The sequence below is a fragment of the Bradyrhizobium sp. 159 genome, from assembly GCF_023073795.1.
GTDB lineage: Bacteria > Pseudomonadota > Alphaproteobacteria > Rhizobiales > Xanthobacteraceae > Bradyrhizobium.
In genome coordinates, this window is sequence record NZ_JADPKE010000018.1 from 228796 (window position 1) to 343859 (window position 115064).

The 115064-nt window shown below is 64.2% G+C and carries 102 protein-coding genes and 4 pseudogenes (2 of these 106 only partly in view); 40 read left to right on the forward strand and 66 right to left on the reverse strand.

Going from position 1 to position 115064, the window contains the following annotated elements:
- The 14 genes from IVA96_RS03460 to IVA96_RS03525 all read right to left on the reverse strand — a co-directional run.
- A protein-coding gene (locus IVA96_RS03460; protein ID WP_247278210.1) for an oligopeptide/dipeptide ABC transporter ATP-binding protein crosses the window boundary here: on the reverse strand, positions 1 to 161 show its 5' portion. Its footprint begins 847 nt before the window's first position; 161 of the gene's 1008 nt are visible here — the first part of the coding sequence; its start codon is at positions 159 to 161; the stop codon falls past the left edge of the window.
- Entirely contained in the window at positions 158 to 1171 is a 1014-nt protein-coding gene (locus IVA96_RS03465; RefSeq protein ID WP_247278211.1) for an ABC transporter ATP-binding protein, read from the reverse strand. The genes IVA96_RS03460 and IVA96_RS03465 overlap by 4 nt, the downstream gene beginning before the upstream one ends.
- A 2-nt stretch (positions 1172 to 1173) precedes the next feature.
- The gene (locus IVA96_RS03470) at positions 1174 to 2061 is read right to left on the reverse strand and encodes an ABC transporter permease (protein ID WP_247278212.1); all 888 of its coding nucleotides are present in this window, start codon (positions 2059 to 2061) and stop codon (positions 1174 to 1176) included.
- Complete coding sequence (locus IVA96_RS03475; RefSeq protein ID WP_247278213.1) at positions 2058 to 3008, reverse strand: ABC transporter permease; 951 nt, start codon at positions 3006 to 3008, stop codon at positions 2058 to 2060. The genes IVA96_RS03470 and IVA96_RS03475 overlap by 4 nt, the downstream gene beginning before the upstream one ends.
- Positions 3009 to 3089: 81 nt before the next feature.
- Positions 3090 to 4511, reverse strand: a complete 1422-nt coding sequence (locus IVA96_RS03480) for an amidase (RefSeq protein ID WP_247278271.1) — start codon at positions 4509 to 4511, stop codon at positions 3090 to 3092.
- 116 nt (positions 4512 to 4627) lie between these two features.
- Entirely contained in the window at positions 4628 to 5563 is a 936-nt protein-coding gene (locus IVA96_RS03485) for a carbohydrate kinase (RefSeq protein WP_247278214.1), read from the reverse strand.
- Positions 5564 to 5568: 5 nt separating this feature from the next.
- The gene (locus IVA96_RS03490; RefSeq protein WP_247415377.1) at positions 5569 to 7212 is read right to left on the reverse strand and encodes an FGGY-family carbohydrate kinase; all 1644 of its coding nucleotides are present in this window, start codon (positions 7210 to 7212) and stop codon (positions 5569 to 5571) included.
- 37 nt (positions 7213 to 7249) lie between these two features.
- Positions 7250 to 8023, reverse strand: a complete 774-nt coding sequence (locus tag IVA96_RS03495; RefSeq protein WP_247415380.1) for an SDR family NAD(P)-dependent oxidoreductase — start codon at positions 8021 to 8023, stop codon at positions 7250 to 7252.
- 31 nt (positions 8024 to 8054) lie between these two features.
- Positions 8055 to 9062: an ABC transporter ATP-binding protein gene (locus tag IVA96_RS03500; RefSeq protein ID WP_247278216.1), complete on the reverse strand. Its 1008-nt coding sequence runs from the start codon at positions 9060 to 9062 to the stop codon at positions 8055 to 8057.
- Positions 9063 to 9077: 15 nt separating this feature from the next.
- A complete protein-coding gene (locus IVA96_RS03505) occupies positions 9078 to 9908 on the reverse strand; it encodes a carbohydrate ABC transporter permease (protein ID WP_247278217.1) in 831 nt (276 codons plus the stop codon).
- Between the two features lies 1 nt (position 9909).
- Entirely contained in the window at positions 9910 to 10782 is an 873-nt protein-coding gene (locus tag IVA96_RS03510; RefSeq protein WP_247278218.1) for a sugar ABC transporter permease, read from the reverse strand.
- A gap of 92 nt (positions 10783 to 10874) precedes the next feature.
- On the reverse strand, positions 10875 to 12188 hold the full coding sequence (locus IVA96_RS03515; RefSeq protein ID WP_247415383.1) for a sugar ABC transporter substrate-binding protein: 1314 nt from the start codon (positions 12186 to 12188) through the stop codon (positions 10875 to 10877).
- Between the two features lie 294 nt (positions 12189 to 12482).
- Positions 12483 to 13433 (reverse strand): sugar-binding domain-containing protein, encoded by a 951-nt coding sequence (locus tag IVA96_RS03520; protein ID WP_247278219.1) that lies wholly within the window; start codon positions 13431 to 13433, stop codon positions 12483 to 12485.
- 8 nt (positions 13434 to 13441) lie between these two features.
- Positions 13442 to 14107, reverse strand: coding sequence for an HAD family hydrolase (locus IVA96_RS03525; protein WP_247278220.1), 666 nt, complete (start codon positions 14105 to 14107; stop codon positions 13442 to 13444).
- 269 nt (positions 14108 to 14376) lie between these two features.
- Between IVA96_RS03525 and IVA96_RS03530 the strand changes: the two genes are divergently transcribed.
- Positions 14377 to 14802, forward strand: a complete 426-nt coding sequence (locus IVA96_RS03530) for a cupin domain-containing protein (protein WP_247278221.1) — start codon at positions 14377 to 14379, stop codon at positions 14800 to 14802.
- Positions 14803 to 14872: 70 nt separating this feature from the next.
- Here IVA96_RS03530 and mmsB read toward each other — a convergent pair whose 3' ends face one another.
- From mmsB to IVA96_RS03625, 19 genes are all read right to left on the reverse strand, one after another.
- Entirely contained in the window at positions 14873 to 16063 is a 1191-nt protein-coding gene (gene mmsB, locus IVA96_RS03535) for a multiple monosaccharide ABC transporter permease (protein WP_247278222.1), read from the reverse strand.
- Entirely contained in the window at positions 16060 to 17637 is a 1578-nt protein-coding gene (gene mmsA / locus IVA96_RS03540; protein ID WP_247278223.1) for a multiple monosaccharide ABC transporter ATP-binding protein, read from the reverse strand. The genes mmsB and mmsA overlap by 4 nt, the downstream gene beginning before the upstream one ends.
- A gap of 118 nt (positions 17638 to 17755) precedes the next feature.
- The gene (chvE, locus tag IVA96_RS03545; protein WP_247278224.1) at positions 17756 to 18826 is read right to left on the reverse strand and encodes a multiple monosaccharide ABC transporter substrate-binding protein; all 1071 of its coding nucleotides are present in this window, start codon (positions 18824 to 18826) and stop codon (positions 17756 to 17758) included.
- Between the two features lie 68 nt (positions 18827 to 18894).
- The gene (locus tag IVA96_RS03550; protein WP_247278273.1) at positions 18895 to 19773 is read right to left on the reverse strand and encodes an SMP-30/gluconolactonase/LRE family protein; all 879 of its coding nucleotides are present in this window, start codon (positions 19771 to 19773) and stop codon (positions 18895 to 18897) included.
- Positions 19773 to 20849, reverse strand: coding sequence for an aldose epimerase family protein (locus IVA96_RS03555; protein ID WP_247278225.1), 1077 nt, complete (start codon positions 20847 to 20849; stop codon positions 19773 to 19775). The genes IVA96_RS03550 and IVA96_RS03555 overlap by 1 nt, the downstream gene beginning before the upstream one ends.
- A 2-nt stretch (positions 20850 to 20851) precedes the next feature.
- The gene (locus tag IVA96_RS03560; RefSeq protein WP_247415386.1) at positions 20852 to 21778 is read right to left on the reverse strand and encodes a Gfo/Idh/MocA family oxidoreductase; all 927 of its coding nucleotides are present in this window, start codon (positions 21776 to 21778) and stop codon (positions 20852 to 20854) included.
- Positions 21775 to 22551: a FadR/GntR family transcriptional regulator gene (locus IVA96_RS03565; RefSeq protein WP_247278227.1), complete on the reverse strand. Its 777-nt coding sequence runs from the start codon at positions 22549 to 22551 to the stop codon at positions 21775 to 21777. Before IVA96_RS03565 ends, IVA96_RS03560 begins: the two co-directional genes overlap by 4 nt.
- On the reverse strand, positions 22548 to 23528 hold the full coding sequence (gene yjfF / locus IVA96_RS03570) for a galactofuranose ABC transporter, permease protein YjfF (RefSeq protein ID WP_247278228.1): 981 nt from the start codon (positions 23526 to 23528) through the stop codon (positions 22548 to 22550). Before yjfF ends, IVA96_RS03565 begins: the two co-directional genes overlap by 4 nt.
- On the reverse strand, positions 23525 to 24517 hold the full coding sequence (locus tag IVA96_RS03575; RefSeq protein ID WP_247278229.1) for an ABC transporter permease: 993 nt from the start codon (positions 24515 to 24517) through the stop codon (positions 23525 to 23527). Before IVA96_RS03575 ends, yjfF begins: the two co-directional genes overlap by 4 nt.
- The gene (locus tag IVA96_RS03580) at positions 24514 to 26058 is read right to left on the reverse strand and encodes a sugar ABC transporter ATP-binding protein (RefSeq protein WP_247415388.1); all 1545 of its coding nucleotides are present in this window, start codon (positions 26056 to 26058) and stop codon (positions 24514 to 24516) included. Before IVA96_RS03580 ends, IVA96_RS03575 begins: the two co-directional genes overlap by 4 nt.
- A 116-nt stretch (positions 26059 to 26174) precedes the next feature.
- Positions 26175 to 27140, reverse strand: coding sequence for a galactofuranose ABC transporter, galactofuranose-binding protein YtfQ (ytfQ, locus tag IVA96_RS03585; RefSeq protein WP_247278231.1), 966 nt, complete (start codon positions 27138 to 27140; stop codon positions 26175 to 26177).
- 365 nt (positions 27141 to 27505) lie between these two features.
- Entirely contained in the window at positions 27506 to 28678 is a 1173-nt protein-coding gene (locus tag IVA96_RS03590; protein ID WP_247278232.1) for a fumarylacetoacetate hydrolase family protein, read from the reverse strand.
- A gap of 109 nt (positions 28679 to 28787) precedes the next feature.
- A complete protein-coding gene (locus IVA96_RS03595) occupies positions 28788 to 29846 on the reverse strand; it encodes a putative sulfate exporter family transporter (RefSeq protein ID WP_247278233.1) in 1059 nt (352 codons plus the stop codon).
- Positions 29847 to 29978: 132 nt separating this feature from the next.
- Positions 29979 to 30197: a hypothetical protein gene (locus IVA96_RS03600; protein WP_091892324.1), complete on the reverse strand. Its 219-nt coding sequence runs from the start codon at positions 30195 to 30197 to the stop codon at positions 29979 to 29981.
- A 166-nt stretch (positions 30198 to 30363) separates the two neighbouring features.
- Complete coding sequence (locus tag IVA96_RS03605; protein WP_247278234.1) at positions 30364 to 31077, reverse strand: ABC transporter ATP-binding protein; 714 nt, start codon at positions 31075 to 31077, stop codon at positions 30364 to 30366.
- Positions 31074 to 31829: an ABC transporter ATP-binding protein gene (locus tag IVA96_RS03610; RefSeq protein ID WP_247278235.1), complete on the reverse strand. Its 756-nt coding sequence runs from the start codon at positions 31827 to 31829 to the stop codon at positions 31074 to 31076. The genes IVA96_RS03605 and IVA96_RS03610 overlap by 4 nt, the downstream gene beginning before the upstream one ends.
- A 2-nt stretch (positions 31830 to 31831) precedes the next feature.
- Positions 31832 to 32851, reverse strand: coding sequence for a branched-chain amino acid ABC transporter permease (locus IVA96_RS03615; RefSeq protein ID WP_247278236.1), 1020 nt, complete (start codon positions 32849 to 32851; stop codon positions 31832 to 31834).
- A complete protein-coding gene (locus tag IVA96_RS03620) occupies positions 32848 to 33750 on the reverse strand; it encodes a branched-chain amino acid ABC transporter permease (protein WP_247278237.1) in 903 nt (300 codons plus the stop codon). The genes IVA96_RS03615 and IVA96_RS03620 overlap by 4 nt, the downstream gene beginning before the upstream one ends.
- Positions 33751 to 33831: 81 nt before the next feature.
- Complete coding sequence (locus tag IVA96_RS03625; RefSeq protein WP_247278238.1) at positions 33832 to 35091, reverse strand: ABC transporter substrate-binding protein; 1260 nt, start codon at positions 35089 to 35091, stop codon at positions 33832 to 33834.
- 171 nt (positions 35092 to 35262) lie between these two features.
- Here IVA96_RS03625 and IVA96_RS03630 point away from each other — a divergent pair, with 171 nt between their 5' ends.
- Genes IVA96_RS03630 through IVA96_RS03640 form a run of 3 tightly spaced genes read left to right on the forward strand, consistent with a single transcriptional unit; the run spans position 35263 to position 39301 of the window.
- Complete coding sequence (locus tag IVA96_RS03630; protein WP_247415392.1) at positions 35263 to 36756, forward strand: AMP-binding protein; 1494 nt, start codon at positions 35263 to 35265, stop codon at positions 36754 to 36756.
- Positions 36753 to 37394 (forward strand): TetR/AcrR family transcriptional regulator, encoded by a 642-nt coding sequence (locus IVA96_RS03635; RefSeq protein ID WP_247415394.1) that lies wholly within the window; start codon positions 36753 to 36755, stop codon positions 37392 to 37394. Before IVA96_RS03630 ends, IVA96_RS03635 begins: the two co-directional genes overlap by 4 nt.
- Complete coding sequence (locus IVA96_RS03640; RefSeq protein WP_247415395.1) at positions 37391 to 39301, forward strand: NAD(P)/FAD-dependent oxidoreductase; 1911 nt, start codon at positions 37391 to 37393, stop codon at positions 39299 to 39301. Before IVA96_RS03635 ends, IVA96_RS03640 begins: the two co-directional genes overlap by 4 nt.
- 134 nt (positions 39302 to 39435) lie before the next feature.
- Here the strand turns inward: IVA96_RS03640 and ald are convergent, their stop codons facing one another.
- Positions 39436 to 40551: an alanine dehydrogenase gene (ald, locus tag IVA96_RS03645; RefSeq protein ID WP_247278242.1), complete on the reverse strand. Its 1116-nt coding sequence runs from the start codon at positions 40549 to 40551 to the stop codon at positions 39436 to 39438.
- Positions 40552 to 40693: 142 nt separating this feature from the next.
- On the opposite strand from ald, the gene IVA96_RS03650 reads away from it, so the two are divergent.
- From IVA96_RS03650 to IVA96_RS03665, 4 genes are all read left to right on the forward strand, one after another.
- The gene (locus tag IVA96_RS03650) at positions 40694 to 41173 is read left to right on the forward strand and encodes an Lrp/AsnC family transcriptional regulator (protein ID WP_201759988.1); all 480 of its coding nucleotides are present in this window, start codon (positions 40694 to 40696) and stop codon (positions 41171 to 41173) included.
- Positions 41174 to 41311: 138 nt separating this feature from the next.
- On the forward strand, positions 41312 to 41803 hold the full coding sequence (locus IVA96_RS03655; RefSeq protein WP_247415398.1) for a (2Fe-2S)-binding protein: 492 nt from the start codon (positions 41312 to 41314) through the stop codon (positions 41801 to 41803).
- Positions 41800 to 42816, forward strand: coding sequence for a xanthine dehydrogenase family protein subunit M (locus IVA96_RS03660; protein ID WP_247415400.1), 1017 nt, complete (start codon positions 41800 to 41802; stop codon positions 42814 to 42816). Before IVA96_RS03655 ends, IVA96_RS03660 begins: the two co-directional genes overlap by 4 nt.
- 7 nt (positions 42817 to 42823) lie before the next feature.
- Positions 42824 to 45028, forward strand: a complete 2205-nt coding sequence (locus tag IVA96_RS03665) for a xanthine dehydrogenase family protein molybdopterin-binding subunit (protein ID WP_247415402.1) — start codon at positions 42824 to 42826, stop codon at positions 45026 to 45028.
- Between the two features lie 104 nt (positions 45029 to 45132).
- Here the strand turns inward: IVA96_RS03665 and IVA96_RS03670 are convergent, their stop codons facing one another.
- Both IVA96_RS03670 and IVA96_RS03675 read right to left on the reverse strand, forming a co-directional pair.
- Positions 45133 to 45345, reverse strand: coding sequence for a hypothetical protein (locus IVA96_RS03670; RefSeq protein ID WP_247415403.1), 213 nt, complete (start codon positions 45343 to 45345; stop codon positions 45133 to 45135).
- 164 nt (positions 45346 to 45509) lie between these two features.
- Positions 45510 to 46559 (reverse strand): hydroxyacid dehydrogenase, encoded by a 1050-nt coding sequence (locus IVA96_RS03675; protein WP_247415405.1) that lies wholly within the window; start codon positions 46557 to 46559, stop codon positions 45510 to 45512.
- A 240-nt stretch (positions 46560 to 46799) separates the two neighbouring features.
- Between IVA96_RS03675 and IVA96_RS03680 the strand changes: the two genes are divergently transcribed.
- The 3 genes from IVA96_RS03680 to IVA96_RS03690 all read left to right on the forward strand — a co-directional run bounded on the left by IVA96_RS03680 (position 46800) and on the right by IVA96_RS03690 (position 48440).
- Positions 46800 to 47366 (forward strand): thiamine pyrophosphate-binding protein, encoded by a 567-nt coding sequence (locus tag IVA96_RS03680; RefSeq protein WP_247278248.1) that lies wholly within the window; start codon positions 46800 to 46802, stop codon positions 47364 to 47366.
- Between the two features lie 10 nt (positions 47367 to 47376).
- Entirely contained in the window at positions 47377 to 47985 is a 609-nt protein-coding gene (locus IVA96_RS03685) for a thiamine pyrophosphate-dependent enzyme (protein WP_247415407.1), read from the forward strand.
- A 77-nt stretch (positions 47986 to 48062) separates the two neighbouring features.
- A complete protein-coding gene (locus IVA96_RS03690; RefSeq protein ID WP_247278250.1) occupies positions 48063 to 48440 on the forward strand; it encodes a VanZ family protein in 378 nt (125 codons plus the stop codon).
- A 42-nt stretch (positions 48441 to 48482) separates the two neighbouring features.
- Here the strand turns inward: IVA96_RS03690 and IVA96_RS03695 are convergent, their stop codons facing one another.
- From IVA96_RS03695 to IVA96_RS03740, 10 genes are all read right to left on the reverse strand, one after another.
- Entirely contained in the window at positions 48483 to 48866 is a 384-nt protein-coding gene (locus tag IVA96_RS03695; protein ID WP_247278251.1) for a DUF1236 domain-containing protein, read from the reverse strand.
- Between the two features lie 113 nt (positions 48867 to 48979).
- The gene (locus IVA96_RS03700) at positions 48980 to 49867 is read right to left on the reverse strand and encodes a 2-hydroxy-3-oxopropionate reductase (protein WP_247415410.1); all 888 of its coding nucleotides are present in this window, start codon (positions 49865 to 49867) and stop codon (positions 48980 to 48982) included.
- A 231-nt stretch (positions 49868 to 50098) separates the two neighbouring features.
- The gene (gene hyi / locus IVA96_RS03705; protein WP_247278253.1) at positions 50099 to 50884 is read right to left on the reverse strand and encodes a hydroxypyruvate isomerase; all 786 of its coding nucleotides are present in this window, start codon (positions 50882 to 50884) and stop codon (positions 50099 to 50101) included.
- Positions 50885 to 50897: 13 nt separating this feature from the next.
- The gene (gene gcl, locus IVA96_RS03710) at positions 50898 to 52688 is read right to left on the reverse strand and encodes a glyoxylate carboligase (RefSeq protein WP_247278254.1); all 1791 of its coding nucleotides are present in this window, start codon (positions 52686 to 52688) and stop codon (positions 50898 to 50900) included.
- A 151-nt stretch (positions 52689 to 52839) separates the two neighbouring features.
- Positions 52840 to 54642: an adenine deaminase C-terminal domain-containing protein gene (locus tag IVA96_RS03715; protein ID WP_247415412.1), complete on the reverse strand. Its 1803-nt coding sequence runs from the start codon at positions 54640 to 54642 to the stop codon at positions 52840 to 52842.
- Between the two features lie 124 nt (positions 54643 to 54766).
- Complete coding sequence (locus tag IVA96_RS03720; protein ID WP_247415470.1) at positions 54767 to 56236, reverse strand: tripartite tricarboxylate transporter permease; 1470 nt, start codon at positions 56234 to 56236, stop codon at positions 54767 to 54769.
- Positions 56237 to 56265: 29 nt separating this feature from the next.
- A complete protein-coding gene (locus IVA96_RS03725) occupies positions 56266 to 56751 on the reverse strand; it encodes a tripartite tricarboxylate transporter TctB family protein (RefSeq protein WP_247415414.1) in 486 nt (161 codons plus the stop codon).
- The gene (locus IVA96_RS03730) at positions 56748 to 57716 is read right to left on the reverse strand and encodes a tripartite tricarboxylate transporter substrate binding protein (RefSeq protein ID WP_247415416.1); all 969 of its coding nucleotides are present in this window, start codon (positions 57714 to 57716) and stop codon (positions 56748 to 56750) included. The genes IVA96_RS03725 and IVA96_RS03730 overlap by 4 nt, the downstream gene beginning before the upstream one ends.
- A 105-nt stretch (positions 57717 to 57821) precedes the next feature.
- Positions 57822 to 58664 (reverse strand): IclR family transcriptional regulator, encoded by an 843-nt coding sequence (locus IVA96_RS03735; protein ID WP_247278258.1) that lies wholly within the window; start codon positions 58662 to 58664, stop codon positions 57822 to 57824.
- Between the two features lie 162 nt (positions 58665 to 58826).
- Entirely contained in the window at positions 58827 to 60956 is a 2130-nt protein-coding gene (locus tag IVA96_RS03740; protein ID WP_247415418.1) for an acetate--CoA ligase family protein, read from the reverse strand.
- Positions 60957 to 61302: 346 nt separating this feature from the next.
- Between IVA96_RS03740 and IVA96_RS03745 the strand changes: the two genes are divergently transcribed.
- From IVA96_RS03745 to IVA96_RS03760, 4 genes are all read left to right on the forward strand, one after another.
- Positions 61303 to 61998 (forward strand): GntR family transcriptional regulator, encoded by a 696-nt coding sequence (locus tag IVA96_RS03745; protein ID WP_247278275.1) that lies wholly within the window; start codon positions 61303 to 61305, stop codon positions 61996 to 61998.
- A gap of 74 nt (positions 61999 to 62072) precedes the next feature.
- Positions 62073 to 63806: an oxalyl-CoA decarboxylase gene (oxc, locus tag IVA96_RS03750; RefSeq protein WP_247415420.1), complete on the forward strand. Its 1734-nt coding sequence runs from the start codon at positions 62073 to 62075 to the stop codon at positions 63804 to 63806.
- A 149-nt stretch (positions 63807 to 63955) separates the two neighbouring features.
- Entirely contained in the window at positions 63956 to 65233 is a 1278-nt protein-coding gene (gene frc, locus IVA96_RS03755) for a formyl-CoA transferase (RefSeq protein ID WP_247278261.1), read from the forward strand.
- A gap of 609 nt (positions 65234 to 65842) precedes the next feature.
- Entirely contained in the window at positions 65843 to 66025 is a 183-nt protein-coding gene (locus tag IVA96_RS03760) for a hypothetical protein (protein ID WP_247306267.1), read from the forward strand.
- A gap of 186 nt (positions 66026 to 66211) precedes the next feature.
- Here the strand turns inward: IVA96_RS03760 and IVA96_RS03765 are convergent, their stop codons facing one another.
- The 4 genes from IVA96_RS03765 to IVA96_RS03780 all read right to left on the reverse strand — a co-directional run bounded on the left by IVA96_RS03765 (position 66212) and on the right by IVA96_RS03780 (position 69215).
- Positions 66212 to 66436: a hypothetical protein gene (locus tag IVA96_RS03765; protein WP_247278277.1), complete on the reverse strand. Its 225-nt coding sequence runs from the start codon at positions 66434 to 66436 to the stop codon at positions 66212 to 66214.
- A 49-nt stretch (positions 66437 to 66485) separates the two neighbouring features.
- Positions 66486 to 66728: a transcriptional regulator gene (locus tag IVA96_RS03770; RefSeq protein ID WP_247278262.1), complete on the reverse strand. Its 243-nt coding sequence runs from the start codon at positions 66726 to 66728 to the stop codon at positions 66486 to 66488.
- 97 nt (positions 66729 to 66825) lie between these two features.
- Positions 66826 to 67035 (reverse strand): cold-shock protein, encoded by a 210-nt coding sequence (locus IVA96_RS03775; RefSeq protein ID WP_007593324.1) that lies wholly within the window; start codon positions 67033 to 67035, stop codon positions 66826 to 66828.
- 626 nt (positions 67036 to 67661) lie between these two features.
- Complete coding sequence (locus tag IVA96_RS03780) at positions 67662 to 69215, reverse strand: winged helix-turn-helix domain-containing tetratricopeptide repeat protein (RefSeq protein WP_247415422.1); 1554 nt, start codon at positions 69213 to 69215, stop codon at positions 67662 to 67664.
- Between the two features lie 239 nt (positions 69216 to 69454).
- Here IVA96_RS03780 and IVA96_RS35550 point away from each other — a divergent pair, with 239 nt between their 5' ends.
- Positions 69455 to 69679 (forward strand): DUF1127 domain-containing protein, encoded by a 225-nt coding sequence (locus IVA96_RS35550; RefSeq protein ID WP_346347880.1) that lies wholly within the window; start codon positions 69455 to 69457, stop codon positions 69677 to 69679.
- 230 nt (positions 69680 to 69909) lie between these two features.
- Here IVA96_RS35550 and IVA96_RS03790 read toward each other — a convergent pair whose 3' ends face one another.
- Positions 69910 to 70272: a hypothetical protein gene (locus tag IVA96_RS03790; protein ID WP_247415426.1), complete on the reverse strand. Its 363-nt coding sequence runs from the start codon at positions 70270 to 70272 to the stop codon at positions 69910 to 69912.
- A 26-nt stretch (positions 70273 to 70298) separates the two neighbouring features.
- Positions 70299 to 70526 (reverse strand): annotated as a pseudogene (locus tag IVA96_RS03795) (hypothetical protein); the annotation flags it as partial.
- 42 nt (positions 70527 to 70568) lie between these two features.
- Here IVA96_RS03795 and IVA96_RS03800 point away from each other — a divergent pair.
- Positions 70569 to 72136, forward strand: a pseudogene (locus IVA96_RS03800) (winged helix-turn-helix domain-containing protein).
- Between the two features lie 168 nt (positions 72137 to 72304).
- Positions 72305 to 72535 (forward strand): annotated as a pseudogene (locus IVA96_RS03805) (transposase); the annotation flags it as partial.
- Positions 72536 to 72876: 341 nt separating this feature from the next.
- On the opposite strand, the gene IVA96_RS03810 reads toward IVA96_RS03805, so the two are convergent.
- Entirely contained in the window at positions 72877 to 73119 is a 243-nt protein-coding gene (locus IVA96_RS03810; protein WP_247275826.1) for a hypothetical protein, read from the reverse strand.
- A 260-nt stretch (positions 73120 to 73379) separates the two neighbouring features.
- On the opposite strand from IVA96_RS03810, the gene IVA96_RS03815 reads away from it, so the two are divergent.
- Together IVA96_RS03815 and IVA96_RS03820 are read left to right on the forward strand one after the other, a co-directional pair.
- Positions 73380 to 73793, forward strand: a complete 414-nt coding sequence (locus IVA96_RS03815) for a hypothetical protein (RefSeq protein WP_247415428.1) — start codon at positions 73380 to 73382, stop codon at positions 73791 to 73793.
- A 153-nt stretch (positions 73794 to 73946) separates the two neighbouring features.
- Positions 73947 to 74390, forward strand: a complete 444-nt coding sequence (locus IVA96_RS03820) for an SRPBCC family protein (protein WP_247275828.1) — start codon at positions 73947 to 73949, stop codon at positions 74388 to 74390.
- A 290-nt stretch (positions 74391 to 74680) separates the two neighbouring features.
- On the opposite strand, the gene IVA96_RS03825 is transcribed toward IVA96_RS03820, so the two are convergent.
- The gene (locus IVA96_RS03825) at positions 74681 to 76012 is read right to left on the reverse strand and encodes an Hsp70 family protein (protein WP_247415430.1); all 1332 of its coding nucleotides are present in this window, start codon (positions 76010 to 76012) and stop codon (positions 74681 to 74683) included.
- Between the two features lie 356 nt (positions 76013 to 76368).
- Here IVA96_RS03825 and IVA96_RS03830 point away from each other — a divergent pair, with 356 nt between their 5' ends.
- From IVA96_RS03830 to IVA96_RS03900, 15 genes are all read left to right on the forward strand, one after another.
- The gene (locus IVA96_RS03830; protein WP_247415433.1) at positions 76369 to 76506 is read left to right on the forward strand and encodes a hypothetical protein; all 138 of its coding nucleotides are present in this window, start codon (positions 76369 to 76371) and stop codon (positions 76504 to 76506) included.
- A gap of 499 nt (positions 76507 to 77005) precedes the next feature.
- Positions 77006 to 77971, forward strand: a complete 966-nt coding sequence (locus IVA96_RS03835; RefSeq protein WP_247275888.1) for a tripartite tricarboxylate transporter substrate-binding protein — start codon at positions 77006 to 77008, stop codon at positions 77969 to 77971.
- An 81-nt stretch (positions 77972 to 78052) separates the two neighbouring features.
- A complete protein-coding gene (locus IVA96_RS03840; protein ID WP_247301221.1) occupies positions 78053 to 78550 on the forward strand; it encodes a tripartite tricarboxylate transporter TctB family protein in 498 nt (165 codons plus the stop codon).
- Between the two features lie 42 nt (positions 78551 to 78592).
- Positions 78593 to 80092: a tripartite tricarboxylate transporter permease gene (locus IVA96_RS03845; protein WP_247275832.1), complete on the forward strand. Its 1500-nt coding sequence runs from the start codon at positions 78593 to 78595 to the stop codon at positions 80090 to 80092.
- A gap of 395 nt (positions 80093 to 80487) precedes the next feature.
- Positions 80488 to 81777 (forward strand): oxalate/formate MFS antiporter, encoded by a 1290-nt coding sequence (gene oxlT / locus IVA96_RS03850; protein WP_247275833.1) that lies wholly within the window; start codon positions 80488 to 80490, stop codon positions 81775 to 81777.
- Between the two features lie 265 nt (positions 81778 to 82042).
- Positions 82043 to 83365 carry an oxalate/formate MFS antiporter gene (gene oxlT / locus IVA96_RS03855; protein WP_247275834.1) on the forward strand — a complete coding sequence of 441 codons (1323 nt, stop codon included), beginning with the start codon at positions 82043 to 82045 and terminating at the stop codon, positions 83363 to 83365.
- Positions 83366 to 83541: 176 nt separating this feature from the next.
- Complete coding sequence (locus IVA96_RS03860) at positions 83542 to 83967, forward strand: CBS domain-containing protein (RefSeq protein ID WP_247275835.1); 426 nt, start codon at positions 83542 to 83544, stop codon at positions 83965 to 83967.
- Positions 83968 to 84073: 106 nt separating this feature from the next.
- Positions 84074 to 85093, forward strand: a complete 1020-nt coding sequence (locus IVA96_RS03865; protein WP_247275836.1) for a 2-dehydropantoate 2-reductase — start codon at positions 84074 to 84076, stop codon at positions 85091 to 85093.
- An 11-nt stretch (positions 85094 to 85104) separates the two neighbouring features.
- A complete protein-coding gene (locus IVA96_RS03870; protein ID WP_247275837.1) occupies positions 85105 to 85878 on the forward strand; it encodes a fumarylacetoacetate hydrolase family protein in 774 nt (257 codons plus the stop codon).
- A gap of 218 nt (positions 85879 to 86096) precedes the next feature.
- Positions 86097 to 86300, forward strand: a complete 204-nt coding sequence (locus IVA96_RS03875) for a hypothetical protein (RefSeq protein ID WP_124161485.1) — start codon at positions 86097 to 86099, stop codon at positions 86298 to 86300.
- 47 nt (positions 86301 to 86347) lie between these two features.
- Complete coding sequence (locus IVA96_RS03880) at positions 86348 to 86998, forward strand: hypothetical protein (protein ID WP_247275838.1); 651 nt, start codon at positions 86348 to 86350, stop codon at positions 86996 to 86998.
- A gap of 175 nt (positions 86999 to 87173) precedes the next feature.
- Complete coding sequence (locus tag IVA96_RS03885; protein ID WP_247415436.1) at positions 87174 to 88169, forward strand: nitronate monooxygenase family protein; 996 nt, start codon at positions 87174 to 87176, stop codon at positions 88167 to 88169.
- A gap of 25 nt (positions 88170 to 88194) precedes the next feature.
- The gene (locus IVA96_RS03890; protein ID WP_247415438.1) at positions 88195 to 89166 is read left to right on the forward strand and encodes a zinc-binding dehydrogenase; all 972 of its coding nucleotides are present in this window, start codon (positions 88195 to 88197) and stop codon (positions 89164 to 89166) included.
- Positions 89167 to 89324: 158 nt separating this feature from the next.
- On the forward strand, positions 89325 to 90698 hold the full coding sequence (locus IVA96_RS03895; protein WP_247415440.1) for a cation-efflux pump: 1374 nt from the start codon (positions 89325 to 89327) through the stop codon (positions 90696 to 90698).
- 222 nt (positions 90699 to 90920) lie between these two features.
- Positions 90921 to 93251, forward strand: a complete 2331-nt coding sequence (locus IVA96_RS03900; protein WP_247275842.1) for a PAS domain-containing sensor histidine kinase — start codon at positions 90921 to 90923, stop codon at positions 93249 to 93251.
- 201 nt (positions 93252 to 93452) lie between these two features.
- Here the strand turns inward: IVA96_RS03900 and IVA96_RS03905 are convergent, their stop codons facing one another.
- On the reverse strand, positions 93453 to 94346 hold the full coding sequence (locus IVA96_RS03905) for a LysR family transcriptional regulator (RefSeq protein WP_247275843.1): 894 nt from the start codon (positions 94344 to 94346) through the stop codon (positions 93453 to 93455).
- Positions 94347 to 94569: 223 nt separating this feature from the next.
- Here IVA96_RS03905 and IVA96_RS03910 point away from each other — a divergent pair, with 223 nt between their 5' ends.
- The 5 genes and pseudogenes from IVA96_RS03910 (at position 94570) to IVA96_RS03930 (ending at position 100549) form a co-directional block, all read left to right on the forward strand.
- On the forward strand, positions 94570 to 95058 hold the full coding sequence (locus IVA96_RS03910; protein ID WP_247275844.1) for a formate dehydrogenase subunit gamma: 489 nt from the start codon (positions 94570 to 94572) through the stop codon (positions 95056 to 95058).
- A pseudogene (locus tag IVA96_RS03915) lies at positions 95055 to 96610 on the forward strand (NADH-quinone oxidoreductase subunit NuoF). Before IVA96_RS03910 ends, IVA96_RS03915 begins: the two are co-directional and overlap by 4 nt.
- A 10-nt stretch (positions 96611 to 96620) precedes the next feature.
- Entirely contained in the window at positions 96621 to 99494 is a 2874-nt protein-coding gene (fdhF, locus tag IVA96_RS03920; protein ID WP_247275846.1) for a formate dehydrogenase subunit alpha, read from the forward strand.
- A 4-nt stretch (positions 99495 to 99498) separates the two neighbouring features.
- The gene (gene fdhD, locus IVA96_RS03925; RefSeq protein ID WP_247275847.1) at positions 99499 to 100326 is read left to right on the forward strand and encodes a formate dehydrogenase accessory sulfurtransferase FdhD; all 828 of its coding nucleotides are present in this window, start codon (positions 99499 to 99501) and stop codon (positions 100324 to 100326) included.
- The gene (locus tag IVA96_RS03930; RefSeq protein WP_247415445.1) at positions 100316 to 100549 is read left to right on the forward strand and encodes a formate dehydrogenase subunit delta; all 234 of its coding nucleotides are present in this window, start codon (positions 100316 to 100318) and stop codon (positions 100547 to 100549) included. Before fdhD ends, IVA96_RS03930 begins: the two co-directional genes overlap by 11 nt.
- Here the strand turns inward: IVA96_RS03930 and IVA96_RS03935 are convergent.
- The 11 genes from IVA96_RS03935 to IVA96_RS03985 form a co-directional block, all read right to left on the reverse strand.
- Positions 100506 to 103493: a bifunctional [glutamine synthetase] adenylyltransferase/[glutamine synthetase]-adenylyl-L-tyrosine phosphorylase gene (locus IVA96_RS03935; RefSeq protein ID WP_247415447.1), complete on the reverse strand. Its 2988-nt coding sequence runs from the start codon at positions 103491 to 103493 to the stop codon at positions 100506 to 100508. The genes IVA96_RS03930 and IVA96_RS03935 overlap by 44 nt on opposite strands.
- Complete coding sequence (locus tag IVA96_RS03940) at positions 103490 to 104950, reverse strand: ATP-binding protein (RefSeq protein WP_247275850.1); 1461 nt, start codon at positions 104948 to 104950, stop codon at positions 103490 to 103492. The genes IVA96_RS03935 and IVA96_RS03940 overlap by 4 nt, the downstream gene beginning before the upstream one ends.
- Complete coding sequence (locus tag IVA96_RS03945; protein ID WP_247275851.1) at positions 104934 to 105614, reverse strand: response regulator transcription factor; 681 nt, start codon at positions 105612 to 105614, stop codon at positions 104934 to 104936. The genes IVA96_RS03940 and IVA96_RS03945 overlap by 17 nt, the downstream gene beginning before the upstream one ends.
- A gap of 274 nt (positions 105615 to 105888) precedes the next feature.
- Entirely contained in the window at positions 105889 to 107466 is a 1578-nt protein-coding gene (locus tag IVA96_RS03950) for a Do family serine endopeptidase (RefSeq protein ID WP_247275852.1), read from the reverse strand.
- Between the two features lie 281 nt (positions 107467 to 107747).
- Complete coding sequence (locus IVA96_RS03955) at positions 107748 to 108230, reverse strand: cytochrome c-type biogenesis protein (protein WP_247275853.1); 483 nt, start codon at positions 108228 to 108230, stop codon at positions 107748 to 107750.
- A gap of 4 nt (positions 108231 to 108234) precedes the next feature.
- On the reverse strand, positions 108235 to 110217 hold the full coding sequence (locus IVA96_RS03960; RefSeq protein WP_247415450.1) for a heme lyase CcmF/NrfE family subunit: 1983 nt from the start codon (positions 110215 to 110217) through the stop codon (positions 108235 to 108237).
- Entirely contained in the window at positions 110214 to 110753 is a 540-nt protein-coding gene (gene ccmE, locus IVA96_RS03965; RefSeq protein ID WP_247275855.1) for a cytochrome c maturation protein CcmE, read from the reverse strand. Before ccmE ends, IVA96_RS03960 begins: the two co-directional genes overlap by 4 nt.
- A 37-nt stretch (positions 110754 to 110790) precedes the next feature.
- Positions 110791 to 111897, reverse strand: coding sequence for a c-type cytochrome biogenesis protein CcmI (gene ccmI, locus IVA96_RS03970; protein ID WP_247415452.1), 1107 nt, complete (start codon positions 111895 to 111897; stop codon positions 110791 to 110793).
- Positions 111898 to 112027: 130 nt separating this feature from the next.
- Positions 112028 to 112297 carry a hypothetical protein gene (locus IVA96_RS03975; RefSeq protein WP_247275889.1) on the reverse strand — a complete coding sequence of 90 codons (270 nt, stop codon included), beginning with the start codon at positions 112295 to 112297 and terminating at the stop codon, positions 112028 to 112030.
- A 100-nt stretch (positions 112298 to 112397) separates the two neighbouring features.
- On the reverse strand, positions 112398 to 113798 hold the full coding sequence (locus tag IVA96_RS03980; RefSeq protein WP_247275857.1) for a hypothetical protein: 1401 nt from the start codon (positions 113796 to 113798) through the stop codon (positions 112398 to 112400).
- A 161-nt stretch (positions 113799 to 113959) separates the two neighbouring features.
- On the reverse strand, positions 113960 to 115064 hold the 3' portion of the coding sequence (locus tag IVA96_RS03985; RefSeq protein WP_247275858.1) for a sensor histidine kinase. The gene runs 272 nt beyond the window's last position; 1105 of the gene's 1377 nt are visible here — the last part of the coding sequence; its start codon lies beyond the right edge, outside the window; it ends in the stop codon at positions 113960 to 113962.

Here is a 115064-nt window from a genome sequence, read left to right on the forward strand (position 1 = left end):
CCGGATTCGCCGACGACGCCGAGGCTCTTGCCCGCGGCGACCTGCACGCTCACGCCGTTCAGCGCGCGCACCTGCCCCGGCGGGCGAAACAGGCTTTCGCGCGGCAGCGTATAGCGCTGCTCGAGATCCTTCACCTCGAGAAGCAATCCGGCGGCGGTCATGCGATCAGCGCTCCGACGCGTTCGGCCATCGATACGTCGGTCCTGATGCAACGCACGCCATGGCCAGGTCCGACGTCCACCATCGGCGGCAACGCGGCACGACACTGATCGATCACCAGGGGACAGCGATCAGAGAAGGTGCAGCCGGACGGCAAATCGGCGAGCTCCGGCACTGTGCCCAAGATCGTCTTCAGCCGCGTCCCCTTGCGCGCACCGAGCTTCGGCCGGGCGCGGAACAGGCCCTGCGTATAGGGATGCCCCATGCGCCGGAACACCTCGTCGGTCGGTCCGCTCTCGACGACGGTGCCGCCGTACATCACCATCATGCGCTGCACGTTCTCGGCGATGACACCGAGATCGTGCGAGATCAGGATCATCGACATGCCGCGCTCCTCGACGAGATCAGCGATGAGGTCGAGGATCTGGCCCTGGATGGTGACGTCGAGCGCGGTGGTCGGCTCGTCCGCGATCAAGAGGTCCGGCTCGCAGGCGAGCGCCATCGCAATGGTGACACGCTGGCGCTGGCCGCCGGAAAACTGGTGCGGATAGGCGTCGACGCGCCTGATAGCATCGGGCAGCCCGACCCGGTCGAGCAAGGCGATGGTCTCGCGCCGCGCCTGTGACGCCGAATATTTCTTGTGACGCCGCAGCGGCTCGGCGACCTGGTGGCCGATCGTGTGCATCGGATTGAGCGCGGTCATCGGCTCCTGGAAGATCATGCTGATGCGGTTGCCGCGCAGGCGACAATAATCCGCATCCGAAAGCCCGACGAGCTCGTTGCCATCCAGCTTGATGCTGCCGCCGACCACCGCGCTGTCTGGCAGCAGCCCCATCAGCGATAACGCCGTGACCGACTTGCCGCAGCCGGATTCGCCGACGAGCCCGAGCGTCTCGCCGCGCTTAAGGGCAAAGCTGACGCCACGCACGGCCTGCGCCGGCCCGCGGCTGGTGTTGAGGCGCGCGCCGAGATTAGCGACCTCGATCAATGGCATGGTTGCGGAATCAGCCATTATTACCGCTCCCGCGCCAGTCTGGGATCGAGCAGGTCGCGCAATCCGTCACCAAGCAGATTGAGGCCGAGCACCGCGATCGCGATCGCAGCGCCGGGATAGACCGCGAGCATCGGCGACTGGAACAGCAGCGTCTGCGCATCGTTCAACATGCGGCCCCATGACGGCTGCGGCGGCTGCGTGCCGAGGCCGAGATAGGACAGTGCGGCTTCGGCGAGAATGGCAAGCGCGAACTGGATGGTGACCTGCACGATCAGGATCGACAGGATGTTGGGCAGCACGTGCTCGATCGTGATGCGGAAGCGCCCCTTGCCTGCCGCGCGCGCGGCCAGCACGAATTCGCGCGCCCAGATCGCGTTGGCCGAACCGCGCGTCAGCCGCGTCAGCGTCGGGATCTGGAAGATACCGATCGCGACGATCGAGGTCACCATGCCCGGTCCCAACACGGCGGCGAGCATGATCGCCGAGAGCACGGCCGGAAAGGCGAAGCTGAAATCGGCAAAGCGCATGATGATCTCTTCGGTCCAGCCGCGCCTGGCCGAGGCGATCAAGCCAAGGCAGACGCCGAAGCTGAGACCGATGCTCACCGCGATGATGCCGACCATGATGGTCGAACGCGCGCCAGCGAGCAGCAGCGAGACGATGTCTCGGCCGAAGGAATCGGTGCCGAGCCAGTGCGATGCCGACGGCGGCCGGAGTTTCGAGGCGATGTCGATCTCATAGGGCGACCACGGCGTCCACACCAGCGACAACAGCGCTGAGGCGAGCACCAGCAGGCTCAGCGCGCCGCCAAGCACGAAACTGCGATGGCGCAGCGCGCGGCGCCAGAACGTCCGAGCCGGCAGCGGCCGCGTCGCAATCGGCGCGTCGATGGTGAGGGGCTCGCTCACAGGTCGTGGACCTTGATGCGGGGATCGATGAAGGCATAGAGCACATCGACCACGAAATTGACGATGACGACCATGGCCGCGAGCAGCATCACGCAGTTGCGCACCACGATCAGGTCGCGGTTGGCGATCGACTGGAAGATCAGGCGGCCGAGGCCCGGCAGGTAGAACACGTTCTCGATCACGATGGTGCCGGCGAGCAGATTGGCGAATTGCAACCCCATCACGGTCATCACGGGGATCATGGCGTTACGCAGCACATGGCGCCACAGCACCTCGCGCTTGCCGAGGCCCTTCGCACGGGCTGTGCGGACGAAGTCCTCACGCAGCACCTCGAGCACGGCCGAGCGGGTGACCCGCGCGAGAATCGCGGCCTGCACCACCGCGAGCGAGATCGCCGGCAGCAGCAGCGACTTGATGCCCGACCAGAGGCCATCGTCCCAGCCGCCAAAGCCGCCCGCCGAGAGCCATTGCAGCCGCACCGAGAACAACAGGACCAAGAGGATCGCGAACCAGAAATTCGGCAGCGCGATGCCCACCTGCGTCAGTGACATCACGCCGACGTCGCCAAGCTTGTTGTGGTTGGCGGCGGTGTAGATGCCGGCGGAGAGCGCCAGCGTCACCGTGATCGTCATGGCCATGATCGCGAGCGGAATGGTCAGCACCAGCCGCTCCGCGATCAGGCTCGCGACCGGCGTGCCGTAGACATAGGAGTTGCCGAGATCTCCGACGAGGAGGCCCTTGATCCATTGCAGGTAGCGAACCGCCAGCGGCTGGTCGAGCCCGAGCTTGACGGTGAGCGCGCGGACTGCGTCCGGCGAGGCGTCGGCCCCCATCAGCATCTGCGCGGCGTTGCCGGGAAGCGCGTCGAGCACCAGGAAGATGATCAGCGATGCGCCGACCAGGGTCGCCAGCAAGGTCAACAGACGTCGGAGGACAAAGACGCTCATGCGCGCTCGGCTTCAGGGCTAGCAGGCACGATCAACATGTCCGGGTGCCGGAGGTAAGCCCTTTGCCGCATGCCCGTCGCCTCAGGCCGGCCAGCGGGACAGAAGGTCACTTGAAGCCTCGAACAGCGCGCTCACGCGCAGCAATTCGGCCTCGCCGCGGAAGCGGCCGACGAGCTGCAGCCCGATCGGCAGGCCGTCACGGCCGAAGCCGCAGGGCAGGCTGACGGCGGGATGCCCGGTCATGTTGAATAGCATGGTCCAGGGGAACCAATGCGGCCGGACGCTGTCGAACTGCTTGCCGTCGATCTCGATGGTGCCGAACAAATCCTGCTCGATCGGCAGCGCCGTGCGCGTGAGTGTCGGCATCGCCAGCAGGTGCCCGTGCGCAAGCAACGATTGCACCCGGCGGAACAGCGCGGTGCGCGCGAACATCGCGTCCTGGTATTCGACGCCGCTGACCTCGCTTGCGAGCGCGAGCTGCTTGAGAAAGGCCTCGCTCAGCTCGTCCCCGTGCTCTGCGGCGAGCTTTGCAAAGCGCGTGCGCCAGACCGTGTGGTTGATCGCGCGCCAGATTGGCTCTATGTCGAAGCCGTCGCCGGAGAACTCTTCAAGCTCGGCACCGAGCTCCGCCAGCCGATCAAGGCTCGCCTTGAAGCTGGCCGCGACGTCTAGCGACACTGGACGTCCGGGCGGCGAAGCACAGAACAGGATCTTCTGCCCGCGCAGATCGCCGTGCGGAGCGGCGGTGCCGATGAAATCAGGCACGGGGACGCCGATCGACCAGGGATCGCAAGGATCCTCGCCGGCCATCGCCTGCATCATCAGCGCGGTGTCGGCCACGGTGCGGGTGGTCGGCGTGACATAGGTTTGGTTGCCGAACACATCGAGCGCCTGGCTGTGCGGGACGACGCCGTTGCTCTGCTTCAGCCCAACCACGCCGTTGCAGGCGGCCGGAATCCGCGTCGAGCCGCCACCGTCCGTCGCGATTGCAAGCGGCGCGATGCCGCTCGCAACGGCAACCGCCGCGCCGCCGCTGGAGCCGCCGGAGGAACGGCGCGCATCCCACGCATTGCGGGTGCGGCCGAACAAGGGCGAGTCCGTCAGGCACTTGCTGCCGAATTCCGGCGTCGTGGTCTTGCCGATCAGGATCGCGCCTTCGCTGCGCAGCCGCGCCACCGCGACGGCATCCTCGTTCGGCACATTGTCCTTGTAGGGAACGGCGCCGAAGGTGGTCTTCACACCCTTGGTGTTGACGATATCCTTGACGGTGACGGGGATGCCGTGCAGCAGGCCGAGGGGCTCGCCGGTCATCATCTTGCGCTCGGCTTCGCGCGCCGCTGCGATCGCCTGGTCGCCGCATAAGGTGATGAAGCAGTTCAATTCGACCTGGAGCGCCTCGGCGCGCGCAAGCACGGCGCGGACGATCTCGACCGGCGAGATCCGCTTCCCGGCAAAGAGGCCGCGCAGTTCAGTGGCAGACAAAAAACAAGGATCATTGCTCATATCGAAGCCCCGCGTCATGGACGCTCGGACCTTGCCAGCTCGGGTCTATCCTGTCCATTTCCGCGGGCGCATAACCATTGTCCACCGAATCGCGGCAACCGCAGGGGTGGCAATCGCTACAAGCTCCAACTCACCTCGTGGCTCCAGGGCGGATCGGCGCCCGGACGGGTGCAAGTGAGGCCGGCGCAATTGGCGGCGAAGGATAGCGCGCGGCGGAGCTCGTCGGCACTGATGTCCTTCAAGGTTTGCCGGGCAATGCGACCCTGCTTGTGCAGAGCGAACAGCAGCGCCGCCTGAAAGCTGTCGCCGGCCCCGATCGTGTCGGCCACCTCGACCTTGGGCGCGGCGACCTCGATCCGTCCTGCGCCCGGGTGCCAGGCGACCGCGCCGTCGTTGCCGCGGGTGATGACGACAAGGCTCGTACCCTGCCCCAGCAACGCGCTCGCGCGTTGTTGATATGGCTCGTCCCCGAAGAGATAGGCGAAATCGACGTCGGACATCTTGATGAGATCGGCGCTGGCAGCGAAGCCGGCCATGCGCGCGAGATAGGCCGGCTTGTCCTTGACCAGATTGGGGCGGCAGTTCGGATCGAAGGAGATGGTTGCTGACGCCCGCGCGTCCGCGACCAATGCCGTCGTCTCCGCTGCGCCCTGATCATTGACCAGCGTGGTCGAACCGACATGGAGGGCGTCCACCGCATCGAACGGAATCGTACCTCGCCGGTAGGTCCAGTTCCGCGTCGCGGTCTCGGCATCGTAGAAGGCGTAATGCGACTCGCCGGCGACGATGCGGACGAAAGCCAGCGTGGTCTGGTGATCACTGCGGGTAGCGAGATCGAGGCCGACGTTGGAGACGGTGGCATGATCTGCGATCATGCGGCCGAATAAGTCGGTCGAGATGCCTCCGACGAAACTTGTCGGCGCCCCCAGCCGCGCCATGCCGATGGCCACGTTGAGGCAGGCGCCGCCGACCGCGGGCATTACCGCTTCACGTCCCTCAGTGCTTCGCGTCGGCACGAAATCGATCAGCGCATCGCCACAGGCAATCAGCATCCGTTTCAACCCCTCGCGATGTCGCTCATCGCCGCGCGGCTGCCGCGGTCGACGTTGCGTAGCAGCTTGTAGACCTCGCGCTTGCGGGCGTGAAACGCCGCCATATCGGGAGCGGTCGGCTCGCTCTTGCGTCCCAACGCCGACATTTTTGCCATGGTCTCGCCGATCGAGGCATAGGCGCCGCCGGCCACTGCGCCGAGCATCGCGGCACCCAGCAGCACCGGCTCCTTGGTCTGCGGCAGCGCGACCGTGAGGCCGGTCGTATCGGCCATGATCTGGCGCACCAGCGGGCTACGGCTGGCCCCACCGCCCATGATCATGATGCTGGAGCGAACGCCATGCGCGGCAAAGGCCTCGATCACCTCGGCGAGCCCATAGGCGAGCCCGCAGAGGCCGGCGACGAATAGCCGCTCCATCGAAGCGATGTCGGTGTCGAGATCGAGACCGGCGATCACCGCGCGCGTGTCAGGATCAGCGTAGGGCGAACGGTTGCCGATGAATTCGGGAAGCACATGCACGTCACGCGCGAGCAGCGCGGCGCGGCTGGCATCGCCTGCGCGCGCGATGATGCGGCGCTCGAGGAAGTCGATGAGGTCGAGGCGCTCGTTACGCGCCGCCGCGCTCGCCTCGCCAAAACCCGGATGCGACTTGAGGAGGTGATCGATCGCGGCGCCCGCGGCCGACTGGCCACCCTCGTTGAGCCATAAGTCCGGCACCATGCCGGAGTAGTAAGGTCCCCATACGCCGGGCACGAAACAGGGTTCCTTCGTGGTCGCCATGATGCAGGCCGATGTCCCCATGATGTAGGCGAGGCGATCGCATGCGTCTGCTGCTCCGCCCGAGCCGTCGCGGCCGCCGATCGCACCGATGCCGCCCGCATGCGCGTCGATCAGCGACGCCCCGACCGGCGTGCCCGGCGACAGGCCCAGTTCGGCCGCCGCGGCGGGCGTGAGACCGGCACCGAGCCGCGTGCCGGGGGCGACCATCTCGGTGCCAATGCGCGCGCATGTCTCGCTGACGAAGTCCGACAGGCCAATGCGCTTGAAGAATGGCGCGCTCCAGCCGCCATCATGTGCGAGGTAGTTCCACTTGCAGGTGACGGTGCAAGTCGAGCGCTGGAGCGAGCCGGTCGCGCGCCAGGCCAGATAATCAGCCAGATCGAAGAAGTAACCAGCGGCGTCGAAACTCGCCCGAAGATGCCGCTTCAGCCAAAGCAGCTTCGGCATCTGCATCTCGGGCGAGATCGAGCCGCCGACATAGCGCAGCACGGCATCCTCGGTCTCGTTGATCAGCCTCGCCTCGGCGGTGGCGCGGTGGTCCATCCAGACGATGACGTTGCGCTGCTTATCCCCGGAGCCACTGACCGTGAGTGGCTCGCCTTGCCTATCGAGGACGACTAGGGAACAGGTGGCATCGAAACCGATGCCACGGACGCTATCGGGCGTGATGCCAGCTTCCGTCATCGCCGCGCGTACCGATGTCGCGCAGGCGTCCCAGATGTCCTGGGACGACTGCTCAACGATATCGCCGGCCTCGTGCCAGGTCCGGATCGGATGTCGCGCCAGAGCGAGCAGCGTGCCCGCTTCGTCAAACACCCCTGCCCGCGTGCTTGTGGTCCCTACATCGACGCCGATATACGCTCGCGGCATTGTCGCTCCCGGTCGCTTCGTCAGCTTTGACGCAAGCCTACCAGCAAGTGTAGCCGCCATCCACCAGCACGATGCTGCCGGTCATCAGGCTTGCGGCCTCGGACGAGAGGAACAGCACGACGGAGGCGATCTCCTCGACCTGCCCCATCCGCGCCATCGGGCTTCCGCCGATCCAGGCGTCGTACATTTTCGGATTGCTCTTCACGAAGGCGTTCAGCGGCGTTTCGATATAGGTCGGCGCCACCGCGTTGACGCGGATGCCGCGTGCGCCCCATTCGGCGGCGAGCGACTTGGTGAGATGGTGCACACCGGCCTTGGAGGCGTTGTAGAAGCACTGCTCCTGCGGCTTGTTGACGATGAAGCCAGACATCGAGCCGACATTGACGATGGCACCGCTTCTAGCCTTCAACATGTGCTTGCCGAACTCGCGGCAGCACCAGAAGGTGCCGTTGAGGTTGACGTCGATGACGTTGAGCCAGTGCTCGTCGGTGACGGTCTCGGCCGGCGTCTCGCTGCGCGCGATGCCGGCATTGTTGACGAGGATGTCGACCTTGCCGTGGCGGGCGACGAGGTCGTTTGCGACCTCCGCGACGCGCTTGGTATCGGTGACGTCCATGATCGCGGTCTCGATGTCGTAGCCCTTGGCCTTCAGGGTGGCTTTGGCGCTGTCGGCGACCTTGCTGTCGCGATCACCGATCACGACCCTGGCGCCGGCCTCAGCCAGCGCTTCGGCGCAAGCAAGGCCAATGCCCTGCCCGCCGCCGGTGATGAACGCGCTCTTGCCGTTCAGCTTGAATTTGTCCAGGTACATGATCGTCTTCCCGTTTTCTTGCCGTTTCTTGTTAGCTTCGAAGCGCCTTGCCGCCATCGTCGAAGCGGTGGATGCGCGCGGGGTCCGGCACCAGCGACACGCGATCACCGGCGTGCAGGCTCAATTCGCCGATGTAGCGCGCCGTCAGCATGCCGAGCGAACCGGCGTCGACGTAGAGAAAGGTATCGCTGCCGAGATGCTCGGCGACTGCGATCGTTCCTTGCCAGCCGCCGGCGCCGTCGCGCTCGATCTTGAGGTGCTCGGGACGCACGCCAATGGTCGCCGCGCCTTGCTGCTTGGCGAGCTCGCCGGTTACGAAATTCATCTTGGGCGAGCCGATGAAGCCGGCGACAAAGAGATTGGCCGGCCGCTCATAGAGCTCCAGCGGTGAGCCATATTGCTCGATCTTGCCGCCGTTGAGCACGACAATCTTGTCGGCCATGGTCATGGCCTCGACCTGATCGTGGGTGACGTAGATCGCGGTGGTGCCGAGCTGCTTCTGGAGCCGCGTCACCTCGATGCGCATCTGCACACGCAGCGCTGCATCGAGGTTCGAGAGCGGCTCGTCGAACAGGAACGCCTTGGGCTCGCGGACGATGGCGCGGCCAATCGCGACGCGCTGGCGCTGGCCGCCGGAGAGCTCGCGCGGCTTGCGGTCGAGATAGGGCGTGAGATTCAGCGTCGCGGCTGCGGCCTCGACCTTGCGGTTGATCTCCTCCTTCGGCAGCCCCGCCATCTTCAGGCCGAAGCCGATATTGCCGCGCACGCTCATATGCGGATAGAGCGCATAGGACTGGAACACCATTGAGAGCCCGCGCTTGGCGGGCGGCGTGTCGACCACGTTCTTGCCGTCGATCAGGATCTTGCCGCCGGAGACGTCCTCGAGCCCGGCAATTAGCCGCAAGAGCGTGGTCTTGCCGCAGCCGGAGGGACCGACGAACACCACGAAGGAGCCGTCGGCGATGTCCAGATCGGCGCCCTTGATGATGTGCACGGGGCCGAAGGATTTCTGCACGCCCTGAAGTGTGATCTGACCCATGATCCGGCAGCCCCTCTACTTCACCGCGCCGAAGGTGAGCCCGCGCACGAGCTGCTTCTGGCTGAACCAACCGAGGACGAGAATGGGCGCGATCGCCAGCGTGGAGGCCGCCGACAGCTTTGCCCAGAACAGCCCTTCCGGGCTCGAATAGGACGCGATGAACGTGGTGAGCGGCGCGGCGTTCGAGGTCGACAGGTTGAGCGTCCAGAACGCCTCGTTCCAGGCGAGGATCAGGTTGAGCAGCAGCGTCGATGCGAGCCCCGGGATCGCCATCGGCGTCAGCACGTAGACGAGTTCGCGGCCGATGGTGGCGCCGTCCATGCGCGCGGCCTCGAGGATATCGCGCGGGATCTCCTTGAAATAGGTGAACAGCATCCAGATGACGATCGGCAGATTGCCGAGGCAGAGGATGAAGACGAGGCCGATGCGGGAATCGAGCAGGCCGAAGGATTTGTAGATCAGGTAGATCGGCACCAGCACGCCGACCGGCGGCATCATCTTGGTCGAGAGCATCCAGAGCAGGATGTCCTTGGTGCGCTTGGTCGGCGAGAATGCCATCGACCAAGCCGCCGGGATGGCGATCAAAAGCGCAATCAGCGTCGAGCCGCCGGCGATGATGACCGAGTTCATGGCGTGGTGGAAATAGTCGCTGCGCTCCTGCACGGTCGCGTAGTTTTCCGTGGTCCAGTGGAAGAACAGGAAGGACGGCGGGATGGCGAAGGCCTCGAGCTCGGTCTTGAAGCTCGCCAGCACCATCCACAGAATCGGGAAGAAGATCAGAAATCCGAACAGCCAGGCCGCTGCGGTCGATATCGCCACTCGCCGCGTCGTCGCCATCCGTGCCATGTCAGGCCTCCAAATTGCGGCCGACGATGCGGACCAGGAAGAAAGCGACGATGTTGGCGATCGCCACGGCAACGAGGCCGCCCGCGGAGGCGCTGCCGACGTCGAACTGGATCAGCGCCTGCGAATAGATCAGGAAGGCGATATTGGTGGTCTGAAGACCGGGACCCCCGCCAGTGGTGACGAAGATCTCGGCGAACACGGTCAGCAGGAAGATGGTCTCGATCAGGATCACTACCGTGATGGGGCGCGCGAGGTGCGGCAGGGTGATGTAGATGAAGGTCGAGACGGCGCTGGCGCCATCCATCTCGGCAGCTTCCTTCTGCTCCTCGTCGAGCGATTGCAGTGCGGTGAGCAGGATCAGCGTCGCGAACGGCAGCCATTGCCAGGTCACGATCAGGATCACCGCAAACAGCGGCATATCGTTGAACCAGTCGATCGGCGTCAGGCCGAACAGCGAAGCAAGCCAGGCAAACAGTCCCGATACCGGGTGCATCAGCAGATTCTTCCAGACCAGCGCGCTCACCGTGGGCATCACAAAGAACGGCGCGATCACCATCAGCCGGACGAAATTGCGGCCGATCACGGGCTGGTCCATCAGCAGCGCCAGAGGAATGCCGAGCAGGATCGTGAGTGCCAGCACGGAGCCGACCAGCACCAAGGTGTTCTGGAGCGAGGCAAGGAAGGCGGGATCGGTCAGGAAGTAGCGAAAATTTTCCAGGCCGACGAACGATTCCGAGCCGGGATCGAGCAGACTGTAATGCAGCGTCGCGAAATAGATCGTCAGCGCGAGCGGGACGATCATCCAGATGAACAGCAGCCCAACCGCTGGCGTCAGGAGCGAGCGCGCAAGAAATTGCGTCTGCCGGGTTGCCATCCCTGACTTCTCCTTTCGGGGAAGAAAGGCGGCCATCCATCCGGGGATGGGCGGATGGCCGCCAGTTTGAGCTCAGGAGGGAGAGCTCGGGTTCACTTGATGTAGCCGGCGCGCTTCATCTCGCGCTCGGTCGCGGATTGCGCGGCGGTTAGCGCGGCGTCGACCGTCATTGATCCCGAAAGCGCGGCCGAGAACTGCTGGCCCACCTGCGTGCCGATGCCCTGGAATTCGGGGATCGCGGCGTATTGCACGCCGACGTATGGCACTGGTTTCACCGTCGGCTTGTTCGGATCGGCCGCGTCGATCGAGGCCAGCGTCAACTTGGCGAAGGGGGCGACTTTCAGATAATCCTCGTTCTGGTAGAGCGAGGTCCGCGTGCCCGGCGGCACGTTGGCCCAGCCCTCCTTCGACGCGACGAGCTTGGTGTAGTCCTTGCTCGTGGCCCAGGCGATGAACTTCTCGGCCGCTTCCGTCTTCTTGGAGCCGGCGGGGATCGCGAGATTCCAGGCCCATAACCAGTTGGCGTTCTTGCCGAGCCCGGTGTTGGGCGCGAGCGCGAAGCCGACCTTGTCGGCGACGTTGGACTCCTTCGGATTGGTGACGAAAGATGCCGCGACCGTGGCGTCGATCCACATCGCGCACTTGCCGGCGTTGAACAGCGCCAGGTTCTCGTTGAAGCCGTTGGAGCTCGCGCCGGGAGGACCGGCCTCCTTCATGAGATTGACGTAGGTCGTCAGCGTCGCCTTCCATTCCGGCGTGTTGAACTGCGGCTGCCACTCCTCGTCGAACCAGCGCGCGCCATAGGAATTAGCCATGGCCGAGAGGAACGCCATGTTCTCGCCCCAGCCGGCCTTGCCGCGCAGGCAGATGCCGTAGACGCCGGCGCTCTTGTCGGTGAGCTTCTTGGCGGCATCAATCACGAAATCCCAGCTCGGCTTTTCCGGCATCTTCAGGCCGGCCTTCTCGACCAGATCGGTGCGATACATCACCATCGAGCTCTCACCGTAGAACGGCGCGGCGTAAAGCTTGCCGTCGGAGGAGACCGCATCCTTGATCTTCGGCAGCAGGTCGGCGACGTCGTAATCGGCGCCGAGATTGGCCAACGGCACCAGCCAGCCCTTCTTGGCCCAGATCGGCACCTCATAGGTGCCGATGGTCAGCACGTCGAACTGACCGCCCTTGGTGGCGATGTCGGTGGTGACGCGCTGGCGCAGTACGTTCTCCTCTAGCGTCACCCATTTCACGGTGATGTCAGGGTTCTTCTTGGTGAACTCACCCGTCAGCCCCTGCATGCGGATCATGTCGCCATTGTTGACGGTGGCGATGGTCAGGGTCGTTTCGGCCATCGCGGGGATGGCCAGCAGCAGGCAAGACGCGCCGCAGACGGCGCCGAGGACGTGTTTCACGGAGACCTCCCTAGAGTCGCGCTTTTGAGTACATGCCCACGCGTTGGGCATATGTTCAGCGCAAGCAGGCGCAGTTGTCAAGCAGGGCGTGCGGCCCTTCCCGCAACTTATGAGTGCTGCGATGCGGGAGCACCCACGCTGTCATGCCCCGCGAAAGCGGGGCATCCAGTACTCGGTGCGGTTGGTTGGCCCAAGCGGGGCCGCGGCGTGCTGGATCGTCCGCCTTCGCGGACAATGACAGCGGTGTGGTTGAGAGACTTCCCGCCTCGTGCGCACGCCGAAAGCGCAAACGCCCTACCGCTCCAAGATCGCCCTTGCCGTCGCCTCGTCCGTGATCAGGCCGTTGATCAATCGCCCGTTCATCGCGGCCGCGATCGCCGGCACCTTGGCGGCGCCGATCGCGGCGCCGATCGTCGTGGTCTTGGCCGGGACTTCCGGCGGGATGCTGGTCAGGCGCTTGTTGGTGCCGGATTTGAGCAGGCGACCGTTGGAATCATAGGCCCAGCCGGTGATCTCGCCGATGGCACCTAACCGCATCATCTCGAACAATTCATCGCGGGTGACGAAGCCATCGACATGGACCTGCGCCTTCTGGTCCATCTGGCCGATGCCGACGAGGCGAAGGTCCGCCTTGGCCGCGACCGCCTTCACCTTGGCGATCGGCTCGATGCGGACCATCTTGTTGCGCTCGTCCTCGGACGACATCAGGAACGGCAACGGCATCGGATAATGCCGCGCGCCGGTGCGGTCGGCGAGCCGGCCGACGGTGTCGTAGAAGCTCGCCGAGCCGTCGGCGGAGATGTTGCCGACCAGCGAGACGATCTGATGATTGGGCCGGTCAATCGGCGTAACGCGCTCGACCGCGGCGCGCACCGCCCGTCCGGTGCCGAGTGCGACGATGACCGGCGTCTCCGAGCGCAGCGTGGAATCGAGCAGGTTGGCGCAACGCTCGGCGATGCCCGCGGTAGCCTGCGGCGCCGCAGGGTCGGCCGGCACCACCTCGCAATGAACCAGATCAAAGCGCTGCTTCAGGCGCGCCGCCAGTTCCATGCAGGCGGCGATGGGATGCTCGAGCCGAAACGTGATCAGCCGCTCGGCGAGGCAGAGCGAGACCAGCCGCTGCGCCGAGGCACGCGAGACCTGGAGCATCTTTGCGATCTCGTCCTGGGTATGACCGGCAATGAAATAGAGCCAGCCGGCGCGCGCGGCGTCGTCGAGCCTCGATTTCTCATTCTCGGCGGCCATGGCAGGCGTCAGACGTCCTTCCAGAAATCGCTCATGCGCTCGAAGACCCGATCGGCCCCGGCGCCCGACAATATAGCCTGCCCGTCCCGGGTGCTGTAATGGCCTCCGCCAACAAATCCCCAGACAGTCATGCCCGCCGCCTTGCCCGCCTGCACGCCGCTGACGCTGTCCTCTATCACCAATGTGCGCGCGGGCGGTATGCGCATCTTCTCGGCCGCGTGGAGGAAAAGGTCGGGCGCCGGTTTGCCGCGCTTGACCATCTGCGCCGTGTAGATGCGATCGTCGAACAGCGGCTTGAGGCCGGTGACGTCGAGCGAGAGCGATACGCGGTCGATATCGCTCGACGAGGCCACGCAGAACGGCACCGTCAGGTCCGACAGCACCGCCCCAACCCCGGGGATCGGTTCGAGCGAGGCGGCAAACGTCTCGAGCACGCGCGACTTCAATCGCGGCAGGAAGCCGTGCGGCACGGTTTGCCCGAGATCGTGATAATGCTGCTCGATCGCCTTGGTGCTCCGCCCGAGAAAGAGTTCGAGCGCCTGCGCCTCACTGAGCGCGAAGCCGGATTCGGCCAGCACTTCGGACAGGCAGCGGCAGCTCAACAGCTCGCTGTCGACGAGCACGCCGTCGCAGTCGAAGATGATCAGATCGGGTTTCAGCCGGCCCTGGTGCATCCAGCCATTCGATCATATACCCAACTGACGAGCAATAGCTCAGCTGGGGCAAGCCCTCGCGGCGCGGTCTGCGCCTCAATGCGCCACCTGCCGGTCGATCGCCGGCAACGCTTGATGTTGCCGAGGATACGCAGCCGCCGCGGCGGAACAGCGTCGGCAAGTAGGATTGCGCCAATTGCGCCACCCAGATCATGGTATCACCAGAGCGCTTTGGCTCACTGCCCGAACGCGGTAAGGTTCGCGACCGCACACGACCCAATGAGTTTGCCATGCCTGAGATCATCAATCTTGGTGCGCTGCAGCTAATCTTTCTGCGGAGCAAGGACGACACCGACGGCAGCCTCGATCTGTTCGAAATGACCCTCCAACCGAACGCGCGCATGCCGATCCCTCACTATCACGATCGCTGGGACGAAACGATCTATGGACTCAGCGGCATCTCGACCTGGCGGATCGACGGAACGGAGGTCGACGTGGCGCCGGGCGAGACCGCGTTCATCAAGCGCGGCGTCGTGCACAGCTTCACCAACCGTTCACCCCGGCCGGCGACCTGCCTGTGCACACTCACCCCCGGCGTGCTTGGCCCGCAATACTTCAAGGAAATGGCGGCCCTGCTCACCGCCGGTACACCCGATCCGGCAAAGATGAAGGAGACGATGCTGCGCTACGGATTGGTACCGGTGCTGCAGTCCTGACCGACCGCGAGAATTGGTGGGCATGGGCGCTTTGGCGCCATTTGCCCACTCTACGTTCTTCGCCGCGAGCTTACCGCCGCTGATTGTACACGTCGATGCACACCGCCCCGAGCAGCACCAGGCCCTTGATGACCTGCTGGTAGTCGATACCGATGCCGAGGATCGACATGCCGTTGTTCATCACACCCATGATCATGGCGCCGACCACGGCACCGCCGACGCGGCCCACCCCGCCATAGGCTGAGGCGCCGCCGATGAAGCAGGCGGCAATGACGTCGAGCTCGAAGCCGAGGCCGGCCTTCGGGGTCGCGGTGTTGAGGCGCGCGGCGAAGACGAGGCCGGCGAGCGCGGCGAGCACGCCCATGTTGACGAAGGTGAGGAAGGTCAGCCGCTCGGTCTTGATGCCCGACAGGCTCGCCGCCTTGGCGTTGCCGCCGACGGCATAGATCTGCCGGCCGATCACGGTGCGCCGGGTCACGAAGCCGTAGAGCGCGATCAACGCCGTCATGATGACCAGCACATTCGGCAGGCCGCGATGCGAGGCGATCAGATAGGTGAAATAGAGCACGGCGCAGGCCAAGAGAACGCTCTTGCCCAGGAAGAACGCATAAGGTTCGACCTCAATGCCATGCAATTGCTCGCGCGACCGTCCCTTGGCGCTGGCATAGACCAGGCCGAGCGCGAGCACCGCACCGATCAGCATGGAGGTCGGATGCAGCGTGCCGGCCTCCGGAAGCAGTTCAGGAATGAACCCCGACGACAATTTCTGGAAGGTCGCCGGGAACGGTCCAAGCGACTGGCCCTGCAAGACCGCGAGCGCGAGGCCCTTGAACACCAGCATGCCCGCCAAGGTGACGATGAAGGACGGGATCTTGAAATAGGCCACCCAATAGCCCTGCGCCGCGCCGATGGCGGCGCCAATCAGGAGGCAGGCAATGAAGGCGAGCGTGTAGTCGATCTTGTAGGTCACCATGAGCACGGCGGCCACCGCGCCGATGAAGCCCGCGACCGAGCCGACCGAAAGGTCGATATGGCCGGTGACGATCACCAGCAGCATGCCCAGCGCCATGATGACGATGTAGCTGTTCTGGAGCACCAGATTGGTCAGGTTGAGCGGCTGGAGCAGCGTGCCGCCAGTGACGACCTGGAAGAACAGCATGATGGCGACCAGCGAGATCAGCATGCCGTAGCTGCGCAAGTTGTTCTTGATGAAGCTGCCGTGCCGGCGCTCCTCGGGCAGCGACACCGTCTTGTCGGTCATGGCTGCGATCCTCCAATCTCCGCGGCCGCACGAGCGCCGCTCCCGTTGCTTCTCTTATTGCGCATGATGGCGCGCATGATCTTTTCCTGCGTCGCCTCGGATCCCTGGAATTCCCCGACAAAGGCGCCGTCGTTCATGACGCAGATGCGATCGCAGATGCCGAGCAGCTCGGGCATTTCCGAGGAGATCACGACGACGCCGCGACCGGCTTCCGCCAGTTCGTTGATGATACAGTAAATCTCGTACTTGGCACCGACGTCGATGCCCCGCGTCGGTTCGTCCAGGATCAGCACCTTCGGATCGGTCATCAGCCATTTCGACAGCACCACTTTCTGCTGATTGCCGCCGGAGAGCTGGCCTGTCTCCTGGTAGACGTCGGAGCAGCGGATCCGCATCCGGCTGCGGTAGTCGCTGGCGACCTTGAGCTCGGCGATGTCGTCGATCACACGGCCGGGCGCGACCTGGTCGAGGCTCGCCAGCGTGATGTTCTTGCGAACGTCGTCGGCGAGGATGAGGCCGAGCTGCTTGCGATCCTCGGTGACATAGGCAAGGCCGGCATCGATCGCGGCCGCGACGCTCGGCAGCGTCATCTCCCTGCCCTCGAGCCGGAGGCTGCCGCTGATGGTGGTGCCCCAGGAGCGGCCGAACAGGCTCATGGCGAATTCAGTGCGGCCGGCTCCCATCAGGCCGGCGATGCCCACGACCTCGCCTCGCTTGACACTGAAATTGACGTTCTTGATCACCTTCCGCTCGGGATGGACGGGATGATAGACCGACCAGTTCTCGACGGTGAGCACGGGTTCGCCGATCTTCGCGCTGCGCTCCGGAAAGCGATGGGCAAGATCGCGGTTGACCATGCTGCGGATGATGCGATCCTCCTGGATCGCCTCGGCATGGCAATCGATGCTGTCGACCGTGCGGCCGTCGCGCAGCACAGTGATGTGGTCGGCGACCCTTGCGACCTCGTTCAGCTTGTGCGAGATCAGGATCGAGCCGATACCCTGCTCGCGAAATGTCATCAGCCGTTCGAGCAGCGCGGCGCTGTCGGCCTCATTGAGGCTCGCGGTCGGCTCGTCCAGGATCAGCATCCGCACCCGTTTGGACAGCGCCTTCGCGATCTCGACCAGCTGCTGCTTGCCAACGCCGAGATCGGTGATCAGCGTATCCGGCGATTCCTTCAAGCCAACCTGCGCAAGCAGTTCCCGCGTGCGCCGGTAGACCTCGTCGCGATCGATCACCCCCAACTTCGACGGCGGATGCGACAGGAAGATGTTCTCGGCGATCGACATCAGCGGAATCAGCGCCAGCTCCTGATGGATGATGATGATGCCAAGCGCCTCGGAATCGTTGATGTCGCGGAAGCGCCGCTCCTCGCCCTCGAAGACGATGGTGCCCTCGTAGCTGCCGTGCGGATAGACCCCGCTCAGCACTTTCATCAGCGTCGACTTGCCGGCGCCGTTCTCGCCCACGAGCGCGTGGATCTGCCCGGCGTGAACCGAGAAATTGACGTCGCGCAGCGCCTGAACACCGGCAAAGCTCTTGCTGACGTTGCGCATCTCCAGCATGGCGGTCATCGGATAGTGTCCTTGGAAAGTTCACCGTCGTTCCGGGGCGCCCAAAGGGCGAACCCGGAACCTCGAGATTCCGGGTTCGATGCTTCGCATCGCCCCGGAATGACTGAGCAAGACAAGCCTACTGGAACTGCGACTTCTTGTAGTAGCCGCTGTCGACCAGCACCTTCTCCCAATTGTCCTTGTAGACCACGACCGGCTTAAGCAGATAGGACGGCACCGTCTTGACGCCGTTCTCGTAGGTCTTGGTGTCATTGACGGTGACCTGCTTGCCGGCGAGCGCCGCGTCGACCATGTCGGCCGTCACCTTGGCGAGGTCGCGGGTGTCCTTGAAGATGGTCGAATACTGGTCGCCGCGCAGCATCGCCTTGATCGAGGGCACCTCGGCGTCCTGGCCGGAGATGATGGGCATCGGCTGGTCCGCGCTGCCGTACCCGACGCCCTTCAGCGAGGAGATGATGCCGATCGAGATGCCATCATAGGGCGACAGCACGGCATTGATCTTCTTGTTGCCGTAATAGGCGCTGAGCAGATTGTCCATGCGGGCCTGCGCGGTGGCGCCATCCCAGCGCAGCGTCGCCACCTTGTCCATGCCCATCTGGCCGGAGACGACGACGAGCTTGCCGCTATCGATATAGGGCTTCAGAACGCTCATGGCGCCGTTGTAGAAGAAGTAGGCGTTGTTATCGTCGGGCGAGCCGCCGAACAGCTCGATGTTGAAGGGTCCCTTGCCTTCCTTGAGGCCGAGCCCCTGCTCGATCGACTGCGCCTGGAGCACGCCCACCTGGAAATTGTCGAAGGTCGCGTAGTAGTCGACATCCGGCGTGCCGCGGATCAGGCGGTCATAGGCGATCACGGTGATGCCCTTGGCTTTGGCCTGCTTGAGCACGTCGGACAGCGTGGTGCCGTCGATCGCGGCGATCACCAGCGCCTTCGCGCCCTTGGTCACCATGTTCTCGACCTGCGAGAGCTGGTTCGGAATGTCATCCTCGGCATATTGCAGGTCGGTGCTGTAGCCGCGCTCCTTCAGCACCTTGACCATGTTGTTGCCGTCGTCGATCCAACGCGCCGAGGATTTGGTCGGCATGGCGATGCCGACTGTCGCCTTCTGAGCAAAGGCGGCGACGCCTGTGGCCATCGTGGCAGCGCCGGCCAGCGCGAGCGCGAGGAATGTCGTCTTCAGTTTCAGCATGTTTCACTCCCTTTGGGTGTCAGACTGTTCTTTCGTTTCGAGGACAGATGTCGGTTGCTTTGGGTCTCCTATGCGAGCTTGACGTCGGGCTCCGCGCGACCGCGCGCGGACGCCTTCAGCAGAAAGGTGTGGCCTGCTTGCGGATCGGCAGCACGCGTCGCCGTGTCCATGTCCTGCCAGGCGGAGGTGACGAGGAGACGCGACAGATCGGGGCCGACGAAAGCCGGGCAACTCGCCTGCCTTGCCGGCACGCTGAGTGAGCGCAGGCGCTCGCCCTGCGGAGAGTAAACATCGATGCGGCCCGCGCCCCAGCAGGCGTTCCAGATCTGCCCGTCGGCGTCGCACACCGAGCCGTCGAGGCCGCCGATGCCGGTGTGGCGCAGCAGCACCTCCGGCTCGCCGCGCGGCAGGCCGGTCCCGGGATTGAGCGGCACGGCGTAGAGCACGGCCCGCGCGCTGTCGGCGAAATAGCCAATAGCGCCGTCCGGCGAGAAGCAGATCGAGTTGGGAATGCTGATGCGGGGGAACAGCAGCGAGATCTTGCCGCGATGAAACGCGTAGATCGCGCCCGCCTCCGGCTCCGCCTTGCGGCCCATGGTGCCGATCCAGAACGTGCCGGACTGATGCACCCGCGCGTCATTGGAGCGCGTCGTCGGATTGTGGGCTTCGAGCGGGCAGAGCAGCGTCATCGTGCCGTGAGCGAGCTCGCGGACGTAGAGGCCGTCTTCCGCGATGATCAACTGACGCTCGGCGTCGATCCTGCCGAGCGCACTCGCCATCCGGCCGAGCGCATGGACGCGGACGCCACCTCCGCCGAGCTGCGCCTCAAACAGCAGCCCTTCGCGGATGTCGAACCACCAGGCCGTGTCGGTGGTCGCGTCATAGGTTGGCCCCTCGCCGAGATGGCAAGGGTGATCCGAGAGCACAGACGTCGGCACCTCTTCCATCATGGCGTCCTCACCGAAAAGCGATAGAGCGTGTGATGGCGATAGACCTCGCCAGGTGAGAGCCGCGGGCTCGGGAAATCCGGCCGGTTCGGCGCGTCAGGCCAGATGTGCGGCTCCAGGCACATCGCGTCCGACTGCCGGACGAGCTTGCCACCCTTCCCGGAGATCGTGCCATCGAGATAATTGCCGGAATAGACCTGCAGGCCGGGCTGATCGGTGAACAACTCCATGATGCGCCCCGAGTCCGGCGCCTCCAGCCGGGCCGCGAAAGCAAGCTTGCCGTCACGCGCGAGACAGTACGTGTGATCGTAGCCTCTGCCGTTGCGCAATTGCTGATTGCTCTCGCGGATGCGCTCGCCGACCGGCCGTGCTTCGCGGAAGTCGAACGGCGTGCCGGCAACGCGACGCGGCGGCTCCGGCAGCGGAATGGCGGTGGGATCAATCGCAAGAAAATGCTCGGCGGCGACCGTCAGCTCATGATCAAGGACGGGCGTACCCGACGTCGCACCCTCCAGATTGAAGAAGCTATGGTTGGTGAGGTTGACGATCGTCGGCCGATCCGTGCGGGCCTCCATGCTCAGCGATAGCTCGGTCGGACCGGTGATGCGATAGGTCAGACGCACATCGAGCCGGCCCGGATAATTTTCTTCGCCATGCGGGCTGACATAGGTGAGCGTCACCGCGGGCTCGGCGCTCTCGTTGATCTCCGCGATCTCCCAGAGCTTGCGGTCGAAGCCATCGACGCCACCGTGCAGCGCATTAGGGCAGTTGTTGACGGCGAGCTGCACAGTCTCGCCGTCAAGCGGGAACTGCCCGTTGGCGATGCGGTTGGCGTAGCGGCCGACCGTGGCGCCGAGGAACTTTCGTTCGGCGAGATAACCGGCGAAGGCATCGTGGCCGAGCACGACATCGTCATAGCCGCCCTTAGCGTCCGGCGCGATCAACGCCTGGATCACCGCGCCGTGGGTGATGATGCGCGCTTCGAAGCCGCCCTCCCCGCGCAGCACGACGCGTTCGACCGCGCGACCATCCGGCAGTGCTCCGAAAACGTCTCTTGTGATTCGCGAGCCAGCCATTGTCAGTCCACAAATGGTTCGACGATCGACCGCTTGCCGAGCAGGAAGGCATCGGCGACGAGACGCAATGGCGCCAGGTCGACATCGCTCGCGCCGGTCGCAGCGAGATTGACGAAGCGCCGGTACAGCTCCCGATATTCCTCATCGGGCGCCTCGGCAATGGTCTTGCCGTCGATCGCCATCCGCCTGCCGCCACCGGACAGCGTCAACCGGCCCTGATCGGTTTCCACGAGGATATCCCAGCTCTGCGGCCCGGTCTGGCGGAAGTCGAATTCGGCACTGACGGCCAGGCCGTCGATATCGGTCAGCGTCAGGTTCGCCGCGATCGGTGCCTGGCAGTTGGCCGGAAAGGCCAACTCGGCCGCGGTGACGAACACGGGTTGCGGGAGGATTTTGGTCAGGATCGACAGCGCATTGATGCCGGGATCGAACACGCCGAGGCCGCCCGGCTCCCAGATCCAGCCCTGCCCGGGATGCCAGACGCGGACGTCTTCCTTCCAGCTGATGTGCACGGAGGCGATGCGGCGCTCGGCGAGCCATTGCCGCGCCGGCTCGACGGCCGGCGCGTAGCGCGAATGCCAGGTTGCAAACAACGTCCGCTTCGCCTCCGCTGCCATCGCGATCAGCGGATCGAGCTCGGCGACGCCGGTGCCGGGCGGCTTCTCCAGCATGACATGCTTGCCGGCGGCGAGCGCCGCGGCCGCCTGGGCGCGGCGCACCTGCGGCGGCGTGCAGAGCGACACTGCGTCGATCGGCGGCCCCTTCTCCAGCAAATCCTCGATGGTGGCGAAATGCGGCAGCCCCGGTAGCGAGGCGTTGCGGCTGGCGACAGCCGCGAGCGTCGCATCCGGTGTCGCGGCGATTGCATCGAGGTGCTGGTCGCGCGCGATCTTGCCGAAGCCAACAATGGCGATGCGAAGTTCGGTCACGCTTGCTCTCCAGTATTCGCAGATGGCAGCGGATCCGCCGGCGCGGCCTCGATCACAGTGTGTTCGTGCCGGCTCATGCCGTTGTGAATGACGTAGACCATCGCCTCCGAGGCGCCGTCAGCATCGCCTGCCGCAATGGCATCGACGATCTTTTGATGCCAGAGCAGCACGGTGTCGCGGTCCTCCGGCGCGACCGGGGCGCTCAGCAGGAACGAGGCGCGCAGCGCTGCCTCGATGACATGCCCGATCGAGCGCATGAACAGATTGCCGGAGGCGCGCGCCACCCCAACATGGAGCGCGAGGTCGGCATCGGCAAAGCCGACGGAGTCCGACGCTTCAAGCCGCATGCGATCCATGCAGCGACGGAGCTCAGCGACGTCGTCTTCGGACCGGTGCATAGCTGCGAGAACGGCGGCGCGCGGCTCGACGGCGAGACGGATCTCGGCGAGGTCGTTGAGGAAGCGCTTGTCGATGCCGGCGTCCAGATGCCAGGCCAGCACGTCGGCGTCGAACATGTTCCAGGCGCCGCGCTCGCGCACGACGGTGCCGACGCGCGCCTTGGTGGTGAGCAGCCCCTTGGCTACCAGCGTCTTGACGCTCTCGCGCAGGACCGGCCGCGACACGCCGAACATCGCGATCATCTCGGCGTCACCGGGCAGCCGCGTCCCCTCCGCATAGCGGCCAGCGATGATATCGACGCCGATCGAGCGGGCCACCTCCGCATGATTGGAGTGGGCCCGCCGCGTCGGGATGACGACGATGCGCGAGGTCATGAGGTTGCTCCTGCACTCTTCCTCACCGGCCGTCGTGCCAGCGCGACCAGTCCCTGCTGCAAGGCGATGAAGGCGAACAGCAGAATGCCGGTCGCGATCTTGGTCCACCAGCTCGACAGCGTGCCGTCGAAATTGATGTAGGTCTGAATCAAGCCCTGGATCAGCACGCCGAGGAAGGTGCCGATCACCGATCCCTGGCCGCCCGTGAGCAGCGTGCCGCCGATCACGACGGCCGCGATGGTATCCAGCTCGACGCCGACCGCGGAGAGCGAATAGCCGGCGCTGGTGTAGAAGGAGAAGACAATGCCGGCGATGCCAGCGAGCAGGCTCGACAGCATGTAGATCTTCACCGTCATCTTGCCGACCGCAACGCCCATCAGGCTCGCGGTGGCCCGGCTGCCGCCGAGCGCATAGACATTGGCGCCGAACCGGGTGAGATGCAGCAGCAGGGCGCCGCCGATCACGATCACCAGCATGATGATCGCGATGGCCGTCAGCCGTCCGCCGCCGGGCATCCGCAGCGCGAAGTCCGACACGGTCGAGTAGACCGGCGCTGTGATCGGCACCGATTCCGTCGAGAGCAGGAAGCTCGCACCGCGCGCGAGGAACATGCCGGCGAGCGTGACGATGAAGGGCGGCAGGTCGAAGACATGGATCACGGCACCCATTGCAGCCCCGAACCCTGCCGAAAGCAGGAGGATGGCGGTGAAAGCGACCAGCGGCGGCACGCCCCAGCGCTCGATAGCCAGCGCCACGAACACGGTCGTGAAACCGATCACCGAGCCGACCGAAAGATCGATGCCGCCGGAGATGATGACGAAGGTCATGCCGGTCGCGACGATGCCGAGAAAGGCGTTGTCGGTGAGGAGATTGCCGACCACGCGGGTTGAGGCAATGTTGGGGAATTGCATCGCGCAGAGCGCAAAGCCGGCGACCAGCACGATGGCGGTGATGAGGACGGGCGGCAGGCCTTTCATGCTTTGGACCTCCGCAGTCGCGCGGCTGTCCCGGCAATGCCGGCGAATTTCGGCGATTGCAGCAAGAGCACCGCGAGCACCACCACCGCCTTGACCAGCAAATTGAACTCCGGCGGATAGCCGGACAATAAGATGCCGGTGTTCATGGTTTGGATGATCAGCGCACCCAACACGGCCAGTACCAGGCTGAAGCGGCCGCCGAACAGCGAGGTGCCGCCGATCACGACCGCGAGGATGGCGTCGAGCTCGAGCCAGAGGCCGGCATTGTTGGCATCCGCACCCATGATATCAGCGGCTGCAATCACGCCGGCGAGCGCGGCACAGACGCCGCACCAGACATAGACCGACAATATCATGGCGCGCGTGCCGACGCCGGCGAGCTCGCTCGCCCGCGCATTGCCACCGGTCGCCTCGATCAGCAGCCCCAGCGCCGAGCCGCGCACCACCGCGCCGGTGAGGATCAGCATGCCCAAGGCGATCGCGACCGGCACCGGCAGGCCGAGCACAGCGCCATTGCCGAGCCACACCAAATCGGGCGAGGAGAAAGTTACGATGCGCCCCTCGGTAATCAGCTGGGCGATGCCGCGGCCCGCCACCATCAGGATCAGCGTCGCCACGATCGGCTGCATGCCGAGCACGGCGACGAGGAAGCCGTTCCAGAGGCCGCAGACGAGTCCGGCACCAAGCGCAGCCCCCAGCACGATGGGCAGACCATGGCTGTCGGCGAGGCTCGCCGCAATCGCGCCCGAGATCGCCATGACCGCGCCAACCGACAAATCGATGCCGCGCGTGGCGATCACCAGCACCATACCGAGCGAGAGCAGCGCCACCGGCGTGCCGCGGTTGAGCACGTCGATCAGGCTGCCGAACAGCCGGCCGTCCTGAAGACGCAGGTCGAAGAATTGCGGCGACACCACGCGATCGACCGCCAGGATAACAATCAACGCGAGGATCTGGGCAAGGCCGCGGCGCGGCAACAGCGCTGTCATGCCCGCCCCTCATGCGCGATCGCGGCGCCATCGGCGGCGATGGCCGCGAGAATGTTGCCGACGTCGATCGCCTCGCCCGCGAGCTCCTCGACATGGGTGCGGTCGCGCAGCACCACGACGCGGTCGGAATAGGTCACGATCTCATCGAGCTCAGAGGAGATCACGAGCAGTGCCAGCCCGTCGTCGCAGAGTTCACGGATCAGGCGGATGATCTCGGCATGCGCGCCGACATCGATGCCGCGGGTCGGCTCGTCCAGCACCAGCAGGCGCGGCGAGGTCGCAAGCCAGCGCGCCAGCAGCACTTTCTGCTGATTGCCGCCGGAGAGCAGGCCGACCGGGCGTTCGGCATCTGCCGGGCGGATGTCGAGCATCTTGACGTAACGACGTGCGATCTCGTCCTGCTCGCGGCGCGACAGCGGCCGATGCAGCCCGCGCTTGGCCTGGAGCGCGAGCACGATGTTCTCGCGCACGCTGAGCTCGGCGACGATACCGTCGGTCTTGCGCTCCTCCGGGCAATAGCCAAAGCCGTGGCGGACACCGTCGCGCGGCGACTGGAGCCGCACCGGTGCGCCCTCCACCTTCGCCTGGCCGCGATCGGCGCGTTCGGCACCGAACACCAGCCGCGCCGTCTCGGTCCGGCCCGAGCCGAGCAGGCCGGCGAGACCAACGACCTCACCATGGCGCAGCTCGAGATTGAACGGCGCGACGTAGCCGGCTTTGCCGTAATTCTCGAAGCTCGCGCAGATCTCGCGCGCTCTGTGCTCAGTGGCAGACGCCCGCGCGCTGGTGGTCTCGGCCAGCTCGCGGCCGAGCATCATCCGGATCAATTCCAGCCGCGGCAGCGAAGCGGTTTCGCGCTCGCCGACCAGGCGACCGTTGCGCAAGACGGTGACGCGGTCAGAAATCTCGTAGACCTGGTCCAGGAAGTGGCTGACAAAGACGATACCGATGCCACGTTTGGCGAGCTGGCGCATGATGCCGAAAAGGATGTCGACCTCGTGGCGGTCCAGGCTCGCGGTCGGCTCGTCCAGGATCAGCACGCGCGCGGAGAGATCGACGGCCCGCGCGATCGCGGTGACGTGTTGCACGGCGACAGAATAGCTGCCGAGCGGCGCGGCGACATCGATGTCGAGGCCAAAGTCCGCCAGCAAGGCGTTGGCGCGGCGACGCATCTCGCCCTCGCGGACAATGCCGAAACGCATCGGCTGGCGGTCGAGAAACAGATTTTGCGCCACCGAGAGGTTCGGCAGCAGGTTGACTTCCTGGTAGACGGTGGCGATGCCGGCCTGAAGCGCCGCCTTGGCCGAGCGCGGCGCGACCTCTTCACCGCCGAGCCTGACGATGCCGGTATCGCGCGGGAACACGCCGGTCACCGCCTTGATCAGCGTGGATTTGCCGGCGCCGTTCTCGCCGAGCAGCGCATGGATCTCGCCGGCGCGAAGCGTGAAGTCGACCTCCTGCAACGCTCGCACAGCACCGAAGCTTTTGCTGATCCCGCGCACCTCCACAAGGGCCGGAGCAGGATCGGGGCTGTTTTCCATGACAACGTCACTCCCGGCAATGCCCGCTAACAATGCGGTCACCCAGCCTATTCGTTCGCGCAGCAGATTCGAAGGGCGCGGTCGGACCGCAAGACGCGGTCCGACCGGCATCCGCCTCAGTAACCGAGGCCCTTCTTGCTGTCGTAGATCTTCTGCGGATCGTCGGCGGCGGTATAGAGCTTGGATTCGGTCTGGATCCACTTCGGCGGAACCGTGCCCTTGTCCTTGAACGCCGCAATCGCATCGAGCGCGGGGCCGGCCATGTTCGGCGTCAGCTCGACAGTCGCATTGGCCTCGCCGGCGGCCATCGCCTTGAAGATGTCGGGGACCGCATCGATGGAGACGGTGAGGATCTCCTTGCCGGGCTTGAGCCCGGCTTCCTTCATCGCCTGGATCGCGCCGACCATCATGTCATCATTATGCGCGTAGACCGCGCAGATCGACTTGCCGCCGCCTTCGGCCTTGATGAAGCTCTCCATCACCTCCTTGCCCTTGGCGCGGGTGAAGTCGCCGGTCTGGCTGCGCACCACCTTCAGGTTCGCATGCTTGGCGATGGCGGTGTCGAAACCCTTCTTGCGGTTGGCGGCGACGCTCGCGCCGACCGTGCCCTGCAATTCGACGATGTTGCAGGCTTTCGTCCCCACAGTCTTGGCCAGCCAGTCGCCGGCCACCTCGCCTTCGTGCACGCTGTCGGAGGTGACAGCGGTGAGATAAAGATCCTTGCCCGAGGGATCGATGTCACGGTCGAGCAGCACGACCGGGATCTTGGCCTCCTTGGCTTCCTTCAACACCGAATCCCAGCCCGTCGAGACGACAGGCGCAAGGAAGATCGCATCGACATTCTGCGCGATGAAGGAGCGGATCGCCTTGATCTGGTTCTCCTGCTTCTGCTGCGCGTCGGCGATCTTGAGATTGACCTTTCGCTTGGCGGCTTCCTGCTTGGAGACCGAGGTCTCGGCCGCGCGCCAGCCGGATTCCGACCCGATCTGCGAGAAGCCGATGGTGAGCTCGGCGGCATTCGCCGGCAGGGCGAGCAGCAACGCGGTCGTGGCGCTGGCCGCAAAGAGGGCTTTGAGGGTCATCAGGCGTGTCTCCTAAGATGTTTATTTGGGGGCGCCGATTGGTAGCATGGCACCCGCAGGCCAGCCTTCGAGCCGGCGACAGGCACTATTTCACGGAAACCCAGCGCCGTATAGTCATATTATTTTACTATTGAGGTGAAAGGAGGAGGGATGCGGGCTTCGCGCAGACGACACGCTCAGCGGGATTTTGTTCCGGCGATACAACGGGAAGATGAAGGAAATTATACGGCTCGGCTGCCGCCGCCGGGCTGGTGCGGACCATCCACGCCTGACCCAGCGGGACAAAGGACGTGGATGCCCGGGACAAGCCCGGGCATGACGACCTTCTGCAAATTCGCTTATGCGAAATTGAAAACGCAGGGACGCTAAATCAGCTTCCGCTGCGCCAGGTTCTTCATCAGCGCACCGATTCCAAACGTCCACGGCTCGCACTCGTCGCTGGTGCGCATGCGGTTGACGAGCTTGCCGAGCTGGGGCGCGGCGATCGTGACGATGTCATCGCGCTTGTGGGTGAAGCCCTGTCCCGGCGCATCCCGGTCCTCGACGGGAGCGAACATCGTGCCGAGGAACAGCACGAAACCATCTGGATATTGATGCACCTTGCCGATGGTCTGTTCGACGAGATCTGTCGGATCGCGGCTGATCTTGCTGATCGAGGAATGGCCGTTGAGGACGAAACCGTCCTGTCCCTTGACGTTCAGACTTATGTCCAGCTTGCGCGCATCGTCGAGCGAGAACGTATCGTCGAACAGGCGCAGCAGCGGGCCGATCGCGCAGGAGGCGTTGTTGTCCTTGGCCTTCGACAATAGCAGCGCCGAGCGGCCCTCGAAGTCACGCAGGTTCACGTCGTTACCGAGCGCGCCGCCGACGATTTTGCCGCGGCTCGAGACGAACAGCACAAGCTCCGGCTCGGGGTTGTTCCAGGTCGATTTCGGATGCAGGCCCGCATCCATGCCGGTGCCGACCGACGACAATGTCGGCGCCTTGGTGAAGACCTCGGCATCAGGACCGATGCCGACCTCGAGATACTGGCTCCAGGCGTTCTGGTCGATCAGCACCTGCTTCAGATGCATCGCCTGGTCGGAGCCGGGCTTGAGCTTCGAAAGATCATCGCCGATCAGGCGCGTCACTTCTTTGCGGATCGCTTCGGCCGAAGCCGGATTGCCCTTGGCGCGCTCCTCGATCACGCGCTCCAGCATCGAGATCGCAAAGGTGACGCCGGCGGCTTTCAGAGTCTGGAGGTCGACGGGGGCAAGCAGCCACGGTTTTTGAGGATCGCGCTGGTCCGGCGGCGTATTGGTGACGATCGCCTCGAGATCGCCGATCCTCTCACCCTTGGCCGCCCTAAGCGCGTTGGCTGGATCGTCCGCTTCGCAAAGCGTACTGATGGTGGGAAACTCTGCGGTAACATCGAAGACGCCGTCATCACGTATAGCGACGACGGCGGGGCCATTCACCTGCGGGAGCCAGACGCGGCCGGCCAGCGTTCCCCGCGTACCGTCCTCGGGGAGAAGGTCTTTAACCGTCAATGTCGTCATGGCCGCGTCCTCGCTGTTTTCGGATCGGCCGCGTTGAACGCTGGCCGGTCACATTAGCGAAGACCAATAAACGTCTGGCGCGGGATGTCCAGAGAGGCGGCACGCGCTGTCACTTGAACCAATGCACCAGTGCAATGCTGATGCCAAGCAACAGCATCAGCGACAGCGTCACGGCTGCTGTCACCCTGCCCCCGACATTCGCCAACACGCGCACGTCGACGCCGAGGCCGAGGGCCGCCATGGAGACCACGGTGAGAAAGGCGGTGATCTTCGTCACCGGTCCGACCACCGTGGCCGGCACGATCTCCAGGGAGCGCAGGGTCGCCAGCGCGAGGAAGCCGAGGATGAACCACGGCACAAGCCGAAAGAAGCCGACATTGGTCTTCTTGGCATCGCTATGCCAGCGCGAGGCAACCAGCGAGAGGCCGACGACGACCGGCCCAAGCATCAATACGCGCATCAATTTCACGAGCGTGCCGATTTGCGTGGAGACGAGTCCGGCCGGCACCGTCGCCGCCAGCACCTGCGGGACCGCATAAACGGTCAGGCCGGCGAGAATGCCATATTGAGTGGCCGATAATTGCAGAAGCGGAATCAACAGCGGCAGGCCCAGCACCATCATCACGCCCAGGATGGCAGTGAAGGAGATGGAGGATGCGATCTCGTCGTTGTTGGCACCGATGATCGGCGCCACAGCCGCAATCGCCGAATTGCCGCAGATCGAGTTGCCGCAGGCGATCAGGATCGACAGCCGTGTCGACAGTCCGAGCATGCGGCTGAGCCCGAAGGAGACGCAGAGCGCGATCACGACGACGGCCGCGATTGACGCGAGCAGCGCGATGCCCGAGGCGGCAATGGCGGCGAAACTGATGGAGGCCCCCAACAGCATGACCGCGACTTCGAGGAGCTGTTTGGCGCTGAAGGCGATGCCGGCCTGCCAACGCGGCGCGGGCTTCCAGAAGCTGCGCAAGGCCATCCCGAGCAGGATCGCCATCACCAGCGCCTCGACATAAGGATGCTCGAAGACGCCGAGTTCCGCCCGCTCGAGCAGGGCCGAGACACCGGCGACTAGAACGCAGAGGAGAATGCCGGGAATCAGTGCCGCAATACGGCTCGCGGCGGTGGCCGGTTTGGCATCGGCCGGGCTGGATGCTTGATTCTGCGACACAAATCTCTCCCAGAGGAGAAAGATTTATACGCAGCGCGCTTCCGTTGGGGAATAAGCTTTCGACATATCAGGCCCGAGGGAAGTTCTATCCTCAGCCCGGAATATTCTATCCTCAGCCCGAAATAATCGACCCTAGAAGATCAGGCTCTTGGCCAGCGAAGCGACGCGGCTGAAGCCGTCATAGATGCCGGGCTCGAAGAAGGCAGCGCGGGCAAGCACGATACCCGCAACCAGCGACCAGAACAGACCGGTGCCGGCCCGCAGCAGGAGCTTTGACGTACGCGACCGCGGCTGGGTGTCCGTCGCGGACACCAATTGCTCGCCGAAGGGTTCAAATCCGGTACGTTCCATGGCTCTGGCCAACCCATCAAATTCTGATGGGAATGTCGTCTTTTCGGCCCCAAACGGCAATGGAAGCGATTGGCGTTTTTGCCCTCCGGAGGAAAAACTCCTTCCGTTCGATAACCCCGGCACAATAGTTTTCTTCTTCGACCTATTGAGACACTGGCGGTCCGGCCTACAGGGCCAGATACCTGCGCCGGATCGCCTCATTGGCCTTCAGCTCGTCGATTCCGGCGGCATAGACGATCTGGCCCTTGTCGATGATCGTGGCGTGGCTCGCCAGCCCCAGGCAGAAATGCATGTTCTGCTCGGCGATCAGCACCGTCGATCCGAGCGAACGGAGCTGCCGCAACAATTCACCGATCCGCTGCACGATGATCGGCGCGAGGCCCTCGCTCGGCTCGTCGAGCAGCAGGAGCGCGGGATTGCCCATCAGCGTGCGCGCGATCGCGAGCATCTGCTGCTCGCCGCCCGAGAGACGTCCGGCGATGCGATTGCGCAGCGGCTCCAGAAGCGGAAAGACCTCGTAGATGCGTTTGATCGGCCACTCGTCCTGGCCCTGCGGTCCCTTCTTCCTCCCGATGACGAGATTGTCCTCGACCGTGTGCTCCGGAAAGATCTGGCGGTCCTCCGGCACGAAGCCGAGGCCGGCGCGCGCGATGGTGTGCGGCTTCAGGCCCGAGATCACCGCGCCGCGCAGGTTGACCCTGCCCCTCCGCGGCGGCGCCAGCCCCATGATCGCCTTCATAGTCGTCGATTTGCCGGCGCCATTGCGGCCCAAGAGCGCCATGGTCTCGCCTTGCCGCACCGACAGGTTGACGCCGAACAGGATCTGGCTGGTGCCGTAATAGACGTCGAGATCGGCGACTTCGATGACGGCTGCGTTCATGCCGCAGCTCCCGCATGCTCGGTGCCCAGATAGGCCTCGATCACCGCGCTGTTGCTCCGGATCTCGTCGGGCGTGCCGGTGGCCAGGATGCGGCCGTAGCAAAGCACGACGATTTTTGGCGCGATCTTGAACACGATGTCCATGTCGTGCTCGATGAAGACGACCGTAATTTTCTGCGTCTCCCAGAGCTCACGCACCTTGTCGATCATGCGCCAGCGCTCCTCCGGGCCCATCCCGGCGGTTGGCTCGTCCAGCAGCAGCACCTTTGGATCGAGCACCAGCGCGAGCGCGATGTCGAGCAGCTTCTGATCGCCGTGCGAGAGCGTCGCGGCGGTGCGATGGCGTTTGCCGGCGAGGCCCAGCAGCTCCATCACATGCTCAGCACGGTCGCGCATCTCCGGCAGCGGAAAGCGCTTGTGCAGCACCGCCGAGGTGCGCTGGTCGGCACTGACGGCGGCAAGCATGGTCTCCTGCACCGTGAGCGATTTGAAGATGCTGGCAACCTGGAAGGCGCGGCCGATACCGTGGCGCACGATCTCCGGTGGCGAGCGGCCGGCGAGATCGACGCCGTCGAGCAGCACCTGGCCGGAATCCGGCCTCAAGGCGCCGGTGATCAGGTTGAAGAAGGTGCTCTTGCCGGCGCCGTTCGGGCCGATTACCGCGGTCAGCGAGCCGTCCGGAAAGTCGAGCGAGACGTCGTTGGTCGCCTTCACGCCGCCGAACGATTTTGCGAGGTTGCAGATCTCGAGCATCGCTAGCGCCCCTCGCCTGCGTCGCGCCGCTGCGCAAACCATTCGGCGGCGAAATCCAGGAGACCTTTGCGCAGGCCCAGCGCGAAGAACAGGATGACGACGCCAAGCACGATGCCGTGATACTCGGTGAAACGTGTGACGGTATCGTTGAGCAGAAGCAGCAGCACGGTGCCGACCATCGGCCCGAGGAAGGTCGACACACCGCCGAGCATGTTGATGAAAATGCCCTCGCCCGAGATCGTCCAATAGGCGAATTCCGGATAGGCGCCGGACACGAACAGCGCCATCACCATGCCGCCCATCGACGCGAACAAAGCCGCCAGCACGAACACGGTGAGCTTGGCGCGCCAGACGTCGATGCCAAGGAAGCTCGCGCGCGCGGCGTTGTCGCGGATCATGCGCAACGTGTAGCCGAACGGTGATTGCGCGATCTGGCGCATCGCGAGCAGGCCAAGGATCAGCAGCGCGCAGCTCGCGACATAGAGATGGACGTGGTTGGCAAGGTCAATGCCGAGGAACGGCGGCCGCGGAATGCCGCCGCGCAGACCCTGGTCGCCGCCGGTGAAGGAGGCCCAGGACAATATGGTCGAGTGGATCAGCATCTGGAATGCGAGCGTCACGAAGGCGAAGTAAATCTCCTTCAGCCGCACGCAGATGGCGCCGATGATCGCGGAGACTATTGCGGTGATCGCCAGCGTCGCGACGAAGGCGACGGGAATCGGCACGCCGAGCTTCTGCATGATGAGGCCAAAACTGTAGGCGCCAAGCCCGAAGAACATGCCGTGGCCGAACGAAGTCAGGCCGGTATAGCCGACCAGCAGATTGAGCGACGTCGCAAACAGGCCGTAGGCCGAGCAGCGGATGACGAAATCGAGCAGCGCCTTGCTGCCGGTGAAGAGCGGCAGGCTCGCCAGCACGGCAAGGGCGATCAGCGCGATCAGGACGTCACGGTAGCGCCGCAGTACGGCACCGCTGCGCACCGGCGCCAGCGTTTCGGCGCGACCGGCCTCGAGCTCGGTCATGCCGCCTCCCTGCCGAACAGGCCGGTAGGTTTGGAGACCAGCACGATCACCATGAAAAGATACATCAGGCCTTCCGTAAACAGGGGAAAGCCGAGCGAGCCGAACGAGCGGATCAGCCCGAGCAGCAGCGCGCCGATCAGCGCGCCCAGGATCGAGCCCATGCCGCCGATCACGGTGACGATGAAGGACTCGATCAGCACGGAAAATCCCATGCCCGGCGTCAGCGACCGCACAGGAGCCGCCAGCGCGCCGGCAAGACCCGCCAGCATGCCGCCGAGCGCGAACACGCCGCCATAGATCAGGCCGGTGTTGATGCCGAGCGCCGAGACCATGCCGGGATTGTGCGCGGCCGCGCGGATCACCTTGCCGATGCGGCTGCGCGACAATCCGATGCCGAGCACGACGGCCGCAAGAAGCGCGACACCGATCAGCAACAGATAATAAGGCGGCACCACGCCACCGGCGATGAATAGCGGCATCACCTGGAACGCGGACGGCATGCCCATCGATTTGAACTCCGGTCCCCAGATGATGCGCACGACATCGTCGAAGATCAGCACGAAGGCATAGCAGACGAGCAGCTGCATCAGCACGTCGGCGCCGTAGACGCGGCTCATGAAGACGCGCTCGAAGATCAGGCCGAGGATCGCGGTGCCGGCCGCGCCCGCCAGCATGGCGAGCGCAAAACTGCCGGTGAGCTGATAGGCCGTCATCGCGAAGTAGGCGCCGAACATGTAGAAGGCGCCGTGGCTGAAATTGACGACCTTGAGCACACCGAAGATCAGGGTCAGCCCGACCGCGACGAGAAACAGAAGCATGCCGATGATGAGGCCGCTGGTGGTTTGCGTCACCAAGCAGGCGGAGCTGGCGAGGCAGCCGGCGAGCGCGTCGAGATCCACGAGAGCACTTTCATTGCGGCGCGCCTGACACGGCGCGGAAAACGAAAACGGCGGAGAGGGTCATCCCTCTCCGCCGCGGCGTCAGGTGTAGCCCTTGCTCTTCTTCCATTCGGCCTCCAACTCGAAGATGGTCTTCCAGTCGCCGGCCTTGACCTCCGGGACATAAGGCTCCTGCGGGATGGTGGTGCCCCAGCCGATGGCGTAGCCGACCAGGGTGTGGTCGTCGCCGCGCATTGTCACAGTGCCGTCGGCGCCGAACGGGCACCTGATGGTGAGGCCCTTCAGCACCTCCGCGATCTTCTTGCCGTCGGCGGAGTTCGCCTTTTTCGCGGCTTCACTGAGGAACATCACCGCGGTGGCGTTCTGCCACGACCAGTTGGTCGGATATTCGTTGTACTTGGCCTTGTAGGCATCCCCCCAGGCTGCGTTCTCCGGCGTGGCCGGGAACGTCTTGATGTAGCGATTACCGGAATGGATGCCCTTCGGCAGGTTCTTCACCACCGTGAGCGCTGTGTAGTCGGCCATGTTGACTGCGAACACCTCCATCTGGCTGAACATCGCGTAGATGTTGGCTTGGTCGATGTAGGAGGTGAGATCGCCGCCCCAGAGGCAGGAATACAGCGCCTGCGGCTTGGCCTGGAGGATCTTCGTCACCACTTCGGTGTAGTCGGGCTGGAACAGCTTTGGCCAGGACTCGCTGACGATTTCGACGTCGGGCGCAAAGCGCTTCAGATACAGCGTGAACTCTCCGGTGGTATCGCGGCCGTAGGCGTAGTCGGGCGAACACGTCGCCCACTTCTTCAGGCGCTTGGCTTTCGCGATCGAAGCGGCATAGCTGCCGCCGACGATGGAATCGTGGATGCCCTGGCGCACGCAGCGGAACGCATTCGGGATGTGCTGCTTGGGATCGGCCGTCAGCGAAGATGCTTCCGAGCAGGTGTGGACGCAGAGCACGCCGAGATCGCGCGCGACTTCATGCACCGCGAACGATCCGGAGGACGCCTCGCCGTCGAGCAGCAGTTCGCAGCCGTCGGTGTTGACGAGTTCGCGCGCGACGCGGGCGGCTTCCTGCGGCTGGCCCTTGGAGTCGCGGATCACCATCTCGATGTGCCGGCCGGCGAGGCCGCCGGCGGCGTTGACCTTCTCGACCTCGAGCATCACCGCATTGCGCGAGGACGTGCCGAGCTGCGCGACACGGCCCGACAGGATCGTCGGCATGCCGATCTTGATGGTCTTGGCTTGCGCACGCGCCACCCAGGGCGCGGCAAACGTGATCGCGCCGGCGCCCATCAGCGCCAGCGTGGAACGGCGGCTGATGCCCGGCGTGCGGGTTCTCGTCATTTTCCCTCCCTCTTTCGGGTCGGCGTGTCCTGATCCCTGCCGGAGATCGTCTCGTCTCCGTGATCCCAAGGATTTCAGAGGGTGGGGGGTGACGTCAAGCCAAAGATGAATTACGAGTCAGAATTCATCAAGGGAGGAAGTGAGGTCGGTAACCGGCCCAAAACCCGGCAAATGATCAACCTTTCGAGCTTCATCGCCTTCCATGCCCGGCGCACGCCGGACCGGCCCGCGCTGAAATACCGCGGTGAGGAGATCGCTTACGCGATGTTCGACGCGCGCATCCGGCAGGTCGCCGGCTGGCTCGCCGCGCAGGGCATCGGTGCCGGCGATGTCGTCGCCGTGCTGATGAAGAACAGCGCGGCATTCCTGGAGCTCGTCTTCGCCACCAGCCATCTCGGCGCGGTGTTCCTGCCGATCAATTTTCGCCTGTCCCGCAACGAGGTCGACTACATCGCCAGCAATGCCGGCGCGCGCCTTCTGATCGTCGACGAGGAATTGGCTGCGAATGCAGCGGGCGCGAACATCGTCGTGCTGAACGAGACCGCGCAGCAGAGCGTCACCCATCTCGCAGGCAACACGACCGCTGCGCCGATGCATGTGCGCCAGCCCTCCGACCTGATGCGGCTGATGTACACATCTGGCACGACAGACCGCCCCAAGGGCGTGATGCTCACTTACGATAATTTCTACTGGAAGTCGGCCGACCAGACGATTGCGCTGGCCTTAAGCGCCGATACGCGTCTTCTCGTCATCGGTCCGCTCTATCACGTCGGCGCGCTCGACCTGCCAGGCATCGCAGTGCTCTGGCATGGCGGATTCATTCGCATCGAGCGCAATTTCGAACCGGAGGCGGCGCTTGCTTCTATCGCAGAAGACAAGCTCAACGCTGCCTGGTTCGCGCCCGTCATGACCACCGCGATGCTCACCTGCCCCACCCGCGACCGCTACGACGTCTCCAGCCTGCAATGGGCAATCGGCGGCGGCGAGAAGACGCCGGAGGCACGCATCCGCGCCTTCGCCGAATATTTCCGCAATGCGCGCTACATCGACGCCTATGGACTCACCGAGACCGTCGGCGGCGACACCTTCATGGAGAAAGGTCGCGAGATCGAGAAGATCGGCTCGACCGGTCGCGCCATTGCCCATGTCGAGATCGAAATCCGCGACGAGAACGGCAACAAGCTGCCGCCGAACGTCAATGGCGAGATCTGCCTGCGGGGTCCGAAGATCACGCGCGGCTATTGGAGAGATCCGGAGAAGACGGCGTCCGCCTTCTTCGGCGGCTGGTTCCGCAGCGGCGACGTCGGCTATCTCGACGACGAGGGCTTCCTCTACCTGACCGACCGCAAGAAGGACATGATCATCTCCGGTGGCGAGAACATCGCCTCCTCCGAGGTCGAGCGCATCATCTACGATTTGCCCGAAGTGCGCGAAGTCGCGGTGATCGGCCTGCGCGATGCGCGCTGGGGCGAGCGGCCGGTCGCGGTTGTCGTACTGACTGAGGGCGCGAGCCTCGACCTCGCTGCCCTCACCGAGCATTGCCGCGCGCGGCTGGCGAGTTTCAAGGTGCCGAAACAGCTGGTCATCCGCGGCAGCCTGCCGCGCAATCCGTCAGGCAAGATCCTCAAGCGCGTGCTGCGCGCCGAGTTGGAGACCTCCGAATGACGCAAGCGACTGCAAAGGTTACCAAGCTGAACCGAATCGAGCGCAACGCCTGGACCAAGCAGAAGATCTTTGAGGCTGCCACGAAAGTCGTCGGCAAGCATGGCTATGCCGAGGCCTCGGTCGCGCGCATCACCGAAGAAGCCGGTGTCGCGCAGGGTACCTTCTACAACCATTTCGATAACCGCCAGGAACTGCTCGACCAGCTCCTACCAAAAATCGGCCTCGACATGGTCGAGTTCATCCGCGTCCGCACCGGCAATGCGCACGCGGCGCGGCAGGAGATCGAGCGCTTTGCCGCCTTCTTCGACTTCATCCGCGAGGTGCCTGAATTCTTGCGCATCCTCAACGAGGCCGAGTTCTTCGCGCCCATCGGTTACCAGAAGCACCTCGACAACATCTCGACCGCTTATGTGCGCATTTTGCGCCGCGCACGGCTTGCCGGCGCGATCGAAGATTACACCGACGAGGAGTTCGAGGCCATCGTTCACATGCTGATGGGCGCGCGCGGCTATCTCAGCCGCCGCTACTCCTATTCGGGAGGCGGCGTCACCGCTGTGCCCGATCACGTCTTCTCCGCCTATCGCAAGCTGATGACGCGCGGCCTCTTCAGGGCCAGCGGAGATCAGGACACGCCATGAACATCGAATCTCCGCACAAGCCGCTCGACCTCGCCTCCGCAATCGCCGAGGGCGATATCCGCTGCCTTCTGATGGTGCTGGTGCACATGACCGGCGACGAAAAGTGGCTCGAACCACCCTATCTGCCCAAACGCGACATCCGCCTCATTCCCGATCCCGAGGCCGGCGTGCCCCGGGAGATCCAGGACGAGATCCGCACCGCCGTGGTCAGGCTCTTCTCAGATGGCACGCCAAAACCCGTGATCACCGATCCGGGCGAGGAGCTGCTGCTGAGGATGATGCGCGCTTGCCTCGGCGAGAATGTCGCGCCGGAATATGCACCTTTGATGCGCGAGGAGATGGGTTTTGTGCCGCGCGAGGCGTGCTGGACGAAGCGCCCCTCCGACGAAAAGCTTGCCGACCAGCATGTGCTGATCGTCGGCGCCGGCGTCTGCGCCATCGCGCTCGGCGTGGCACTCGGCCATCTCGGCATCCCCTACACCATCGTCGAGAAGAATGCCGAGCTCGGCGGCAGCTGGTGGATCAACCGCTATCCCGGCTGCGGCGTCGACACGCCGAACCACTCCTATTCCTACTCTTTCGGCTCGCGCAACGCATGGACGCGCTATTTCTGCCAGCGTGAGGAGCTACTCGGCTATCTGCAGAAGGTCGCGGACGAATACGGCATTCGCAAGCATCTGCGCGTCAACACCGAGCTGACCTCATCACGCTGGGATGAAGAAAGGCAACGCTGGATTTCGACGCTCAAGACCGAGAACGGCGCGGAGACTTTCGAATCCACCGCGCTGGTCTCGGCCATCGGCCAGCTCAACGATCCCTCGCGCGCCCGCTTCAAAGGCGAAGAAGAGTTCAAGGGCACGATCCTGCACTCGGCACTATGGTCCGACGACATCAACATCGACGGCAAGCATGTCGCCGTGATCGGCACCGGCGCGACCTCGATGCAGCTGGTGCCGTCGATCGCCACCCGTGTGGCCTCAGTCACCGTCTACCAGCGCAGCGCGCAATGGGCGCGGCCGGTGAAGGGCTATGCCGATCCGATCAGTGACGGCGCGCGCTGGCTGCTGGCGCACCTGCCGTTCTATGTGCAGTGGTACCGCTTCAACATGTTTTGGCGCTATGGCGATGGCCTCCTGCCCTTCCTGCGCAAGGACCCGGCCTGGCCGCATCCCGAACGCGCCGTCAACAAGGGCAATGACCGGCACCGCCAGGAGCTGACCGACTTCATCCTGTCCGAGCTGAAAGATCGACCCGACCTGATCGAAAAATGCGTGCCGACCTATCCGCCTTACGGCAAGCGCATTCTGCTCGACAACAACTGGTTCAAGACTTTGACGCGGGACAATGTCGAACTCGTCACCGACGCAATCGACCATTTCGACCGGGACGGCATCGTCACCGCCGACGGCACACACCGCCACGCCGACATCATCGTGGTCGCGACCGGCTTCAAGGTCACGGAGATGGCGGCGCGCCTCAACATCAGCGGCCGCGACGGCAAAGATTTGCGCGATGCCTGGGCCAACGACAATCCGACGGCATTTCTCGGCCTCACCGTGCCGGGCTTCCCGAATTTCTTCTGCATGCTCGGTCCCAATTCCGGTCCTGCCCACGGCGGCAGCGTCATCTTCCAGTCGGAGTGCCAGAGCCGCTACATCTCCGCCTGCCTCGCCGACATGATCGAGCGAGATATCGCGGCCATCGAGGTTCGCCAGGACGTGCTCGATGACTATCTCCGCAAGGTCGATGCCGAGCACGAGGCCATGATCTGGACCCATCCCGGCATGAGCACCTATTACCGGAATGCAAGCGGCCGCGTATTCTCCGCGATGCCGTGGCGGTTCGTAGACTACTGGCGCATGACCCACGATCCGGATCTGAGGCAATACAAGCTGACGAAAGCGTGACTCTTCTGCCGAGGCAGATTAGGCGTCAGCGCAACCACTTCCCACGTCGTCATTGCGAGCGTAGCGAAGCAATCCAGAATCGCTCCTCGGAGACACTCTGGCTTGCTTCGCTGCGCTCGCAATCAGAAAACCACTCAGGCCGCCAGCCCAGACTCCACCGGAGCGAATTCCAGCCCCAGACTCTCCGCCACCGCTTTGTTCGTAATCCGGCCGCGATGCACGTTGAGGCCGTTGCGCAAGTGCGGATTTTCCAACACCGCGGCAAAGCCCTTGTTCGCGAGCATCAGGCCGAACGGCAGCGTCGCATTGTTCAGCGCCTGGCTTGATGTCACCGGCACCGCGCCCGGCATGTTGGCGACGCAATAATGCACCACGCCATCGACCTCATAGGTCGGCTCCACGTGCGTAGTCGGATGCGATGTCTCGAAACAGCCGCCCTGGTCGATCGCGACGTCGACCAGCACCGCGCCCGGCCGCATCGATGTCAGCATCGCGCGCGTGACGAGCTTCGGCGCGCTGGCACCCGGCACGAGCACCGCGCCGATCACGACGTCGGCAGCGAACACCTCCTCCTCGACCGACTCGATCGTCGAGAAGCGGGTGCGCACGCGTCCGGTAAAGAGATCGTCGAGTTGGCGCAGACGAGGAATCGAGCGATCGATCACCGTGACTTCCGCACCGAGCCCTGCGGCCATCCGTGCCGCCTGCGTTCCCACCACGCCGCCGCCGAGCACGACCACCCGCGCCGGCTGCACGCCGGGAACACCGCCGAGCAGCAGCCCGCGGCCGCCAGCCGACCGCCTGAGCGCGGCGCCGGCGGCCTCGATGGCGAGGCGGCCGGCGACTTCGCTCATCGGCGCGAGCAGCGGGAGGTGACCGCTCGCGTCCGTGACGGTCTCATAGGCGATCGCGGTGCAGCCCGAGGCAAGCAGGCCCTTGGCCTGCTCCGGGTCGGGTGCAAGATGGAGATAGGTAAACAGGACCTGGCCTTCGCGGAGCTGGGCCCATTCGCTTTTCTGCGGCTCCTTCACCTTCACGATCATGTCGGACTTGGCGAAGACGTCACGGGCGCTTTCGGCGATCGTGGCGCCTGCCCGCCGATACACGTCGTCGGAGGCGCCGATGCCGCTGCCGGCGCCGGTCTCGACCGTCACCCGGTGGCCGGCCGCGACATATTCACGAACCGCGCCCGGAGTGAGCCCGACGCGATATTCCTGCACCTTGATCTCCTTGGGCACACCGACCCGCATCTTCAGCTCCTTCCCAACGCCTTGATTCCGTTCATCATCGTAGCGATGGCGGCGGTTTGGTTTCGTGCAAATATCCGCTACGTTCATGCCTAGCGCGCCGGTTTCCGGCGCGGGAATGCCCTTTCACGCTGGAAACGAAACCTTGGCCCTCGACCGGAAAGACCTCGCCATCCTCGCCGAACTCACGACCAATGCGCGGGCCAGCCACACCGAGCTTGCCAACAAGGTCGGACTATCGAGCACTGCGCTGGCGCGGCGGCAGAAGGCCCTGGAGGACGAGGGTTACATCCAGGCCTACCAAGCGGCGCTCGATCTTGCGCAGTTCGGCCTCACGACAACGGTGCTGGTCCGGATCGCGCTGGAGAGCCAGAGCGACGATGCGCTCAAGGCATTCGAGGCGGAGGTGGTGAAGTGCCCCTCCGTCGTGCGCTGCTTCCTGATGTCGGGCACCGACGACTACATCCTGATCGTTCTCGCCCGCGACATCCAGGATTTCGAGCGCATCCACCGTACCGAGCTGTCGCGCCTGCCGCGCGTCGCCCGGGTGCAATCGAGCTTCGCGCTGCGCGAGATCGTCAATCGCGCCGTACCGACTGTGGTGTTCGGCGAGGCGAAGCGCTGATCTCGTCCGGGCGACGGGCTAACCGACCGGGAACCAAGCACCCCGTCATCCGTTGGGCGCTATTGGCCAGCGGCGGCAACGCATCCTCGAGTCGGCATCCAAACTTGCTCAGCTCGGCCTCTCCGCAGGGAACAGAACATGGCCGATATCACGGATCAGATCCCCGAACGCATTCCGATCAACCTTATCGTCAATGGCGTCAGGCGCACACTCGAGGTCGTGCCGTGGACCACGCTTCTGGATGCCCTGCGTGACCGTCTGGAATTGACCGGCACCAAAAAAGGCTGCGATCACGGCCAATGCGGCGCCTGCACCGTGTTAATCGACGGAAGACGGGTCAATTCGTGCCTGACGCTCGCCGTCATGAAGGATGGCGCCGAAATCACGACGATCGAAGGCCTTGCCAAGGACGGCGCCCTGCATCCCCTGCAACAAGCCTTCATCGATCACGACGCATTCCAATGTGGCTATTGCACGCCGGGACAGATTTGCTCGGCGGCCGGCCTCCTGGCCGAAGGCCACGCCAGGGGCGCCGACGAGATCCGGGAATTGATGAGCGGAAATCTCTGCCGCTGCGGCGCCTACCCTAACATCGTGGCTGCGATCGAGCAGGCAATGAGCCGATCATGAACAACTTCCAGTATTCCCGCGCAAGCGATGTCGCCGACGCCATTCGCCTGCTGGCCGCCGATCCGAACGCGAAGCTGATTGCCGGCGGCACCAATCTTATCGACCTGATGAAGGAGAATGTCGAACGGCCCTCCCGGTTGATCGACATTTCCCGCCTGCCGCTCCGCGACATCGAGGAGACCGACGATGGCGGCCTGCGCATCGGCGCCTTGGTGCCAAATTCGGATCTCGCCTACCATCCGCTGATCGAGCAGCGCTATCCCCTGCTCGCCAGCGCCATCTTGGCCGGTGCCTCCGCGCAACTGCGCAACATGGCCTCGGTCGGCGGCAATCTGATGCAGCGAACGCGCTGCGCCTACTTCTATGACACGACGACGCCTTGCAACAAGCGAAGCCCGGGCACCGGCTGCTCGGCACTCGATGGCCTCAACCGCAACCACGCAATCCTCGGCACCAGCTCGTCCTGCATCGCGACCAATCCATCCGACATGAGCGTGGCGCTGGCCGCGCTCGGCGCGCTCGTGCACATCGCAGGCTCGACCGGTGAGCGCACCCTCGCCCTGACCGATTTCCATCGGCTTCCGGACGACAAGCCTCATGCCGATACAAATCTCGGCAGCGGCGAGATCATCACCGCAATCGAGCTGCCGCCGCGCGGCTTTGCCAGGAACTACAGCTATCTGAAGATCCGCGACCGGCTGTCCTACGCCTTTGCCCTGGTCTCGGTCGCGGCCGCGCTCGAACTGGAGGGCAACGCAATCATCGAAGCGCGCCTGGCGCTCGGCGGCGTGGCCCACAAGCCTTGGCGAAGCCTCGAGGCCGAGGCGGCGTTGCGCGGCCAAGCGGCAACGCCGGATCATTTTGGGCGCGCCGCCGATCTGCTGCTGCAGGGAGCAACCGCTCGTTCGCATAATGGATTCAAGATCGAGCTCGCGCGCCGAGCCGTCGTTCGCACACTGATGCAGGCGACAAGCGCCACGCCGCAATCACAAGCTCACAAGAAGATCGCATGAGGGCCCGATGAACGCCTATGTCGGAACACCAACGTCGCGCGTCGACGGACGGGCCAAGGTCACTGGCGCCGCCAAATATGCCGGCGAGTTCGCAGCAGACCGTCTCCTCCATGGCTTTGTCGTCGAGGCCACCATTCCGCGGGGACGCATCGTTCGCCTCGACAGCAGCGACGCACTGAAGGTGAAGGGTGTGGTCGACGTGCTCACCCACACGCATCGCCCGCCCCTCGCCGACAAGGACGAAGCCTGGAAGGACGAGGTGGCGCCGGAGAAGGGCTCGCCGTTCCGCCCACTCTATGACGACAGGATCAGGTTCAACGGCCAGCCGATCGCGCTGGTCGTGGCGGAGGACTGGGAAACCGCCAAATTCGCCGCAACTCGCATTCGCGTTGAATACGAGCAGGAGGCGTTTGCGACCGATCTCGAATCCGAACGCGGCACGGCTGCCAAAGTGGATCAGCCACACAAGCCGCGCGGCGACGCCGCAGCAGCGCTGACGCGGGCGGCCGTCCGTCACGAAGCGGACTATGTCATTCCGAGCGAGCATCACAACCCGATGGAGCTCTACGCGACAACGGCCGTCTGGGAGGGCAACGGCGGGCTTACAGTCTATGACAAGACCCAAGGCGTCCAGAACGTCCAGAAGTTTCTCTGCGGTGTCTTCAGAAAGAAGCCGGAAGACATCCGCGTGATCTCGCCCTATGTCGGCGGAGCGTTCGGCTCGGGCCTGCGGCCGCAGCACCAGGTGGTCCTGGCAACACTTGGTGCGCTCGCGCTGAAACGATCGGTCCGTGTCGTCCTGACACGACAGCAGATGTACAGCCTGGGCTACCGACCGATGACCATCGAGCACGTTGCGCTCGGCGCAAAGCCCGACGGCACACTCGATGCCGTTACCCACGAAGCCATCGCCGTCACCTCGCGGTTTGAGGATTTCTCGCGCAACGATACCGGCTGGGGGGAGCAGCTCTACAAGAGCCCCAACAGCCACCTCTCCCACAAGCTGGTCCACCTCGACGTCGCCAGCCCCTGCGACATGCGCGCGCCGGGCGCGGCAACGGGCGTCTGCGCGCTCGAATGCGCCATGGACGAATTGGCCGTCGCGCTCAAGCTCGACCCCATCGAGCTGCGGCTGAAGTGCTACTCGGATCGCGACCAGAGCGGGGACCTCCCCTACACCAGCAAGGAGCTGCGCGCATGCTACGCCAGGGGCGCAGAAGCCTTCGGCTGGGCCCGGCGTAATCCCGCGCCGCGCTCTATGCGCGACGGCAAGGACCTGGTCGGCTGGGGCATGGCGACAGGCGTCTGGGAGGCGCTGCAGATGCCGGTCGCCGTTCGCATCGTTCTGACGTCGAACGGCCACGCGGAGGTCTCCTGCGCCGCATCCGACATCGGCACCGGCACCTACACCATTGTGGCGCAGGTGGCGGCCGATGCTCTCGGGCTGCCGATCGAGAACGTCAGCGTCAGGCTCGCCGATTCGACCTTGCCGCAAGCCCCCGTCGAGGGCGGCTCGTGGATGGCGGCGTCCAGTGCGCACGCCGTGTTGGGAGCGGCCGAAGACATTCGCCAGGAGCTCGCCCGGCTCGCCAAGGCGATGCCCGGCTCGCCGCTCGCCGACGTCGATGCCGCCACCGTCACCTTGGTCGACGGCATGATCGCCAGCAACGGCAGGAACGGCCCCGCCCTTTCGATTGCGGATGTCATGCGCCACAGCAAGCTCGAGCGGATCGAAAAGGAGAAGCTCAACCAGTTCGCGGAGGACAAGTCGCATGCCCGCAATACGCATTCCGCCGTCTTCGCCGAGGTAAAGGTCGACGAGGAGCTCGGCGTCATCCGCGTCACGCGGGTCGTGAGCGCGGTCGCGGCCGGGCGCATCCTGAACACCAAGACCGGCCGCAGTCAGATCATGGGCGGCGTGGTCTGGGGAATCGGGATGGCGCTGCATGAGGAGACGGTGATGGATCACCGCTTCGGCCGTATCATGAACGCGAACATCGCCGAGTACCACATTCCGGTGAATGCCGACATTCACGATATCGACGTCATTTTCGTCGACGAGCCCGACGACCGAATCAACAAGCTGGGTGTCAAGGGTCTCGGCGAAATCGGCATCGTCGGCGTGCCTGCGGCGATTGCGAACGCCGTCTATCATGCCACCGGCAAGCGCATTCGGCGCTTCCCGATCACGCTGGACAAGCTACTGGAGTGAGCGCCTCGCCGCACCTGTGTTCGACGCCGACGAAACCTGCTTCAACACGTTGTCGCTCGGCGCAGGAGCGACGGCGCCCCGCCTGTCACGGCTCTTCCCGGGCTTCACGACGGAAGATCGGCCGGTCTGACCTGGATGCGGTCGGCATGCAGCGACCAATGGTGCAAGGCTTGATCCTTGCAAAACCTCGCCTTGGCCCGCTCTCTGGCTTCGTCCTCGTCGGAGGCGTCGATCTCGAGCGTGCCCTGGCACACCTCGATCTGCCGGCCATACTGGCCAAGCACGTCCTTCATGAACCTGACGACATAAGTTGACATGGGACCTCCTGCCTGCCCCGGCGGCACTCTAATCCCATTTGCGCGGGATGCGGGAGAGAGATTTTGACGCGGATGAAGGCCGGGACGCGGTTTCTTCGCTCCGTCATTTCCGGGGCGGCTCGAAAGGCCGACCCCGGAAATGACGGGAAGAAAGGGTAGCTGTCCTATCCCGGCGTCACGCCGAACGCCTGCTTGAAGCGCTCGGCATAATGCGGCCAGACCTCCGGATTGATGATGCGCGGCGGACGTTTCCCGTCGAGCGTCTCCAGCACCTGCTCGGCAGCGATGCGGCCCATGTTCTGGCGCGCCTCGATCGTCACGCCCGCCGTATGAGGGCTCGCCAGCACGTTGTCGAGCTGGAGCAGCGGATGCTCCGGCGGCGGCGGTTCCTTGGACCAGACGTCGAGGCCAGCGCCGGCGATGCGCTTGTCGCGCAACGCCTGGAGCAGCGCGTCCTCGTCGTGGATGAAGCCGCGCGCAGTGGTGATGAAATAGGCATGCGGCTGCATCAGCGCGAATTCGCGCACGCTGATCATGTTGCGGCTGCCCTTGTTGAGCGGACAGGAGATCGAGACGAAATCGGCGCGGCGCAGGAGCTCGTCGAGCTCGACCTTCTCCCCGCCCCGCTCAGCCATCACCTCGGCCGACAAATACGGGTCATAGGCCAGCACCTTCATGCCGAGCAGGCCCTTGCACAGCGCGGCAATCCGGCGGCCGACATTGCCGAGCCCGATGATGCCGACAGTCTTGCCCTCGACCTCGTTGCCGACGAGCTCGTTGCGGTTGACGTCGCGCTCGCGGCGCAGCCGGCGGTCCGACTGGATGATGCGCTTGGAGAGCGTCAACATCATCGCCAGCGCATGCTCGGCAACCGAATGGGCGTTGCCGCCGGACTGGTTGACGACCACGACGCCGGCGGCCGTGCAGGCCTCGACGTCGACTGGATCGAAGCCGGCGCCGTTGCTGGAGACGAGCAGCAAATTCGGCGCGCGCTTCAGGAAAGCCGCATCGACATGGAAATGCGGGGCGAGCTCGTCGCGGGCAGCGCCAACCTGGTAGACATGGGCAGCGCCGAGGAGCGGCGCATAGACGTGTTCGGGGCTCCCGTTCTCGATGCGATCGAGCCGGACGTCAGGCCGCGCCTTCAGGATGTCGATATAGATCGGATTGGCCAAGTAATTGGAGTAGACGACACGCTTGCTGTTGACCGACATCAGGACCCTTCCGGCTCTCCAGGGATCAGCAAGGCCAGCGCAGCGCGCGCCCCTCCGTGCTTCCTCCCACTCTTTCGTTGCCCACATATGACATGGCGCTGCCAGCCACGGCAGGCCTTCTGGCGCAGATCACGGTGCCGGCTCGAACAGTTGACAATCCGGCCCGCTGCGTCAAGTTCAGCAGGGCGCCGCGACGGCCGAAGACCAATAAGCATACGACGCGGCTCAAGGGAGAACGCAATGGCGATTGCGGAGCAGCAGACCTCGCCGCAGGCGACGCAGGCGGCCGGTGAAAGAAGCTGGCACGGCATCATCCTGCACACCCTGAAGCGGAACGAGATCAGCCTCGTCCCTTACGTGCCGGATCGCGTGCTGACGCCGCTGATCAGGAACCTGCACGCCGATCCTTTCTTCACCACCTTTGCCACCGCCCGCGAGGAGGAAGCGGTCGGCATTGTCTCGGGCGCCTGGATGGGCGGCCGCCGCGGCGCGGTGTTGATGCAGACTTCGGGTTTTGCGACGCTCGCCAACGTGCTGGCCTCGCTCGCAGTGCCTTACCAGATCCCGCTGATCATGTTCGTGTCCGAGCGCGGCACGCTCGGCGAGTTCAATTACGGCCAGTCGCTGGTCTGCCGCACCATGCGCCCCGTGCTGGATTCGCTGGCGCTGGAGCATCACACCATCACCCGGCTCGATGAACTCGAATTCATCACCGACCGCTCGATCAAGCAGGCCGTCACCACGCAGGCGCCGGTGGCGCTGATCCTCAACCCGCTGCTCACCGGCGGCAAGGTGTTTGACAAGTGAGGCCGGCCAAATGAGCTCAGATCTGAATGCGCGCAACACCAAGGTGATGAACCGTTTCGACGTGACCTCGCGCCTGATCGCGAACCTCAAGCACGAAGAAGCCGTGATCGGCGGCATCGGCAACACCAATTTCGATCTCTGGGCCGCCGGCCACCGCCCGCAGAACTTCTACATGCTGGGCAGCATGGGCCTCGCCTTCCCCATCGCGCTCGGGGTGGCGCTGGCGCAGCCCGACCGCCGCGTCTTCGCGCTTGAAGGCGACGGCTCGCTGCTGATGCAACTCGGCGCGCTCTCGACGATTGCGGCCCTGAAGCCAAAGAACCTTACGATGATCGTGATGGACAATGGCATCTACCAGATTACCGGCGCACAACCGACACCGGCCGCGCACGTCGCCGACATCGTCGCCATCGCCATCGGCTCCGGCCTCGCCAACAGCGCCTGGGCCGCGGACGAGGAGGATTTCCAGCGGCTGGTCGAGGACGCGATGACCGCTGCCGAGCCGAGCTTGATCGCCGTCCGGATCGACGACAAGCCTGGCGTCGGCACCACTCGCCGCGATCCCGTACAGATCCGGGAACGATTCATGCATGGCCTTGGCGTGCGCGAACCACTTTAAACATTTCGTCATTAACTACACGTCGATCTGATAGCGGGACTATACGGCCGGTTGCAAATCTGTGCTAAGCGAGCCGCATGTCCATTTTGGTTCGTTCCTTTGCCTGGCTGCTGGCAGCCGCCGTCACATTCGCAACTCTCGGTCCACCGGGCCTGCGGCCCCATTCCGACTTCGGCCAGGACGGCGAACATGCGCTCGCCTTTGTCCTGGTGGGACTGGCCTTTGGTCTCGCCTATCGGCAGCGGCGCCTGCTGACCGCAACGGCCGCAATCGTGCTGATCGGCGTGCTCGAATTGATGCAATTTTGGGCACCCGGCCGCCATGCGCGGCTGGAGGATTTTCTGGTGGACGCGCTCACGGCCTGCCTCGGCTTTGCGCTCGCGGCCGCGGCCGATTGGGCCATGACCCGGCTTCGCACCAATTCGGTCCTGACGAGCGAAGGCCCCGCGGAGTGACGCTCCGCAGGGCCCGGTTTGTCAGCGGCTAGGTTGCGCAGATCAGTCGATGATCTTGACGACCCGGCGCGTGCGCGGCTCGACGATCACGCGGCGATCGTTCACGACCGCATAGCGATACTCCGTGTAGTTCGGCACCGGACGCAGCACCACGGTCGGCGGCAACGGCTCGCCAACCACGACGCGCTCGCGGATCACCACTGACTCATCGCGCGGAAGTCCGCCTAGAATCGCATTCGGAATTTCCAAACCGGCGCCGACGGCCGCACCGACGGTGCCGCCGACCATCGCGCCGACCGGGCCGCCGATGTCGCCGCCCGCGCGCGCGCCGTCCGCCGCGCCCTGGGCGGTCGTCGACTGAGCAAAGGCTGCACTCGACGCCAGCAGCGAGGCGGCAGCCAACGAAATCGCAAGACGGGTTTTCATGTCCTTAGTCTCCAGTGATTGTCATGCGCCTTCAACCGCGGGGCCGGAGCATTGTTCCGGTTCCGCGGCGGCGAAAGACGCTTCAAGGCTGGAAACCTGTTACCTCGTAACACTTACGCTGCGGCGATTTCGTGCCCCGCCATCAGTTCCAGTGCACGTACCATCGCGGAATGATCCCAGCCCTTGCCGCCATGAGCGGTGCAGGATGAGAACAATTGCTGCGCCACAGCCGTGCTCGGCAGCGAGAGGCCGAGCGTACGCGCGCCTTCGAGCGCGAGGTTGAGATCCTTCTGGTGCAGCTCGATGCGGAAGCCCGGATCGAAATTGCGCTTCACCATGCGCTCGCCATGGACTTCGAGAATCCGCGAGGATGCAAAGCCGCCCATCAGCGCCTGCCGCACCAGCGCAGGGTCGGCGCCGGCCTTCGACGCAAACAACAGCGCCTCGCTCACCGCCTCGATCGTCAGCGCCACGATGATCTGGTTGGCGACTTTCGTCGTTTGCCCGTCGCCATTGGCCCCGACCCTGGTGACGTTCTTGCCCATCTTGTCGAACACCGGCTTCATGCTGTTGAAGGCGCGCTCGGGCCCGCCGACCATGATGGTGAGGCTCGCCGCCTTGGCGCCGACCTCGCCTCCGGACACTGGCGCGTCGAGATAATCGGCGCCGAGTGCCTCGATCTTCTTGGCAAACTCCTTCGTCGCGAGCGGCGAGATCGAGCTCATGTCGACCACGATCTTGCCCTTGGAGATGCCGCTCGCCACACCGTCCTTGCCGAACAACACGGCTTCCACATGCGGCGTATCCGGCACCATGATGATGACCGCGCCCGCCTCCTCCGCGACCTCCTTGCTGGACTTGCAGGGGACGCCGCCGGCGGCGATCAGATCGGGCGCGACCGGTGCGACGTCATGCAGGAGAACCCGATAGCCGGCCGCCAGGAGATGGCCGGCCATTGGCCGTCCCATGGTGCCAAGTCCGATGAAGCCGATATTGGTCATGTCTCTAACTTTCTCTCAGTTGCATAAGCGGAATTCATCCGCGTGCTCGGCGCAACCTCTCCCGCTTGCGGGAGAGGTCGGCGCGGAGGGCCGGGTGAAGGGCTTTATCCCCTTGAAGATTTTCTCGGTGCACCTCAACAGTCCCAACGCGGAAACACCCTCTCCCCAACCCTCTCCCGCAAGCGGGAGAGGGAGCGCACTGTCATCGCTGCCGCATCTGGTCCCCGACGCTCACGTCTCAAACGTCTGCGCCGCGTGCCATGAGAGTCCTTCCAGCGTCGTGGTGCGCGGCTTGTATTCGCAGCCGATCCAGCCGCGATAGCCGATCGCGTCGAGGTGGCGGAACAGGAAGGGATAGTTGATCTCGCCGGTGCCGGGCTCATGGCGCCCGGGATTGTCGGCAAGCTGGATGTGCGCAATCTGGGGAAGGTATTCCTGCATGGTGCGGGCGAGATCGCCCTCCATGATCTGCATGTGATAGATGTCGTACTGGATGAACAGGTTGTTCGATCGTACCTCTGAGATCAGCTGCACCGCCTGCTCGGTCCCGTTGAGATGGAAGCCGGGAATGTCGAGCGTGTTGATCGGCTCGATCAGCAGCTTGATGTTCTCCCGCGCCAGCGTCGAGGCGGCAAAGCGCAGATTGCCCACCAGCGTCTCGTTGAGCTCGCGCCGGTCGGCATCGGCAGGCGCGATGCCGACGAGGCAGTTGAGCTGCTCGCAATCGAGCGCCTTGGCGTAGTCGATGGCCCGGAATACGCCGTCGCGAAATTCGGCGGTGCGATCGGGCAGGATCGCGATGCCGCGCTCACCCGCTGCCCAGTTGCCGGCCGGCAGGTTGTGCAGCACCTGCGTCAGGCCGTGGGCCTCGAGCTGCTCGCGCAGCTGCGCCTTATCGAAATCGTAGGGAAAGAGATATTCAACCCCGGAAAATCCCGCCGCCTTCGCAGCGGCGAAGCGGTCGAGGAACGGCATCTCGTTGAAGAGCATGGTGAGGTTGGCGGCGAATTTCGGCATGATGCTGTCCTCCCTATTCGGCCGGCTGAAGCACGCCGGGCCGCGCCGCGTCGACCTCGTCAAGTGGCAGGTCCAGCACCTCCTCGAACTCGACGATGTTGTCGATCTCCGTGCCCATGGCGATGTTCGTGACGCGTTCGAGGATGAACTCCACCACGACGGGCACGCGGTGCTTGGCCATCAATTCGCGCGCCGTCGCGAACGCCGCTTGCGTGTCCTTCGGGTCGGTGACGCGGATCGCCTTGCAGCCGAGACCTTCGGCGACGGCGACATGGTCGACGCCGTAGACGCCGATCTCGGGCGCGTTGATGTTCTCGAAGGAGAGCTGAACGTGATAGTCCATGTCGAAGCCGCGCTGGGCCTGCCGGATCAGGCCGAGATAGGAATTGTTCACGACGACGTGGATGTAGGGCAGATTGAACTGCGCCCCGACCGCGAGCTCCTCGATCAAGAACTGGAAGTCGTAGTCGCCTGACAGCGCGACGATCTCTCGCTCCGGACACGCTGCGCGCACGCCGAGTGCGGCGGGCAGCGTCCAGCCGAGCGGCCCGGCCTGCCCTGCATTGATCCAGTTGCGCGGCTTGTAGACGCCGAGGAATTGCGCGCCGGCGATCTGCGACAGGCCGATCACGGTGACATAAGTGGTATCGCGGCCGAACGCCTTGTTCATCTCTTCATAGACGCGTTGCGGCTTGATCGGCACGTTGTCGAAATGGCTCTTGCGCTGCATCGTCCTCTTGCGATCGCGGCAGGATGCGGGCCACGCCTGGCGCTCGCGGAGCCTGCCTGAACGGCGCCACTCCCTGGCGACGGTGACGAACAATTCGAGGGCGGCCTTCGCGTCTGAGACGATGCCGAGATCGGGATTGAACACGCGCCCGATCTGGGTCGGCTCGATGTCCACGTGAACGAATTTACGACCCTTGGTGTAGGTCTCGACCGAGCCGGTGTGACGATTGGCCCAGCGGTTGCCGATGCCGAGCACGAAATCCGACTCCAGCAGCGTCGCGTTGCCATAGCGGTGGCTGGTTTGAAGCCCGACCATCCCGGCCATCAGCACGTGATCGTCGGGGATCGCGCCCCAGCCCATGAGCGTCGGCACGACAGGCACGTTCGCGATTTCGGCGAATTCGACCAGCAGATCCGAGGCATCGGCGTTGATGATGCCGCCGCCGGCGACGATCAACGGCCGCTCGGCGGCATTGAGCATCTCCAGCGCCTTCTCGACCTGCTTGCGCGACGCAGCCGGCTTGTAGACCGGCAGCGGCTCGTAGGTCTCGTCGTCGAACTCGATCTCGGCAAGCTGCACGTCGAGGGGCATGTCGATCAGCACCGGACCCGGCCTTCCCGAGCGCATCACGTGAAACGCCTGGCTGAACACGCGCGGCACCAGCGCCGGCTCGCGCACCGTCACCGCCCATTTGGTCACGGGCTTTGCGATCGACTCGATATCGACGGCCTGAAAGTCCTCCTTGTAGAGCCGCGCCCGGGGCGCCTGTCCGGTGATGCAGAGGATCGGAATGGAATCGGCGATCGCTGAATACAGCCCGGTGATCATGTCGGTGCCGGCCGGTCCCGAAGTGCCGATGCAGACGCCGATATTGCCCGCCTTGGCCCGCGTGTACCCTTCCGCCATGTGCGAAGCGCCCTCGACATGGCGCGCAAGGATGTGGCGGATCGAGCCGCGCTTCTTCAACGCCGAGTAAAGCGGATTGATCGCTGCCCCGGGAACCCCGAAGGCGGTGGAGATGCCTTCCTTCTCCAGAATTCGGACGGCAGCATCGACGGCTCGCATCTTCGCCATATCGGACCTCGCTTGGTTGCGTCAGCGAGCGAGATCATCCGGCGTGCAAGATGCGATCTCAACGAGATCGATTTTATTTTCCACGATGCGGCAGCCGCGGAAAAATAGCGGCAGGCTCAATCGGTTAGATCGAGATGCACGTGAAAGGAGATCACTCGAACAGCGGCGCCAGCTCCATCTGCGGCACGAGAACGATACCCTTGTCGGTGATACGAATTTCCGGAATGACCGATAGCGGAATCAAATTGAAGCCCATGTAGGGGATGGTGCAGCCGGCCTCCGCCCATTCTTTCTTGAGCTCCTTGACCTCTTCGGCCACCTCGGTGACGCGCTTGTCAGAGAGCAAGCCTGCGATCGGCAGCGGAACCAATGCCCTCACCTTGCCATCAGCCACCACACAGACGCCGCCCTGACGCTCCCTGATCGCCGATATCGCCACCTGCATGTCGCCCTCGTTGGTCCCAGCGACGATGATGTTGTGGCTGTCGTGGCCGACGCTGGAGGCCACCGCACCGCGCTTCAGGCCAAAATCCTTCAACAGGCCGTACGCGACGTTGCCGGCGGACTTGCCGTGGCGCTCGACCACCGTGACGAAGCACAGGCCGTAGCGCGCAAACAGCTCCGGCCAGTCATTGGCGGGCTCGACCCTGACCTTCTCGTGAATCAGCGTAATGCCCGGCAGCGCAGTCTTGATGGCATTGACGGTGCAAGCCTTTGCCGGCAGTTCCGGCGTCAGCTTGACCTTCTTGGGCAACTTCACGGTGGCATAAGCGGCCTTCGGATATTGATAGCGCTGTGACAGCGCCTGATCGAGCCTGGAGGTGATCTTGCCGTGCTCGACCACGAGCTCGCCGCCATACCAGGTGCATTGCGGCTTGAGATTGTCATCCATCAGCACGAGATCGGCGCGGCGGCCGCCGCCGAGCCCACCGATATCGCCCTCCATGCCGAAGCGGGTGGCGCCATGCAGCGAGCCCATCGACCAGGCCTGCTCCGGCGACATCCCCGCCTTCACGGTTTCCCGTACCACCCAGTCGAGACCGAACAGCAGCAGATCGTCGGCATCCCGGTCGTCGGTGCACACGGCCGTGCGCTTGTGCGACGCCCCGAGCCCGGTGATGGTGCGGATCGCCTGCGGCAGCGAGTGCCAGGGCGTCGTTGGCGGACCACCGCGCAGGAACACCCAGACGCCGGCGTCGAGCAGGTCGTCGGCGATGTCGCGGTCGATCGCCTCGTGCGTGTCGGTGACGCCGCTCGCCGCATAGGCCGCGACGAATTCGCGGCCATAGACATGGCCGGACACCGGGCGCCCGCGCTTCAATGCAGCGGCAAGGATCGCATGGCTGCGCTCGTCGCCCATCGTCACCGGGACAAAATCCATCTTCTCGCCGAGCGCCACCGCTTCGGGCCAGCGGTCGAACAGGCCGGCGATCTTGTCCGGTGTGAGGTCGCCGCCCGCGGTTTCCAGCTCCGCGGACGTTGCCGGCACGGTGCTCGGCACCGTCAGGAAGATCGAGAGCGGCGCCTCGCGCGCATCCTCGAGCATCGCCTCGATGCCGGCGACGTCCATGACGTTGCCGATCTCGTGGCTGTCGCAGAAGATCGTGGTGGTGCCGTTGAGCAGCGCGGCCTCCGCGTAGGCGCAGGCCGTCACCATCGAGGATTCGATATGGATGTGCGGATCGACGAGGCCTGGCGCGATGATGCCGCCGGCCGCGTCGTAGCTCGTGACGTCGCTCCACGCCTTCCTGGCTGTTCCGGCCGGCTTCACCGCCGCGATGCGGCCGCCGGTGATCCAGACCTCGCGGCTCGCGTGGATGCGCTCCGAATAGGTCGAGAGCACCCGCGCGCCGGTGATGACCAGATCCGGCGCGGCGCGTGCGGATGCGACGTCGGCGAGGCACCGCGTCATGCTGTGCAGCGGCGCGACGGCAAAACGAGTGAGCTTGGTCATCGGGGCTCTCGCGTGGGAATGGACAGCCCAATGATGGTTGCCCCCGATGGCGGCAGGGGCAACTCAAATAATGCGGCATCCATGCTTACGCATTGGGCAGACGCGCCCCGCCTTCTAAGCTCCGCTAGTCCTCGTTCGCCTTGAAACGCCCGAGTCCCTTCAGCACGAAGGGCGCCAGCAGCGCGATCAGCGCGATGCCGAGCAGTGTCGCCGAGATCGGGCTCTGCAGCAGCGTCATGGGATCGCCGAGGCTGATCGCGAGCGCCCTGCGCAATTGGCTCTCGGCGATCGGGCCGAGGATCAGGCCGACGACCACGGGCGCGATCGGAAAATCGAACCGGCGCATCAGGAAGCCGAGCACGCCGAAGCCGGCCAGCATCGACAACTCGACCACCGACGGCTTTGCGGCGATGGTGCCCATGGTTGCGAACACGAGGATGCCGGCATAGAGCCAGGGCTGCGGGATCGCGAGCAGCCGCACCCACAGGCCGACCAGCGGCAGATTGAGCACCAGCAGCATCGCATTGGCGATGAAAAGACTGGCGATGAGGCCCCACACCAGGTCGGGCCGTTCGGCGAACAGCAACGGTCCCGGGTTGAGGCCGTATTGCTGGAAACCTGCGAGCATCATCGCGGCCGTCGCCGAGGTCGGCAGCCCGAGCGTGAGCAGCGGCACCAGCGTGCCGGCGGCGGAGGCGTTGTTGGCGGCTTCCGGTCCCGCGACGCCTTCGATCGCACCCTTGCCGAACTCTTCCGGATGTTTCGTCAGCCGCTTCTCGGTCGAATAGGACAGGAAGGTCGGAATCTCCGCACCGCCCGCAGGCAACGCGCCGATCGGGAAGCCGAACATGGTGCCACGCAGCCACGGCTTCCACGACCGCTTCCAGTCCTCTGTCGTCATCCACAACGAGCCACGCACCGGCTCGAGCTTCTCCTCGGTGTGGTGGCGGCGCGATGCGACGTAGAGCGCCTCGCCCACCGCGAACAGACCGACCGCAAGCGTCGTCACCTCGACGCCGTCGAGCAGCTCGGGGATGCCGAACGCAAGCCGCGCCTGTCCGGTCAGCTTGTCGATGCCGATAAGACCGAGCGTCAGGCCGATGAACAGGCTGGTCAGGCCGCGGATCGGGGAATCGCCGAAGGTCGCCGACACCGTGACAAAGGCGACGCACATCAGCGCGAAATAATCCTCCGGGCCAAAGCGCACGGCGAAATCGACCAGCCACGGCGCGAGGAACGCCAGACCGATCGTGGCGATGGTGCCGGCGACGAAGGAGCCGATTGCGGAGGTCGCAAGCGCCGGCCCGCCGCGGCCGGCCTTGGCCATCTTGTTGCCTTCGAGGGCGGTCGCCATCGAGGCGCTCTCGCCGGGCGTGTTGATGAGGATCGCGGTGGTCGAGCCACCATACATGCCGCCGTAATAAATGCCGGCGAACATGATCAGCGAGCCGCCGGGATCGAGCTTGTAGGTGACCGGCAAGAGCAGTGCGACCGTGAGCGCCGGGCCGATACCGGGCAGCACGCCAACGGCCGTGCCGAGGAACACGCCAATCAGCGCATAGAGCAGATTCATGGGCTGGATGGCGACCGCCATGCCATGAGCCAGCGCGGCAAAAGTGTCGATCACAGCAGTCGCTCCAGAGGGCCAGCCGGAAGGCTCAGCGTCAGCAGCCGATCAAATGCGAGATAGATGAGCGTCGACATCACGAGGGCGATAATGGAATCGGCAAGGATGGCACGGCGTCCGAACGCGGCTGACGTCGTGACGAACAGTGCCGACGTCGCCAGGATGAATCCGCCACCGAAGCCAATGATGGCGATCAGCAGCGCAAGGCCGACGAGGATCAGAACCACGGGGACAGGATCGGCACTTTCGCGCGCCGGCAGATTGCCACGTAGCGCGTCGATGAAATTGCCGATCGCCAGCAGCGCAAGCCCGGAGGCTACCACGACGGGCATCGCTTCGGGCCCCATCCCGTACATCCCGGTGGACGGCAGGCCGCGTGCGTCCCAGACCAGCACCGCGGCGAGAGCTGCGAGCAGTGCGGCGATGACCAGACCGGCACGATCGACGCGCCCCCGCGAGTGGGCCGGATCGACTGAGGTCATGACTTGACCAGGCCGACCGATTTCAGCACGTCGGTGACGCGTGTCGTCTCCTTTTTCAGGAAGTCGGCGAATGCGTCGCCACCGAGATAGGCATCCTCCCAGCCCTTCTGCTTGAGGATCTCCTTCCAGGCGTCCGATTTCACCATCTTCTCGACCGCATCGCCCAAAGTCTTGCGCTGCTCCGGCGTGATGCCGGGAGGTGCGACCACCGAACGCCAGTTGGCGATCACGAGGTCGATGCCCTGCTCCTTGAAGGTCGGTATGTCGCTGCCCGCGATGCGCTTCTCCGAGGTTACGCCGATCGCACGCAGCTTGCCGGACTTGATCTGCCCTTCATATTCACTCAGCCCCGAAATGCCCGCAGTGACCTTGCCGCCGAGAATCGCCGCCAGCGACTCGCCGCCGCCGGAGAACGGGATGTAATTGATCTTCTTCGCGTCGGCCCCGACGGCGCCGGCGAACAGCGCCGCCATCACGTGGTCGACGCCGCCGGCCGAGCCGCCGGCGAAGGTCACCTTGGCGATGTCGGCCTTCACCGCGGCGGCGAGATCCTGCGCATTCTTGATCGGCGAATTGGCGGGAACCACGATCACCTGGATTTCCTCGGTGAGGCGCGCGATCGGCGTCACCTGCTCGAGCGTGACGGGCGACTTGTTCATGGCGAGGGCGCCCACCATGACGAAGCCGTTGACCATCATCTGGTTGCCGTCGCCCTTCGCCCCGTTGACGAACTGGGCGATGCCGACGCTACCGCCGGCGCCGGGAACGTTGGTGACCTGCACGCTGCGGGCGACGCCCGAGGCCACCAGCGCCTGCTGCATCGAGCGCGCAGTCTGGTCCCAGCCGCCGCCCGGCGCCGCCGGCGCCATCAGCTTGAGCTCGAGCTGCTGGGCAAAAGCCGGATTGGCTGCCGCGAGGATCAACGCGACGGCTGCGCCGATAACGCGCGCGGGAAATTGAAACATGGGGGCATCTCCAGGCTCATGCGGACGTTTGCCGCATTGTGTCGTTTGGTCGCATATCAGCCAAAACGGCCGATGCTGTCCAGTGACATCACCCCGGGGTCCTGGTTAGCGAGGCATCGGGATGACCCCGCCGAGCGCTGCCGTCAGTTCGGCGGCGACATCTCGCACGATTTGTCCGATTTCCGGCAACCTCTGGTCGGTCAGCCGGCTGGTCATGCCGGAGACCGAAATCGCCGCGAGCGGCTCGGCGCAGTCATTGTAGACGACCGCGGCGACACAGCGCAGACCCATGCAGGCCTCTTCATCGTCGAGCGCGTAGCCCTGCTTGCGGATCTTTTCGAGCTCTTTGAATAGGTCGCTCGGCCGCACGATCGACTTTTCGGTCAGGCGGGGCATGCCGTGGTGGCGGATGACGGCGCCGACGTCCTCGTCGGAATAGGTCGCGAGCACCGCCTTGCCGACACCGGAAGTCACCATGGGGACACGGCCGCCGACCTGGGTCAGCGATCGCATGATCTCGCGGCTCTCCATGCGGGTTAGGACGATGATGAACTCGTCGTCGACCACGGCGAGATTGGCGGTCTCGCGGGTGAGATCGCGCAGCTTGCGCAAGTAAGGGATCGCCTGCGTGGAGAAATTGCGCCGCCGCGCGAAGCTCGCGCCGACTGTGAAGCTGCGCACGCCGACATGCCATTTGGATTCGGCGCGGTCGAACTGCACGAAGCGTCGGCTTTCCAGCGTCGCCAGCAGGCGGTGCACGGTGGAGGCCGACAGGCCGGTGCGGACGGCGAGATCGCTGAGGCGATAGCCTTCATCGTCCTCGGCGAGGGTCTCAAGGATCGATAGTGCGCGGTCGACGGACTGCACGCCGCCGTCGCGCACCTCGTGGTCGGCCTCTGCGGTCGACCTGGGCTCGAGCGATTTGCGCCGGATCACGTTCTTGCTCATCGCGACCTGCCGCTTATGCGTCCGTCATTCCGGGATGGTGCGCCGGGACTGCGCGCAGCGCGGGCCTGGCGTACCAGACCCGGAATCTCGAGATCACGGGTCCGACGCTCCGGGCCGCGCTTGCGCGGTCCCGTCGCGTCGTCCCGGGATGACAGATAACGCTCAGAGCAGCCCTGCCCCGCGCGCCCATTTGTACTTGGCGCCCAGCACCTCGACCGGCAGCTCGGTCGAATAGGCGTAGGCCGGGATGCCGTTCTGGTAGAGATATTCGGCGGCTTCCTCGACCTCGACGTCGCCGGCGAGCGAGGCGACCATCGGCTTCACGAAACCCTTGGCCTCCATCTCCTTCTTCACCTCGACCATGTTGCGGGCGAACACCATCGGCGGGGTGACGATGGTGTGCCAGTAGCCGAGGATCAGCGCATGGATGCGCTCATCCGACAGGCCGAGCTTGACCGTGTTGACGTAGGTGATCGGCGGCTCGCCGCCGGTGATATCCACAGGGTTTCCGGCCGCGCCGAACGGCGGGATGAACTTGCGGAACGCCGCATCGAGGTCCGGCGGCATCGACATCAGCGACAGTCCGTTGTCGACGCAGGAGTCCGACAGCAGCACGCCCGAGCCGCCGGCACCGGTGATGATCAGTACGTTCTCGCCCTTCGGCGTCGGCAGCACGGGTACGCCGCGGGCGAATTCGAGCAACTGGCGCAGGGACCGCGCGCGGATCACGCCGGATTGCTTGAACACGTCCTCGTAGATCCGGTCGTTACCGGCGAGCGCGCCGGTGTGCGAGGACGCCGCCTTCGCGCCTGCCGAGGTGCGGCCGGCCTTGAGCACGACGACCGGCTTCTTCTTGGAGACGCGTTTTGCCGCTTCCGCGAAGGCGCGGCCGTCCTTGAGATCTTCGCAGTGCTGCGCGATCAAATTGGTGTTCGGATCCTGCTCGAAGAAGGCGAGCAGATCGTCCTCGTCGATGTCCGACTTGTTGCCGAGGCCGACGATCGCCGACACGCCCATCTTGGCCGAGCGAGAGAAGCCGATGATGGCCATGCCGATGCCGCCCGACTGCGACGACAGCGCCGCGTGACCCTTGACGTCATAAGCCGTGCAGAAGGTCGCGCAGAGATTGGCCGGGGTATAGTAGAAGCCGTAGATGTTCGGCCCCATCAGGCGAATGTCGTACTTCTTGCCGACCTCGACGATCTCGGCCTGGAGCTCGGGCGCGCCAGCCTCCGCAAAGCCCGACGGGATCAGCACCGCGCCGGGGATTTTCTTCTCTCCGCATTCGGTCAGCGCCGCCGCCACGAACTTCGCGGGGATCGCGAACACCGCGACGTCGATCACGCCGGGCACATCCTTGACACTCTTATACGCTTTGTAGCCAAGGATCTCGGCGGCCTTGGGATGGATCGGATAGATCTCACCCTTGTAGCCGCCGTTGATCAGATTCTTCATCACGGAGTTGCCGATCTTGCCGTCTTCGGCGGAGGCGCCGACCACCGCGACCGCCTTCGGCTGCATGATGCGGTTCATCGCCGCGACGATCTCTTCGGTCGGGCGCGGCTTCGGCTTGGGAACGTAGGCGAAGTCGACGACGATACGGACGTCGGCGGCGGTTGCGCCCTTCGCCGTCGCGAACACCGGGTTGAGGTCGAGCTCGACGATCTCAGGGAAGTCGGTGACGAGCTGCGAGACCTTGACGATGACGTCGGCGAGCGCCGTGCGGTTCACCGGCTCGCCGCCGCGCACGCCCTTTAGGATCTCATGCGCCTGGATGCCGTCGAGCATCGAGAGCGCGTCTTCCTTGGTCGCAGGTGCGAGGCGGAAGGTGATGTCCTTCAAGACTTCGACCAGCACGCCGCCGAGGCCGAAGGCGACCAGCTTGCCGAACGAGCCGTCGGTGATCGAGCCGACGATGACTTCGGTGCCGCCGGCCAGCATCTGCTGCACCTGGATGCCCTCAATCTTGGCATCGGACTTGTATTTCTTGGCGTTGGAAAGAATGGTCTCGTAGGCCTTTTCGGCTTCCTCGGCCGTCTTGAGGCCGACAATGACGCCGCCGGCTTCGGTCTTGTGGAGAATGTCCGGCGAGACGATCTTCATCACGACGGGGAAGCCCATCGCGGACGCCATCTTGCCGGCTTCGCCCGCCGACTTGGCCACGTCCTCCTTCGGCACCGGAATTCCGTAGGCGTCACAGACCAGCTTGCCTTCCGGCGCCGTCAGGCTGGTGCGGTTGTCCGCCTTGACCTGGTCAAGCACCTTGCGGACGGCATCTTTGGAATTGGACATGTGGCTTCTCCCTTGACCTTAGTTCGTTCTTAGCAAAGCGCGCGCGGTTAGCGGCTGCCGGTGATGCGTGCCATTCGCCGCGCTCTGTTCCAGGGCGGAACGGAGTGGCATAAGCCCAAGACTACTCCGCCGGCTTGGATCAAAAATGGCTGGCGATGGCATTTGGTATGCCAGAAGCCAACTTGTCAAGCCAGTGTGCCCCTTAGAACGCCGCAAAAATCGCCGGCTTGACATTCTGGCATGTGGTATGCCAAAAACTTTCCCGTTAATATTCCTGTAAAAGACGACTCCCACCTGGAGGAGATTCGTCGTGTCACTACGGAAACCAACCAAGGCGTTGCCGAATATGGCCGAGGCAGACATCGCAATCGTTCGCATTGCCCCGGAGAGCAGCTTCAAGAACAAGGCGTATGACGCTTTGAAGGAAGCCATCCTCAAGATGGACATCTACTCGACGCCCGAGCCGGTGATGCTCGACGAGCGCGCGCTGTCCGAACGGCTGGGCGTCAGCCGCACGCCGATCCGCGAAGCCATCGCGATGCTCGAGCAGGACGGATTCGTGAAGACGGTGCCGCGCCGCGGCATCATGGTGGTGCGCAGGACCAAGACCGAGATCGTCGACATGATCCGCGCCTGGGCAGCGCTGGAAAGCATGGCCGCCCGCCTCATCACCACCACCGCGCGCAAGAAGGACATCACGGCGCTGCGCGACTTCTTCAAGGACTTTGGCAAGGACCGCCTGCCCGAGGATCATGTCGAGGAATATTCGCGCGCCAACATCGCCTTCCACCAGGCGCTGATCTCGCTGTCGGAATCACCCGTGCTGGTCGATCTCACCAACGACCTGCTGCTGCACGTGCGCGGCTATCGCCAGTTGACCATCGGACGCAAGGACCGAACCGCGACGTCGCTGCCCGAGCATCTCGGCATCATTGAAGCGCTGGAAGCGCGCGACACCGAGCTCGCCGAGAAGCGCGCCCGCGACCACACCCTTGGCCTTGCCGCTTACGTCGAAGCGCACGGCCAGGAACTATTCACGTAGCTCTTTACCTAGCAAACGTTCACCAGAAGGGCGAAGCACTCGCCCCACTACGAGAGATCAGGGAGACAAGGCCCATGCTGAACACCGCGACCAAGTCCGAAGCACCGGGCACCGAGCAGGAACTGACGGATGGCTTCCATCTCGTCATCGACGCGCTCAAGCTGAACGGCATCAACACCATCTATAATGTGCCGGGTATCCCGATCACGGATTTGGGCCGCATGGCGCAGGCCGCCGGTATTCGCGTGATCTCCTTCCGTCACGAGCAGAACGCCGGCTACGCCGCAGGCATCGCCGGCTATCTTACCAAGAAGCCCGGCGTGTGCCTCACGGTCTCCGCGCCCGGCTTCCTCAACGGTCTCACTGCGCTCGCGCATGCCACCACCAATTGCTATCCGATGATCCTGATCTCGGGCTCCTCCGAGCGCGAGATCGTCGACCTCCAGCAGGGCGACTACGAGGAAATGGACCAGCTCGCGATCGCAAAGCCGCTGTGCAAGGCGGCCTACCGCGTGCTGCACGCCCAGGACATCGGCATCGGCTTTGCCCGCGCCATCCGCGCCGCAGTCTCCGGCCGTCCCGGCGGTGTCTATCTCGATCTGCCGGCAAAGCTGTTCGGCCAGGTGATGAACGCCGATGCCGGCCAGAAGTCGCTGGTCAAGGTGATTGACGCTGCACCCGCACAGATCCCCTCGCCCGCTTCGGTGAAGCGCGCGCTCGATGTGCTCAAGAGCGCCAAGCGCCCGCTCATCATCCTCGGCAAGGGCGCGGCCTACGCGCAGGCCGATGAGGAGATCAAGAGCTTCGTCGAGAAGAGCGGCGTGCCGTTCCTGCCGATGAGCATGGCCAAGGGCCTCCTCCCCGACACGCATCCGCAATGCGCCGGCGCCGCCCGTTCGACGGTGCTGAAAGAGTCCGACGTCGTCATGCTGATCGGCGCGCGGCTGAACTGGCTGCTGTCGCACGGCAAGGGCAAGAGCTGGGGCGAAGCGCCGAAGAAGTTCATCCAGGTCGACATCGAGCCGAAGGAGATGGACTCCAACGTCGAGATCGTCGCGCCCGTGGTCGGCGACATCGGCTCGGTCGTCTCCGCCTTCAACCAGGCGATGGGCCCAAGCTGGACCGCCCCGCCCGCCGAATGGACCAAGGCGATTACGTCCAAGCGCGAGGAGAACGTCGCCAAGATGGCGCCGAAGCTCATGAACAACAAGTCGCCGATGGATTATCACGGCGCACTCGGCGTGCTGAAGAACGCGATCAAGGAGCACCCCGAGGCGATCCTCGTCAACGAAGGCGCCAACACGCTCGACCTCGCGCGCGGCGTCATCGACATGTATCGCCCGCGCAAGCGTCTCGACGTCGGCACCTGGGGCGTGATGGGCATCGGCATGGGCCAGGCGATCGCGGCCGCACTCGAGACCGGTCATCCCGTACTCGCAGTGGAAGGCGACAGCGCGTTCGGCTTCTCCGGCATGGAGGTCGAGACCATCTGCCGCTACAATCTTCCGATCTGCGTCGTCATCTTCAACAATGACGGCATCTATCGCGGCACCGACGTCAACGGCGCCAACTCCGATCCCGCGACGACGGTGTTCGTCAAGGGCGCGCGCTACGACAAGATGATGGAAGCTTTCGGCGGCGTCGGCGTGAATGCCACCTCGCCCGACGAGCTCAAGCGCGCAGTCAATGAGGCGATGGAGTCCGGCAAGCCGACGCTCATCAACGCGGTGATCGATCCGGCCGCGGGGTCGGAGAGCGGCCGCATCGGCAACCTCAATCCGCAGAGCGTTCTGCAGAAGAAGAAGTAACTCCGGGTCATTCCCCGCGCAGGCGGGGAATCCAGTATTCGCCGGACCATCCATTGTGGCGAGCACTGAGCCCAACCGAAACGATCGCGAATACTGGATGCCCGCCTTCGCGGGCGTGACGGAAACAGAGTGGTAACAGGAGCAACACGATGACCAAAGCGCTTGAGGGCGTTCGCATTCTCGACTTCACCCACGTCCAGTCCGGACCGACCTGCACGCAGTTGCTCGCCTGGTTCGGCGCCGACGTGATCAAGGTGGAGCGTCCGGGCGTGGGTGATATCACGCGCGGCCAGCTGCAGGACATCCCGAACGTGGACAGCCTGTATTTCACCATGCTCAACCACAACAAGCGCTCGATCACGCTCGACACCAAGAACCCCAAGGGCAAAGAAGTCCTGACCGAGCTGATCAAGAAGTGCGACGTGCTGGTGGAAAACTTCGGCCCCGGCGTGCTCGATCGCATGGGCTTCCCCTGGGAGAAGATCCAGCAGATCAACCCCAAGATGATCGTCGCCTCGATCAAGGGCTTTGGCCCTGGCCCGTACGAAGACTGCAAGGTCTATGAGAACGTCGCGCAGTGCACCGGGGGCGCCGCCTCCACCACCGGCTTCCGCGACGGCCTGCCGCTCGTCACCGGCGCACAGATCGGCGATTCCGGCACCGGCCTGCATCTGGCGCTCGGCATCGTCACCGCGCTCTATCAGCGCACCCACACCGGCAAGGGCCAGCGCGTCACCGCAGCGATGCAGGACGGCGTGCTCAACCTCTGCCGCGTCAAGCTGCGCGATCAGCAGCGCCTCGCCCACGGCCCGCTCAAGGAATACAGCCAGTTCGGCGAAGGCATTCCGTTCGGCGACGCCGTGCCGCGCGCCGGCAACGATTCCGGCGGCGGCCAGCCCGGCCGCATCCTGAAGTGCAAGGGCTGGGAGACCGATCCCAACGCCTACATCTACTTCATCACGCAAGCCCCGGTCTGGGAGAAGATCTGCGACGTGATCGGCGAGCCGACCTGGAAGACCGATCCGAACTACGCCAAGCCGGCTGCCCGCCTGCCGCGCCTCAACGAGATCTTCGCCCGCATCGAGCAGTGGACGATGACCAAGACCAAGTTCGAGGCGATGGAAATCCTCAACAAGGACGACATTCCCTGCGGCCCGATCCTGTCGATGAAGGAAATCGCCGAGGATCAGTCGCTGCGCGCGACCGGCACCGTGGTCGAGGTCGATCACCCCACCCGCGGCAAATACATCTCGGTCGGCAACCCGATCAAGCTGTCGGATAGCCCGGCGGAAGTGACCCGCTCGCCCTTGCTCGGCGAGCACACCGACGAGATCCTGCGCTCGGTGCTCGGCTTCAGCGACCACCAGGTCGCCGATATCCACAAGTCCGGCGCACTCGATCCGCCCCAGAAGCAGGCCGCGGAGTAAGCGGAAAGCAGTTCGCCGCGAGACAAAGGGCCGCCCGTCGAGGCGGCCCTTTTTGCATGAGAATGCCTGCCGTCACGGGGCATCAACGTAAAAAGTCGAAAAACAACCCCATGCACAGTAGCTAACTCCTTGGTCGAAAAGGGATTGCTGATTTTGCGAAACTTTCTTTGACCCGTCGGGCAAAACAGGAGTATTATGCCATGGTCCAAAGCTACGGAGGCAGGCTCGGCTAAGAGCTTGCACCCTTCACCCGCCCTTCGCCCTCGTCTGAAACGACACTGCGAGTGTCCAGAACGACTTCGCCGAGCAGTTGCAGCGTCTTGGCTTTGAATCCGCGGAATGTTCGGCCAAACCAACGTTGAATTCAGATTGGTCATCGAGGAACCGATACGGTGACCCACGGTTATTATCCTGACCGGTGCGCTCTCAGAAGTGCGGGCGCGCCTCCTTCACGGCGAGTGACTGAGCGCCTCGCAAGAGATCTGTTCAACGCTGAAGACTTGGCCGCCTTTCTCGTCCGGAGGGTGTCTATCCTTGTCAGCGTGGGCGCCGGAGGCGTGGCATTCAGCTATCGTCCGGACCACGCTCGTTGATCAAATCGAGGTCGAAATGTTGAAAGATCAATCCTCTGATCGCGCCAAGCGCGAAGCCAACAAGGCGTTCAAGCCTGTCAAAACCCAAAAGCCGATGAATGACTATGCGAAGGACCAGCAATCCTTCAACGAGAATCGCGAGCGATTGAAAGCGGAGCGATTGGCCCGCGAGGCCAAGCCCAAGAGCCACTCCGAATAGCAGCGTTGTGGACCAGTTCCGGATCGCACTGGGCGAGCTGCATCGAAATGGACGCCCGACGCCGGCCTAGAGCAAGATCCGGACCCGAAGCGCCGCGTTAGCGCGAGTGTGAAGCGGCTTTCCGAAAAGATCACGGTCAAACAATGACCTAGGCACGATGGCGTTTCATCCCGATCTCATCGCACTTTAGAGCATCGAGAGCACGACGACCCCGTCCTCGAGCTCCCCCGAAGCGAGCCGCGTTCGCGCGATGCGCTCGAATTCCGTCCGGTATTTCTGAAGATAGCTGAAGGCCTGCTTCTGCGTCTGAAACGTGGTGGCCAGTCGGCACATCTGCCGGCCCGCGCCGAGCGCGAGAAAGAAAGTGATGGTGCCACCGCCGTCCGATTTAATTCTAGGCACGACCCGCATCCTTTGCATGTGACCGGCCCTCCGGATGTCGTCGGCAGTATGGAGCCGACTATCGCCGCAGCTTCTTGTTGCGCTTGGCCGTTACAGGCGCCGGCAACGATGCTTGAAGGGTTGCGTCGGCGACTTCCTTGGCTTCGCGCAGCTCTCGAAGCCGCGCCATGTTCTTGCGAACGTCCACGGCCTGCTTTTCGGCGTCCGCCATGGCGCGCGCGCCTTCTTCAGCGGCCAAACGCTGGCGATTGGAGCGTGCGACGGCTTCAGGCGACGGTTCAGCCGATCTCTTGGCGCTCATTGTTCACCTGCTCGACAACGGACAAAACCCGCTCAATCGGGGGATCGAGCGGGTAGCGTGGCCGTTTCAGTACATCCGTGAAACGGCGCCAGGGCCTTTATGCCAGCGAGAGATTTTCTGCGCTGACCTTGCCCCGCATCTTGTCGGTCTTGAGCTCGAAGTTGACCTTTTGGCCCTCAGCGAGACCCGCAAGACCAGCCCGCTCGACCGCGCTGATGTGAACGAACACATCATTGCCGCCGTCGTTAGGCTGAATGAATCCAAAGCCCTTTTGGCCGTTGAACCACTTCACAGTACCTGTCGTCATGTTCTTCTCCAAAGCGCACACGCGCACATTCCGCGTGAACGTCACGCAGAAAAAATTCATTTCGTCGATGTCTCTGGAAAGGAGCCCGCAGGCGCATTCAACAAGGCACAGCGGCTGAACGAACAGCCTCAACATATACCTCATCATCATCAATTGCAAGGCTTGGCGGAATTTAATGCGCGCATGAGATCGGCGGACGTTTTCGGCTTTGAAGATTGACACCCACACGGTGTCCGCGGCGAAGTGAGCTACGCCATTCGCAAGCGTCGATCTGACGCTAGCAGGCTCAATTGGCCGAGAGTGTCAACGGATGGACCGCTATCGAGCGCCCACCGCGCGCGGCTGGCAAGCTGTTCACCGAAGAACTTCACCACGTCTGCCTCTCCCGCGGCCTGCGCTGGCGAACCGAGACAAACGAGAACGACGGTGACAGCCCAAAGCGTGCGCAAAGGAAGCCCTAGGGTGCGTACTCATAAAATCTGCTGCTAAGAGTAGGCGCGCGTGATGTCCGCTGTCCTCCAACAGCGGCACGAAAGCGGACGTTGTCGGACTTCCGAGAATGGCAACTCCGGACTCATGCGCTGCAGAAGAGTACCGACATGTGATCGCCTTGTGGACATTGGAAGTTATTCGGGCAACCCCGCTTTGCGAAAGCCCTCAATCATCAGCTTCGCGGTTTTTGATAGCTGGCTCCTGTCGATCCACGCCGAAATCGTGAAACCAGGATCGATCTCAAGCATGCGAGCCACCGCCTCACGGGCCTCGGCGTCGCGTCCGAGATAGGCGAAAGCAGATATGAGGCAGCGATATGGTCCTGGATAGTAGGGGTTGAGACGTAAGGCTTTCTTCGCTGCAATGATGACCTCGTCAAAGCGACGAAGCTCGATAAGGGCAAACCCTATCCCGGTCAGCGCTATGAATGCTTGCGGGTCTACCGGGCTCATTCGCATGGAGTGTTCAAAGCTCCGGATCGCTTCCTCTGGCTGCCCCGCAATCTTATAGACCCAGCCTCTGCGGTGCCATGCGTAGTATGAATTCGGGTTGAGCTTGACCGCCCGGTCGGACATCTCGATCTCGCTCTCGCAATCGCCGACAAGGAGCGCCGAAATCAAGGCAACACCCGCTAACGTGTCGGGATCACCATCGTCGAGGCTCAATGCCAGGCGCATGAGCCGAACGGCTTCCATGCGTTCGAATTGAGGATCGATGGCATAATTCCTGACCACGTTCTCCGAATGACAGGCACCTGCCAGAGCGGCGGCACCAGCAAATCCGGGATCAAGTTCCAAGGCGCGCTTGACCAGTCGGAGCCCCTCGGCCAACCCTTCGCGGGTCGATGGGACCGTTTGCTGTATGGCCCGGAGATAGAGATCATACGCGGTGAGGTCTTCCGGTCGTCGCCGCGATGCCAGTGCAAGTTCGGCTTGAAACAACTTTGGCCGAATGGCTGAGACGACGGCGAGCGTGATGTCGTCCTGCAGCGCGAAAATGTCCGTCATGTCGCGCTCGAACCTGTCCGCCCAGATGTGGGTACCTGTAGCTGCTTCAATCAACCGGCCCGTTATGCGAACTTTCCCCGAGGCCTTGCGAACCTCACCCTCCAGGACATAACGCACGCCAAGCCGGCGCCCGACGTCCTTAATGTCGACCGCCTTGCCCTTGAAGGTGAAACTTGAATTGCGCGCGATCACGAACAACCCTTTGAACCGCGAAAGCGCGGTCGTGATCTCACCAACCATCCCGTCAGCGAAGTACTCTTGCTCGGGATCGCCAGACATGTTCGCGAACGGCAGCACGGCAACGGAGGGCCTGTCGGGTACTGCAGGAGCACTCACGGGCGAATCGACCGGATTTGGGCTCGCAACATCTTGCACCTCCCGCACCTGTCCCACGAAACGGAATCCCTTGCGCGGAAGCGTCCTGATGAGGCGCTGCTCCTCGCCAGTATCGCCGATGGCAGCGCGGGCAGCATTGAGGCGGGTCGTCAGCGCGGCATCGGACACAACGCGGCCGTGCCAGATGGCGCCGATGAGATCGTCCTTGCTGACGACGCGCTCCCGGTTCCGGATCAGGTATTCGAGCAAATCGAACACCTGTGGCGTAATGGAAACGACCGTTGCTCCGCGATGCAACTCGCGCCAGTCAGTGTCGAATACGTACTCTGCAAAGAGATAGCGCAAAATGCGAATCCCGTTGGATGAAGGCTCCCATGACGGGGTAGCGTTCTGGCCTCACCGGAAATCGCGAGAATAAGCCGCCGGTACGGAAAATGTAAGCTGCCGGTTAAGCGTCCGCGCCAATCCCGCGGCACTCTCCGGTCGGTGCAAAAACACCGTCCTGGAGACGCCGCAATGACCCGACGCATGGCACTACATGGCTGGAATGGACATCCGAATCGACCCGGCATGTCACCGGTTTCATCTGGAAATATTGGGCTGCCGTTCAGGAGCGCCGCAAGGGCCAAAAACTGCGCGCCACCTTGTCCAACTTGAGCGACACGGAGCTGATGGATATCGGCACCACGCGCGGCGAGATCGACTACGTCGCCTCGCACCAAGGTATTGACCCTCGAGGCATCCGATCCGGTGAATGGCTGCGATATCTGCCAACCGTGGACGGCCAGATTGGGCCTACCGACCGATAGGAGTCACGTGCGCCGTATTGCTGCGCCTGAAGTCCTTTCTGATCTTCCTCAGACACCACATTGGAACTGGTCGCGGTAAAGTCCAGAAGGGGCCATTTCCGGATGTAAGCGCCGCAACAACAAAGAGAGGAAGCCTCTTGCTTTAACGAAACTGCGCAACGGATCCCACTGGTGGACCAGACCATCGATCTTGGATCATGCGCGGGGTTCACTAGACGGTGAACGAGGTATCACGTCATGCTGCCCGGAATGAAACAGCGGACACGAGGATGTCCATCGATGTAGTGCTTCCAGACCATGGTCCGTCCGGCAAGATTTGGTTGCTTGACGACAGCGCCGTCTGGCACGAGCACCCATTCGTCGTCGATGCGAACGCGATATTGTCCGTGATCGGACTTCCAGTTCGGTTCGGAGACCACGTAGGCGTCGGAGTCCTCACAGCACTTCCCGAATTCGCTTTGCAGACTCTCGAACCAGGGCTTCAACGGGGAATTCGCATAGCGGCCGTCATCTCGCGCAAATGTCGCGGTCGACACCAGCAGCAGGAGGCAAATTTGAGCTGCCAAGCGCTTCATCGCTCTGATCGCCAGCATTTCGTCACCTCGGCCATCTCGGAAAATCAGTTTCGATTCAGCGCAGCTGGCGTAATGGGCAAGGAGCGCAGGAATACGAAGCGGGAGGTCACTGGTATTTCCGCGTCGGCGCGACCATCCTGGCCGATGAGAATGAGACCAGCTCCCCCATTTGCGACGGTCAGGATGACCTCTTCACCAGTCCACGTCCGGATCGGGTTCATCCCGATGACGAGAAACTCACCTACGGGCTGGTCCAGATATTGAAGCCTGAGCTACATATCAGCTCCGCTGGGGTGCGATCGTACCGCAGGAGGATGCAATTGCTTTACTCCTTTTCGGATTTCACGCTGGATACGGAACGACGGGAGCTGCGGCAAGGAGCCGAGATAATCTCTGTCGCGCCACAGGTATTCGATCTTCTGAACTATTTGATCCGGAACAGGGAACGCGTTGTCAGTAAGGACGAGCTCATCGCCGGCGTTTGGAATGGTCGCATCGTCTCGGATGCCGCTCTGACGACGCGCATCAATGGTGCGAGGTGTGCAATCGGCGACACTGGCGAGAAACAGGACCTCATCAAGACGCTCCCGCGCAAAGGTTTCCGTTTCGTGGGTGCAGTGCAGGAAGCCGGGAGCTCCGCAATAGACACGGTTGGCTCAGTCGAGCGAACCGGCGACACGCCGCCGCGCCTATCCATCGTCGTGCTACCCTTCACGAACCTTAGCGCTGATCGTGAGCAGGACTATTTCGTGGATGGTGTAACCGAGAGTTTGACCACAGACTTGTCGCGCATCGCCGCTTCATTTGTAATCGCACGGAACAGCGCCGTCTCATACAAGGGTAGAGCAGTCGATGTACGGCAAGTCGGCCGCGAATTGAACGTTCGTTACGTGCTCGAAGGTTCAGTGCAACGCAGCGGCAAGCGGCTTCGCATGAACGTGCAGTTGATTGATGCTATCAGCGGCCAGCATCTTTGGGCCGAGCGCTTCGAGAAGGCTGTCGTTGACCTGTTCGACATGCAGGACGAAATCGTATCCAGGCTTGCCAATACGTTGGGTAGCCGGCTCATCGAGGCTGAGGCGCAACGAGCCGAACGTACGCTGAGTCCCGATGCAATGGACTTATACTTCCAGGGCCGGGCCTGGCTGATGACGGGGTTTAGCCTTGAATGCTTAACGCGAGCGCGGAGCTTCTTCGAACGCTCTCTAGCGTGCGACCCCGGCAACGTCGAAGCAATGATTGGCCTGGCAAATGTTGATACGGCAGTTGGAGCCAGCTTTACGACGGATGATGGGCCTGCGCGGTTTGAAGCGGCCGAGGCGATGGTGAATAAGGCATTGTCGATCAGGCCGAACCACACTTCAGCCCACTTGGCTCGGGGTCGGGTCCAGATCTTTACGAACCGGGCCGCCCAAGCCATCCGTGAATTCGAGCATGCGTTGGCGCTGGATCGAACAGGGCCAACGCTCATGCTGCCCTTGGTTTTGCCAAATTCTATATGGGGCGCGCTGCCGAGACCGAAGGCCACATATTCGAAGCTTTACGTCTCTCCCCTCGCGACGTTGAGGCCTACCAATGGGCGTGTTTTGTAGGCGTGGCCAAGCTACAGCTGGGTTCGGACGTCGAAGCGGTCAGTTGGCTACGACGAAGCACTGAGGCGAACCGCAACTTTCCTCTCGCTCATTTGGCGCTCGCCGCTGCGTTAGGCCTGACCGGCGCCCTCGATGAGGCGCGAACTGCTGCAAGAACGGGACTTGCGCTCAACTCAGGTTTCACCATCCGTCGCTTCCGCACTGCTCAACAAAGCGACAATCCGACTTTTCTTGCTGGGCTGGAGCGCGCGTGTGAAGGCTTCCGCCTCGCTGGCGTGCCGGAAGGGTGATGGACGTTTCCGGTCAAAAACCGACTTTAGCGCGTTCCTGCGCCACGTCGGCTTCGGGTCATGAACGACAAAAAGTGAGCATAATAGGTTCGCTTTCGGGTGCATAGCGACCAGTTGAGCCTGCCAGCCGAGCCATGATTCAAGCCATCCATCGGAAGGGGTCGAATCATGCGCTACGAACTCACGGACTATGAGTGGTTTGCCATTAAGCCGATGCTGCCGAATAAGTGGCGCGGCGTGCCACGAGTGAATGACCGTCGTGTCCTCAATGGCATCTTCTGGGTCTTGCGATCCGGGGCACCGTGGCGCGACCTGCCGGAAAGCTTCGGTCCGTACACGACCTGCTACAATCGGTTCGTTCGCTGGCGACGGGCGCGCGCGTGGTCCAAGCTCATTGAGCGTACTGGCTGGTGCCCATGATGCTGCCGTGCAGCGATCTGGGGCTTTGCCGCGCTTGCTTCGGACCTTGCCGGCAGCCTTCCAAGCCTAATCGGCATCGGCGCAATGGCTGCATTCATGTTTTGGGCGGGCCGCCGGTCCTTCGCAACGGCACGCGCAGCTTGAATTCTACGACGGGCGAAGTGAGTGGCGGTCGGCCCGTTGGCCTCGTGGACGCCGCACGCAGCCCATCGGGCTCCTCCCAGCGAGTCCTTCGAATTGCGGTTCGCGCTCCCTCGTAGACTATAGGGAGACCGCTGAAACCAAGAAGCCCTCGCTAGTTTGGAGGGCTTTCAACTCTATCACTTCCGCGCGCCGCTCTTCTTTGTGGACTGGCCACCTGGAGTGCTGGTGCCTGAACTGTCGGTCGTGCTGGAAGACGTGCCCGTCGTCATCCCACCCTTCGATTTAGCCGTTTTCTTGGTGGTATCGCTTGTTCCGGCCACTCCGGCCTGCGCGCCCTGCTGGCTCTGACTCGGTTGCGCCAGTGCTGCGGTTCCCATCATCGAGGCGATCATCGTACTCACTAAGAGCTTCTTTATCATTGATCTATCTCCCGTCCTGATCGCGAACAACAAGCCGGCGCGCTCCGCGTTCCTCCGGCGCGGCGGTTCTAGGCCCGAACCGATTCCTCATCGCGGATGGGGGCCATTTTGAGAGTTCATCTAACTCGCATCGCATCAATTTAAGTCAACTGGCTGCGTTGGTCGCAAAGAAGCGTTTTCTGTTCCTGAAGACCGTCTTGACCGGATTTAGCTGCCCTTAATGTCTGGCGCTTCAACCTGCCACAAGCGGGAGCACGAGCATGCGTCTGTTGGTATTCGGTTTGATCGCCGTCGGCATCGCCGGTTTTGCTGCCTACGACCAGTACGACAAGAAGGCGAATTTTCAACGCGTCGATGCGCGCGTCAGCGCCGTGACCGATCAGTGCTACCTGGAGAAGGTCGAGCGCGGCATTCTCTCCAAGACGACGTCGACCTCCGATCTGCTTCGCTGTGACCAGGCCGAATTCCTGACGCGCGAACACCCGAAATGGCAGGGCTACGAAATCAAGCACAAGATCGAGGTCAAGTTCGCCTATGTGTCTCCGGTCGACGGGACCACGCATTTTTCGAGCCTGAGGATGTCCGGCTTCCCCAACGGTCAGCCTTTGAGCATGGGGGACGTCCTTCCGGTTCTGGCATCGAAGACCAAGGCGGACAAGACACGCCAAGCCTGATTGGCCGGGCCGGCGCGCGGACCATCGCAGGCACCGACGCCTAACAAAAATCTGCAAAGCCGTGTCGGATCGGCAGCCTCCCCGTCGTCCTCGTGACATGAATGGGCCATAGACGCCAAACTCGGGCCCATTAATTCACTGAGGATAACAATCATGCCCAGCACTGTCCGTCTGCACCGCGTCTTGGCCACCAGCCCGGAGAAAGTCTATCGCGCCTTCCTGGAGGCCGACGCGATGGCGAAATGGCTTCCGCCGAACGGCTTCACCTGTACCGTGCATCATTTCGAGCCCAAGGTCGGGGGCACGTTCAAGATGTCGTTCCGGAATTTCACGACGGGCAACAGCCATTCGTTTGGCGGCGAATATATCGAGCTCGTCCCGGGCGAACGCCTCCGGTACACCGACAGGTTCGACGATCCTAACCTGCCGGGTGAGATCCAGGTCACCGTGATCCTGAAGAAGGTCTCGGTCGGCACCGAAGTCGACATCACGCAGGCCGGCATCCCCGACGTCATCCCGCCGGAGGCCTGTTATCTCGGCTGGCAGGAATCGTTGCGCAACCTGGCACGGCTCGTCGAGCCGGAGATCAACCAATAGCCGGGTCCGCGTTTGACGCAGCGGGGTGATCTGTTCGACCAAATTCGCAGATTTCCCCGCATCGTCATTGCGAGCCAACGGGTCCGCGCGAAGCGCGGCCCGATGACAGGCTCCGCGAAACAATCCAGAATCGTTCTGCCGAGGGACTCTGGATTGCTTCGCTGCGCTCGCAATGACGTAGAATGGGGAACTCTCCGAGAGAACAACTCACATCGAGTCTGCAGATATCTACGGAGCCCAATTGAGCTGCGGCTGCCTGCGAGGCAGATCCGATCGATTGCGAACGATCGTTACGCGCCCGCCCTCGATTCAACGCCGCCGCCGGCGGTCCATCTGTCCGGGTCGGGGCTGTGTCCGATCAGCGCGAGACCATACGCGATCGACTCGAACTGGTCGCCCGACATCAGCCGTTCGTTACCGAAACGCTCGGCGAACAGCTTTCGGACAGCCGGCACGAAGGACGTGCCGCCGGTCAAAAATACCTTCTCCACCTCGCGCCCGGTAATGCCTGCCTCGCCCAGCACCTTGTCGACGGTGGCCCCTAACCGGGCGATATCGTCGGCAATCCAAGATTCGAAATTTTTCCGTGTGATGGCCGCGCCGATGTCGACCCCGCCGCCTCCAAAACGGAAGTCCACCTCGTCCTGCGCCGACAGCGCCACCTTGGCGTCGGACACCGCGCGGTACAGCGAAAAGCCGAGGTCGAGATCGACGATGGTGATGAAATCCTCGAGCAGAGCCGGCTTCAGCGCGGTGCGCGCAAGCTCGCGCAGCTCGCGCAAATCGCCGTTGCTCTTCATCATCGCGAGCTGATGCCAGCGAGCGAGGTTGGTGTAGTGGCCGCTGGGGACCGGCAGCACCTTGTCGAACGAGCGGAAGCTGGAACCTTTGCCGAGCCGCGGCGAGACGACATGGTCGACAATGCGATAGTCGAACGTGTCGCCCGCAATGCCGATGCCGGCGTGTCCCAGCGGCTCGGCGCGAAGGCTGCCGCCTTTGCGCGAGAAACGCATCACGGAAAAGTCGCTGGTGCCGCCGCCGAAATCCGCAACCAACACGGTGGCATCCCGCTCCAGCCGGCGGGCGAAGGAGAACGCCGCGCCCACGGGCTCATAGACGTAGCGCGCGTGGCCGGCACCTGAGCGCTCGAACGCGGCGCGATAGCGCTGCATCGCCAGCGCCTCGTCGGGATTGCCGCCGGCAAAGCGGACGGGGCGGCCGACCGTGATGTTTGCGGCCTCGAAGCCGAACCGGTCCCCGCCGTGGCGCGCCAGCGTCCGCAGGAACGCCGCCAAAATATCCTCGAACTTGTAACGCTGGCGGAACACCTGGGTGGTGTTGAAGCTGGAGCTCGCCGCAAACGTCTTGAACGACTGGAGGAAGCGATAGACGTGGCGCCCTTCGAGAAACTGCTCGACCGCCCATGGACCGCCCTCGGCCTGGGCGCCGGCTCCCGGCCGATCCTCCCAGAAGCACAGCGCCGATACGTAGACGCTGTGGCGCTGTCCGCCATGGTCGAAGCGGATGGCCTCGACCCGGCGGTCGTCCGCCGCGAGCGCGACGACCGTATTGCTGGTTCCAAAATCGATGCCGATCGAGACGGCGGGCGAGGCGCTCGACATGAACCACTCTGACGGATGATTGGATAAGGGGGCGGACCACTAACGGCTTTGCAGGGCCGTGCCAAGGCCCACCGTTGCGGTGCGGCCGGACCTTGGCGTCCCATCGCTGCGAAATCACGCGCGATCCGGGATGATTTAGCCAGCTTTTCGCACCTTCGGCACTGGAACGACCCATCTGCCCCGCCGCACCAGCAATTTTATTTCCGAAACGGCTCCGTTAATTCAGCATTTATGTTGCAATGCGAAAGCTTGCGTACTGCTATGCAACCAAGACCATAGACAGTGGTATCTGGTATACATAGATTGCCCCCGAAATGAGACAGCAAGGCTGACTGTTCTCAAGAAAGGGATTTCCGATGTCCAAGACCGCTTCCGTTGCTCTGGCCCCCTCCTCCTCGCTGTTCGCCCGCCTGATGGCCACAATCGACAGCCTCCTGATGGCGAGCGCCAAGATTTCGAATCACAACGGCGACCTGCCCCGTTTCGGCCTGTAAGAAGGCCCTGCCCGCCTGCCGAACGGCGGGATGGCAGACTTCGCAGACCCTACGTTTGATCAAATGGCCTCGCATGTCGGGGCCATTTTTTCGTTTTGCGCGCTCCTTGGCTCGCGACCACAACTGCGACGATTGGTCCGCCGGTGGGACCTGCCGATCAGATTGTTTGCCTACTGGCATCTCGCATACCATCGCCCGAACGATTGCGTAATCAAAGGCCTAAGAGGGGAAACAGTCACCGCAGGGCGGGGCGGCCGAGGGGCACACCTGCCGCGAGCGTTGGCGGAGCCTTAGCCGAAAGGAGCGGATGCCGCGCGTTGTCCCTACTCATAGAGTTTCTACCGGACTGCCATGGGAGATCGACCGCAAGGGTGACCCCAGGCATCTGAATCGAGATGGGCTGACGCAAGCCGACAAAGATCGGCTGCGTTGAGGATTCGACAGGGAGAGAAACAAGATGAGGCCATTCGTTCTGAATGTCGCTTTGGCGGCAATCGCGATGTCGTGCGCCAACAGCACCGCAAGCCGTGCTGCCTGGGAGCCAGTCCGTCCGGTCGAGTTCATCGTGCCCGCGGGCACCGGCGGCGGCGCCGATCAGATGGCACGCACCATCCAGGGCATCGTCACCAAGCACAGTCTGATGAAGCAGCCGCTCGTCGTCATCAACAAGGCCGGCGGCGCGGGTGGCGAGGGCTTCCTCGATGTGAAGACGTCGTCGGGCAATCCGCACAAGATCATCATCACGCTGTCGAACCTGTTCACGACGCCGCTGGCAACGGGGATTCCGTTCAACTGGAAGGATTTGACCCCGGTGGCGATGTTGGCGCTCGACGAATTCGTGCTGTGGGTGAATGCCGAGAAACCGTACAACACCGTCAAGGACTACGTCGACGCCGTGAAGAAAGCCCCGAGCGGCTCATTCAAGATGGGCGGCACCGGCTCCAAGCAGGAAGACCAGATCATCACCGTCGGCATCGAGAAGGCAATCGACGCAAAATTCACCTACATCCCCTACAAGGGCGGCGGCGAAGTCGCCGTTCAGCTCGTCGGCAATCACGTCGATTCGACGGTCAACAATCCGATCGAGGCGGTCGCGCAATGGCGCGGCGGCAAGCTCCGTCCGCTCTGCGTCTTCGACGCTCAGCCGATGGCCTATGACGAGCCGATCGCCGACGGCAAGGCCTGGAAGGATATTCCGACCTGCAAGTCGCAGGGCCTGGCGATGGAATATCTCATGCTGCGTGGCATCTTCATGTCGCCCAAGGCCACGAAGGATCAGATCGAATACTACGTCGAGCTGTTCAAGAAGGTCCGCGCCACGCCGGAATGGCAGGATTTCATGAAGAGCGGCGCCTTCAACACGACGTTCCTGACCGGAGCCGAATACGCGAAGTGGGTCGAGGCCGAGGAGAAGCGCCACGAAGGCTTGATGAAGGAAGCCGGCTTCCTCGCATCGGGGAACTGACCCGAGACATCGACGGCTGAGGACGCTGGGTCGTCCTCCATCTGCCGCGACCGCGCAAGACTGCGTCCGCCTGGAGGTCCCATGACTGAACGATCCGGATCCGAATCCGGCCCCGCACACAAGACGCTGGAAATCGGCATGGCGCTGTTGATCGGCGTCTTCGGCCTGGTCGTGATCTTCGGCAGCCTGAAGGCCGGCATCAACTGGGGCGCGGAGGGCCCGCGTGCCGGCTTCTTCCCCTTCTATGTCGGCGCCGCCATCGTCGGCGCAAGCGCCATCAACCTCTGGAGCGCGCAGCGCCACGACGACGGCCGGCTGTTTGCAGAATGGGGACAGCTTCGCCAGGTCATGAGCGTCGTCGTGCCCACGGCGATCTATGTCGGCTCGATGCCGTTCATCGGCCTCTACGTTGCCTCGATGATCTTCATCGCCTGGTTCATGCGCTGGCTCGGCGGTTATCGCTGGCTCACGACCATCGCGGTGGCGATCGGCATGCCGGTCGTGACCTATCTCGTTTTCGAGCGCTGGTTCCTGGTCCCGCTTCCCAAGGGCCCGTTCGAGGAATGGCTTGGTTTGTAAGAGCTGCGCCGTCACGCAATCATTGCTGCAGGACGTATCGATATGGAAGAGTTGGCCAACCTGTTTCACGGCTTCGCGGTCGCCCTGCAGCCCTACAATATGATGCTGATGATCATCGGCATCACGCTCGGAGTCATCATCGGCGTGCTGCCGGGGCTCGGCGGCGCCAATGGCGTTGCGATCCTCCTTCCCCTGACCTTCAGCATGCCGCCGACGTCGGCGATCATCATGCTGTCCTGTATCTATTGGGGCGCATTGTTCGGCGGCGCCATAACCTCGATCCTGTTCAACATACCCGGCGAGCCCTGGTCGGTGGCGACCACCTTCGACGGTTATCCGATGGCACAACAGGGCAAACCCGGTGAGGCCCTGACCGCCGCCTTCACCTCCTCCTTCGTGGGCGCGCTGTTTGCGGTCATCATGATCACGCTGGTCGCGCCCCTCGTCGCGGGCTTCGCGCTGCGATTCGGTCCGGCGGAGAAGTTCGCGGTGTACTTCCTCGCCTTCTGCAGCTTCGTTGGCCTCAGCAAGGAGCCGCCGTTCAAGACCATCGCGGCGATGATGATGGGCTTTGCGCTCGCGGCGGTCGGCCTCGATTCGATCACGGGCCAGTTGCGGCTGACCTTCGGCGTCACCGAACTGCTCAACGGATTCGACTTCCTGATCGCCGTGATCGGCCTATTCGGTATCGGCGAGATCCTGCTGACCATGGAGGAAGGACTGGCTTTCCGAGGCGGCAACGCCACCATCAATCTTCGGGTCGTGCTTCAGACCTGGCGGGAATTACCCGCCTATTGGATGACCTCGCTGCGCTCCTGCCTGATCGGGTGCTGGATGGGCGTCACGCCCGCCGGCGCAACGCCGGCCTCCTTCATGAGCTACGGCATCGCCAAGCGCCTGGCGCGACGCGGCAACAATTTCGGCAAGGGCGAGATCGAGGGCGTGATCGCGCCCGAGACGGCCGCCCATGCCGCGGGCACCTCGGCGCTGTTGCCGATGCTCTCGCTCGGCGTGCCGGGCTCCCCGACCGCCGCCGTCCTGCTCGGCGGATTGTTGATCTGGGGCCTGCAGCCCGGCCCCATGCTGTTCGTCGAGCAGAAGGAATTCGTCTGGGGCCTGATCGCCTCGATGTATCTCGGCAATCTCGCCGGCCTCATCGTCGTGCTCACCTGCGTGCCGATCTTCGCCGCGATCCTCCGCGTGCCCTTCGGCATCATCGCGCCGCTCATCCTGGTGCTCTGCGCGATCGGCGCCTATTCGGTGCACAACAGCACCTTCGACGTGATGCTGATGCTGGTGTTCGGCGTGCTGGGCTACCTCCTGAAGAAGTGCAACTACCCGCTCGCACCGCTGGTGCTCGCCATCGTGCTCGGCGACAAGGCAGAGGAAGCCTTCCGCCAATCGCTGTTGGGATCGCAAGGATCGCTCGGCGTGTTCTTCTCCAACGGCCTCGTCAGCACCATCATGGCGCTCGGTCTGGTCGCCCTGTTCTGGTCCGCGATCCAGGAAGGCTACAGCCGGCTGCGGACGTCGATGGTGTGACGCGCGATCTCCGCGCGCGGCCGTGCGAAGCCCTCCAGACCTTCTGGGATAAGCAATTCCACCATTTGCAGTCACCGACCCACCGGACGGCGCTGTGTGCGAACAGCGCACAAGTGGTCGTGTGCCGAGGGCACGGGCTTTTTCACAGCGTGCTTGCGGCTCGCCGCGTTGCAGAAATCGGCCGTTGAATCAATGGTTTGAATGGCACAACCGCTAGGCCCCCCGGCACGCCGGCAGCAATTCAGCCTTTACAATCCCGCAGCCAAGGCGCATGTGAGCAAGCCCGCGATATTTCGCCGCACCCTCAGTCCCTAGCTTGAATCTTGGCATAATGAATACCAGGATGCGAGCCAGCGCATGCATAAAAAATGATCGGCGCGTTCGGGAGGGTTTTAATGACGGACATGGTGCAGTCAGCAGCGGCCCCTAGTGTCACACGTGTAAGCGATGCTTTTCGCTGGGCGCAATTGGCCATCGGCGTAGGCGCGATGGTGATGATCGCCAACTATCAATACGGCTGGACGTTCTTCGTCCCCGACATCCAGAAGACGTTCGGCTGGGATCGCGCCTCGATCCAATGGGCGTTCACCCTCTTCGTTTTGTTCGAGACCTGGCTCGTGCCGGTCGAGGGATGGTTCGTCGACAAATACGGTCCGCGCATCGTCGTGCTGGTCGGCGGCGTGCTCTGTGCCATCGGCTGGGCAATCAACGCGCAGGCCACCACGCTCAACGGCTACTATCTCGGCATGATCATCGCGGGCATCGGCGCCGGCGGCGTCTACGGCACCTGCGTCGGCAACGCGCTGAAGTGGTTTCCGGACAAGCGTGGTCTTGCTGCGGGTATCACGGCCGCAGGCTTCGGTGCAGGCTCTGCGCTGACCGTCGCGCCGATCCAGGCCATGATCAAGGACAGTGGATTTCAGACCACCTTCCTCTATTTCGGCCTCGGGCAAGGCATCATCATCTGCATCCTCGCCTTCTTCCTGCTGGCGCCGAAAGCGGGCCAGGTGCCGAACGTGGTGGCGAACGCCAATCTGCTCCAGACCCGCCGCAACTATCAACCGACCGAGGTGCTGCGTCAGCCGCTGTTCTGGCTGATGTACTTCATGTTCGTGATCGTCGGCGCTGGCGGGTTGATGGTGACGGCGAACCTGAAGCCGATCGCAGCCGACTGGAAGGTCGACAACGTGCCGGTCACGCTGATGGCGGTGACGATGACGGCGGTGACGTTCGCGGCGACGATCGACCGCGTGCTCAACGGCCTGACGCGTCCGTTCTTCGGCTGGATCTCCGACATGATCGGCCGCGAGAACACGATGTTCATCGCCTTCGGCATGGAAGGGTTCGGCATCTGGATGCTCTACCTCTGGGGCCACGATCCGATCTGGTTCGTGCTGCTCTCGGGCTTCGTGTTCTTCGCCTGGGGTGAGATCTACTCGCTGTTCCCCTCGACCTGCACCGACACGTTCGGCGCCAAGTTCGCGACCACCAATGCCGGCCTGCTCTACACCGCGAAGGGCACCGCCGCGCTGCTGGTGCCGATCGCCAACTACATGCAGCAATCGTCGGGCACCTGGGACAGCGTGTTCATCATTGCGGCCGGCGCCAACATTCTGGCTTCATTGCTGGCAATCGCGGTGCTGAAACCCTGGCGCAAGGTCGTGGTCGCGAAATCGACCGTCTGACCCGCTCCGCTACAATTCACTCAGCAGGACGCCCGGCCTCACGGCCGGGCGTTTTCGTTGGGTGCGAAGGCCCCCGCGATGCCCCCCAGAAATCACGATGGAACCTCGCGCATTCTTCAATGTGGCGCCAAGTTAGGGCTTGCAATCTGGAATATCGTATACCAATGTTCGGCCCGCGCCTGCGACGATAAGCCACAATATTTGCGACATCAGGTCATCTTGCGATCCTGCGTCGCAGCCAATCAGGCGCCTTGGGAGGTTCTTGATGATTTCCAGCCCGGATGGCGCCGTCACGGCCGCGCCACTTCGCACCGGTTTCCGTTGGCTCCAGCTCGTGATGGGCATCGTCTGCATGGCGATGATCGCCAATCTGCAATACGGCTGGACGTTGTTCGTTGATCCGATCGATGCGGCCCACCATTGGGGGCGCGCCGCGATCCAGCTCGCGTTCACCATCTTCGTCGTCACCGAGACCTGGCTGGTGCCAGTCGAAGCCTGGTTCGTCGACAAATACGGTCCACGCATTGTCGTCATGTTCGGCGGCGCGATGATCGCGCTCTCGTGGATCCTCAACTCCTACGCCGATAGCCTTACCCTGCTCTATGCCGCCGCGATCATCGGCGGCATGGGCGCGGGCGCGGTGTACGGCACCTGTGTCGGCAACGCACTGAAATGGTTTCCCGACCGCCGCGGGCTCGCAGCCGGCGCGACCGCCGCCGGCTTCGGCGCCGGCGCCGCGCTTACCGTCGTGCCAATCGCGAGCATGATCGTCTCGAGCGGTTATCAGCACGCCTTCCTCACCTTCGGCATCGGCCAGGGTCTGATCGTGTTCGTGCTCGCCTTCTTCATCCAACCGCCGCGGATCTCGATTCCGCCAAAGAAGAAGCAGCTCAATCTGCCGCAGACCAAGATCGACTTCACCCCGCCGCAGGTGCTGCGGACCCCTGTTTTCTGGGTGATGTATCTCGTCTTCGTGATGGTCGCCTCCGGCGGCCTGATGACCGCGGCGCAGATCGCCCCGATCGCGCACGACTTCAAGATCGCCGACACGCCGGTCACGCTCGCCGGCTTCCAGATGGCGGCCTTGACTTTCGCGATTTCGCTCGACCGCATCTTCGACGGTTTCGGACGTCCCTTCTTCGGCTGGGTCTCCGATACGATCGGCCGTGAGCCCACCATGTTCATCGCCTTCGGCACCGCTGCTTTGATGCTGCTGGCGCTGTCGGCCTATGGCCATGTGCCCGTCGTGTTCGTGCTCGCCACCGCGGTCTATTTCGGCGTGTTCGGCGAGATCTACTCGCTGTTCCCTGCGACCTGCGGCGACACCTTCGGCGCGAAATTCGCGACCACCAACAACGGCATGCTGTACACCGCCAAGGGCACGGCATCCCTGCTCGTCCCGCTCGCGAGCGTGATCTCGACTGCCTATGGCTGGAAGGCCGTGTTCGTGGTGGCAGTGGCGCTGAATGCGACGGCGGCGCTGATGGCGCTGTTCGTGATCAAGCCGCTGCGTCGCTCCTTCATCCTCGGCAAGGAAGCCGAGAGCATTGAGGCCGCGACCGGCAATGCCAAGACCGAGACGGCATAAGCCACCATACGGCTTAGAGGCTGGAAAAGGGCGCAGCGATGCGCCCCTTTCTTTTTGGCGCCCTACAAACGTCAGCACTACTGCCGCAAGATTTTTCGGATCAGCCAAATCCAGCGCTTGACGATTGGCATTATGTATACCACACTTCACCTGGTCATTCACCCAGGGAGGTTGCAATGCTGGTCGGAGACATTCTGCGCAAGAAGACGCCGCGCGTTGTCACGGTGCGAATGAACGAAACGGTGGGTATCGCCGCCAAGCTGATGCGCGCCAACAATATCAGCGCACTGGTTGTGAAGGACGTGGTCCGCTCGGAAGGCAATACTGCGGTCGGCATGTTCACTGAGCGCGACGTGGTGCGCGCAGTCGCCGATCACGGCGCCAATGCTATCAACGTCAAGGTCTCGCAGCTGGTCTCGGTGCAGCAGCTCGTGTCCTGCACCTCCTCGGACACGATCGAGCACGTCCGCCATTTGATGAACCGGAATCACATCCGCCATCTGCCCGTCATCGACGACTACAGCCTCGTCTCGGTCATCAGCATGCGCGACATCGCCGCTGCCGTGGACGAGGCCACCAACTCTACGCCGCAAGCAGCCTAGAGCCCTCCACACACCCCCTGCGACTGCCGGCCCCGGCTCGGACCCTTCCGAGCCGGACCGGATCTTTCGTGCCAAATTCCGGCTTTCTGCTCCTCGCGAGGACTTCATGAAAATCTGCATCTACGGCGCCGGCGCGATCGGCGGTTATCTCGGGGTTCAGCTCGCGCGCGCGGGCGCCGACGTCAGCCTGGTCGCACGCGGCGCACACCTTGCCGCGATGCGCGAGCGCGGCCTGACGCTGCTCGCGGGCGAGGAGCAGCACACCGTGCATCCGCGCTGCACCGACGATCCCGCCGAGCTCGGCGTGCAGGACTACATCATCATCACGCTGAAGGCGCATTCGATCACCGGTGTGATCGAAAAGATGCAGCCGCTGCTCGGGCCTCACACCCGCATCGTCACCGCCGTCAACGGCATCCCTTACTGGTATTTCTACAAGCACGGCGGCCAATACGAGAACTCGACGCTAGAGAGCATCGATCCCGGCGGCCGGCAGTGGCGCGAGATCGGCGCCGAGCGCGCCATCGGCTGCATCGTCTATCCCGCCACCGAGATCGAGGCGCCCGGCGTGATCCGCCACATCTACGGCAACAATTTCCCGCTCGGCGAGCCCTCCGGCGAGATCACGCCGGACGTGCAGCGCCTCTCCGATCTCTTCGTCGCGGCCGGGCTGAAGGCGCCGGTGCTCGACCGCATCCGCGACGAGATCTGGCTCAAACTGTGGGGCAATGTCTGCTTCAATCCGATCAGCGCCCTGACCCATGCAACGCTCGACGTGATCTGCACCGATCCGGCGACGCGTGCATTGTCGCGCGCGATCATGGTGGAGACGCAAGCCATCGCCGAGACGTTCGGCGTCACGTTCCGCGTCGACGTCGAGCGCCGCATCGAGGGCGCCCGCAAGGTCGGCGCGCACAAGACCTCGATGCTCCAGGATCTGGAGCGCGGCCGCCCGATGGAGATCGACCCGCTCGTCACCGTGGTGCAGGAGATGGGCCGCCTCACCGGGGTTGCCACGCCCGTGCTCGATTCGGTGCTGGCGATGGTGACCCAGCGCGCGCGCATCGCCGGCCTCTATGACGGCGTCTCGGCACCATCAGATCCGCGCGCACTGGCGGTGGCGTGATGGTGGGCGAGATGAAACGCTGGCTGCGCTTCCGCCATGGCGGCACGACCGGCTTCGGCACGCTGACGCCATCAGGCATCAGCGTGCATGAGGGCGAGATGTTCGGCCGCAACGCCAGCACCGGCAAGATGCTGGCGCTGTCGGATGTGGAGCTGCTCGCGCCCTGCGCGCCCAGCAAGATCGTCGCGCTCTGGAATAATTTCCATGCGCTCGCGGCCAAGCTCAACCAGCCCGAGCCGCCGGAGCCGCTGTATCTCCTGAAAGCCACCACCAGCATCACGACGCCTGGCGCCGTGATCCGCCGCCCGTCTTACTACGACGGCAAGACCACCTATGAGGGCGAGCTCGGCATCGTGATCGGCAGGATATGCGCCCGCGTCTCCCCTGGCGAAGCGGACAGCTTCATCTTCGGCTACACCTGCGTCAACGACATCACCGCCAACGACATCCTGACCAGCGATTCCACTTTCCCGCAATGGGCTCGCGCCAAGGGCATCGACGATTACGGCCCGTTCGGGCCCGTCATCGCCACCGGCCTTGATCCGGCCAAGCTCACGGTCCGCACTATCCTCAACGGCGCGGAGCGGCAGAACTATCCGATCTCCGACATGATCTTCAGCGCTCAGCAACTGGTGAGCAGGATCTCCCACGACATGACCCTGCTGCCCGGCGACCTCATTGCCGTCGGCACTTCGGTCGGCGTCGGCGTGATGAAGGAGCCGGTGAACACCGTGACTGTCGCGATCGACGGCATCGGCGAGCTAACGAACGAGTTTCGGCTGTAGCTGCCGGCGCGGCGCCGCAGCCCGGATGAGCGCAGCGACAGCCCAATCCTCGGCCGTCACACACCCCGAAAACATCCGTACACATCACATCTGCGTACGCCCGACATATGCCGTCAACATGTCCCGCGCGTGCCGCAACTTGGACGCATTCGGCCGCCCTTCTGTGAGGCGTGTCTGGGGGCACGGCGCCGCCGTGTTTGGACTAACCTTCTAGGGGTATGACTGTGAAGAAGATTGTATTTGCTCTCGGTGCCACGCTTGCTCTGGTCACGGCTGCGAACGCTGCGGATCTGCCGCGCCGCCAGCCCGTGCCGGCCTATCCGGCTGAGCAGGCTCCGATCGGCAAGATGCCGATCGGCAAGAGCCCGGTTGGAAAGGCCCCGATCGGCAAGGCGCCCGGCCCGGTCGCAGCGCGCTACTGACACGCAACACGAAGCTGCGTAAGCGGGCGAGAGTCGAGGGGCACAGCGTGACGTACAAATCTGGTCGATCGGGATCCTGCATCCTCGCGGGCTTCGCGCTCGCGGCCATGATCGCATGCACGATGCCCTCGGCCTCGGCCCATGAAGCGAACAAGCGCGTTGCCGATGCGAACGCGCTTGCTACGACCGACACCACATCGCGACCGGCCCCGCAAGCGACGCGGCGTCCCGTCGCGCGTGCGGAGAAAGGTCCGTACTACGTCGACTTCCGGGCGAGAACCGCCGCGAGCTGGGGCCACGCCTTCGTCTGGTACGGCAAGACCAGCGAACGCGCGGTCGAGGTCGCGGGCCTCACACCCGCCGGCGACACGCTTGCTTACGTGCTCGGCCACATCACCTTTGTGCCCTCCGAGACCGGCGCCAGCTACGGCGATCTCGATCCGGAATATCTGACCGCGAGCTATCGCGTGTACCTGAACGAGGCTGACGCCAAGCGCGTATTCGCCTACATCAAGAAATTGCAGGCGAGTTCGCCCGTGTGGAACGCCGAGACCACTAACTGCACCGGCTTCATCGGCGACATCGCCGAGTTCATGGGATTGCAAGTCCCCAACCGCTGGCAGCGCCCGGAAAACTTCGTCAACCGCCTCAAAGAAATGAACGGCGGCCGCCAGATGGTGCGGCTGTCGGCGGACTAGCTCTTCGCCCCGTCCGGCAGCGGCGACCCAATTATCCGCCCTACGGAATCCCCTCACCTGTCGCATGATCGCCCCGCCTGCACCGCACGGCGCGACAATAGACATTTCCCGGTCCGGGCGGCATCCTCCCCTCCATCAAGCGAGACCAGAGCGCCACACCGACGGGGGAAACATCATGTTGCAGACACGGTTCACTAAGCTCGTCGGCGTCGAGCACCCGATCGTCCAGGGCGGCATGCAATGGGTCGGGCGCGCCGAGCTCGTTGCCGCGGTCGCCAACGCCGGCGCGCTCGGCTTCATCACGGCGCTCACCCAACCAACGCCGGAAGACTTGACCAAGGAGATCGCGCGTTGCCGCGACCTCACCGACAAGCCCTTTGGCGTCAACCTCACCATCCTGCCCGCGATCAAGCCGCCGCCTTATGCCGAATACCGTGCCGCCATCATCGACAGCGGCATCAAGGTGGTCGAGACCGCCGGCAACAAGCCGCAGGAGCATGTCGACGAATTCAAGAAGCACGGCGTCAAGGTCGTGCACAAATGCACCAGCGTCCGTCACGCGCTCTCGGCCGAACGCATGGGCGTCGATGCCCTCTCGATCGACGGCTTCGAATGCGCCGGCCACCCGGGCGAGGACGACACTCCCGGCCTGATCCTGATTCCGGCCGCCGCGAACAAGATCAAGATTCCGATGATCGCCTCCGGCGGCTTTGCCGATGCGCGCGGCCTCGTTGCCGCGCTGGCGTTAGGCGCCGACGGCATCAACATGGGCACCCGCTTCATGGCCACCAAGGAGAGCCCGATCCACCAGCTCATCAAGGAGAAGATCGTCGCCAATGACGAGCGCGAGACCGAGCTGATCTTCCGCACCATGCGCAACACCTCGCGCGTGGCCAAGAACGCGATCTCGACCAAGGTCGTCGCCATGGAAAAGGAAGGTGCCAAGTTCGAGGACATCCGCGAACTCGTCGCCGGTGCCCGCGGCAAGATGGTCTACGCGACGGGTAATTCCGACGAGGGCATCTGGTCGGCCGGCCAGGTGCAGGGCCTGATCCATGACATCCCGAGCTGCGCCGAGCTGGTCTCCCGCATCGTGCGGGAGGCGGAAGCCATCATCCGCAGCCGGCTGGGGGGCATGATCGTTCAGCGGCAACACGAAGCGGCGGAATAATCACTGTAAGAAGCGAGTGTAAGACATGAAGGCTTACGTCTACGGTCTTGACGGCGCTACGATTTCCGACGTCGCTCAACCAAAGCCCAAGGGCACGCAGGTGCTGGTCCGCGTCCGCGCCTGTGCCCTGAACCGCGCCGATACCGGCATGCGCAAGGGTCATGCCCACGGCGCAGCCGGCGGCGTCGGCACCGTGCTCGGCATGGAATGGGCTGGCGAAGTCGCCGAGCTCGGGCCGGACGCGAAGGGCGTCAAGATCGGCGACCGCATCATGGGGTCGGGCAGTGCCGCATTTGCCGAATATACGCTGGCCGATCACGGCCGGCTGTTCCACGCGCCCTCGAACATGAATTTCGAGGAGGCGGCCACCCTCCCCGTCGCGCTCGCGACCATGCACAATGCCGTCGTCACCGTCGGCGGCGTGCAAGCGGGCCAGAGCGTGCTGATTCAGGGCGCGAGCTCCGGCGTCGGTCTGATGGCGCTGCAGATCGCCAGGCTCAAGGGCGCCAAGCTCGTAATCGGCTCGTCGACCGACGCCACTCGCCGCGGCCGGCTGAAGGAATACGGCGCCGATCTGGCCGTCGATAGCTCCGATCCGAAATGGGTCGACGAGGTCCTGAAAGCGACCGGCGGCGAAGGCGTCGATCTCATCGTCGACCAGGTCTCGGGCAAGGTCGCGAACCAGAATCTTGCCGCGACGAAGGTGAAGGGCCGCATCGTCAATGTCGGCCGGCTCGGCGGCACCCATGCCGACTTCAACTTCGACCTGCACGCCGCGCGCCGCATCGACTATGTCGGCGTCACCTTCCGCACCCGCACCATCGAGGAGGTCCGCGAGATCTTCGAGGAGGTGCGCAAGGACATCTGGGGCGCGGTCGAGTCGCGAAAACTGCAACTGCCGATCGACAAGGTGTTCACATTCGACGACATCGATCAGGCGTTCGCGCACATGGAGGCGAACAAGCATCTCGGGAAGATCGTCGTGACGGTGCCTTAACCGTCATTCCGGAGCGCTTGAAGAACCGAACCTGAAATCTCGAGATTCGGGTCTGGTCACCATCCCGGAATGACATCGCCGTCGCTCCTGCAAGTCACTTGCGACTACGGCTGTGGATCGTCGCTTGATGTTCACCCACGCCCTGCTAAATCCCCGCCATGATCTCCCAGCACAACAAGACCTCGGTCGCCGCGATCTCGATCTTCGCCAGCGGCGGCATGGCGGCGGCCAAATTCGTGGTCGGAATTGCGATCGGCTCGCTGGCGCTGATCTCCGAGGCCCTGCATTCCTCGATCGACCTGGTCGCGACCATCATCACCTGGGCGGTGGTGCGGGTGTCCGACAAGCCGGCCGACGAGGAGCACCATTATGGCCATGGCAAGCTCGAGAGCGTCTCGGCGCTGGGCGTCACCGCCCTGCTCTACGTGCTCGCCGGCGGCATCCTGGTCGAGGCCTATAGCCGGCTGCGGGAGGGAACCCCGCCGCCGACCATTTCGGCCGCGCCCTTTGTCGTGCTGGTGATCGACATCGCCGTCAATCTCTGGCGCGCCCGCGCGCTGCACCGCGCTGCGCGGGAGACCAGGAGCCAAGCGCTTGCCGCGGACGCACTGCATTTCGCCTCCGACGTGATGGGCTCATCTGCCGTGATCGTGGGTTTGATCCTCGCCGGACTCGGTTTCTGGTGGGGTGACGCGGCCGCGGCCGCCGCCGTCGCCGTGATGATCGCGGCTCTCGGCCTGCGCATGGCGGGCTCGACCGTGCAGACGCTGGTCGATCGCGCGCCGGAGGGCGCCCATGAGCAGGCCACGGCCGCGATCCGCAGCGTGCCCGGCGTGATCGACGTCGAGCGGCTGCGCGTGCGCATGGTCGGTGCAACCTATTTCATCGATACCATCGCAAAGGTGCCGCGGACCTATCCGATCGACCGCGTCGAGGACATCAAGCGCAATGCGCAAGCCGCCGTCAGCAGAGCGTTCGGCGACGCCGACCTCACCTTCACGGCTGTCCCCGTCGCGCGCAACAACGAGACCGTGCGCGACCGCATCATGGTGATCGCGCGCAATTCCGGCCTCGCCATCCACCACGTCACGGTGCACGACCTCGGCGCCAAGCTGATCGTCGGCATCGACCTCGAGGTCGATGGCGAAATGCAGCTCGAGGCCGCCCACGATGTCGCCAACACGCTGGAGCGCAGCATCCAGGAGGAATTCGGCGAGGACGTCGAGGTCGACGTCCATATCGAGCCGCTGGAACCGGAACTGCCGTTCGGCGTCGACGCCCCCGCGGAGCGCGTGCAGGCCATTGCCGCCGCGTTGACCGAGCTTGCTGGCGAGGGCGAGATCCACGACATCCACAATGTGCGCGTCCGCAACACTGAGGCCGGCGAGATCGTCAACTTTCACTGCCGCGCCACTCCGTCGATGAGCGTGATCAAGGTGCACGAGCATGTCGACGCAATCGAGCGCGCATTGCGGCGCGCCTTCCCGAGCGTGAAGCGCGTGATCAGCCACGCCGAGCCCCCGCGTGCGTGACACACGTGCGAAGAGTCACACGTTCTCGTTTCGGACCCGTCGCGCACGTCACTTTACGGACAAGCGATGCGCAAACTGCGCGTTGGATAAGAATAATTTCGCGTTAAGGATTCGTTGACTCTCGACAGCCCGCGAAAACTGGATTCAAATCGGTGTGATTCGAAAGCGACGTGGGGCCGCTTTCGACACTCGTCGTAAGCAGGTTTTCAGGGGGCCGAAGGCATGGCGCGTGCAGACGCCGCGAACGCATGCGTTCAATCCGATTCGATCAAGGGATTGGCGCAATCGATCGCGAAACCTGCCTATCACCGGCTGCTGATCGCGGAGCCGGCGCTGCGCCGCGCCGTGCCGACGCTCATCATCGCCTTCCTGATCACGATCTGCCTCGGCGCGTTCGTGCAGGTCGTCGACCAGACGCGCCAGAAGCGGCTGGTGATCCGGCACGACATCTCGGCGCTCGCCGATTTGCTCGCCGAACGCATCGACCGCCTCACTTCCGTGCGACAGGAGCGGCTCAAGAACATCGAGAGCCTGCCGACGCTGCTGCCTGATCTCATTCCGTCCTGGGGCACGGCCTTGGGCCGCCACATCATTGTCGCCTCGACCGGCATCGACCGCCGCATCCTCGCCCGCGTACCGGTCGACAGCGACCCTTCCGGCAACGACCGCCTGCTCGACGCGATCACGACGGCGCAACTGCTCGCGGCGCCCCCGCGCGACGGCAACGTCGCCGACATGACGCTGCCGAACGGCAACGCCGCGATGGCGACCTCGCGCCAGATCAAGTCGCTGCCCGGCTTCGTCACGGTGATCCAGGAACGCGACGAGCCGATTTGGGGCTCGGATGCCGCGCTCTCGGTGACGCTGTCGGCGACCACCGGCTTCGTCGTCCTGATCCTGGGCTTTGCCTTTCACTGGCAGTCGACCCGCGCCCGCGAAGGCGACCTCATCAACGACGCCGTGCGCGGCCGCATCGACACCGCGCTCAATCGCGGCCGCTGCGGACTGTGGGACTGGGATCTGTCGCGCGGCCGGATCTTCTGGTCGCAGTCAATGTTCTCGATGCTCGGCCTCGACGGCCGCAACGAGCTCCTCACCTTCGGCGAGGTCAACGCGCTGGTGAAGTCCGACGATATTGATCTGTTCGAGATCGCCGATCAGCTCATCTCCGAGAAGATCGATCACATCGACCAGACCTTCCGCATGCAGCACGTCGACGGTCACTGGATCTGGCTCCGCGTCCGCTGCGAGAAGACGCGCGGGGCCACCGATTCCAGCGTGCACTTGATCGGGATCGCGGTCGACATCACCGAGCAGAAGAGCCTCGCCGAGAGAACGGTGGAAGCCGACCTTCGCCTGCGCGACGCGATCGAGACCATTCCGGAAGCCTTCGTGCTGTGGGACGCGAGCGATCGCCTCGTGCTCTGCAACTCGCACTTCCAGCGCCTGCACAAGCTGCCCGACACCGCCGTGATCCCCGGCACCTCCTACGAGACCGTGCTCGAAGTCGGCCGCATGCCGGAGGTGCGCACCCGCCATAACGAGACCGCGAGCCAGGGCCCGGGCGCGCGCACCTTCGAGGCACAACTCGACGACGGCAGCTGGCTGCACATCAGCGAGCGGCGCACCAAAGACGGCGGCTACGTCTCGGTCGGCACCGACATCACCCGCATCAAGGAGCACGAGCAGAAGCTGGTCGACAACGATTTGCGCCTGCGCGCCACCGTCATCGACCTCAAGCGCTCGCAGGCCGCGCTCGAACGCCAAGCGATCGAGCTCGCCGACCTGGCCGAAAAGTACCAGCGCGAGAAGACTCGCGCCGAGGAAGCCAACCAGACCAAGTCGAAATTCCTCGCCAATATGAGCCACGAGCTGCGCACGCCGCTCAACGCGATCATCGGCTTCTCCGAGATCATGGGCTCGGGCATGTTCGGCGACCTCGGTTCGGAGAAGTACCAGGAATACTGCCAGGACATCCTGACCAGCGGCCACTATTTGCTCGAGGTCATCAACGACATCCTCGACATGTCCAAGATCGAGGCCGGCCGCATGAAGCTCGACATGGAAGAGCTGGACCTGTCGCGGACGCTGGCGGAATCCCTGCGCGTCGTCACTGGCCGGGCACAGGACAAGCACCTGACGCTCGATGCCGACATCGCCAAATCCATCTCCGTCGTCGCCGACCGCCGCGCCACCAAGCAGATCATCGTCAACCTGTTGTCCAACGCGGTGAAGTTCACGCCCGACGGCGGACGCGTCGTGGTGCGCAGCCGGCAGCTCGACGACCGGATCGTGCTGATGATCGCCGACACCGGCATCGGGATCGCGCCGCATTCGCTGGCGCGGCTCGGCCGCCCCTTCGAGCAGGTCGAGAGCCAGCTCACCAAGACCTATCACGGCTCGGGACTGGGCCTCGCGATCGCCCGCTCGCTGGCGCAGCTCCACGGCGGTTCGATGCGGCTGCGTTCCAAAATCGATGTCGGCACGGTGGTGCGCGTGACGCTGCCGCGCGACGCCGTCAAGGCGGCGTCCGGGATATCGGCTGCAGCGTAAAGCCCTCAAGCATGATGGAGCCCGGTTCGGTCGGCGTTCGGAATCACCTCTCCCCGACGGGGAGAGGTCCGGGTGAGGGGCCGCGGCATCCAGTGAGACCAGATCCCCTCACCCGGACCGCATCTTCGATGCGATCCGACCTCTCCCTACGGGAGAGGTGATCTGGGCTCTCGCCTCGGTTCAAGCGAAGCACATTCCGCTTTAAGATTGCAGCGTCGGTGCGACCTCGCGCGCGACATTGACCAGCGCCGCGATTAGCGGCGTCATCGGATCGCGCTGCGGGATCACGAGGCCAATGCTGTAATTGACTTCGGGGTCGGCGATCGGGATCGAACGCACCGTGTCGGACAGGCCGAGCGTCTCGGCGAGCTTGGCCGGCATCACGCTCGCCCAGCGCCCGGTCTTGACGTGCGTGAACAGCACCAGCAGCGAGTTCGAGGTCAGCGTCGGTGTCGCCTCGGCACCGACCGAGCGCAGCGCGCGATCGATGATGCGGCGGTTCTGCATGTCGGGCGTGAGCAGGCACAGCGGCACCTGCCCGACCTCGGTCCAGGTCACGGTCTCGCGATCACCGAACATCGCATCGGGGGCAGTCAGGAGCCGGTAGCTCTCGTTGTAGAGCGGAATGGTACGCACCTTGCCGATCGGCTCGTTCTCGATATAGGTCAGCCCCGCATCCACCTCGAGATTTTCCAGCAGCCCCAGCACCTCGGACGAGGTGGTGGACTGGATGCGGAAGCGCACCTCGGGATGCCTGGCGCGGAACGGCGTCGTCAGCGCGGCGACCATGCCGAGCACGGTCGGGATCGCCGCGATGCGGATCTCGCCGGAGAGCTGATGCTTCAGCCCGTTGATCTCGTCGCGCATGGCGCGGGCATCGCCCACGATCCGCCGCGCCCAGTCCAGCGCCCGCTCGCCTTCCGGCGTAAAGCCCTGGAAGCGCGACCCGCGCTGGACCAGCATCACGCCGAGGATTTCCTCGAGCTGCTTGAGCCCGGTCGACATCGTCGGCTGCGTCACGCCGCAGACCTCCGCCGCGCGTCCGAAATGCCGCTCCTTCGCCAGCGCCAGCAATAGTTCAAGCTTGTCGATCAACCGGTCGTCCCCTCGAATTCTGTCGTGGCATGCAAGCTAGCACGCTCGCCCCCTTGCAACACGCAAAAACCGCCGAGCGGAACGCCCATAATTGCATTTTCGGATCGACCGATCGCCGGTGCCAATCGATCCGAATTCGCAATCGCAGCACGGGACAGCTTTATTGATCTTCGAGCGATTCCAAATAGTTTGCGATCAGAAACGCTCAAGTTGAGAACGAAGAATGACAGCGGTTTACGAGCCTTGCTACGAGCCTTGGGACGAGACGCGCGGCGCCGAGATCATCGCCGAACACGCTCGGCAGGAAGGCGCGACGCTCGTCATCCTGCATGCTCTTCAGGAGGCGTTCGGCTATGTGCCGGAGGCCGCCATTCCGATGGTGGCTCAGGCGCTGAATCTGTCACGCGCCGAAGTGCACGGCGTATTCACGTTCTATCATGATTTCCGGCACAAGCCGGCCGGCCGCCATGTGCTGAAGCTCTGCCGCGCCGAGGCCTGCCAGGCTGCGGGCGGCGATGCGCTCGCTGCGCGCGCCGAGGCGAAGCTCGGCGTGTCGCTCGGCAGCACCACCGCCGACGATCGCGTCACGCTGGAGCCGATCTACTGCCTCGGCCTGTGCGCGACTGCGCCGTCCGCGATGCTCGACGGGCGCCTGATCGGACGGCTCGATCAGAAGCGCCTCGATGCGCTGGTTGCGGAGGCGCAGCGATGAGCATGCGTCTATACGTCTCACGTGATGCCGGCGCGGTGGCCGTCGGCGCCGACGAGGTCGCGCTGGCGCTTGAGCAAGCCGCCGCCAGGCGGGGCGTTGCAATCGACATCGTTAGGACCGGCTCGCGCGGCCTGTACTGGCTGGAGCCGCTGGTCGAGGTGGCGACACCGCAGGGCCGCATCGCGTTCGGCCCCGTCACCGAAACCGACGTGCCCTCCCTGTTCGATGCGCTCGCCAGCAACACGCCGCATTTTCTACGGCTGGGGGCGATCGACGAGCTCCCCTGGCTGAAGCGCCAGACCCGCCTCACCTTCGCCCGCTGCGGCGTGATCGATCCGCGCTCGCTCGACGACTACCGCGCCCATGGCGGCTACAGGGGCCTGGAGCGCGCGCTCTCGCTCGGCACGGATGCGATCCTGAGCGAGGTCACCGCGTCCGGCCTGCGCGGCCGTGGCGGCGCGGGGTTTCCGACCGGCATCAAATGGAAGACGGTCGCGCAGGCCAAGGCCGACCGCAAATTCATCGTCTGCAACGCCGACGAGGGCGACAGCGGCACCTTCGCCGACCGCATGATCATGGAAGGTGATCCCTTCCTGGTGATCGAAGGCATGACGATTGCTGGCCTCACCGTCGGCGCGGCCAAAGGTTACATCTACATCCGCAGCGAATATCCGCACGCGGTCGAGGCGATGAACGCTGCCATTACGGCGGCGAAGCGCAGCGGCTATCTCGACAGCTATATCGGCGGCTCGAAGCAAGCCTTCGATCTCGAGGTGCGCGTCGGCGCCGGCGCCTATGTCTGCGGCGAGGAGACCTCACTGCTGGAGAGCCTCGAAGGCCGCCGCGGCCTCGTGCGCGCCAAGCCGCCTCTGCCGGCGCATCACGGCCTGTTCGGCAAGCCGACCGTCATCAACAACGTGCTGTCGTTCGCGGCCATCCCCTTCATCCTCGCTGAGGGTGCCAAGGCCTATGCGGATTTCGGCATGGGGCGTTCGCGCGGCACGATGCCGATCCAGCTCGCCGGCAACATCCGCCATGGCGGGCTGTTCGAGACCGCGTTTGGCGTGACGCTCGGCGAGCTCGTCGACGACGTCGGCGGCGGCACGTTCACCGGCCGTCCCGTTCGCGCGGTCCAGGTCGGCGGCCCGCTTGGCGCCTATTTTCCCCGCGCCCTGTTCGACACGCCGTTCGACTATGAGGCCTTCGCCGCGCGCGACGGCCTGATCGGCCATGGCGGCATCGTCGTGTTCGACGACAGCGTCGACATGCGCAGGCAGGCGCCTTTGCCATGGAGTTCTGCGCGGTCGAATCCTGCGGCAAGTGCACGCCGTGCCGGATCGGCTCGACCCGGGGCGTCGAGACCATCGAGAAGATCATGCGGGGCGAGCGCGTCAGCGAGAACATCACGCTCGTCGAAGACCTCTGCAACACCATGAAATTCGGCTCGCTCTGCGCGCTCGGCGGCTTCACGCCCTATCCCGTGCTCAGCGCATTGAAGCACTTCCGGGAGGATTTCCTTCCGGCGCCGACCACGCTTCAGGCCGCGGAATAGGAGAACGACCATGTCTCTGATCGAAGAAATCGACTTCGGCACGCCGGCTTCCAAATCGGAAACGATGGTGACGCTGACCATCGACGGCAAGCAGATTTCGGTGCCCGAGGGCACCTCGATCATGCGCGCGGCGATGGAAGCCGGCCATCAGATTCCAAAGCTCTGCGCCACCGACATGGTCGACGCGTTCGGCTCCTGCCGGCTCTGCCTGGTCGAGATCGAGGGGCGCGCCGGCACGCCGGCCTCCTGCACCACGCCCGCGACGAACGGCCTCGTCGTGCGGACCCAGACCGAGCGGCTGAAGCAGCTTCGCAAGGGCGTGATGGAGCTCTACATCTCCGACCATCCGCTCGACTGCCTCACCTGCGGCGCCAATGGCGATTGCGAATTGCAGGACATGGCCGGCGCCGTGGGCTTGCGCGACGTGCGCTACGGCTATGAGGGCGAGAATCATGTCTTTGCGAAGACGGATGGCTGCAGCAACGACAAATGGATGCCGAAGGACGAGTCCAACCCGTACTTCACCTACGATCCTTCCAAGTGCATCGTCTGCTCGCGTTGCGTCCGCGCCTGCGAGGAGGTGCAAGGAACCTTCGCGCTGACCATCTCCGGCCGCGGCTTCGACAGCCGTGTCTCCCCCGGCATGAACGAGAGCTTCCTCGGCTCCGAATGCGTCTCCTGCGGCGCCTGCGTCCAGGCCTGCCCGACCGCGACGCTGACGGAAAAATCCGTGATCGAGATCGGTCAGCCCGAGCACTCCGTCGTCACCACCTGCGCCTATTGCGGCGTCGGCTGCGCCTTCAAGGCCGAGATGCGCGGCGAAGAAGTGGTGCGCATGGTGCCCTACAAGGACGGCAAGGCCAATCGCGGCCATTCCTGCGTCAAGGGCCGCTTCGCCTGGGGCTACACCAACCACAAGGAACGCATCCTTAAACCCATGATCCGCGAGCGGATCGAGGATCCCTGGCGCGAGGTGTCGTGGAACGAGGCGTTCTCGTTTGCCGCCGCCAGGATGCGGAGCATTCAGAAGAAATACGGCCGCGACGCCATCGGCGGCATCACCTCGTCCCGCTGCACCAATGAAGAAACCTATCTGGTGCAGAAGCTGATCCGCGCCGGCTTCGGCAACAACAATGTCGACACCTGCGCCCGCGTCTGCCATTCGCCGACCGGCTACGGTCTCGCCACCACCTTCGGCACCTCTGCCGGCACGCAAGACTTCGACTCGGTGGAGGACACCGATGTCGTGCTCATCATCGGCGCCAATCCTGCCTCGGCGCACCCGGTATTCGCCTCGCGACTGAAGAAGCGGCTGCGCCAGGGTGCCAAGCTGATCGTGATCGATCCGCGCCGCACCGAGATGGTGGAATCGCCGCACGTGAAGGCGCTCCACTTGCCCCTGATGCCCGGCACCAACGTCGCTGTGATGACGGCGCTGGCGCATGTCATCGTCACCGAAGGGCTCGTCAACGAAGCCTTCGTGCGCGAGCGCTGCGACTGGAGCGAGTTCGAGGAATGGGCCGCCTTCGTCGCCCAGCCCAAGAACAGCCCGGAAGCCACCGCCATCCTCACCGGTGTCGATCCCAGGGCGCTGCGCGAAGCGGCCCGCATCTACGCGACCGGCGGCAACGGCGCCATCTATTACGGCCTCGGCGTCACCGAGCACAGCCAGGGCTCGACCACCGTGATCGCGATCGCCAACCTCGCGATGGCGACCGGCAATATCGGCCGTCCCGGCGTCGGCGTGAACCCGCTGCGTGGCCAGAACAACGTGCAAGGCTCTTGCGACATGGGCTCGTTCCCGCACGAGCTGCCCGGCTACCGCCATATCTCGAGCGACGCGGTGCGCGACCAGTTCGAGGCGCTGTGGAACGTCAAGCTCAACCCGGAGCCTGGCCTTCGCATTCCCAACATGTTCGATGCCGCGGTCGAAGGCACGTTCATGGGGATCTACGTGCAGGGCGAGGACATCCTCCAGTCCGATCCCAATACCTCGCACGTGGTGGCGGCGCTGTCGGCGATGGAATGCGTCATCGTCCACGATCTCTTCCTCAACGAGACGGCAAACTACGCCCACGTCTTCCTGCCCGGATCGAGCTTCCTCGAGAAGGACGGCACCTTCACCAATGCCGAGCGCCGCATCCAGCGCGTGCGCAAGGTGATGACGCCGAAGAACGGTCTTGCCGACTGGGAGGTCACCATCGGCCTCGCCAAGGCCATGGGCTTCGAGATGAACTACAGCCATCCCTCCGAGATCATGGACGAGATCGCGGCGCTGACGCCGACCTTTGCCGGCGTCTCCTACGCCAAGTTAGATGAGCTCGGCTCGGTGCAGTGGCCCTGCAACGAGAGGGCGCCGGAGGGCACGCCGGTGATGCATATCGACGGCTTCGTCCGGGGCAAGGGCAAATTCGTCGTCACCGAGTATGTCGCGACCGACGAGCGCACCGGCCCGCGCTATCCCCTGCTGCTCACGACAGGGCGCATCCTCAGCCAGTACAATGTCGGCGCTCAGACCCGGCGCACCGACAACGTGGTCTGGCACGCCGAGGATCGGCTCGAGATTCATCCGCACGATGCCGAGCAGCGCGGCGTTCGCGACGGCGACTGGGTGCGGCTGAAGAGCCGCGCCGGCGAGACCACACTACGCGCCGAGATCACCGATCGCGTCGCGCCCGGCGTCGTCTACACCACCTTCCATCATCCGGACACGCAGGCCAACGTGATCACGACCGACTATTCGGACTGGGCTACCAACTGTCCCGAATACAAGGTTACGGCGGTGCAGGTCTCGCCGTCGAACGGACCGTCCGACTGGCAGAAGGCCTATGACGCGCAGGCGCGGCAGTCCCGCCGCATCGTGCCGGCCGAGGCCGCGGAGTAATGGCATGCACGTAGCGGTCCAGGCTATCGATCGTGAAATCTGGCGCAACGGGACGGCCTCTGAAGGCGCGCGGCTGATCCCGGAGGAGACGCCGCTGGCGCTGACCTATAATGGCGGCACCTACGCCGTCATGATGGGGACGCCGCAGAACCTCGAGGACTTCGCCGTCGGCTTCACCGTGAGCGAAGGCATCGTCGGATCGGCCGACGAGATCCGATCGCTCGAAATCGTCCGCCTCGACGACGGCATCGAGCTGCGCATGTGGCTGGCGCCGAAACATGCCGCGCGCATCAACGAGCGTCGTCGCCACATCGCAGGTCCGACCGGCTGCGGCATCTGCGGCATCGAGTCCATTGCCGAGGCGGTGCGGCCGGCGGCCGTGGTGCCGCAGGGGCAGAGCTTCACGGCCGCAGAGGTCATGACGGCGATGCAGGCCATCGCGCCGCTACAATCGATCAATTTACAGACCCGGGCCGTACACGCCGCCGCGTTCTGGTCCCCTACCGGCAACATCGTCGCGCTGCGCGAGGACGTCGGCCGCCACAATGCGCTCGACAAGCTTGCCGGTGCCCTGGCACGCAGCCGCACCAATGCGCGCGGCGGCATAGTGCTGCTCACGAGCCGCGTCTCGGTGGAGATGGTGCAGAAGACAGCCGCGATCGGCGCCCCCATGATGGTTGCCGTGTCGGCGCCGACCGCGCTCGCGGTGCGCACGGCGGAAGCCGCCGGCATCACGCTGATTGCCATTGCCCGCCAAGACGGCTTCGAAGTGTTTTCGCATGGTGACCGGGTCGTCGCCCGCCATGCCAGGGAGGTTGCCGATGTCGCCTGACCGTCTGATCTACATGGCCAACCAGATCGGCACATTCTTCCAGAGTCAAGGCCACGACAGGGCCGTGCCGGGCATCGCCGAGCACATCAAGAAGTTCTGGGATCCCCGTATGAAACGCGCGATCTTCGCCCATCTCGATGCGGGCGGCGCCGACCTTGCGCCTGATGTCCGCGAGGCCCTCACCTCGCTGAAGCAGACGACGACCCTTCCAGCAGCGCCCTGAACACGCGCCGCACCTCGCTCTGCGTCTCCTTCACTCGCGCCTGCAGCGACGAGAAATCCGGCGCATCGCCGGCGCGTGCCATCACACGGAAGAGGTCGGTGCCCGCCGTCTCCGGCTTGAAGCGATCGCTGACGCAGAGCCGCAAGATCTGCGTCAGGTCGTGATAGAGCCGGGCCGCGGCACGCAATATCTCGGTTTCAGACTGCGCGAGCACGCCGAGCCTGCATGCATTTTCCAACACCTGCATGGTGCTGACGTCGAGGATCTCCGGCTTGTCGTGGGCGTGCACGAGCTGGAGATATTGCGCGATGAAATCGATGTCGACCATACCGCCGGCGGCATGTTTGAGATCCCAGCAATCGGCCTCGCCCTTCTCCTGGGCGATGGCGCGCCGCATGTCGGCAACGTCGTTGGCGGTGATGGCGGGATCGCGGCGTCGGGTCAAGACGTCGCGGATGACGCGCTCGATTCGTTCCCGGAATTCGGGCGAGGCCGACACCACGCGCGCGCGTGTCAGCGCCATGTGCTCCCAGGTCCAGGCCTCGTTCGCCTGGTAGTCCGCGAACGAAACCAGGCTCGAGGCCACGGGACCGGCGCGTCCCGACGGACGCAGCCGCATGTCGATCTCATAGAGCACGCCGTAATTGGTGCGCGTCGTGAAGGCGCTGATCAGACGCTGGGTAAAGCGGGCGAAATAGTGGGCACCTTGCAGCGATCTCGCACCATCGGAGTCCGGATTGTCGCTGTCGAAATCGTAGAGCAGGATCAGGTCGAGATCGGACGACGCCGTCATCTCGCGGCTGCCGAGCCGGCCCATCGCGATGATCGCGGTCTGCTGATCCCTAATGCGGCCATGCTGGGCGGCAAAGCGCTCGGCAACGAGGCCATGCACGGTGTGGACGATGCCCTCGGCGACGTCCGCAAAAGCGGTACTCGCCTGCTGCGCCGAGACCGTGCCGGACAGGATACGCGTACCGATCAGGAACAGGCTCTCCTGTCCGAACAGGCGCAGGCGATCGAGGAACTCTTCATAGGAGCCCGCGTCCTGCGCGGTCGCAGCTAACCGTCCCGACAATTCCTGCCTGTCCGGCATGGCGCCGAAGAAGCGCGGATCGATCAGGCCGTCCATGAGCTGCGGCTGCCGCGCCAGCATCTCGCCGAGCCGGGGCGCCGCGCCTAGCACCAGCGCCACCAGTGCGACCAGATCGCGGTTCTGGCCGAGCAGCGTGATCAGCCGGCCGCCGCGCTGAAGCGCGCCGAGGAAATGATCGAACGCCACGACCGCGCGGTCCGGCTCCTCGGCATGGGCAAGACCGTCGATCAGGGCCGGCACGAATTCGACGAACGCGTTGCGCGTCGCCTCATTGCGGAACACGCGATAGTCGCCGGTGATCCAGTCGCGCACGGTCTGCGCGACGGCGGCCGGCTTCTTGAAGCCGAGCGCCGCAATGTGCTGGAGCAGGCGCGGATCGTCGGGACCGGCACTGTAGTCGAGCGCCGGCAGTTTGGCCGTCCCGGTCGGATCATCGCCCTCGAACAGTTTTTCATAGTGCCCCTGGACGATCTGGAGCTGGTGCAACAGGTCGCGCGCAAAGGCCTCCCGATCCGGGTAGCCGAAGAACCAGGCGAAGCGCTCGACCGCCTCCTTGTCCTCGGGCAGTGTATGGGTCTGCTCGTCGGCGATCATCTGGAGGCGATGCTCGACCCGGCGCAGAAATTCGTAGGCCGTGGTCAGCTCGTCGCGCGCCGCGAACGTGATCCAGTTGCTGGAGGCGAGCACGTCGAGCGCATTGAGCGTCGGCCGCACCCGCAATTCCGGATGGCGGCCGCCCGCAATCAACTGCTGCGTCTGCGCGAAGAACTCGATCTCGCGGATGCCGCCGCGCCCGACCTTGACATTATGGCCCTCGACCGCGACCTCGCTCTGACCGCGATAGGTCTGCATCTGTCGCTTCATTTCGTGCACGTCGGCAAGCGCGGCGAAGTCGAGATGCTTGCGCCAGACGAAGGGCGCGATCTCTGCCAAAAGCGCTTCACCCGCGCGGGGATCGCCGGCGCAGGCGCGCGCCTTGATCATCGCGGCGCGCTCCCAGGTGCGCCCTTCCCGCTCGTAATAGTTCAGCGCGGCATCGCGGGAGATCGCCACCTGGGTCGAGGACGGATCGGGCCGCAGCCGCAGATCGACGCGGAACACGTAACCGTCATAGGTGCGCTGCTGGAGAATGCGCGCCATGCCTTGCGTCACGCGCACGAAGAACGGCTGCGGTTCCATATCGGGCGCGAGCGTCGTCGCATCGGGATCGAAGAACACGATGAGATCGATGTCGCTTGAATAGTTCAGCTCCCCCGCGCCCATCTTGCCCATCGCGAGCACAATCAGCCCGCAGCCTTCTTCGGGCGCCTCGGGATCGGGCGGTGAGAGCTTGCCGCGTGCAGCTTCCTGCCGCAGCAAGTACTGCAGCGCCGCCTGCACCGAGAACACCGCGATATCCGTCAGCGCCGCCGTCACCCGCATCACCGGCCAGACGCCGCCGATGTCGCACAGCGCGATCAGCAGCGCCGCCTCCGCCTTCATCCGGCGAAGCAGGCGCATCACCTCGGCTTCATCCGGCGCCGCGAGCACGGCGCCCCTCGCCTCCGCCATCAGCGCCCCAAGATGCACCTCCGGATCGCATTCGAGCAACCGGATCAGGCGCAGGGGATCGGCGCGAATCAGATCGAACAGATAGGACGAGAATTGCGCGATGCCGGTCAGAATATCCCGCGCAAAGGGACGGACCAGCAGGGATTCGAGACGGGTCGATTGCACCGGCTCGAGCTCGGCCAGCCAATTTTCGAAGCGTCTTTGGTCGGTTGTGGAAGCGGCAACATAGGGAGCCTCGGCGAAGCGTGCCGCGAGGCTCTCACCATGTTTGTCCGCGTTTCCCGGCGCGGAGTGGTTCATGCCACCTTCTGTGGCACATCCGGTATTGGCGGAGCAACCCTGTCGCCGGCGCCCGCGCGCGCCGGCAGCACCAGCGTGGCAACGAGACCGGGATGGGCATCGCCTAGGCGCAACTCACCGCCATGCAATGTCGCAACGGCCGAGGCGAGGCTGAGGCCGAGGCCGGAGCCCGGCAGCGTGCGGCTGGCCTCCAGCCGCACGAATCGCTCGACGACGTGCTTGCGATCCGCTTCGGGGATCCCCGGACCACGGTCGGTGACGCTGAGCAGCACCTGGTCGCCATCGCGCCTCGCCTCGATCGTGATTTGCCTCACGTCCATGCTGACCACGGTTCCCGCGGTCTGCGCCGCCGGCTTGCCGTATTTGATCGCGTTCTCGACGAGATTGGCGAGCGCCTGGCTGATCAGTTCGCGATTGGCGTGAACCGGCGCCGGCTCGCATTTGACCTTCAGGGTCATGCCGTCATCCTCAGCCAGCGGCTCGTAGAGCTCGTGGATGCCGTTCGCGACCTCGGCAGCGTCGAAATCGTCCATGTTGCCGCGCGCCTGCCCGGATTCGGCACGCGCGATCATCAGAAGCGCGTTGAAGGTGCGGATCAGCCCGTCGGATTCCTCGATGGTGCGCTCCAGCGCTGCACGGTAGTCCGCCTCGCAGCCCGATTTCGCCAGCGCCTCTTCGGCGCGGTTGCGCAAGCGCGTCAGCGGCGTCTTGAGGTCGTGGGCGATGTTGTCGGAGACTTCCTTCAGCCCAGCCATCAGCGCCTCGATCCGCTCCAGCATGGCGTTGAGGTTTTCGGCGAGACGGTCGAGCTCGTCGCCGCTGCGCCCCACAGGCAGGCGCTCGCTGAGATCACCAGTCATGATCCGCTGCGCAGTGCCGGTCATGGCATCGATGCGCCTCAGCACGCGGCGCGCGACGAAGACGCCGCCGCCGAGGCCGAGCACCACGACGATCAGGATCGACCATTGCGCCGCCTTCGCGACGATGCCGAACAGGCGCCGCCGCTCGTCGAGATCGCGGCCGATCAGAAGCCGGAAGCCGTTCTCCAGCTCCGTGACGCGCACCAGCGCGCGATGATCGCGTTCGTCAGCATCCTCGATCCGCCGATAGGCTGTCTCGGACCAGCCGCGCGTCGCCATCACGCCGGGCGCGAGCGAGCCGACATTGCCGGCGATCGCCTGCCCAGTCGGCGTAGTCACCAGATAGAGGTTTGCGCCCGGCCGCAGCGCCCGGTACTCGATCGCGAGCACGAGGCCCCGCAGGCCGCGGCGGCCGTAGATCTCGTTGATCTCCGAGGTCTCGGAATTCACCGTCTGCGTGATCTCCTCGGTGATCAGCCGCCGCGTATTCCAGGCGAAATAGGCGAGCAGCGAAGCCGCGAACATCGCGAACAGCAGCAGATAGACCAGCGTCAGCCGGAATGCCGTGGTGCGGACGAGTTTACCGAATGCCGTCACGGATCATGTATCCGGCGCCGCGGATCGTATGCAGCAGCGGGCGCTCGAAGCCCTTGTCAATCTTGGAGCGCAGCCGCGAAATGTGCACGTCGATCACGTTGGTCTGCGGATCAAAATGATAGTCCCAGACGTTCTCGAGCAGCATGGTGCGCGTCACCACCTGGCCGGCGTGCTTCATGAGGTATTCGAGCAGGCGGAATTCGCGCGGCTGGAGCGTCAGCTCGTCCTTGCCGCGGGCGACGCGGTGGGACAGCCGGTCGAGCTCGAGATCGCCGACGCGGTAGAGCGTGTCCTCGGCGGGCCCGCCGCGGCGGCGCGACAGCACCTCAACGCGGGCGAGCAGTTCGGCGAACGAATAAGGCTTTGGCAGATAATCGTCGCCGCCGGCGCGCAGGCCCTTGATGCGGTCGTCGACCTGTCCGAGCGCGGAGAGAATCAGCACCGGCGTGGTGTTGCCCTTGTCGCGCAGCGCGCCGATCAGCGACAGGCCGTCGCGCTTGGGCAGCATGCGGTCGACCACCAGCACGTCGTAATCGCCGTTCTCGGCCATGGCGAGACCTTCCTCGCCGTCGGCGGCATGATCGGCAATGTGTCCGACTTCGCGAAACGCCTTCACGAGATAGTCGGCGGATTCGCGGTCGTCTTCGATGATGAGGAGGCGCATCGTGCGTTCGGCGGCAGTCAAGGGAGTGAACCTTCTCTAAACATGGCGCGAGCGGCAATCGCATGCAAGCCGAGCGGAACGATCTCGGATCGGGGAAAAGGCGGGCGGTGAAGCTGGGGGGACTTCACCGCCCTAGGCCTTCCGACGGAGGGGGGCGTAATTCCACCGGAAGGTAGACAGGGGAAGCAAACGTTGCGCTGCTCCCCCGAAGGGCGCCGTCGGCGGGGGCGACTGATGCCGGCGACACCCTTCATCTCGTAAGCCTCCTGAGGCCTCAGCCCTTGGCGATGGGCACGGCGACGAAGCGCGACTGCCCGCCGCTCTTCACGCGCATCAGGACGCTGTTCTTGTTATCGGTCCGCGCCGTGTTGATGGCATCGCGGACTTCGGCGGCGGTGCTGACGCTCTTGCCCCCGACTTCAAGAATCACGTCGCCTTCCTTGAAGCCGCGTTCGGCCGCGGCGCTCTTCGGATCGACTTCGGTGACCACGACGCCTTCCTTGCCGGCGCCGGCCACGGAATTGGCTGGAGCAACGGTCATGCCGAGCTTGGGCACGTCGGTGCCGCGGCTCGCACCCTTGCCACTGTCATTGTCGGTGTCGGCTTTGGCCTCGACCGTGTTCGGCAGCTGGCCGAGGGTGAGATTGACGACCTTGTCCTGGCCCTTGTGCAGCACGTTGAGCTTCACCGAGGCGCCGGGCGCCATGCCGCCGATGGTGCGAGCAAGCTCACGAGCGTCCTTGACGGGCTCGCCATTGACCGCGGTGATCACGTCGCCGGACTCGATGCCGGCCTTCGCCGCCGGACCGTTCGCCTGCGGCTCCGCGACCAGCGCGCCTTCGGCCTTCTTCATGCCGAGGCTGTCGGCGATGTCAGACGTCACCGGCTGGATCTGCACGCCGATCCAGCCGCGGCTGACCGAACCCTTGTCCTTGAGCTGGGCCACCACGCTCTTCACGGTGTTGGCGGGAATCGAGAAGGCGATGCCGACGCTACCGCCGGAGGGCGAGTAGATCGCGGTGTTGACGCCCATCACCTCCCCCTCGGTGTTAAAGGCCGGACCGCCGGAATTGCCCTTGTTCACGGGCGCGTCGATCTGGATAAAATCGTCATAGGGGCCATTGCCGATGTCGCGGCCGCTGGCCGAGACGATGCCGGCAGTCACGGTGCCGCCGAGGCCGAAGGGATTGCCGACCGCGAGCACCCAGTCGCCGATCCGCGGCTTGCCGTCGGCGAGCTTGGCGAACGGGAAATTCGAGCTGCCCTCGACCTTGATCAAGGCGAGGTCGGTGCGCTGGTCGGTGCCGATGACCTTGGCGGTATAGGTCTTGCCGTCGTCGGTGGTGACCTCGACCTTGTCGGCGCCGTCGACCACGTGATTGTTGGTCACGGCATAGCCATCGGGCGAGATGAAGAAGCCGGAGCCCTGGCCCTGAACGACGCGGCCACGGCCGCCCTTCAGGCCCGGGAAACCATCCGGACCACCGAAGCGGCGGAAGAAGCGCTCCATGGGCGAGCCCGGCTGGAACGGCGAGGAGGAATCGTCGCCGTCATCGTTGCTCGCGGTCTTCTCCTTGATGTTGACCTTCACCGAGATCACCGACGGCTTCACGCGCTCGACGATGTCGGCAAAGCCGATCGGACGCTCGACCTTCCGAACCTCTTGATTGACCTGCGCATGCGCCGGGCTGGAGAACAGGTCGGCCGGCGAGGTCGACGGGCTCAAGCCATAGACGCCCGCGCCGAGGCCGGCGATGACCGAGGCCATCAGCGCGATCTTGCGCGCGGAGAATACCGACCGGCGCGGCTGCCGGTAGGACGGGAGGTGCGAGAGGTCGGAACGGTCGGTCATGCAGAGATCTCCAGGGCCTTGAATTTCTTTTGGTGCCGGATGCCAGCACCTTACGGACCTGAACATGGGGGCTCCCGCCTTACCGCGCGCTGGCGGCAGGGTTAAACTTTCGTAATGAAGGCAGCGGCGATGCGGCAGTTTAACGCAGGCTAAAAGTTCTGGTCCTACAGGAACTTAGTCGGGTTCCGGTGAAACGCATCAGAACAGCTTTTGGCGACCTAGATTGCTCCGCAGCGGCACCCCTTAAGGCCGTTGGACTTGGGATTCTAAGCCGCGCCACGCTATTGCGACTTCGCATCGTCCGACATCAATCCCGCGAGCCGCGCCTCTTCCTCGGGCGTGAGCGGCGGTGCTGGCAGATCTGCACCGCTCCGCGCGCGGCGCCGGATTTGCAGCCATAGCGCCAGGCCGCCGCCAGCCAACAGAAGCGGCGCGAGCAGCCATAGCAGCAGGGTCTGGCGTTCGAAACGCGGCTTCAGCAGCACGAACTCGCCATAGCGCGCGACCAGGAAGTCGAGCACCTGCGAATTGCTGTCGCCGGCGGCAATCCGCTCGCGCACCAGCAGCCGCAAATCGCGCGCCAGCGGCGCGTCGGAATCGTCGATCGACTGGTTCTGGCAGACCATGCAGCGCAGCTCGCGCGACAGTTCGCGCGCACGCGCCTCCTTGACGGGATCCGACATGATCTCGTCGGGCTGCACGGCATGCGCCGCAGGCGAGGCCAGCAGCATTAGCGCGACGATCACGAACCACATCCGGCGCATCGGATCACTCCGCGGGCTGGAGCCGCTGCTTGGCCCGCGCCGGCTTCGGCGCACCGACCCGCAAGCGGCGATCGGACAGCGACAGCACGCCGCCAAACGCCATCAGCACCGGTCCCCACCAGATCAGCAGCACCATCGGCTTGTAATAGATGCGCACGGCAATGGCACCCTCGGCGGTGGCATCGCCGAGCGAGACGTAGAGCTGGCTCGCGCCGCGCGTCAGCAGGGCCGCTTCGGTGGTGGACGAGCCACGCGTTGTGAAGCTGCGCTTGGACGGCGTCATCATGCTCAGCGTCTCGCCGTCGCGGCTGACATTGAACTCGGCGATCATCTCCCGGTAGTTCGGGCCCTGACGCTGAAACAACCGATCGAGCTTCACGTCGTAGCCGGCGACATGGGCGACGTCGCTCTGCTTCATCGTCGCGATATATTCGCTGTTCCAGGTGGTCTCGCAGACGATTCCGATCAGCGCGACGCCGAGGCCGGCATGCGCCAGCGTGGTGCCCCAGGCCGAGCGCGGCAGGCCACGCGCCCGGTTCAGCACTGTGGCGAACGGCAGGCGAACCAGGCCCGTCCGCTCGACGATGTCGGTGACAGCGCCGGCGATGACGAAAACACCAAGCCCGATCGCCAGCGGCGCCAGCGCGCTGCCGCCGCGCGCCCAGGCCCAGGCGATGGCGATTGCGACGAGGCTGGCAACGCCCGCCGCGAGCAGGCGCTGCGTCACGCCGAGCAGATCGCCGCGCTTCCACGCCAGCATCGGCCCGAACGGTACAGCGAACAGCAACAGGGCAAACAGCGGCGCGAAAGTGAGGTTGTAGAAGGGCGCGCCGACCGACATCTTGAAGTCGGCCAGCATCTCCATCGCCAGCGGATAGAGCGTGCCGAATAGCACGACCGCGCAGGCGACGGTAAGCAGCAGGTTGTTCAGCACCAGCGCACCCTCGCGGGAGATCGGCGCGAACAGGCCGCCCTGCTTCAACGAGGTGGCACGGCCCGCGAACAGCGCCAGGCTGCCGCCGATGAACAGGCAGAGGATCAGCAGGATGAACACGCCGCGGGTCGGGTCAGTCGCGAAAGCATGCACCGAGGTGATGACGCCGGAGCGGACCAGGAAGGTGCCGAGCAGCGACAGCGAGAAGGTCAGGATCGACAACAGGATGGTCCAGACCTTCAGCGCGTTGCGCTTCTCCATGACCAGCGCCGAATGCAGCAGCGCGGTGCCGGCGAGCCACGGCATCAGCGAGGCGTTCTCGACCGGATCCCAGAACCACCAGCCGCCCCAGCCGAGCTCGTAATAGGCCCAGTACGAGCCCATGGCGATGCCGAGCGTGAGGAAGATCCAGGCCACCAGCGTCCACGGCCGCACCCAGCGCGCCCAAGCCGCGTCGATCCGCCCCTCCATCAGCGCCGCGATGGCGAAGGAGAACGAGATCGAGAAGCCGACATAGCCGAGATAGAGCATCGGCGGATGCACGGCGAGACCGATGTCCTGGAGCACAGGATTGAGATCGCGTCCCTCGAGCGGCGGGCTCGTGATGCGCAGGAACGGGTTCGAGGTCATCAGGATGAAGAGATAGAAGGCGCTGGCGATCCAGGCCTGGACGCTCAGCACGTGCGCGCGCAGCGACAGCGGCAGATTGTTGCCGAAAGCGGCAACCAGGCCGCCGAACAAAGCGAGGATCGATACCCACAGCAGCATCGAGCCTTCGTGATTTCCCCACACGCCGGTGATCTTGTAGAGCAGCGGCTTCATCGAGTGGGAATTCTCGTAGACATTGGCGACGGAGAAATCCGAGCTCACGTGCAGCATCACAAGTGCCATGAACGATGCCCCGACGAACAGCAGCTGCGCCAGCGCGGTGGACCGCGCCACGTTCATCAGGGCGGTGTCGTGCAGGCGTGCACCGATCAACGGCACGACGGACTGGATCAGTGCAAGCCCGAGCGCCAGCACCAGCGCGTAATGTCCGGATTCTGCGATCACCGCACGGCTCCCTGCGGATTGCCCTGCGCCGCCGTGGCCGCGGGCTTGCTGCCGCCCGAAGCCTTGGCGTCAGAGGCCTTGGCTTCAGAGGCCTTGGCGTCGTAATCGTCCTTCCAGTGGCCCTGCTTCTTCAGGGCATCGGCAACGTCCTTGGGCATGTAGGTTTCGTCGTGCTTGGCGAGCACGGTGTCGGCCTTGAACACGCCGTTGCTGTCGAGTGCGCCTTCGGCAACGACGCCCTGCCCTTCACGGAACAGGTCCGGCAGGATGCCCTTGTAGGCGACCGGCAGCTTGGCGTTGCCGTCGGCGACCTCGAAGGTCACCGCGAGATTGTCGCCGCGCTGGAGCGAGCCGGGCTGCACCAGCCCGCCGAGACGAAACCGCTTGCCGGGTTCGACGTGCTTCTCGGCGACCATGGTTGGTGTCGAGAAGAACACGATGGAGTCGCGCAATGCGTTGAGCACGAGCGCGGCGGCGAGCGCAAGCACGGCGAGCGAGCCGCCGATGATGGTCATACGTCGCTGCTTGCGCGTCATGGCGTATCCGTTCTCCGCTCGTCTGGTCCCGAAATCGTCATCCGTCGAGCCCGAGAGTCTTGAGCCCTTCGTTGAGCTGGCGCAGCCGCTCGGCATCGCCGGCAACCGCCTGGCGGGCATCGGCCGATGCCCCCACCGCCTTGCCGCGGTCGCCCATCACGAGATAGGCGCGCACCAGGCGAAGCCACCCCTCGACGTCGTCGCCGTTCTGCTTGAGGCGGGTGGCGAGGCGTTCGACCATGCCGCGCACCATCGCGTTGCGATCGCCCTCGGCCATATCCCTGGAGGCTGCGATCGTCTCGTCCGACAGCGCCGGCACCGTGCCGCCGCCGACCCGCGCCAGCGAGGACTGCACCAGGGACCGCCACGGCGCATCCGCCGGCGCCTTCGCCAGCAGCGCGCGCCAGATATTGGCCGCATCATCCTTGCGGCCGTCCTGCTCGGCGGCGAGCCCCAGGAAGTAGTTCGCCTTGGGATCATCGGCATCGAGCGTGTGCGCACGCTCGAATTCCGCTTTGGCCTCGGCGGTCACGACCCCGCCGGCGGCCGCCGAGAGCGCCTCGCCGAGATCGGACCGGCGCTCGGCGCTCTCGCCGTTGTAGGTGAGCGAGTTGCGATAGGCACGCACCGCATCGTCGAAGCGGCCGAGCCGCTCCAGCACCGGCGCGAGCACGTTCCAGCCGCGACCGTCAGTCGGATTTTTTTCCAGATGTTGCTCGACCTGCACGACGAGATTCTCGAGCGATTGCGCCACCCCGGATCCGGATCCGCGCTCGCGCTGCGCCAAGGGAAAGTCCTGAAGCCTGGGCGAGCCCAGCGGCATGTAAACCCCGATCGCAACCATCGGCAGGCCAGTCAACGCCAGCACCGCGGCCGCGCGGCGCCATTTGAGGCTCGATTTCGGCGCCATGGCAGGTTCGCTGGCAGCGGCGAGCAGCCTGCGGCTGATCTCGACGCGGGCCGCCTCGGCTTCAGGAGCGGCGATCAGTCCGGTGCCGAGATCACGCTCGATTTCGGCCAGTTGGTCCTTGTAGACCGCAATCTCGCTGCCTTGACTTTGCGCGGCTCCGCTGCGGCCGAGCGGCAGAAGCACGGCGAAAATCGCCGCGACTGTCATCAGCGCGAACACGAACCATAGCGTCATCTGGCAAGCTTCCGGCGGCGCGCGATCCGCGCCTATAGGTGGCTTTACACCACGGCCGGAGGAGGCGGCAATTGACAATTGTCAATTCGGCGCGACCGCGCCCGGTCCGAAACGATGAAACTCCAACAGCTTAGCCGATGTCGAAGTCCGCACTTTGCGCGGCATCCTCGCCGTGCCCGTTGAAGGCCTTCAGGAAATATGTTCCCGGCCTGACCGCATCCGGCAATCGGATGCGCAGCGCCCCGACTGGAACCGGAGACGCGACCCTGGTGAGCGTTTCAGACAATTGTCGGCCGCTTGCCTTCTCGACCAGCACCACCTTCGCGCCGACCATCAGTCTCTGATATTTGGCAACAACGACGCGGTTCTCGATTTCGATGGAGCTGATAACGGGTTTCATGCGCCCACAAATAGAAATTCCCCGGACTTGCATGGCGACCGTAGGGCGCGATATCGGCACCGTCAACCAGAAATTGTGATAACGAAATTATGCGCTCGGATCAGCTTGCGCGCGACGATTTGCGCTCGCCCGTCGCCGCATTCTCTGCCGCGCGACTCATCAGCGAGGCGTAATCGTCGCCGAACAGCACCTGACAGAAGCGGATCGCGGCCTGCACCTGCTGCTGCCGATAGGTGCGGACCTTGTGATCGGCGGAGCGCAGCGACTGCACCAGCTGCTCGGTCGAGCGCTCGACATATTGCTGGAGGTCGGAATAGGTGCGCAGCGTCACCTCGTTGATCGCAAGCTCACTCGCATAGTTGCGGCAGGCCGCGACGAAATCGATCAGCGCCACGGTTTCCTCGACCTCGGTGCTGTCGATTCGCGCCCCCGGCGGAATGTCCTTCTCGGCGCGTTGGCGCAGGATGCGACGAACGCGGCCGGGAACGCTGTCGATCTCGGATTGCAGCGCATTGGAGATGTCGGCGCGGATCGAGACCAGCTGCTTGCCCCAAGCGGAATCGTTGCGCAGGTCGAGCTCGGTGCGCAGGCCGCGCACGCCGTCATGCAGCGCCTTGAGATTGCCGGCGACGTTGTCGAAATTGCCGCGCTTGATGTCCATGCGCAGGACCGCGGCCACACAGGACAGATCGTGCAGGGCGATCGTGACGGCGACACCGTAGGGCGTTGCCGCGACGCGGATCTCGTCGTCCGAGGCGGCAATCTTGATAGCGAGGCGGATGATCTGCCACGGCGCGGTCATCCGCTGCACCACCATGGACAGCGCGAAGGGCAGCATCTGCGGGGTCTGGAGGACTGGAATGTTGAGCGCCGACGTCACCGAGGCGATCTGGGAATCGCCGAAGGCGCGCAGGAAGCGCGGCAACTTCTCGTTCAGGGCGGCGATGGCTTCCCGAACCTGGAGCACCGCACCGATTGAATAGAGGTCCTCGATCACGTTGGGCGGGCCGACACGGGCCAGCGCGCGCGACTTGTCGCCGCCGCCTGGCCCCGTCAGCTCGAAGATGGCGTCCGCCGCCACCGCCTGGAGCCTGGAGGCCAGCGCCTCGACCTGGCCTGCACTGTCTAGCGGTATGCGGGCCAGCGCCGCCTCGAATTCATTGACTTTGTCCGGGGCGCCGTCACGCCCGAGCCATTGCCAGATTGGATGCAGCGAGGAGCGGCGGATTTGTCCGACCCGGACCGGGGTGCCCGCCTCGACCAGGAACGGTTCCAGCACTTGGAAGAGAAGCCGCGACAGATCGTCCGTGCGCGGTGGCGGGGCTTCGTCGGCTTCGCTCTTGCGGACGATCTTGCGCAGCTGCTCAAGCACGAGGGTCGCGACAGCCGTGTCCTGGCCGCGCTCCAGCGCGCGCTCGAACTCTCGCATCAGCAGTGCCTGCGACTGCGGCGGGAGCTGCGCGAGATATTCCCTCAGCCGCTCGATCGATGTCTGGCTCATGCGCCCGGGTCATGCACGGTAAAATGGCGGACATGGGATGCGTCCGGGCGCGATCTTAGGAGCTTCCCACTTAAGAAGCCGTTTAGGAAGTCGCCTCGAATGCCCCCCGGTTTTGCCGCAGAAGCATCCGCCACGGCGAAAAATCAAATGAGAACAAGAGATTATAATCCCGGGAGGACCAGTTCGGCTCGGAGGCCCCCGATCGGCGCGCCGCCGAGGGAGAGGCTGCCGCCATAAAGCGCGGCGAGGTCGGTCACGATCGACAGTCCCAGCCCCGAGCCCGGCTTGGACTCGTCGAGCCGCTGGCCGCGTCGGGAGACCTGGGCACGCTCGGCCTCCGACAGGCCGCGGCCGTCATCGTCGACGATGATCCGCAGACGCGGGCCGGCGCCGGCCAGTTGCGGCGTCTCGACCGCAACCTCGATGAAGACGCGTGAGGCTGCCCATTTGCAGGCATTGTCGACCAGATTGCCGACCATCTCATCCAGATCCTGGCGCTCGCCCCGGAACCTCGCAGACGGATCGGCCTTGGCCTCGACCACGATGCCGCGGTCGCGGTGGATCTTCTCCATCGTCCGCCGCAGCGCCTCGATCGCGGGCGCCACCTCCGTCACCGTCGCGACCACCGAGACCCGTGCCGCAATGCGCGCGCGCTCCAGATGATGGGCAACCTGGTCGCGCATCACGTCCGCCTGCTCCATCACCTTGGCCGCGAACGGATCGGCCCCGTGGGCGCCGGCCTCGTTGACGATGACGGAGAGCGGCGTCTTGATCGCATGGGCGAGATTGCCGACATGGGTGCGCGCCCGTTCGACGATTTCGCGATTGGCATCGATCAGCGCATTGGTCTCGCGCGCCAAAGGCGCGATCTCGACAGGAAATTCACCCTCGAGCCGCTCCGCCCGACCCGAGCGGATGTCGGCGATGGATTCCGAGATGCGCTTGAGCGGCGCGAGACCAAAGCGGACCTGGAACACGGTCGTCAGCAGCAGCACGATGCCAAGCGCCGTAAACGTGCCGCCGAGGTAATAGTCGAAGCTCCGCGTCTCGTCGAAAATCTCGGTGTCGTCGCCGGCGACGCTGACGAGAAATTTGCCGTCGGCGCCGAGATCGACCGGCCGCTCCACCATGCGCAGGTTCTGCCCTTCCGGCCCGTCGACATAAGCGAGCCGAATGCCGGCGGCGGTGAGCTCGGCACCCTGCTCTTCCAGTTTCGGCAGTTTCTTGTCCCAGAGCGAGCGCGAGGAGCGCACTTCCGGCTTCTCG

What these genes read in the sequence shown, in the direction of transcription:
- ytfQ (WP_247278231.1), bottom strand. Translation starts at nt 27,140, where the DNA reads ATGACCCTCAAAGCCCTCTTTGCGGCCAGCGCCACGACCGCGTTGCTG.
- IVA96_RS03485 (WP_247278214.1), bottom strand. Translation starts at nt 5,563, where the DNA reads ATGCTGATTGCCTGTGGCGATGCGCTGATCGATTTCGTGCCGACGCGA.
- IVA96_RS03890 (WP_247415438.1), top strand. Translation starts at nt 88,195, where the DNA reads ATGAAGGCTTACGTCTACGGTCTTGACGGCGCTACGATTTCCGACGTC.
- IVA96_RS03580 (WP_247415388.1), bottom strand. Translation starts at nt 26,058, where the DNA reads ATGGAAAACAGCCCCGATCCTGCTCCGGCCCTTGTGGAGGTGCGCGGG.
- IVA96_RS03590 (WP_247278232.1), bottom strand. Translation starts at nt 28,678, where the DNA reads ATGACGACATTGACGGTTAAAGACCTTCTCCCCGAGGACGGTACGCGG.
- IVA96_RS03520 (WP_247278219.1), bottom strand. Translation starts at nt 13,433, where the DNA reads ATGGCCGCCGAGAATGAGAAATCGAGGCTCGACGACGCCGCGCGCGCC.
- IVA96_RS03495 (WP_247415380.1), bottom strand. Translation starts at nt 8,023, where the DNA reads ATGTACCTGGACAAATTCAAGCTGAACGGCAAGAGCGCGTTCATCACC.
- IVA96_RS03635 (WP_247415394.1), top strand. Translation starts at nt 36,753, where the DNA reads ATGACGCAAGCGACTGCAAAGGTTACCAAGCTGAACCGAATCGAGCGC.
- IVA96_RS03790 (WP_247415426.1), bottom strand. Translation starts at nt 70,272, where the DNA reads ATGCTGGCGATCAGAGCGATGAAGCGCTTGGCAGCTCAAATTTGCCTC.
- IVA96_RS03605 (WP_247278234.1), bottom strand. Translation starts at nt 31,077, where the DNA reads ATGAACGCAGCCGTCATCGAAGTCGCCGATCTCGACGTCTATTACGGC.
- IVA96_RS03935 (WP_247415447.1), bottom strand. Translation starts at nt 103,493, where the DNA reads ATGAACCACTCCGCGCCGGGAAACGCGGACAAACATGGTGAGAGCCTC.
- IVA96_RS03475 (WP_247278213.1), bottom strand. Translation starts at nt 3,008, where the DNA reads ATGAGCGTCTTTGTCCTCCGACGTCTGTTGACCTTGCTGGCGACCCTG.
- mmsB (WP_247278222.1), bottom strand. Translation starts at nt 16,063, where the DNA reads ATGACCGACAAGACGGTGTCGCTGCCCGAGGAGCGCCGGCACGGCAGC.
- IVA96_RS03530 (WP_247278221.1), top strand. Translation starts at nt 14,377, where the DNA reads ATGCCTGAGATCATCAATCTTGGTGCGCTGCAGCTAATCTTTCTGCGG.
- IVA96_RS03930 (WP_247415445.1), top strand. Translation starts at nt 100,316, where the DNA reads ATGTCGCCTGACCGTCTGATCTACATGGCCAACCAGATCGGCACATTC.
- fdhF (WP_247275846.1), top strand. Translation starts at nt 96,621, where the DNA reads ATGTCTCTGATCGAAGAAATCGACTTCGGCACGCCGGCTTCCAAATCG.
- IVA96_RS03740 (WP_247415418.1), bottom strand. Translation starts at nt 60,956, where the DNA reads ATGTCCAATTCCAAAGATGCCGTCCGCAAGGTGCTTGACCAGGTCAAG.
- IVA96_RS03550 (WP_247278273.1), bottom strand. Translation starts at nt 19,773, where the DNA reads ATGGAAGAGGTGCCGACGTCTGTGCTCTCGGATCACCCTTGCCATCTC.
- IVA96_RS03875 (WP_124161485.1), top strand. Translation starts at nt 86,097, where the DNA reads ATGACTGTGAAGAAGATTGTATTTGCTCTCGGTGCCACGCTTGCTCTG.
- IVA96_RS03490 (WP_247415377.1), bottom strand. Translation starts at nt 7,212, where the DNA reads ATGCCGCGAGCGTATATCGGCGTCGATGTAGGGACCACAAGCACGCGG.
- IVA96_RS03865 (WP_247275836.1), top strand. Translation starts at nt 84,074, where the DNA reads ATGAAAATCTGCATCTACGGCGCCGGCGCGATCGGCGGTTATCTCGGG.
- IVA96_RS03870 (WP_247275837.1), top strand. Translation starts at nt 85,105, where the DNA reads ATGAAACGCTGGCTGCGCTTCCGCCATGGCGGCACGACCGGCTTCGGC.
- IVA96_RS03715 (WP_247415412.1), bottom strand. Translation starts at nt 54,642, where the DNA reads ATGACCAAGCTCACTCGTTTTGCCGTCGCGCCGCTGCACAGCATGACG.
- IVA96_RS03885 (WP_247415436.1), top strand. Translation starts at nt 87,174, where the DNA reads ATGTTGCAGACACGGTTCACTAAGCTCGTCGGCGTCGAGCACCCGATC.
- IVA96_RS03610 (WP_247278235.1), bottom strand. Translation starts at nt 31,829, where the DNA reads ATGCTCGAGATCTGCAACCTCGCAAAATCGTTCGGCGGCGTGAAGGCG.
- gcl (WP_247278254.1), bottom strand. Translation starts at nt 52,688, where the DNA reads ATGGCGAAGATGCGAGCCGTCGATGCTGCCGTCCGAATTCTGGAGAAG.
- IVA96_RS03665 (WP_247415402.1), top strand. Translation starts at nt 42,824, where the DNA reads ATGAACGCCTATGTCGGAACACCAACGTCGCGCGTCGACGGACGGGCC.
- IVA96_RS03765 (WP_247278277.1), bottom strand. Translation starts at nt 66,436, where the DNA reads ATGCGGGTCGTGCCTAGAATTAAATCGGACGGCGGTGGCACCATCACT.
- yjfF (WP_247278228.1), bottom strand. Translation starts at nt 23,528, where the DNA reads ATGAAAGGCCTGCCGCCCGTCCTCATCACCGCCATCGTGCTGGTCGCC.
- IVA96_RS03680 (WP_247278248.1), top strand. Translation starts at nt 46,800, where the DNA reads ATGGCGATTGCGGAGCAGCAGACCTCGCCGCAGGCGACGCAGGCGGCC.
- mmsA (WP_247278223.1), bottom strand. Translation starts at nt 17,637, where the DNA reads ATGACCGCCATGCTGGAGATGCGCAACGTCAGCAAGAGCTTTGCCGGT.
- IVA96_RS03830 (WP_247415433.1), top strand. Translation starts at nt 76,369, where the DNA reads ATGTCCAAGACCGCTTCCGTTGCTCTGGCCCCCTCCTCCTCGCTGTTC.
- IVA96_RS03770 (WP_247278262.1), bottom strand. Translation starts at nt 66,728, where the DNA reads ATGAGCGCCAAGAGATCGGCTGAACCGTCGCCTGAAGCCGTCGCACGC.
- IVA96_RS03465 (WP_247278211.1), bottom strand. Translation starts at nt 1,171, where the DNA reads ATGGCTGATTCCGCAACCATGCCATTGATCGAGGTCGCTAATCTCGGC.
- IVA96_RS03690 (WP_247278250.1), top strand. Translation starts at nt 48,063, where the DNA reads ATGTCCATTTTGGTTCGTTCCTTTGCCTGGCTGCTGGCAGCCGCCGTC.
- IVA96_RS03675 (WP_247415405.1), bottom strand. Translation starts at nt 46,559, where the DNA reads ATGTCGGTCAACAGCAAGCGTGTCGTCTACTCCAATTACTTGGCCAAT.
- IVA96_RS03895 (WP_247415440.1), top strand. Translation starts at nt 89,325, where the DNA reads ATGATCTCCCAGCACAACAAGACCTCGGTCGCCGCGATCTCGATCTTC.
- IVA96_RS03625 (WP_247278238.1), bottom strand. Translation starts at nt 35,091, where the DNA reads ATGACGAGAACCCGCACGCCGGGCATCAGCCGCCGTTCCACGCTGGCG.
- IVA96_RS03640 (WP_247415395.1), top strand. Translation starts at nt 37,391, where the DNA reads ATGAACATCGAATCTCCGCACAAGCCGCTCGACCTCGCCTCCGCAATC.
- IVA96_RS03480 (WP_247278271.1), bottom strand. Translation starts at nt 4,511, where the DNA reads ATGAGCAATGATCCTTGTTTTTTGTCTGCCACTGAACTGCGCGGCCTC.
- IVA96_RS03505 (WP_247278217.1), bottom strand. Translation starts at nt 9,908, where the DNA reads ATGGCACGGATGGCGACGACGCGGCGAGTGGCGATATCGACCGCAGCG.
- IVA96_RS03630 (WP_247415392.1), top strand. Translation starts at nt 35,263, where the DNA reads ATGATCAACCTTTCGAGCTTCATCGCCTTCCATGCCCGGCGCACGCCG.
- IVA96_RS03575 (WP_247278229.1), bottom strand. Translation starts at nt 24,517, where the DNA reads ATGACAGCGCTGTTGCCGCGCCGCGGCCTTGCCCAGATCCTCGCGTTG.
- IVA96_RS03955 (WP_247275853.1), bottom strand. Translation starts at nt 108,230, where the DNA reads ATGCGCCGGATGTGGTTCGTGATCGTCGCGCTAATGCTGCTGGCCTCG.
- IVA96_RS03735 (WP_247278258.1), bottom strand. Translation starts at nt 58,664, where the DNA reads ATGAGCAAGAACGTGATCCGGCGCAAATCGCTCGAGCCCAGGTCGACC.
- IVA96_RS03945 (WP_247275851.1), bottom strand. Translation starts at nt 105,614, where the DNA reads ATGCGCCTCCTCATCATCGAAGACGACCGCGAATCCGCCGACTATCTC.
- IVA96_RS03695 (WP_247278251.1), bottom strand. Translation starts at nt 48,866, where the DNA reads ATGAAAACCCGTCTTGCGATTTCGTTGGCTGCCGCCTCGCTGCTGGCG.
- IVA96_RS03730 (WP_247415416.1), bottom strand. Translation starts at nt 57,716, where the DNA reads ATGTTTCAATTTCCCGCGCGCGTTATCGGCGCAGCCGTCGCGTTGATC.
- IVA96_RS03975 (WP_247275889.1), bottom strand. Translation starts at nt 112,297, where the DNA reads ATGAAACCCGTTATCAGCTCCATCGAAATCGAGAACCGCGTCGTTGTT.
- IVA96_RS03815 (WP_247415428.1), top strand. Translation starts at nt 73,380, where the DNA reads ATGCGTCTGTTGGTATTCGGTTTGATCGCCGTCGGCATCGCCGGTTTT.
- IVA96_RS03910 (WP_247275844.1), top strand. Translation starts at nt 94,570, where the DNA reads ATGACAGCGGTTTACGAGCCTTGCTACGAGCCTTGGGACGAGACGCGC.
- IVA96_RS03615 (WP_247278236.1), bottom strand. Translation starts at nt 32,851, where the DNA reads ATGACCGAGCTCGAGGCCGGTCGCGCCGAAACGCTGGCGCCGGTGCGC.
- IVA96_RS03840 (WP_247301221.1), top strand. Translation starts at nt 78,053, where the DNA reads ATGACTGAACGATCCGGATCCGAATCCGGCCCCGCACACAAGACGCTG.
- IVA96_RS03950 (WP_247275852.1), bottom strand. Translation starts at nt 107,466, where the DNA reads ATGACCGACCGTTCCGACCTCTCGCACCTCCCGTCCTACCGGCAGCCG.
- IVA96_RS03670 (WP_247415403.1), bottom strand. Translation starts at nt 45,345, where the DNA reads ATGTCAACTTATGTCGTCAGGTTCATGAAGGACGTGCTTGGCCAGTAT.
- IVA96_RS03900 (WP_247275842.1), top strand. Translation starts at nt 90,921, where the DNA reads ATGGCGCGTGCAGACGCCGCGAACGCATGCGTTCAATCCGATTCGATC.
- IVA96_RS03555 (WP_247278225.1), bottom strand. Translation starts at nt 20,849, where the DNA reads ATGGCTGGCTCGCGAATCACAAGAGACGTTTTCGGAGCACTGCCGGAT.
- oxlT (WP_247275834.1), top strand. Translation starts at nt 82,043, where the DNA reads ATGATTTCCAGCCCGGATGGCGCCGTCACGGCCGCGCCACTTCGCACC.
- oxc (WP_247415420.1), top strand. Translation starts at nt 62,073, where the DNA reads ATGCTGAACACCGCGACCAAGTCCGAAGCACCGGGCACCGAGCAGGAA.
- IVA96_RS03835 (WP_247275888.1), top strand. Translation starts at nt 77,006, where the DNA reads ATGTCGTGCGCCAACAGCACCGCAAGCCGTGCTGCCTGGGAGCCAGTC.
- IVA96_RS03525 (WP_247278220.1), bottom strand. Translation starts at nt 14,107, where the DNA reads ATGCACCAGGGCCGGCTGAAACCCGATCTGATCATCTTCGACTGCGAC.
- chvE (WP_247278224.1), bottom strand. Translation starts at nt 18,826, where the DNA reads ATGCTGAAACTGAAGACGACATTCCTCGCGCTCGCGCTGGCCGGCGCT.
- IVA96_RS03720 (WP_247415470.1), bottom strand. Translation starts at nt 56,236, where the DNA reads ATGGCGGTCGCCATCCAGCCCATGAATCTGCTCTATGCGCTGATTGGC.
- IVA96_RS03600 (WP_091892324.1), bottom strand. Translation starts at nt 30,197, where the DNA reads ATGGAACGTACCGGATTTGAACCCTTCGGCGAGCAATTGGTGTCCGCG.
- IVA96_RS03660 (WP_247415400.1), top strand. Translation starts at nt 41,800, where the DNA reads ATGAACAACTTCCAGTATTCCCGCGCAAGCGATGTCGCCGACGCCATT.
- ald (WP_247278242.1), bottom strand. Translation starts at nt 40,551, where the DNA reads ATGCGGGTCGGTGTGCCCAAGGAGATCAAGGTGCAGGAATATCGCGTC.
- IVA96_RS03500 (WP_247278216.1), bottom strand. Translation starts at nt 9,062, where the DNA reads ATGGGTCAGATCACACTTCAGGGCGTGCAGAAATCCTTCGGCCCCGTG.
- IVA96_RS03825 (WP_247415430.1), bottom strand. Translation starts at nt 76,012, where the DNA reads ATGTCGAGCGCCTCGCCCGCCGTCTCGATCGGCATCGATTTTGGAACC.
- IVA96_RS03845 (WP_247275832.1), top strand. Translation starts at nt 78,593, where the DNA reads ATGGAAGAGTTGGCCAACCTGTTTCACGGCTTCGCGGTCGCCCTGCAG.
- IVA96_RS03775 (WP_007593324.1), bottom strand. Translation starts at nt 67,035, where the DNA reads ATGACGACAGGTACTGTGAAGTGGTTCAACGGCCAAAAGGGCTTTGGA.
- IVA96_RS03760 (WP_247306267.1), top strand. Translation starts at nt 65,843, where the DNA reads ATGTTGAAAGATCAATCCTCTGATCGCGCCAAGCGCGAAGCCAACAAG.
- IVA96_RS03980 (WP_247275857.1), bottom strand. Translation starts at nt 113,798, where the DNA reads ATGAGCCAGACATCGATCGAGCGGCTGAGGGAATATCTCGCGCAGCTC.
- fdhD (WP_247275847.1), top strand. Translation starts at nt 99,499, where the DNA reads ATGCACGTAGCGGTCCAGGCTATCGATCGTGAAATCTGGCGCAACGGG.
- IVA96_RS03820 (WP_247275828.1), top strand. Translation starts at nt 73,947, where the DNA reads ATGCCCAGCACTGTCCGTCTGCACCGCGTCTTGGCCACCAGCCCGGAG.
- IVA96_RS03565 (WP_247278227.1), bottom strand. Translation starts at nt 22,551, where the DNA reads ATGACCTCGCGCATCGTCGTCATCCCGACGCGGCGGGCCCACTCCAAT.
- IVA96_RS03685 (WP_247415407.1), top strand. Translation starts at nt 47,377, where the DNA reads ATGAGCTCAGATCTGAATGCGCGCAACACCAAGGTGATGAACCGTTTC.
- ccmE (WP_247275855.1), bottom strand. Translation starts at nt 110,753, where the DNA reads ATGACGCGCAAGCAGCGACGTATGACCATCATCGGCGGCTCGCTCGCC.
- ccmI (WP_247415452.1), bottom strand. Translation starts at nt 111,897, where the DNA reads ATGACGCTATGGTTCGTGTTCGCGCTGATGACAGTCGCGGCGATTTTC.
- IVA96_RS03700 (WP_247415410.1), bottom strand. Translation starts at nt 49,867, where the DNA reads ATGACCAATATCGGCTTCATCGGACTTGGCACCATGGGACGGCCAATG.
- IVA96_RS03860 (WP_247275835.1), top strand. Translation starts at nt 83,542, where the DNA reads ATGCTGGTCGGAGACATTCTGCGCAAGAAGACGCCGCGCGTTGTCACG.
- IVA96_RS03725 (WP_247415414.1), bottom strand. Translation starts at nt 56,751, where the DNA reads ATGACCTCAGTCGATCCGGCCCACTCGCGGGGGCGCGTCGATCGTGCC.
- frc (WP_247278261.1), top strand. Translation starts at nt 63,956, where the DNA reads ATGACCAAAGCGCTTGAGGGCGTTCGCATTCTCGACTTCACCCACGTC.
- IVA96_RS03810 (WP_247275826.1), bottom strand. Translation starts at nt 73,119, where the DNA reads ATGATAAAGAAGCTCTTAGTGAGTACGATGATCGCCTCGATGATGGGA.
- IVA96_RS03745 (WP_247278275.1), top strand. Translation starts at nt 61,303, where the DNA reads ATGGCCGAGGCAGACATCGCAATCGTTCGCATTGCCCCGGAGAGCAGC.
- hyi (WP_247278253.1), bottom strand. Translation starts at nt 50,884, where the DNA reads ATGCCGAAATTCGCCGCCAACCTCACCATGCTCTTCAACGAGATGCCG.
- IVA96_RS03510 (WP_247278218.1), bottom strand. Translation starts at nt 10,782, where the DNA reads ATGGCAACCCGGCAGACGCAATTTCTTGCGCGCTCGCTCCTGACGCCA.
- oxlT (WP_247275833.1), top strand. Translation starts at nt 80,488, where the DNA reads ATGACGGACATGGTGCAGTCAGCAGCGGCCCCTAGTGTCACACGTGTA.
- IVA96_RS03655 (WP_247415398.1), top strand. Translation starts at nt 41,312, where the DNA reads ATGGCCGATATCACGGATCAGATCCCCGAACGCATTCCGATCAACCTT.